The 111,673-nt window shown below is 71.0% G+C and carries 99 protein-coding genes, 10 pseudogenes and 1 riboswitch (1 of these 110 cut by a window edge); of the genes and pseudogenes, 52 read left to right on the forward strand and 57 right to left on the reverse strand.

The window, feature by feature from the left end:
• Window positions 1–508: 508 nt before the first annotated feature.
• The 5 genes and pseudogenes from ACIQMV_RS14780 to ACIQMV_RS14800 all read right to left on the reverse strand — a co-directional run.
• Window positions 509–1,303: pseudogene (locus tag ACIQMV_RS14780) on the reverse strand (lysophospholipid acyltransferase family protein); the annotation flags it as partial.
• Window positions 1,303–2,076: a GNAT family N-acetyltransferase gene (locus ACIQMV_RS14785; protein WP_402592953.1), complete on the reverse strand. Its 774-nt coding sequence runs from the start codon at window positions 2,074–2,076 to the stop codon at window positions 1,303–1,305. The gene ACIQMV_RS14785 and the pseudogene ACIQMV_RS14780, both read right to left, overlap by 1 nt.
• A gap of 316 nt (window positions 2,077–2,392) precedes the next feature.
• Complete coding sequence (locus ACIQMV_RS14790) at window positions 2,393–3,142, reverse strand: succinate dehydrogenase/fumarate reductase iron-sulfur subunit (RefSeq protein ID WP_141355877.1); 750 nt, start codon at window positions 3,140–3,142, stop codon at window positions 2,393–2,395.
• Window positions 3,139–5,088, reverse strand: coding sequence for a fumarate reductase/succinate dehydrogenase flavoprotein subunit (locus tag ACIQMV_RS14795; protein WP_402592955.1), 1,950 nt, complete (start codon window positions 5,086–5,088; stop codon window positions 3,139–3,141). Before ACIQMV_RS14795 ends, ACIQMV_RS14790 begins: the two co-directional genes overlap by 4 nt.
• Window position 5,089: 1 nt before the next feature.
• Window positions 5,090–5,761 carry a succinate dehydrogenase gene (locus ACIQMV_RS14800; RefSeq protein WP_141355881.1) on the reverse strand — a complete coding sequence of 224 codons (672 nt, stop codon included), beginning with the start codon at window positions 5,759–5,761 and terminating at the stop codon, window positions 5,090–5,092.
• Window positions 5,762–5,881: 120 nt separating this feature from the next.
• Here ACIQMV_RS14800 and ACIQMV_RS14805 point away from each other — a divergent pair, with 120 nt between their 5' ends.
• Entirely contained in the window at window positions 5,882–6,769 is an 888-nt protein-coding gene (locus ACIQMV_RS14805) for a LysR family transcriptional regulator (RefSeq protein ID WP_402592958.1), read from the forward strand.
• An 81-nt stretch (window positions 6,770–6,850) separates the two neighbouring features.
• Here the strand turns inward: ACIQMV_RS14805 and ACIQMV_RS14810 are convergent, their stop codons facing one another.
• The gene (locus ACIQMV_RS14810) at window positions 6,851–7,531 is read right to left on the reverse strand and encodes a TetR/AcrR family transcriptional regulator (RefSeq protein WP_402592959.1); all 681 of its coding nucleotides are present in this window, start codon (window positions 7,529–7,531) and stop codon (window positions 6,851–6,853) included.
• Window positions 7,532–7,619: 88 nt separating this feature from the next.
• Between ACIQMV_RS14810 and ACIQMV_RS14815 the strand changes: the two genes are divergently transcribed.
• The gene (locus tag ACIQMV_RS14815; RefSeq protein ID WP_402592960.1) at window positions 7,620–9,248 is read left to right on the forward strand and encodes an amidohydrolase; all 1,629 of its coding nucleotides are present in this window, start codon (window positions 7,620–7,622) and stop codon (window positions 9,246–9,248) included.
• Between the two features lie 94 nt (window positions 9,249–9,342).
• Window positions 9,343–10,734 carry an APC family permease gene (locus ACIQMV_RS14820; RefSeq protein WP_402592961.1) on the forward strand — a complete coding sequence of 464 codons (1,392 nt, stop codon included), beginning with the start codon at window positions 9,343–9,345 and terminating at the stop codon, window positions 10,732–10,734.
• A gap of 305 nt (window positions 10,735–11,039) precedes the next feature.
• Here ACIQMV_RS14820 and ACIQMV_RS14825 read toward each other — a convergent pair whose 3' ends face one another.
• The 3 genes from ACIQMV_RS14825 to ACIQMV_RS14835 all read right to left on the reverse strand — a co-directional run bounded on the left by ACIQMV_RS14825 (window position 11,040) and on the right by ACIQMV_RS14835 (window position 15,200).
• Window positions 11,040–13,181 (reverse strand): putative bifunctional diguanylate cyclase/phosphodiesterase, encoded by a 2,142-nt coding sequence (locus ACIQMV_RS14825; protein WP_402592962.1) that lies wholly within the window; start codon window positions 13,179–13,181, stop codon window positions 11,040–11,042.
• A complete protein-coding gene (locus ACIQMV_RS14830; RefSeq protein WP_401779782.1) occupies window positions 13,178–13,990 on the reverse strand; it encodes an SAM-dependent methyltransferase in 813 nt (270 codons plus the stop codon). Before ACIQMV_RS14830 ends, ACIQMV_RS14825 begins: the two co-directional genes overlap by 4 nt.
• 271 nt (window positions 13,991–14,261) lie before the next feature.
• Window positions 14,262–15,200 (reverse strand): SCO0930 family lipoprotein, encoded by a 939-nt coding sequence (locus ACIQMV_RS14835; protein ID WP_402592964.1) that lies wholly within the window; start codon window positions 15,198–15,200, stop codon window positions 14,262–14,264.
• Between the two features lie 745 nt (window positions 15,201–15,945).
• On the opposite strand from ACIQMV_RS14835, the gene ACIQMV_RS14840 reads away from it, so the two are divergent.
• The 3 genes from ACIQMV_RS14840 to ACIQMV_RS14850 all read left to right on the forward strand — a co-directional run bounded on the left by ACIQMV_RS14840 (window position 15,946) and on the right by ACIQMV_RS14850 (window position 17,476).
• A complete protein-coding gene (locus ACIQMV_RS14840) occupies window positions 15,946–16,074 on the forward strand; it encodes a hypothetical protein (RefSeq protein WP_263637975.1) in 129 nt (42 codons plus the stop codon).
• A gap of 17 nt (window positions 16,075–16,091) precedes the next feature.
• Window positions 16,092–16,856: a hypothetical protein gene (locus tag ACIQMV_RS14845; RefSeq protein WP_402592966.1), complete on the forward strand. Its 765-nt coding sequence runs from the start codon at window positions 16,092–16,094 to the stop codon at window positions 16,854–16,856.
• A 161-nt stretch (window positions 16,857–17,017) separates the two neighbouring features.
• Window positions 17,018–17,476, forward strand: coding sequence for a hypothetical protein (locus ACIQMV_RS14850; RefSeq protein ID WP_402592968.1), 459 nt, complete (start codon window positions 17,018–17,020; stop codon window positions 17,474–17,476).
• Between the two features lie 181 nt (window positions 17,477–17,657).
• Here ACIQMV_RS14850 and ACIQMV_RS14855 read toward each other — a convergent pair whose 3' ends face one another.
• The gene (locus tag ACIQMV_RS14855; protein ID WP_141365945.1) at window positions 17,658–18,179 is read right to left on the reverse strand and encodes a hypothetical protein; all 522 of its coding nucleotides are present in this window, start codon (window positions 18,177–18,179) and stop codon (window positions 17,658–17,660) included.
• A gap of 1,131 nt (window positions 18,180–19,310) precedes the next feature.
• Here ACIQMV_RS14855 and ACIQMV_RS14860 point away from each other — a divergent pair.
• The gene (locus ACIQMV_RS14860; protein ID WP_402592969.1) at window positions 19,311–19,985 is read left to right on the forward strand and encodes a class F sortase; all 675 of its coding nucleotides are present in this window, start codon (window positions 19,311–19,313) and stop codon (window positions 19,983–19,985) included.
• Between the two features lie 45 nt (window positions 19,986–20,030).
• Here ACIQMV_RS14860 and ACIQMV_RS14865 read toward each other — a convergent pair whose 3' ends face one another.
• Both ACIQMV_RS14865 and lysX read right to left on the reverse strand, forming a co-directional pair.
• Complete coding sequence (locus ACIQMV_RS14865; protein WP_402592971.1) at window positions 20,031–20,882, reverse strand: polysaccharide deacetylase family protein; 852 nt, start codon at window positions 20,880–20,882, stop codon at window positions 20,031–20,033.
• Window positions 20,883–20,978: 96 nt separating this feature from the next.
• Window positions 20,979–24,272 carry a bifunctional lysylphosphatidylglycerol synthetase/lysine--tRNA ligase LysX gene (lysX, locus tag ACIQMV_RS14870; RefSeq protein WP_141355913.1) on the reverse strand — a complete coding sequence of 1,098 codons (3,294 nt, stop codon included), beginning with the start codon at window positions 24,270–24,272 and terminating at the stop codon, window positions 20,979–20,981.
• Window positions 24,273–24,387: 115 nt separating this feature from the next.
• On the opposite strand from lysX, the gene ACIQMV_RS14875 reads away from it, so the two are divergent.
• Both ACIQMV_RS14875 and ACIQMV_RS14880 read left to right on the forward strand, forming a co-directional pair.
• Window positions 24,388–24,867 (forward strand): universal stress protein, encoded by a 480-nt coding sequence (locus tag ACIQMV_RS14875; protein ID WP_141355915.1) that lies wholly within the window; start codon window positions 24,388–24,390, stop codon window positions 24,865–24,867.
• Window positions 24,868–25,009: 142 nt separating this feature from the next.
• A complete protein-coding gene (locus ACIQMV_RS14880) occupies window positions 25,010–26,422 on the forward strand; it encodes an amino acid permease (protein WP_141355917.1) in 1,413 nt (470 codons plus the stop codon).
• Between the two features lie 30 nt (window positions 26,423–26,452).
• Here the strand turns inward: ACIQMV_RS14880 and ACIQMV_RS14885 are convergent, their stop codons facing one another.
• Complete coding sequence (locus ACIQMV_RS14885; RefSeq protein WP_402592973.1) at window positions 26,453–27,277, reverse strand: alpha/beta fold hydrolase; 825 nt, start codon at window positions 27,275–27,277, stop codon at window positions 26,453–26,455.
• A gap of 57 nt (window positions 27,278–27,334) precedes the next feature.
• Between ACIQMV_RS14885 and ACIQMV_RS14890 the strand changes: the two genes are divergently transcribed.
• Window positions 27,335–27,832 (forward strand): MarR family winged helix-turn-helix transcriptional regulator, encoded by a 498-nt coding sequence (locus tag ACIQMV_RS14890; RefSeq protein ID WP_402592975.1) that lies wholly within the window; start codon window positions 27,335–27,337, stop codon window positions 27,830–27,832.
• 6 nt (window positions 27,833–27,838) lie between these two features.
• Here ACIQMV_RS14890 and ACIQMV_RS14895 read toward each other — a convergent pair whose 3' ends face one another.
• The gene (locus ACIQMV_RS14895; RefSeq protein ID WP_402592977.1) at window positions 27,839–29,002 is read right to left on the reverse strand and encodes a CapA family protein; all 1,164 of its coding nucleotides are present in this window, start codon (window positions 29,000–29,002) and stop codon (window positions 27,839–27,841) included.
• A gap of 210 nt (window positions 29,003–29,212) precedes the next feature.
• On the opposite strand from ACIQMV_RS14895, the gene ACIQMV_RS14900 reads away from it, so the two are divergent.
• The 3 genes from ACIQMV_RS14900 (at window position 29,213) to ACIQMV_RS14910 (ending at window position 31,227) form a co-directional block, all read left to right on the forward strand.
• Entirely contained in the window at window positions 29,213–29,761 is a 549-nt protein-coding gene (locus ACIQMV_RS14900; RefSeq protein WP_141355925.1) for a sigma-70 family RNA polymerase sigma factor, read from the forward strand.
• A gap of 148 nt (window positions 29,762–29,909) precedes the next feature.
• Window positions 29,910–30,425 (forward strand): hypothetical protein, encoded by a 516-nt coding sequence (locus ACIQMV_RS14905; protein WP_402592980.1) that lies wholly within the window; start codon window positions 29,910–29,912, stop codon window positions 30,423–30,425.
• Window positions 30,426–30,576: 151 nt separating this feature from the next.
• Window positions 30,577–31,227, forward strand: coding sequence for an anti-sigma factor family protein (locus ACIQMV_RS14910; RefSeq protein ID WP_402592981.1), 651 nt, complete (start codon window positions 30,577–30,579; stop codon window positions 31,225–31,227).
• A gap of 4 nt (window positions 31,228–31,231) precedes the next feature.
• On the opposite strand, the gene ACIQMV_RS14915 is transcribed toward ACIQMV_RS14910, so the two are convergent.
• Complete coding sequence (locus ACIQMV_RS14915; protein ID WP_402592982.1) at window positions 31,232–32,095, reverse strand: Fpg/Nei family DNA glycosylase; 864 nt, start codon at window positions 32,093–32,095, stop codon at window positions 31,232–31,234.
• Window positions 32,096–32,182: 87 nt separating this feature from the next.
• The gene (locus tag ACIQMV_RS14920; protein WP_402592984.1) at window positions 32,183–34,270 is read right to left on the reverse strand and encodes a SpoIIE family protein phosphatase; all 2,088 of its coding nucleotides are present in this window, start codon (window positions 34,268–34,270) and stop codon (window positions 32,183–32,185) included.
• Window positions 34,271–34,370: 100 nt separating this feature from the next.
• Between ACIQMV_RS14920 and ACIQMV_RS14925 the strand changes: the two genes are divergently transcribed.
• Together ACIQMV_RS14925 and ACIQMV_RS14930 are read left to right on the forward strand one after the other, a co-directional pair.
• Window positions 34,371–35,789, forward strand: coding sequence for a lipase maturation factor family protein (locus ACIQMV_RS14925; protein ID WP_402592986.1), 1,419 nt, complete (start codon window positions 34,371–34,373; stop codon window positions 35,787–35,789).
• Window positions 35,790–35,830: 41 nt separating this feature from the next.
• Window positions 35,831–36,238 (forward strand): DUF3224 domain-containing protein, encoded by a 408-nt coding sequence (locus tag ACIQMV_RS14930; protein WP_402592987.1) that lies wholly within the window; start codon window positions 35,831–35,833, stop codon window positions 36,236–36,238.
• A gap of 15 nt (window positions 36,239–36,253) precedes the next feature.
• On the opposite strand, the gene ACIQMV_RS14935 is transcribed toward ACIQMV_RS14930, so the two are convergent.
• From ACIQMV_RS14935 to ACIQMV_RS14970, 8 genes and pseudogenes are all read right to left on the reverse strand, one after another.
• Window positions 36,254–36,397, reverse strand: a complete 144-nt coding sequence (locus ACIQMV_RS14935) for a hypothetical protein (protein ID WP_402592989.1) — start codon at window positions 36,395–36,397, stop codon at window positions 36,254–36,256.
• On the reverse strand, window positions 36,394–37,377 hold the full coding sequence (locus tag ACIQMV_RS14940) for an aldo/keto reductase (RefSeq protein ID WP_402592991.1): 984 nt from the start codon (window positions 37,375–37,377) through the stop codon (window positions 36,394–36,396). Before ACIQMV_RS14940 ends, ACIQMV_RS14935 begins: the two co-directional genes overlap by 4 nt.
• Window positions 37,374–37,568: pseudogene (locus ACIQMV_RS14945) on the reverse strand (short-chain dehydrogenase); the annotation flags it as partial. The pseudogene ACIQMV_RS14945 and the gene ACIQMV_RS14940, both read right to left, overlap by 4 nt.
• Window positions 37,569–37,571: 3 nt before the next feature.
• Window positions 37,572–37,733 (reverse strand): annotated as a pseudogene (locus ACIQMV_RS14950) (fuconate dehydratase); the annotation flags it as partial.
• A 61-nt stretch (window positions 37,734–37,794) separates the two neighbouring features.
• On the reverse strand, window positions 37,795–38,262 hold the full coding sequence (locus tag ACIQMV_RS14955; RefSeq protein ID WP_141355943.1) for a DUF4231 domain-containing protein: 468 nt from the start codon (window positions 38,260–38,262) through the stop codon (window positions 37,795–37,797).
• Window positions 38,263–38,343: 81 nt separating this feature from the next.
• The gene (locus ACIQMV_RS14960) at window positions 38,344–41,355 is read right to left on the reverse strand and encodes an alpha-mannosidase (RefSeq protein WP_402592993.1); all 3,012 of its coding nucleotides are present in this window, start codon (window positions 41,353–41,355) and stop codon (window positions 38,344–38,346) included.
• A 51-nt stretch (window positions 41,356–41,406) separates the two neighbouring features.
• On the reverse strand, window positions 41,407–42,636 hold the full coding sequence (locus ACIQMV_RS14965; protein WP_402592995.1) for an SPFH domain-containing protein: 1,230 nt from the start codon (window positions 42,634–42,636) through the stop codon (window positions 41,407–41,409).
• 33 nt (window positions 42,637–42,669) lie between these two features.
• Window positions 42,670–42,921 (reverse strand): hypothetical protein, encoded by a 252-nt coding sequence (locus tag ACIQMV_RS14970; RefSeq protein WP_141355947.1) that lies wholly within the window; start codon window positions 42,919–42,921, stop codon window positions 42,670–42,672.
• 186 nt (window positions 42,922–43,107) lie between these two features.
• On the opposite strand from ACIQMV_RS14970, the gene ACIQMV_RS14975 reads away from it, so the two are divergent.
• Window positions 43,108–44,460, forward strand: coding sequence for an amidase (locus tag ACIQMV_RS14975; RefSeq protein ID WP_402592997.1), 1,353 nt, complete (start codon window positions 43,108–43,110; stop codon window positions 44,458–44,460).
• 27 nt (window positions 44,461–44,487) lie between these two features.
• Here ACIQMV_RS14975 and ACIQMV_RS14980 read toward each other — a convergent pair whose 3' ends face one another.
• Window positions 44,488–44,970: a GNAT family N-acetyltransferase gene (locus tag ACIQMV_RS14980; protein WP_141355951.1), complete on the reverse strand. Its 483-nt coding sequence runs from the start codon at window positions 44,968–44,970 to the stop codon at window positions 44,488–44,490.
• Window positions 44,971–45,023: 53 nt separating this feature from the next.
• The gene (locus tag ACIQMV_RS14985; RefSeq protein WP_141355952.1) at window positions 45,024–45,197 is read right to left on the reverse strand and encodes a hypothetical protein; all 174 of its coding nucleotides are present in this window, start codon (window positions 45,195–45,197) and stop codon (window positions 45,024–45,026) included.
• Between the two features lie 444 nt (window positions 45,198–45,641).
• On the opposite strand from ACIQMV_RS14985, the gene ACIQMV_RS14990 reads away from it, so the two are divergent.
• A complete protein-coding gene (locus ACIQMV_RS14990; RefSeq protein ID WP_402593000.1) occupies window positions 45,642–46,070 on the forward strand; it encodes a hypothetical protein in 429 nt (142 codons plus the stop codon).
• Between the two features lie 55 nt (window positions 46,071–46,125).
• On the opposite strand, the gene ACIQMV_RS14995 is transcribed toward ACIQMV_RS14990, so the two are convergent.
• The 6 genes from ACIQMV_RS14995 to ACIQMV_RS15020 form a co-directional block, all read right to left on the reverse strand.
• Window positions 46,126–47,601: an SDR family NAD(P)-dependent oxidoreductase gene (locus tag ACIQMV_RS14995; protein WP_402593002.1), complete on the reverse strand. Its 1,476-nt coding sequence runs from the start codon at window positions 47,599–47,601 to the stop codon at window positions 46,126–46,128.
• A 103-nt stretch (window positions 47,602–47,704) separates the two neighbouring features.
• Window positions 47,705–49,066 (reverse strand): wax ester/triacylglycerol synthase family O-acyltransferase, encoded by a 1,362-nt coding sequence (locus tag ACIQMV_RS15000; RefSeq protein ID WP_141365947.1) that lies wholly within the window; start codon window positions 49,064–49,066, stop codon window positions 47,705–47,707.
• Window positions 49,067–49,234: 168 nt separating this feature from the next.
• Window positions 49,235–51,565 (reverse strand): GH92 family glycosyl hydrolase, encoded by a 2,331-nt coding sequence (locus tag ACIQMV_RS15005; protein WP_402593003.1) that lies wholly within the window; start codon window positions 51,563–51,565, stop codon window positions 49,235–49,237.
• A 139-nt stretch (window positions 51,566–51,704) separates the two neighbouring features.
• Window positions 51,705–52,925 carry a glucose-1-phosphate adenylyltransferase gene (gene glgC / locus ACIQMV_RS15010; RefSeq protein WP_402593004.1) on the reverse strand — a complete coding sequence of 407 codons (1,221 nt, stop codon included), beginning with the start codon at window positions 52,923–52,925 and terminating at the stop codon, window positions 51,705–51,707.
• A 57-nt stretch (window positions 52,926–52,982) separates the two neighbouring features.
• Window positions 52,983–54,134, reverse strand: coding sequence for a glycogen synthase (gene glgA / locus ACIQMV_RS15015; RefSeq protein ID WP_402593006.1), 1,152 nt, complete (start codon window positions 54,132–54,134; stop codon window positions 52,983–52,985).
• 40 nt (window positions 54,135–54,174) lie between these two features.
• Window positions 54,175–55,068, reverse strand: a complete 894-nt coding sequence (locus ACIQMV_RS15020; RefSeq protein WP_402593007.1) for a (2Fe-2S)-binding protein — start codon at window positions 55,066–55,068, stop codon at window positions 54,175–54,177.
• Between the two features lie 241 nt (window positions 55,069–55,309).
• Between ACIQMV_RS15020 and ACIQMV_RS15025 the strand changes: the two genes are divergently transcribed.
• Window positions 55,310–56,476: a DMT family transporter gene (locus ACIQMV_RS15025; RefSeq protein ID WP_402593008.1), complete on the forward strand. Its 1,167-nt coding sequence runs from the start codon at window positions 55,310–55,312 to the stop codon at window positions 56,474–56,476.
• A 157-nt stretch (window positions 56,477–56,633) separates the two neighbouring features.
• Here ACIQMV_RS15025 and ACIQMV_RS15030 read toward each other — a convergent pair whose 3' ends face one another.
• Complete coding sequence (locus tag ACIQMV_RS15030) at window positions 56,634–57,803, reverse strand: transglycosylase family protein (protein ID WP_402593010.1); 1,170 nt, start codon at window positions 57,801–57,803, stop codon at window positions 56,634–56,636.
• 415 nt (window positions 57,804–58,218) lie between these two features.
• Between ACIQMV_RS15030 and gndA the strand changes: the two genes are divergently transcribed.
• A complete protein-coding gene (gndA, locus tag ACIQMV_RS15035) occupies window positions 58,219–59,658 on the forward strand; it encodes an NADP-dependent phosphogluconate dehydrogenase (RefSeq protein ID WP_402593012.1) in 1,440 nt (479 codons plus the stop codon).
• A gap of 197 nt (window positions 59,659–59,855) precedes the next feature.
• Here gndA and ACIQMV_RS15040 read toward each other — a convergent pair whose 3' ends face one another.
• The 5 genes from ACIQMV_RS15040 to ACIQMV_RS15060 form a co-directional block, all read right to left on the reverse strand.
• Entirely contained in the window at window positions 59,856–60,110 is a 255-nt protein-coding gene (locus ACIQMV_RS15040; RefSeq protein WP_402593014.1) for a hypothetical protein, read from the reverse strand.
• Between the two features lie 833 nt (window positions 60,111–60,943).
• Window positions 60,944–61,606, reverse strand: coding sequence for an aspartate/glutamate racemase family protein (locus ACIQMV_RS15045; protein ID WP_402593016.1), 663 nt, complete (start codon window positions 61,604–61,606; stop codon window positions 60,944–60,946).
• Window positions 61,607–61,613: 7 nt separating this feature from the next.
• Window positions 61,614–61,958 (reverse strand): GNAT family N-acetyltransferase, encoded by a 345-nt coding sequence (locus ACIQMV_RS15050; protein ID WP_402593018.1) that lies wholly within the window; start codon window positions 61,956–61,958, stop codon window positions 61,614–61,616.
• Between the two features lie 18 nt (window positions 61,959–61,976).
• On the reverse strand, window positions 61,977–62,396 hold the full coding sequence (gene panD, locus ACIQMV_RS15055; RefSeq protein ID WP_402593020.1) for an aspartate 1-decarboxylase: 420 nt from the start codon (window positions 62,394–62,396) through the stop codon (window positions 61,977–61,979).
• A gap of 773 nt (window positions 62,397–63,169) precedes the next feature.
• A complete protein-coding gene (locus ACIQMV_RS15060) occupies window positions 63,170–63,658 on the reverse strand; it encodes an HIT family protein (RefSeq protein ID WP_402593021.1) in 489 nt (162 codons plus the stop codon).
• A 244-nt stretch (window positions 63,659–63,902) separates the two neighbouring features.
• On the opposite strand from ACIQMV_RS15060, the gene ACIQMV_RS15065 reads away from it, so the two are divergent.
• The 4 genes from ACIQMV_RS15065 (at window position 63,903) to ACIQMV_RS15080 (ending at window position 66,229) form a co-directional block, all read left to right on the forward strand.
• Entirely contained in the window at window positions 63,903–65,054 is a 1,152-nt protein-coding gene (locus tag ACIQMV_RS15065; RefSeq protein WP_402593022.1) for an ISAs1 family transposase, read from the forward strand.
• A 104-nt stretch (window positions 65,055–65,158) separates the two neighbouring features.
• Window positions 65,159–65,383 (forward strand): hypothetical protein, encoded by a 225-nt coding sequence (locus ACIQMV_RS15070; RefSeq protein ID WP_402593023.1) that lies wholly within the window; start codon window positions 65,159–65,161, stop codon window positions 65,381–65,383.
• Window positions 65,380–65,820, forward strand: a complete 441-nt coding sequence (locus tag ACIQMV_RS15075; RefSeq protein ID WP_402593025.1) for a hypothetical protein — start codon at window positions 65,380–65,382, stop codon at window positions 65,818–65,820. Before ACIQMV_RS15070 ends, ACIQMV_RS15075 begins: the two co-directional genes overlap by 4 nt.
• Before the next feature lie 88 nt (window positions 65,821–65,908).
• Window positions 65,909–66,229 carry a hypothetical protein gene (locus tag ACIQMV_RS15080; protein WP_402593027.1) on the forward strand — a complete coding sequence of 107 codons (321 nt, stop codon included), beginning with the start codon at window positions 65,909–65,911 and terminating at the stop codon, window positions 66,227–66,229.
• Between the two features lie 135 nt (window positions 66,230–66,364).
• On the opposite strand, the pseudogene ACIQMV_RS15085 reads toward ACIQMV_RS15080, so the two are convergent.
• A pseudogene (locus ACIQMV_RS15085) lies at window positions 66,365–66,689 on the reverse strand (transposase family protein); the annotation flags it as partial.
• 368 nt (window positions 66,690–67,057) lie between these two features.
• Between ACIQMV_RS15085 and ACIQMV_RS15090 the strand changes: the two are divergent.
• Complete coding sequence (locus ACIQMV_RS15090) at window positions 67,058–67,489, forward strand: hypothetical protein (RefSeq protein WP_401779709.1); 432 nt, start codon at window positions 67,058–67,060, stop codon at window positions 67,487–67,489.
• Between the two features lie 624 nt (window positions 67,490–68,113).
• Here ACIQMV_RS15090 and ACIQMV_RS15095 read toward each other — a convergent pair.
• The gene (locus ACIQMV_RS15095) at window positions 68,114–68,284 is read right to left on the reverse strand and encodes a hypothetical protein (RefSeq protein ID WP_402593029.1); all 171 of its coding nucleotides are present in this window, start codon (window positions 68,282–68,284) and stop codon (window positions 68,114–68,116) included.
• A 612-nt stretch (window positions 68,285–68,896) separates the two neighbouring features.
• Here ACIQMV_RS15095 and ACIQMV_RS15100 point away from each other — a divergent pair.
• Both ACIQMV_RS15100 and ACIQMV_RS15105 read left to right on the forward strand, forming a co-directional pair.
• Entirely contained in the window at window positions 68,897–70,132 is a 1,236-nt protein-coding gene (locus ACIQMV_RS15100) for a threonine/serine exporter family protein (protein WP_402593031.1), read from the forward strand.
• A gap of 13 nt (window positions 70,133–70,145) precedes the next feature.
• Window positions 70,146–70,322, forward strand: coding sequence for a hypothetical protein (locus tag ACIQMV_RS15105; protein ID WP_402593033.1), 177 nt, complete (start codon window positions 70,146–70,148; stop codon window positions 70,320–70,322).
• 328 nt (window positions 70,323–70,650) lie between these two features.
• Here ACIQMV_RS15105 and ACIQMV_RS15110 read toward each other — a convergent pair whose 3' ends face one another.
• Entirely contained in the window at window positions 70,651–71,319 is a 669-nt protein-coding gene (locus ACIQMV_RS15110) for a trimeric intracellular cation channel family protein (RefSeq protein WP_401779701.1), read from the reverse strand.
• Window positions 71,320–72,101: 782 nt separating this feature from the next.
• The gene (locus ACIQMV_RS15115; RefSeq protein WP_402593035.1) at window positions 72,102–72,677 is read right to left on the reverse strand and encodes an NADPH-dependent FMN reductase; all 576 of its coding nucleotides are present in this window, start codon (window positions 72,675–72,677) and stop codon (window positions 72,102–72,104) included.
• Between the two features lie 533 nt (window positions 72,678–73,210).
• Between ACIQMV_RS15115 and ACIQMV_RS15120 the strand changes: the two genes are divergently transcribed.
• The gene (locus tag ACIQMV_RS15120) at window positions 73,211–73,588 is read left to right on the forward strand and encodes a nuclear transport factor 2 family protein (protein WP_402593036.1); all 378 of its coding nucleotides are present in this window, start codon (window positions 73,211–73,213) and stop codon (window positions 73,586–73,588) included.
• Window positions 73,589–73,610: 22 nt separating this feature from the next.
• On the opposite strand, the pseudogene ACIQMV_RS15125 reads toward ACIQMV_RS15120, so the two are convergent.
• Together ACIQMV_RS15125 and ACIQMV_RS15130 are read right to left on the reverse strand one after the other, a co-directional pair.
• A pseudogene (locus tag ACIQMV_RS15125) lies at window positions 73,611–74,363 on the reverse strand (helix-turn-helix domain-containing protein); the annotation flags it as partial.
• Between the two features lie 75 nt (window positions 74,364–74,438).
• Window positions 74,439–74,825, reverse strand: coding sequence for an aquaporin (locus ACIQMV_RS15130; RefSeq protein ID WP_402593505.1), 387 nt, complete (start codon window positions 74,823–74,825; stop codon window positions 74,439–74,441).
• Here ACIQMV_RS15130 and ACIQMV_RS15135 point away from each other — a divergent pair.
• The gene (locus tag ACIQMV_RS15135; RefSeq protein ID WP_402593038.1) at window positions 74,817–76,403 is read left to right on the forward strand and encodes a Na+/H+ antiporter; all 1,587 of its coding nucleotides are present in this window, start codon (window positions 74,817–74,819) and stop codon (window positions 76,401–76,403) included. The genes ACIQMV_RS15130 and ACIQMV_RS15135 overlap by 9 nt on opposite strands.
• Window positions 76,404–76,848: 445 nt before the next feature.
• On the opposite strand, the gene ACIQMV_RS15140 is transcribed toward ACIQMV_RS15135, so the two are convergent.
• Both ACIQMV_RS15140 and ACIQMV_RS15145 read right to left on the reverse strand, forming a co-directional pair.
• On the reverse strand, window positions 76,849–78,003 hold the full coding sequence (locus tag ACIQMV_RS15140) for an alcohol dehydrogenase catalytic domain-containing protein (protein WP_391454130.1): 1,155 nt from the start codon (window positions 78,001–78,003) through the stop codon (window positions 76,849–76,851).
• A gap of 387 nt (window positions 78,004–78,390) precedes the next feature.
• Complete coding sequence (locus tag ACIQMV_RS15145) at window positions 78,391–80,553, reverse strand: SpoIIE family protein phosphatase (RefSeq protein WP_402593507.1); 2,163 nt, start codon at window positions 80,551–80,553, stop codon at window positions 78,391–78,393.
• A 638-nt stretch (window positions 80,554–81,191) separates the two neighbouring features.
• Here ACIQMV_RS15145 and ACIQMV_RS15150 point away from each other — a divergent pair.
• Window positions 81,192–81,669: pseudogene (locus tag ACIQMV_RS15150) on the forward strand (GNAT family N-acetyltransferase).
• Here the strand turns inward: ACIQMV_RS15150 and ACIQMV_RS15155 are convergent.
• Complete coding sequence (locus tag ACIQMV_RS15155; RefSeq protein WP_402593040.1) at window positions 81,653–81,979, reverse strand: transposase; 327 nt, start codon at window positions 81,977–81,979, stop codon at window positions 81,653–81,655. The pseudogene ACIQMV_RS15150 and the gene ACIQMV_RS15155 overlap by 17 nt on opposite strands.
• A gap of 11 nt (window positions 81,980–81,990) precedes the next feature.
• Here ACIQMV_RS15155 and ACIQMV_RS15160 point away from each other — a divergent pair.
• Window positions 81,991–82,292: pseudogene (locus ACIQMV_RS15160) on the forward strand (transposase); the annotation flags it as partial.
• Between the two features lie 644 nt (window positions 82,293–82,936).
• Entirely contained in the window at window positions 82,937–83,908 is a 972-nt protein-coding gene (locus ACIQMV_RS15165) for an AraC family transcriptional regulator (protein ID WP_402593041.1), read from the forward strand.
• 160 nt (window positions 83,909–84,068) lie between these two features.
• Here ACIQMV_RS15165 and ACIQMV_RS15170 read toward each other — a convergent pair whose 3' ends face one another.
• Window positions 84,069–85,193, reverse strand: a complete 1,125-nt coding sequence (locus tag ACIQMV_RS15170) for an FAD-dependent monooxygenase (RefSeq protein ID WP_402593043.1) — start codon at window positions 85,191–85,193, stop codon at window positions 84,069–84,071.
• Window positions 85,194–85,226: 33 nt separating this feature from the next.
• Window positions 85,227–86,210: a LysR substrate-binding domain-containing protein gene (locus ACIQMV_RS15175; protein ID WP_402593045.1), complete on the reverse strand. Its 984-nt coding sequence runs from the start codon at window positions 86,208–86,210 to the stop codon at window positions 85,227–85,229.
• Between the two features lie 143 nt (window positions 86,211–86,353).
• Here ACIQMV_RS15175 and ACIQMV_RS15180 point away from each other — a divergent pair, with 143 nt between their 5' ends.
• The 15 genes and pseudogenes from ACIQMV_RS15180 to ACIQMV_RS15250 all read left to right on the forward strand — a co-directional run.
• A complete protein-coding gene (locus tag ACIQMV_RS15180; RefSeq protein WP_402593047.1) occupies window positions 86,354–87,292 on the forward strand; it encodes a VOC family protein in 939 nt (312 codons plus the stop codon).
• A gap of 40 nt (window positions 87,293–87,332) precedes the next feature.
• Window positions 87,333–88,736 carry a Rieske 2Fe-2S domain-containing protein gene (locus ACIQMV_RS15185; protein WP_402593049.1) on the forward strand — a complete coding sequence of 468 codons (1,404 nt, stop codon included), beginning with the start codon at window positions 87,333–87,335 and terminating at the stop codon, window positions 88,734–88,736.
• Window positions 88,733–89,266, forward strand: a complete 534-nt coding sequence (locus ACIQMV_RS15190; protein WP_402593051.1) for an aromatic-ring-hydroxylating dioxygenase subunit beta — start codon at window positions 88,733–88,735, stop codon at window positions 89,264–89,266. The genes ACIQMV_RS15185 and ACIQMV_RS15190 overlap by 4 nt, the downstream gene beginning before the upstream one ends.
• Window positions 89,263–89,463, forward strand: coding sequence for a ferredoxin (locus ACIQMV_RS15195; RefSeq protein ID WP_402593053.1), 201 nt, complete (start codon window positions 89,263–89,265; stop codon window positions 89,461–89,463). The genes ACIQMV_RS15190 and ACIQMV_RS15195 overlap by 4 nt, the downstream gene beginning before the upstream one ends.
• Window positions 89,464–89,466: 3 nt before the next feature.
• Window positions 89,467–90,672 carry an NAD(P)/FAD-dependent oxidoreductase gene (locus ACIQMV_RS15200; protein WP_402593055.1) on the forward strand — a complete coding sequence of 402 codons (1,206 nt, stop codon included), beginning with the start codon at window positions 89,467–89,469 and terminating at the stop codon, window positions 90,670–90,672.
• 35 nt (window positions 90,673–90,707) lie between these two features.
• Window positions 90,708–91,535 (forward strand): SDR family oxidoreductase, encoded by an 828-nt coding sequence (locus ACIQMV_RS15205; protein ID WP_402593057.1) that lies wholly within the window; start codon window positions 90,708–90,710, stop codon window positions 91,533–91,535.
• A 2-nt stretch (window positions 91,536–91,537) separates the two neighbouring features.
• On the forward strand, window positions 91,538–92,686 hold the full coding sequence (locus tag ACIQMV_RS15210) for an alpha/beta hydrolase family protein (protein ID WP_402593059.1): 1,149 nt from the start codon (window positions 91,538–91,540) through the stop codon (window positions 92,684–92,686).
• Between the two features lie 9 nt (window positions 92,687–92,695).
• Window positions 92,696–94,792 carry a hydantoinase/oxoprolinase family protein gene (locus tag ACIQMV_RS15215; RefSeq protein ID WP_402593061.1) on the forward strand — a complete coding sequence of 699 codons (2,097 nt, stop codon included), beginning with the start codon at window positions 92,696–92,698 and terminating at the stop codon, window positions 94,790–94,792.
• Window position 94,793: 1 nt separating this feature from the next.
• On the forward strand, window positions 94,794–96,977 hold the full coding sequence (locus ACIQMV_RS15220) for a hydantoinase B/oxoprolinase family protein (RefSeq protein ID WP_402593062.1): 2,184 nt from the start codon (window positions 94,794–94,796) through the stop codon (window positions 96,975–96,977).
• Window positions 96,974–97,876, forward strand: coding sequence for a 3-keto-5-aminohexanoate cleavage protein (locus tag ACIQMV_RS15225; RefSeq protein ID WP_402593064.1), 903 nt, complete (start codon window positions 96,974–96,976; stop codon window positions 97,874–97,876). Before ACIQMV_RS15220 ends, ACIQMV_RS15225 begins: the two co-directional genes overlap by 4 nt.
• Entirely contained in the window at window positions 97,873–98,265 is a 393-nt protein-coding gene (locus ACIQMV_RS15230; RefSeq protein ID WP_402593066.1) for an acyl-CoA thioesterase, read from the forward strand. The genes ACIQMV_RS15225 and ACIQMV_RS15230 overlap by 4 nt, the downstream gene beginning before the upstream one ends.
• Window positions 98,265–99,020, forward strand: coding sequence for a CoA transferase subunit A (locus tag ACIQMV_RS15235; RefSeq protein WP_402593067.1), 756 nt, complete (start codon window positions 98,265–98,267; stop codon window positions 99,018–99,020). Before ACIQMV_RS15230 ends, ACIQMV_RS15235 begins: the two co-directional genes overlap by 1 nt.
• 19 nt (window positions 99,021–99,039) lie before the next feature.
• A complete protein-coding gene (locus ACIQMV_RS15240) occupies window positions 99,040–99,696 on the forward strand; it encodes a CoA transferase subunit B (RefSeq protein WP_402593069.1) in 657 nt (218 codons plus the stop codon).
• Between the two features lie 1,152 nt (window positions 99,697–100,848).
• Entirely contained in the window at window positions 100,849–101,145 is a 297-nt protein-coding gene (locus tag ACIQMV_RS15245; protein ID WP_225074706.1) for a hypothetical protein, read from the forward strand.
• Between the two features lie 15 nt (window positions 101,146–101,160).
• A pseudogene (locus ACIQMV_RS15250) lies at window positions 101,161–101,274 on the forward strand (rhodanese-like domain-containing protein); the annotation flags it as partial.
• Here ACIQMV_RS15250 and ACIQMV_RS15255 read toward each other — a convergent pair.
• From ACIQMV_RS15255 to ACIQMV_RS15265, 3 genes and pseudogenes are all read right to left on the reverse strand, one after another.
• Window positions 101,252–101,857, reverse strand: coding sequence for a GNAT family N-acetyltransferase (locus tag ACIQMV_RS15255; protein ID WP_402593071.1), 606 nt, complete (start codon window positions 101,855–101,857; stop codon window positions 101,252–101,254). The pseudogene ACIQMV_RS15250 and the gene ACIQMV_RS15255 overlap by 23 nt on opposite strands.
• Before the next feature lie 239 nt (window positions 101,858–102,096).
• Window positions 102,097–103,173: an enoyl-CoA hydratase/isomerase family protein gene (locus tag ACIQMV_RS15260; protein ID WP_402593073.1), complete on the reverse strand. Its 1,077-nt coding sequence runs from the start codon at window positions 103,171–103,173 to the stop codon at window positions 102,097–102,099.
• A pseudogene (locus tag ACIQMV_RS15265) lies at window positions 103,173–103,349 on the reverse strand (acyl-CoA dehydrogenase family protein); the annotation flags it as partial. The pseudogene ACIQMV_RS15265 and the gene ACIQMV_RS15260, both read right to left, overlap by 1 nt.
• A gap of 31 nt (window positions 103,350–103,380) precedes the next feature.
• Between ACIQMV_RS15265 and ACIQMV_RS15270 the strand changes: the two are divergent.
• Window positions 103,381–104,301, forward strand: coding sequence for a cobalamin-binding protein (locus ACIQMV_RS15270; protein WP_402593075.1), 921 nt, complete (start codon window positions 103,381–103,383; stop codon window positions 104,299–104,301).
• An 85-nt stretch (window positions 104,302–104,386) separates the two neighbouring features.
• Here ACIQMV_RS15270 and ACIQMV_RS15275 read toward each other — a convergent pair whose 3' ends face one another.
• Complete coding sequence (locus ACIQMV_RS15275; protein ID WP_373996142.1) at window positions 104,387–104,785, reverse strand: (2Fe-2S) ferredoxin domain-containing protein; 399 nt, start codon at window positions 104,783–104,785, stop codon at window positions 104,387–104,389.
• A gap of 60 nt (window positions 104,786–104,845) precedes the next feature.
• A riboswitch (cobalamin riboswitch) is annotated at window positions 104,846–104,969 on the reverse strand.
• Window positions 104,970–105,203: 234 nt separating this feature from the next.
• On the opposite strand from ACIQMV_RS15275, the gene ACIQMV_RS15280 reads away from it, so the two are divergent.
• Window positions 105,204–105,974 (forward strand): maleylpyruvate isomerase N-terminal domain-containing protein, encoded by a 771-nt coding sequence (locus ACIQMV_RS15280; protein WP_402593076.1) that lies wholly within the window; start codon window positions 105,204–105,206, stop codon window positions 105,972–105,974.
• Window positions 105,975–106,035: 61 nt separating this feature from the next.
• Window positions 106,036–106,674, forward strand: a complete 639-nt coding sequence (locus ACIQMV_RS15285; RefSeq protein WP_402593078.1) for a hypothetical protein — start codon at window positions 106,036–106,038, stop codon at window positions 106,672–106,674.
• Window positions 106,675–106,715: 41 nt separating this feature from the next.
• Here ACIQMV_RS15285 and ACIQMV_RS15290 read toward each other — a convergent pair whose 3' ends face one another.
• On the reverse strand, window positions 106,716–106,901 hold the full coding sequence (locus tag ACIQMV_RS15290) for a DUF397 domain-containing protein (protein ID WP_402593079.1): 186 nt from the start codon (window positions 106,899–106,901) through the stop codon (window positions 106,716–106,718).
• Window positions 106,898–107,281 (reverse strand): helix-turn-helix domain-containing protein, encoded by a 384-nt coding sequence (locus tag ACIQMV_RS15295; protein WP_402593081.1) that lies wholly within the window; start codon window positions 107,279–107,281, stop codon window positions 106,898–106,900. The genes ACIQMV_RS15290 and ACIQMV_RS15295 overlap by 4 nt, the downstream gene beginning before the upstream one ends.
• Before the next feature lie 169 nt (window positions 107,282–107,450).
• Between ACIQMV_RS15295 and ACIQMV_RS15300 the strand changes: the two are divergent.
• Window positions 107,451–108,002: pseudogene (locus ACIQMV_RS15300) on the forward strand (NUDIX domain-containing protein); the annotation flags it as partial.
• Window positions 107,995–108,498, forward strand: a complete 504-nt coding sequence (locus tag ACIQMV_RS15305) for a type II toxin-antitoxin system Phd/YefM family antitoxin (RefSeq protein WP_402593083.1) — start codon at window positions 107,995–107,997, stop codon at window positions 108,496–108,498. The pseudogene ACIQMV_RS15300 and the gene ACIQMV_RS15305, both read left to right, overlap by 8 nt.
• Before the next feature lie 299 nt (window positions 108,499–108,797).
• Here ACIQMV_RS15305 and ACIQMV_RS15310 read toward each other — a convergent pair whose 3' ends face one another.
• Both ACIQMV_RS15310 and ACIQMV_RS15315 read right to left on the reverse strand, forming a co-directional pair.
• Window positions 108,798–109,553: a DUF6585 family protein gene (locus tag ACIQMV_RS15310; protein WP_401779661.1), complete on the reverse strand. Its 756-nt coding sequence runs from the start codon at window positions 109,551–109,553 to the stop codon at window positions 108,798–108,800.
• Between the two features lie 167 nt (window positions 109,554–109,720).
• Window positions 109,721–111,043, reverse strand: coding sequence for an MATE family efflux transporter (locus tag ACIQMV_RS15315; RefSeq protein WP_402593085.1), 1,323 nt, complete (start codon window positions 111,041–111,043; stop codon window positions 109,721–109,723).
• Between the two features lie 107 nt (window positions 111,044–111,150).
• Here ACIQMV_RS15315 and ACIQMV_RS15320 point away from each other — a divergent pair, with 107 nt between their 5' ends.
• On the forward strand, window positions 111,151–111,673 hold the 5' portion of the coding sequence (locus tag ACIQMV_RS15320; protein WP_402593086.1) for a PadR family transcriptional regulator. It continues 2 nt past the right edge of the window; 523 of the gene's 525 nt are visible here — the first part of the coding sequence; it begins with the start codon at window positions 111,151–111,153; the stop codon is cut by the window's right edge — 1 of its three bases falls inside, at window position 111,673.

The raw sequence follows: 111,673 nt of genomic DNA on the forward strand, positions 1-111,673 counted from the left end.
CCGCGAGAGCATCCCCGGCGGGGATGTGACCCACGAGAGCGCCCCCAGCGGAGACCCGACCCACCAGAGCATCCCCAGCAGAGGCCCGACCCGCGGCGTCGTGACCCGCGAGAGCATCCCCGGCAGAGGCCCGACCCGCGGCGTCGTGACCCGCGAGAGCATCCCCGGCGGGGATGTGACCCACGAGAGCGCCCCCAGCGGAGACCCGACCCACCAGAGCATCCCCAGCAGAGGCCCGACCCGCGGGGTCGTGACCCGCGACAGCATCGCCAGCAGAGGTCCGACCCGCAGGGACGTGACCCGCAGGGACGTGACCCGCAGGGACGTGACCCGCAGGGACGTGACCCGCAGGGACGTGACCCGCAGGGACGTGACCCGCGACAGCATCCCCGCCAGAGACCCGACCCACGAGAGCATCCCCGCCAGAGACCCGACCCACGAGAGCGTGACCCGCAGGGGCGTGCCCCGCAGAGTCGTGGCCGCAAGTTGCGGTCGAGTGCGGGTCGGTGCCGTGGTCGCGGCCGTCGGGGAGGTCCTGGCGGGCCGCGCGGGCCAGTGTGCGCCGGTCCGGACAGGCACCCGGAGGGAGCACGGGGCGCACATCGACCTCGGCGACCAGGTCGCGTGCGGTCGCCACCCGCCACAGGGACGCGAGCAGGGAGTCGTCGCCGACGAAGGCCGTGGCCGTGCTGGCCCCTCCCCCGGCGTGCCCCAGATAGCGGATGCGGACCGGCTGGACGGGCACCCCGGCGTCGAGGGCGGCCTGGAAGACGGCCCGGTGGAAGGCGCCCTGGGCACGGCCGCACCAGGTGCTGCCCTCGGGGAAGGCGGCGACCGCGGCGCCGGCGCGCAGCTCCCCGGCGATGTGCGCCACCGTCTCGGGCAGGGCGCGCAGCCGGTCCCGTTCGATGAACAGGGCGCCGCCGCGCGCGGCGAGCGCGCCGGCCACCGGCCAGCGGCGGATCTCCGTCTTGGCGAGCATCCGGGCCGGGCGGACGGCGGCCAGCAGCGGGATGTCCAGCCAGGAGATGTGGTTGGCGACCAGCAGGAGGCCGCCGGTGGGCGGGGCGGTGCCGGTGATGCGGACGCGGACCCCCGAGGCCCTGACGACCGCCCGGCACCAGCGCCGGACCCAGCCGGCGGGGATCCGCGCACCGAACGGCGACAGCACGACCCCGGCGAGTACGAGGGCCGTGACCAGCGTGAGCCGCAGCACGGCGCGCGGTACGACGGCCCCCGTGGACCCCGTCGTCTCCACGCACGCCCTCGGAGTGCAGGGCGCGCTGGGCAGCCAGAGGCTCATCAGGCTGGTACGAGGGAGAGGAAGTGCCGCAGGTAGCGCGGGCTGACCCGGCGCATCGACAGCAGGACGTAGAGGTCGGCGACCCCGAAGTCGGGGTCGTGCGCGGGCGCTCCGCAGACCTGGGCGCCGAGCCGGAGGTAGCCGCGCAGGAGGGCGGGCAGTTCGGTGCGGGGCGCGGCCGGGAGGTCGGCCCGCGGGATCCACGGCAGCAGGGGGCGCACCCGGTGCTCCTCCGGTGCCAGGTTCTTCTCGCGCACCCGCTCCCAGGTGGCGGAGGCGAGGGCGCCGCCGTCGGCCAGCGGTATCGAGCAGCAGCCCGCCAGCCACTCGTGGCCGCGGTCCACCATGTAGCGGGCCAGCCCGGCCCAGATCAGCCCGATCACCGCGCCGTCGCGGTGGTCGGGGTGCACGCAGGAGCGGCCCACCTCCACCAGCCCGGGACGGATCGGGGCCAGCGCGGTCATGTCGAACTCGCCCTCCGCGTACAGCCGTCCGGCGATCGCGGCCCGCTCCGGCGGCAGCAGCCGGTAGGTGCCGACGACCTGTCCGGTCGTCGTGTCGCGCACGAGCAGGTGGTCGCAGTAGGCGTCGAAGGGGTCGACGTCGTACCCCGGCTGCGGGGTGGACAGCAGGGCGCCCATCTCCCCGGCGAAGACGTCGTACCGCAACCGCTGTGCGGCCCGCACGTCCGCCTCGTCACGGGCGAGGGCGACGGTGTAGCGGGTGGGCGGCGCGGGCTGCGGGGGGCTTTCGAGCGTGGAGACGCCGGTCATGTTCTCTCCTGGTCGTGGACCCGGTGCGGAAGAGGGACGGCGGACCGGCGGTGCGGTCCGTCGTCCCTGTTCTTCCGATGCCGGTTGGCGTCCGCGTGACCTGTGCCGGGAGAACGGATGTGGGGATGTTGAACGGCGCGGGCTGCGCCCCGTCCGGCCGGCCCGCCTGACGCTCCCCTCGGCGTCGAGGACCCGTTCGGGGACCGGGCCGCCCGCCCGCGGCCGGGTCCTCGTGGAGAAAACCGAGGCGGGGCCGGGGATGAGCACCACTCCCGGCCCCGCCCGTCCGCCCCCTCGGCGAACGTTCCCTGATGGGCTACCGCTTGGACGCCTTGCGGGTCGCGCGCAGCCACTCCTTGTTCATGCTGGTGATCGACACGAGGGGGATGCCCTTGGGGCAGGCGGTGGCGCACTCCCCGGTCAGGGTGCAGCCGCCGAAGCCCTCCTCGTCCATCCGGGCCACCATGTCCAGGACGCGCGTCTCGCGCTCGGGGGCGCCCTGGGGCAGCACGTTGAGGTGGTTGATCTTGGCGGAGGTGAACAGCATCGCCGCGCCGTTGGGGCAGGCGGCGACACAGGCGCCGCAGCCGATGCACTCGGCGTGCTCGAAGGCGAAGTCGGCGTCCGGCTTCGGTACGGGGGTGGCGTGGGCCTCGGGCGCGGAGCCGGTGGGGGCGCTGATGTAGCCGCCGGCCTGGATGATCCGGTCGAAGGCCGAGCGGTCGACCACCAGGTCCTTCACCACCGGGAAGGCGGCGGCGCGCCACGGCTCGATGTCGATCGTGTCGCCGTCCTCGAAGGACCGCATGTGCAGCTGGCAGGTGGTGGTGCGCTCGGGGCCGTGCGCGTCGCCGTTGATGACCAGGCTGCACGCGCCGCAGATGCCCTCGCGGCAGTCGTGGTCGAAGGCGACCGGGTCCTCGCCGGAGAGGATGAGCCGTTCGTTGAGGACGTCCAGCATCTCCAGGAAGGACATGTCGGGCGAGATGTCGTCCACCTCGTAGGTGGACATGGCGCCGTCGGCGTCGGCGTTCTTCTGCCGCCAGACGCGCAGGGTGAGCCTCATGCGTAGCTCCGCTGGGTGGGGTGGACGTACTCGAAGACCAGGTCTTCCTTGTGCAGGGTGGGCGCCTCGCCCGTGCCCGTGAACTCCCAGGCCGCCGCGTAGGCGAACTGCTCGTCCCTGCGGGCCGCCTCACCGTCGGGGGTCTGGGACTCCTCGCGGAAGTGGCCGCCGCAGGACTCGGCGCGGTGCAGCGCGTCGAGGCACATGAGCTCGGCGAGCTCCAGGTAGTCGACGACGCGGTTGGCCTTCTCCAGGGACTGGTTGAACTCCTCGCCGGTGCCGGGAACCTTGATGCGCCGCCAGAACTCCTCGCGGATCTGCGGGATGCGGTCGAGTGCCTTGCGCAGGCCCGCCTCGGTGCGGGCCATGCCGCAGAACTCCCACATCAGTTCGCCGACTTCGCGGTGGAAGGAGTCGGGGGTGCGGTCGCCGTCGACGGTCAGCAGCAGGTTGAGGCGGTCCTCGGTCTCGGCGACGGCCTCCTGGACGGCGGGGTGGTCCTCGGTGACGGCCTCCTGGTGCGGGTTGCGGGCCAGGTAGTCGTTGATCGTGGCCGGGAGGACGAAGTAGCCGTCGGCCAGGCCCTGCATCAGGGCGGAGGCGCCGAGGCGGTTGGCGCCGTGGTCGGAGAAGTTGGCCTCGCCGACCGCGAACAGGCCGGGGACGGTGGTCTGGAGGTCGTAGTCGACCCACAGGCCGCCCATCGTGTAGTGCACGGCGGGGTAGATCCGCATCGGCACCTCGTACGGGTTCTCCGCGGTGATCCGCTCGTACATGTCGAAGAGGTTGCCGTACTTCTCCTCGACCTTGTTCCGGCCCATCCGCCGGATCGCGTCGGCGAAGTCCAGGTAGACGCCCTGGCCGCCGGGGCCGACACCGCGGCCCTCGTCGCAGACGTTCTTCGCGGCGCGGGAGGCGATGTCACGCGGGACGAGGTTGCCGAAGGAGGGGTAGATGCGCTCCAGGTAGTAGTCGCGCTCGCTCTCCGGGATCTCGTTCGGCGGGCGGTTGTCGCCCTTGGCCTTCGGGACCCAGATGCGGCCGTCGTTGCGCAGCGACTCGCTCATCAGGGTGAGCTTGGACTGGTGGTCGCCGGTGCGCGGGATGCAGGTGGGGTGGATCTGGGTGAAGCAGGGGTTGGCGAAGTACGCGCCGCGCCGGTGCGCCCGCCAGATCGCGGTGGCGTTGGAGTTCATGGCGTTCGTCGACAGGTAGAAGACGTTGCCGTAGCCGCCGCTGGCCAGGACGACCGCGTCCGCGAAGTAGGTGTCGACCTTCCCGGTGATCAGGTCGCGGGCGACGATGCCGCGGGCCCGGCCGTCGACGACGATCAGGTCGAGCATCTCGGTGCGCGGGTGCATCTCGACGTTGCCGGCGGCGATCTGCCGGGACAGCGCCTGGTAGGCGCCGAGCAGGAGCTGCTGGCCCGTCTGACCGCGGGCGTAGAAGGTGCGGGAGACCTGGACACCGCCGAAGGAGCGGGTGTCGAGCAGGCCGCCGTACTCGCGGGCGAACGGCACGCCCTGGGCCACGCACTGGTCGATGATCTCCACCGAGATCTGCGCGAGGCGGTGCACGTTGGACTCGCGGGCGCGGAAGTCGCCGCCCTTGACGGTGTCGTAGAACAGCCGGTGGATGGAGTCGCCGTCGTTGCGGTAGTTCTTCGCCGCGTTGATACCGCCCTGCGCGGCGATGGAATGGGCGCGTCGCGGGGAGTCCTGGTAGCAGAACTGGACGACGTGGTAGCCCTGTTCGGCCAGGGTGGCGCCGGCCGAGCCGCCCGCGAGGCCGGTGCCGACCACGATGACCGTGTGCTTGCGCCGGTTGGCGGGGTTGACCAGCTTGGCCTCGAAACGGCGCGTGTCCCAGCGCTCGTTGATCGGGCCGGACGGGGCCTTGGTGTCGGCGACCGGCGCACCGGTCGCGTAGTCGGCGTAGGAGGTCATGTCAGCTCACCACTCCGGTCATGACGCCCACCGGGACGGCGATGAAGCCGGCCGTGAGCAGCAGTGCGAGAACGTTGGCGGCGGTCTTCAGGGCACGGTCGCGGGTGCGGCTGCCGACGCCGAGGGTCTGGGCGGCGCTCCAGAATCCGTGCCGGATGTGCAGGCCGAGCGCCAGCATGGCGACGATGTAGATGACGTTGCCGTACCAGGTGGAGAAGGTGTCCACGACGTTCTGGTACGGGTGGCCCGGCTGGAACCCACCGGAGTGCACGGTGCCGGTGGTCAGGTCGAGGATGTGCCAGACGATGAACAGGCCGAGGATGATCCCGCCCCAGCGCATGGTGCGGGTGGCGTAACTGGCCCGGGGCCTGGCGTGCACGTACTTGCTGGGCCGCGCCTTGATGTCGCGGCGGCTGAGCTGGTAGGCGGACACGGCGTGGGCGACGACGGCGGCCACGAGCACCACGCGGACCAGCCAGAGCGTCCACTCGTAGTGCATGAACGGCTCGCCGAGCGTGCGCAGCCAGTGGGCGTAGTGGTTGAACTCGGCCGCCCCGAAGTAGATCTTCAGGTTTCCGATCATGTGGACGACCAGGTACAGCAGCATGATCAGCCCGCTGACCGCCATCACGGTCTTCTTGCCGACGGTCGAGCCCCACACGGTGCGTGCCATGGACGGCCGTCGGTCCGTCCGCGTTGCCAGTGCCATGTCTCAGCACGCTAGGGCCGAAGGACCCCATCGGTCCAAGACATGGTCCAGCTCGTTTCAATAGGGATTGGCTATGCTGGTCTCGTGCAGTTCCAGCAGCTCCAGTACTTCGTGGCGGTCGCCGAGACCCGGCACTTCACCCGGGCGGCCGATCTGGTGCATGTCGCCCAGCCGTCGTTGTCGCAGCAGATCAAGGCGCTGGAGCGGGAGTTGGGAGCGGATCTGTTCCTGCGGGCCCGGGGCAACATCACGCTCACCGACGCCGGTGAGGCGCTGCTGCCGCTGGCCCGGCGCATCCTCGCCGACGCCGACACGGCGCGGCACGAGGTGCAGGAACTGGTGCAGCTGCGCCGGGGCCGGGTGCGGCTCGGCGCCACCCCGAGCCTGTGCACCGGCCTGCTGCCGGACGTGCTGCGCGCCTTCCACGACCGCTACCCGGGCGTCCGGCTGCTGGTCGAGGAGGGGGGTTCCCACGACCTGGTGCGGGAGCTGGCCCGCGGCGCCCTGGACCTGGCGCTGGTCGTGCTGCCACTGCCGACCCCCTCCCCCGCCCTGACCACGGTGGAGCTGCTGCGTGAGGACCTGGTGGTGGTCTCCTCGCCGGAGGCGCCGGCGCCCGGTGGCCCGGGGCGGCGCTCGGTCGCCATCGCGGATCTGGAGGGCGAGCGTCTGGTGATGTTCCGGCACGGCTACGACCTGCGGGAGCTGACGGTCGCCGCGTGCCGCGCCGAGGGCTTCGAGCCGGACCTCGCCGTCGAGGGCGGCGAGATGGACGCGGTGCTGGGTTTCGTACGGGCGGGGCTCGGGGTGGCCGTCGTCCCGCGCATGGTCGCCACGCGCGCCGGCCGCGGCCTGCGGGTCACCCCGCTGGCCCGCCCCGGACTGCATCGCACGATCGCGCTGGCCCACCGCAGCGACGTGGCTCCGCCGAGGGCGGCGAGGGAACTTCAGCGGATGCTGCTGGAGCGGTGACCGTTGAGCGTAATCCGCTCTTCCGGATGCGTACTTGATCTTCCGTCAGTTTGACGGCACGCCAGTCTGACTCAACGTCAACTAAGGTGCGCCAGAGGCGGTTTCCGCGGCCAGCCGCGCGCGCAGGCCGTCGACCAGTGCCGCGAGGGCGACCTCGAAGGCCAGGTCCGCGGCGGACCGCCCCTGCGCGGCGGAGGCCTCGTCCCGGGCGTGCACCGCGGCGGTGAACCTGGGCACCTGGGGCGAGTCCGGCCCGGGGTCGAACATCGCGGCCGGTGCCACCAGGTCCAGCGCCGAACCGAGGACGAACGACTCCACGCCGACCATGACGGGGATGACCGAAGCGGTCGGCCATCCGCCGCGCTCAAGACCGGAGACCACCGACTCGTACATCCGCAGGGTGCGGTGCGCACCGGACACCGGGATGGTGGCCAGCAGCGAGATGGTCTGCGGATGCGCCGCGAACGCCGCCCGGTAGAGCCGGGCCCAGCCGACCAGGGCCTCGTCCCAGGGCAGGGTGTCGAAGACCTTCGCGTCGATCGGGTCGGCCACCAGCTCGCGCACTCCGGCGAGGATGTCGTCCTTGCCCTTGACGTGGTTGTAGAGCGACGAGGGCCGGACCCGGAGCCGCCGGGCCAGCAGCGCGATGGAGAACCCCTCGGCGCCGACCTCGTCGATCAGTTCCAGCGCGCCGCGCACGATCACCTCGCGATCGAGTACGGGCGTGCTCGGCCGTCCCGCCCTTCGCGTCCCGGCGCTCATCCGGTGTCCCCGCCCCTCTTCCCAAGCGTCGTCGCGTGAGTCTAACCTGCGTCCACTAAAACGAATGGCGTTCGCTTTGGGAGTACGTATGCCCCTCACCGTCTTCCGCAACGGCACCGTGTGGACCGGTCTGCCCGTACCGTCCGGCGCCGGGCAGCCGCCGACCGCGCTGGCCGTTCGGGACGGCCGCGTCGAGGCCGTCGGCGCCGAGGCCGAGGCGCTCGCCGGCGCCGCCGACGAGCTGCTGGACCTCGACGGAGGTCTGCTCATGCCCGCGTTCGGAGACGGTCACTGCCACCCCGACCAGGGCGGATTCGAAGCACTCGGGCCACGGATCAGACCCTGTACCAGCGTGGACGAGCTGGTCGCGGAGGTCGGCCGGTACGCCGCCGAGCACCCGGAGGCGGACTGGATCCTCGGCGGCAGCTACGACTCCACGCTCGCCCCCGACGGCCTCTTCGACGCCCGCTGGCTCGACGCCGTCGTGCCCGACCGCCCGGTCGCCCTGCGGGCCTGGGACTACCACACGCTGTGGTGCAACACCGAGGCCATGCGCCGGGCCGGCCTCGACGGCTCCGCCAAGGACAGCGAGCGCGGCCGGTTCGTACGCCGTGCCGACGGCAGCCTGATGGGCACCATGGTCGAGTGGGACGCGGTCGACGCGGTCCTCGGCGCCGCACCCGAGCGCACCCTGGACGAACGCGTACGGGCCCTGACCCACGCCACCCGCACCTACGCCGCGGCCGGGGTCACCTGGATCCAGGACGCCTGGGTGGACCACGAGGCCGTCGACGCCTATCTGACGGCGGCCCGGCAGGGCGTCCTGGCCACGCGGGTGAACCTCGCCCTGCGCGCCGACCCGTCGCGGTGGCGCGAGCAGCTGGCCGAGTTCGCGGCCGACCACGACCGGATCCACGCGGAGGGGCTCGACCGGCTGACCGTGCGGACCGTCAAGTTCTTCGTCGACGGCATCATCGAGAACCGCACCGCGGCGCTGCTCGAACCGTACGCCGACGACCCCTGCACCCGGGGCATGCCGGTCTGGGCCGCCGCCGAGCTGCGCGAGGCGCTGGTGGAGATCGACCGGCTGGGGCTCCAGCCGCATCTGCACGCGATCGGCGACGCCGGCATCCGCACCGCCCTGGACGCCCTCGCCCACCTCGCCGAGGTGCGCGGCCCCCGGGACCGGCGTCCGGTGATCGCCCATGTGCAGATGGTCGACCCCGAGGACCTGCCCCGCTTCGCCGAACTGGGCGTGATCGCCAACATCGAGCCGCTGTGGCTTCAGCCCGACCCCGCGATGACCGACTTGACCATGCCCCGTCTGGGCGAGGTCCGGTCCCGGCAGCAGTACCCGCTGGGCTCGCTGCTGCGCAGCGGAGCCCGGGTCTCGTTCGGGAGCGACTGGCCGGTCACCGACCACCGGCCGTTGACGGGCCTTCCGGTCCCGGTGACCCGGCAGACGCCGGAGCGCCTCCCCGAGGGCGGGTGGCTGCCGGGGGAACGGATCGACATCGAGACCTCGATGTCCTGCTACACGGCCGGCGTCGCCCATCAGGCGATGGCCGACGACCGGGGTGTCCTGGCCCCGGGACGGGTCGCCGACCTGGTCTGGCTCGACCGGGACCCCCGCGGCCTCGATCCGCACGACGTGCCCGCCATCACCGTGCTCGGCACCTGGCTGGCGGGCGAGCGCACCCACGGCACCCAGGGGTGACCCCACGGCGGGGCGCCGCCGCACGCCCCGCCCCAGCCGCCGCCCTTGCCGGATCACCCGGCGATGCCTCATTCTTCTGCGGAAGGAACGCTTCATGACGGATACAGACATCCCCGCGGAAAAAGGACTCAGGCGAGTCCTGGGGCTGCCGGGGCTCACCCTCTTCGGGCTCACCTATCTCGCCCCGGTGACCGTGTTCACCACCTACGGGGCGGTCACCGGCGTCACCCACGGCCATCTGCCGGCCGCCTATGTGATCGCCCTCGTGGTGATGCTCTTCACTGCCGTCAGCTACGGGCGGATGGTGCGGGCGTTCCCCACGGCGGGGTCGGCGTACACCTACACCCAGCAGTCCTTCGGCGGGCATGTCGGCTTCATGGTCGGCTGGACGCTGCTGCTGGACTACCTCTTCCTGCCGATGATCAACTTCCTGCTGATCGGCATCTATCTGCACAGCCAGTTCCCGTCGGTTCCCGCGCGGGTGTTCGTGCTCGCCGCGCTGCTGCTCGCGCTTTTCGTCAACGTGCTCGGCGTGGACTCCATCAGCCGGCTCAGCATCCTGGTGGTGGGCCTGGCCGGGGTACTCGTGGTGCTCTTCGTCGCCCTGTCCGTCCAGCACACGCTCGGCCACGGCGCCTCCAAGCCGTTCGCCTCGTTCCTGCCGGGCGGCTCCGGGACCTCGGCGGCGTTCTCCGGGGCCGCGATCCTGGCGCTGAGCTTCCTCGGGTTCGACGCGGTCTCCACCATGTCGGAGGAGGCCAAGGACCCGCGGCGCACCATCCCCCGCGCCATCGTGCTGACCACGGCCATCGGCGGCGTCCTGTTCATCGTGGTGTCCTGGATGGGCGCGCTGGTGCACCCGGGCGCCACGTTCAGCGACCCCGACAGCGCGGGCCTGGACATCATGCGGACGCTGGGCGGTTCGGCCTTCACCTCGTTCTTCGTGGCCGTCTATGTCGCGGGCGCCTTCGGCTCCGGGGTCACCACGCAGGCGAGCGTGTCCCGGATCCTGTACTCGATGGGACGCGACGGGGTGCTGCCCAAGCGAGTGTTCGGCTACCTGCACCCCCGCTTCCGCACCCCGGTGATCGCGACCGGCCTGGTGTCCGCGGTCTCGCTGGTCGCCCTGTTCATCAGCCTCGACAACGCCGTGGTGATGATCAACTTCGGTGCCCTGATCGCCTTCTCGATGGTCAACCTGAGCGTGGTCAAGCACTATCTGATCGACCAGGGCCGCCGGAGCGGTCGCGACCTGCTCTCCTACGGGCTGTTGCCGATCGTCGGATTCGCGCTGACCGTCTGGCTGTGGACCAGCCTGGAGGGCATCACCTTCGAGGTGGGGCTCTGCTGGATGCTGGCCGGGTTCCTGTACCTGCTGTTCCTGACCCGCGCGTTCCGGCGGAAGCCTCCGGTGATGAGCTTCAGCGAGGAGCGGTCGGAGGCGGAGGCCGCACCGGGCGACGTGGCGGCGGTGCCGCGGGTTTGAGTGACGCGGCTGAGGGCCTGCCGACGGGGTGTCGGCAGGTCCTCGCCCGTGCCGGGCCCACGTGCCGGGGGCCGGGAACCGTGTTCGGCCGCGGGTCCGTTGTCGCTGGGCGCAGTTCTCCGCGCCCCTGGGCGCCCCTTCGAGGCCCGAAGAACGTGCTCGCCCACGGGTCCGTCGTCGCCGGGCGCGCGGTTCCCCACGCCCCTCGGCGCCCCTTCGAGGCCCGAAGAACGTGCTCGCCCACGGGTCCGTCGTGGCTGGGCGCGCGGTTCCCCACGCCCCTCGGAGCCGCCGGGCGTTGCCGGTTACGTTGTCGCGTCTGCCAGGGCCAGGTCGTGCAGGCGGTCCGGTGGGCCCGGGCGGGCGTAGTACCAGCCCTGGGCGGTGTCGCAGCCCAGGACGCGCAGTTGCTCGGCCTGGGCACCCGTCTCCACGCCCTCCACGGTGACCGCGAGGTCCAGGCTGTGAGCGAGCGCGACGATGCCCTCGACGATCTTCAGGTCGACGGGGTCGGCCGGGAACTGCTGCATGCCCTGGGTGAAGGAACGGTCCAGCTTGAGCACGCTCACCGGCAGCCGGCGCAGGTTGGCCAGGTTGGAGTAGCCGGTACCGAAGTCGTCCAGGGCGATGTCGACGCCCATCTCGGCCAGCCGGCGCAGCGGCTTGAGCAGGTCGTCGTCGGCGCCGATGAGCGCCGACTCGGTGACCTCCAGGCACAGCGCGTCCGGCTGCACGCCCGCGCGCTCCAGGATGTCGACGGTGTCCTGGACGAGCCCGGGGTGGGTGAGCTGGCACGGCGAGAGGTTGACGTTGATGCGCAGCGGTCCCTCGGCGCCGTCCCGGTGCGTCTCCCGCCACCGGCGGGCCTGGCGCACCGACTGCTCCATGACCCAACGGCCCAGCGGGACGATCAGCCCGGTGTGCTCGGCGAGCGGGATGAACCGGTCGGGGCCGAGGACGCCGTGCTGCGGATGCAGCCAGCGCACCAGCGCCTCGGCACCGCGCACACTGCCGTCACCGAGGTGCACCAGGGGCTGGTACTCGATGAAGAACTCGCCCCGGTCCAGCGCGGCCGGCAGCGCCGTGGTCAGTCCATGCCGGGTGATGGCGCGGGCGTCGGCCTCCGGATCGGCGAGCTCGAAGCGGTTGCCGCCGGCCGACTTGGCCCGGTACATGGTGATGTCCGCGCTGCGCAGCACCTCGGCCGCGCTGCGCTCGCCCGCCGGTCCCTCGACGATGCCGATGCTGCCGCGTACGGCCAGTTCCCGGCCGTCGATGCGGACCGGGGCGACCAGCGCGTTCATGATCCGGGCGGCGAGCTCGTCGACCTCGCGTCGGGTGCCGGGGCCGGTGGTCAGCGCGACGAACTCGTCACCGCCGAGCCGGGCGACCATCTCGCCGGGCGCGGTCGCACAGGCCTGGAGCCGGTCGGCGACCTCGACGAGCAGCCGGTCGCCGGCCGCGTGGCCGAGGCTGTCGTTGATGGTCTTGAAGCCGTCCAGGTCGAGGTAGCACAGGCCGAAGCGCTGGTCCTCGCCCGCGTTCAGCGCCTTCTCCAGGCGTTCGAAGAACAGAGTGCGGTTGGGCAGGCCGGTGAGCGCGTCGTGGGTGGCCTCGTACCGCAGTCTCAGATTGAGCAGCCGCCGCTCGGTGGTGTCCTCCATGAGGGCGAGCTGGTACTGCGGGTAGCCGTCCGCGTCGCGGAGCAGGGAGACAGTCAGGTTGGTCCACAGAACCGTTCCGTCCGGCCGGTAGAAGGCCTTCTCCACGTGGTAGTGCTCGCGCTCGCCGCGCACCAGTTCCTCGTACAGCCGCCACATCTGCGGGGCGTCGTCGGCGTGGGTCCACTCTTGTACGTTGCGGCCGCGCACGGTCTGCTCGGAGCCGCCGAACATGCGCAGCAGCGCGCTGTTGACCTGGAGGACGTTGCCCTCCAGGTCGGCGATGGCGATGCCGATCGCCGCGCCTTCGAACACGGCGCGGAAGCGGGCCTCGCTGGCGTGCAGGGCCTGGGCGACCACGCCCTGGGCGCGCAGCGCCGCCTGGGCTATCGCCTCCTGCTCGGCCAGTGTGCGTTCGCGCAGCGCCCGCGCGAACCCTGCCGCCATCGAGTGCTGCAACCGCGCGGAGCGGGCGCGCAGGTCCTCCTGGTCGCCGTCCTCGCCGCAGTACAGCACGAGATAGGAGTCGAGGCAGTCCAGGGAGCGGCTGAGCGCCTCGGGCGCGGTGCAGTGTGCGTCGACCAGGGCCGCGCCGACCGCCTCGCCCTCCTCCGCGGCGAAGGCCCGGTCCCGTAGCGCCGTGCTCAACCGGCGGGCGAGCGGCAGGAGTTGCTCCTCGAACTCCGGGCGGGTCAGCGACGTCGAGGTCACCGGGAAGACGGCCCGGCTCCAGATCGTCGTCAACCGGCGAAGTCTGCCCTCCGGCCCGTCCGGTCCCGCGATCACGCCGTACGCCCCACGCCCGCGAAACCGGAGAAGGCATACGGGTCCTCGTCCTCCGGCGCCGTACGCGGCCGCCAGTTCGGCATCGGCACCAGCCCGGGTTCCACCATGTCGTACCCCTCGAAGAACCGCGCGATCTCCTCGCGCGAACGCATGATCAGCGGGTTGCGAATGTCCTTGTACACGTCCACCAGGGACCGGCTCCGCTTCGCGGAAAGCGGGATTCCCTCGAACGCTGCATGGGTGAGGACAAGCAGGCTGCCCGGCGCGAGCGCGTCGCGCAGCTCGGCCACCGCACCGTAGGGGTCGTCCGCGTCCTCCACGAAGTGCAGTATGGCAACGAGAAGCAGCGCGACTGGCCGATTCAGGTCGATCAGCCGCCCCAACTCGGGGCTCGCGAGGATTTCCCCGGGCTTGCGCAGGTCGGCCGCGATCACGTCCGCGTCCTCGTTGCCCGCCAGAACGGCCTTGCTGTGGCTGACGGCCACCGGGTCGTGGTCGACGTACAGCACCCGCGCGCCGGGCCGGGCGGCCTGGGCGACCTCGTGGACGTTGCCGAAGGTGGGGATGCCGGACCCGATGTCCAGGAACTGGGTGATGCCCTCCGCCAGGGCGAAGTCCACGGCCCGGCGCATGAAGGCCCGGTTGGCCTGCATGATCTTGGGCAGCCCCGGCATCAACTCCATGGCCCTGCGGGCCGCTTCCCGGTCGACCTCGAAGTTGTGCGAACCGCCCAAGTAGAAGTCGTAGATTCGAGCGACGCTCGGCATCGAGATGTCGATGCTTCGCGGAGCCCAGGCGGGACGCTCCATCCATCTCTCCACAGCGTAGGCGATCCGGTGTTCGAGCTGAGGCTACTGATCGCCCGCCGAACGAGCGAGCGGAAACGGAAATTGACCATCCGTTCCCGGTCACCACCCGCGCTTCCGAGCTGCTCGTCGCACCCGCATCGCGGTGAATTGCCACGATCTGCACACACGGCGGACCGCCCCCTCCGTGCGGTACGGAGGGGGCGGTCCGATCTGGAGAGAGTTGGGGAAGTGGGGAAAGCGGAGAAAGCGGGGAAAGCGGAGAAAGCGACCCCTACTGCGGCGCGCCGATCGCCTTCCCGTCGGGGGAGACGGCGAACCATGTGCCGCCGATGCCCTGGCCGTTGACGTCCCCGGGCGCCTCGTCCCCGGAAAACGTGTAGAGGGGCCAGCAGTTGATGGTCATCTGCTTGACGCCGTCGGGCCGGGTGAAGGGCATCATGCCCTTCTTCAACACGCCCTTGGTGTCGCTGACGGCGACGGGCGCCACGGCCGGCCACTTCTCCAGGCAGGAACCGGTGCAGGCGGAGACCGACTTCGGCCACGCCTGGTCCTTCGAGAAGCGGTAGACCGTCATGCCGTTCTTGTCGACGACGACATCGCCCAGTTCGGTCTTCTTCACGGACAGGCCCGGCAGGTTCACCAACGAGGCCTTCTTGCCGTCGGGCGCCAGCGCGAACCACTTGCCGTTCACGCCCTGGCCGCTGGTCTCGCCGGCCTTGGTGTCCTTCGCGTAGCGGTAGGCGGGCCACCCGGCGATGGTCAGCTGCTTGCTGCCGTCGGCGCGGGTGACCTCGCCGAGCAGGGCCTTGTCGATACCGGCGCCGGCCGTGGCGTCGTCGGCGGGAACCGGCGGCCAGGCCGTGGCGCAGTCGGCGTCGCAGGTGGACTTGGGGGGCTGGGCCGTGTCCGCGTCGAAGCGGTACAGGGTCATCCCGGCGCTGTCGGTGACCACCTTGCCCAGCTCCGCGTTGGCGGAGACCGCGAGTTCCCCGGCGGCCTTGGCGGCACCCTGCTGACCGTCGGCGCCGTAACCGTTGCCGGCGCCGGTGTCGGCACCGGTGCCGACGCTGCCGAAGCCGCCGGCCGCGGCGGTCGCACCCACGTTCTGACTGCCCGCCGAAGGGACGCTTTCCTGACCGCACGCCGTCGTCAGCGCCAGCACGGCCGCGGCCGCCGCCACGAGTGAGGCGCTCCGCCAGGAGGTGTTCATCGTCAACTCCCCATAATCAAAAGGGTGTTGCAGCGCCCTACTGCGCCGCCGCACGACACTGGGTACGCATGGCACCGGTGGTTGTGTTCAATCGCGGCAGAGATTTTTTTCCGGAACCCGTGACACGTTCCGCGCCATTCGTACGCGCGTGCCCATCGGCGGCGCCGCGCCGGCCCGCCGATCAAACCCTCCGGCCTGCGGCATCCCACCTTCGGGGCAATCCGCGTCCACCGCGGCGTGCCACGGTCCACGACACCTCATGATCTTGCTCGTGCAACGACCCGAACCGACACGATCCGCCCTGGTGCTGCGGGTGTTGGCGCCGGCACTGCTGGCGTGGACGTGTGTGGGCGGAGCCGCCCCGGCCGCGGCCGACGCCTGCGCGTACGCCTCCACGGGCCCGGACGGCACGGAGGCGCTAGCGGTGGCCGGCAGCGGCCCCTGGCCCTCCTTTCCGCCTCTTCCGCCGCCGTGCCCGCGGCCGACCCCGCCGCCCAGCCCGAGTCCCAGCCCGACACCGCCGCCCACACCCACACCGACGCCCACGCCGCCTCCGCCGCCCACGCCGGCACCGCCGCCGAAGCCGACGCCCACTCCCAAGCCCAAACCCCCGCCGCCCCCGCGCCCGGCCCCGGCCGCCCCGCAGCCCCGGCCCGCTCCCCCACCGCCCGCACCACCCCCGGCACCCGCACCGCCGACCCCGAAGCCGGCCCCCAAGCCCCGTCCCCGCCCGTCCGTGACGCCGGTGACCTACCCGCGCCACCACACCCAGCCGCACCGGCCGACACCACGGCGCAGCCCCTCACCCCTCACCTACGTCCTGCTCATCGCGGTGCCCGCACTGGCCGCCGTGGCCGCGCTCCGCCCGCGCTGACCCCCTGGAGGAACCCGTTGTCGGAATGGCTTGTTCTCGTTCTCGCGATGCTGGCCGCCTGTGCGGTGGTCGTGGTCATCACCCTCCTGCGGCACCGCACGAAGGCCGTGGACGACGATCCCACCGAGACCCCGGACGTCATCGAGTACATGACCATGTGGATCGGCGTGGTCTACGCCATCGTGCTGGGGCTGGCCATCGCCGGTGTCTGGGAGGCGCGCGTCGCCGCCCAGGACCACGTCCAGGCGGAGGCCCAGGCACTGCACGAGGTCTCCGAACGTGTCCGCGTCTATCCGCCCGACGTCCGCGACCGCATCCGCGCCGACGTCGACACCTACGCCGGACACGTCGTGACCACCGAGTGGAAGACCATGGCCGACCATGGCCGCGTCACCCAGCGGGGCGACGAGCTGCTCGACCGCGTCCGCGCCGACGTCACCGACTACCAGCCCAAGTCGGACTTCGAGGCGCAGGCCTACCAGCCGCTGGTGGACCAGGTGGCCGCCGCCGCCCAGGCCCGCACCGCACGCGCCGGCTCCATGGGGGCGACGATGCCGGGTGTGGTGTGGTTCGGTCTGATCTCGGGGGGCGTCATCACCATCGGCATGGTGTTCGCGCTCCAGATCCGGCGCACGAGAAGGGAACTGATCCTCGCCGGGCTGTTCTCCGCGCTGATCACCTTCCTCCTCTTCCTGATCTGGGACTTCGACGCCCCCTACAGCCGCGGGGTCTCGGCCACCGCCGGGCCGTTCCTGGACCTGTTTCCCCATCTGACACACTGACGGCCCCGTATGAATCCCCTGTGCGGCCCAACCGTTGCCCCGTTCGCCCGAGTGCAATCGCGCCGGAACGCACACCTCCCTAGCGTTTTGGTCAGCGAGGCGCATACCCGGCACAAGCGGAAAAGGTCCGCTGCTGCTCCTCGGGGACCGGAGGACCCACCATGCGCGTAATAGGTGTTGTATCGGCCGCACTGCTGGGCGTCGGCGCCCTCACCTTCTGCGCGCCGGCCGCCGTCGCCAGCGGCGGTGACGGCCGCACCTACGGCAACGGGGGCGGCGACAGCCGTTCCTACGGAAGCGGAGGCGGAGGCGGAGGCGGAGGCGGAGGCGGTAACGAGGAGCGCTACGGCGGCGGGGGCGGCAGCTCCTACGGCGGCAACGGCCGCTCCGGTTACGGCGGTGACGACGAGGGGAGCTTCGGCGGTCGCGGCGGCGGTGGCGGTGGCGGTGGCGGTGGCGGTTCGGAGCACTTCAAGCACGGCGTCCGCGCGGGCGTGGGCGGGAACGTCGCCGGCTTCGACCTCAAGCAGATCGGCCTGGGCACCGCGCTCATCGGCGGCTCGATCGGCACGGCGTACCGCCTCTCCCGCCGGCGCACCGGCGAGGAGGGCACCGCCTGACCGTGCCCTCTCCCTCGGGACAGGCCTTCGCCCCGGATCTCTCCAGGTCCGGGGCGAAGGCCTTCCGGCGTACGCGGCCCAGGGGCGAAGGCCCCGCCGGAAGGAAGGCCGACGGCCCCGCCGGCAGAAGGAGATCCGGCCCCGCACACGAGAGCGGGGCCGGATCCGGAGTACGGAGCCGTCAGGAGCGCTTGTCGGACCGGCGCCGCATCCAGAGCACGCCGCCGCCGACGGCACCCGCCGCCATCAGCCCGCCGCCGATGGCCATGTCGGTCGGGGTGGCACCAGTGATGGTGCCGCCGCCCACTCCGCCGCGGACACCGCCGACGACGGTGAAGGCCTCCGGCCGGGTCAGCCGCCGGCCGTTGCAGTCGACCGTGATGTCGTACGTCCCGGGACGTGCGTCGTCGCGGATCGTCACGACACCCCTCGCGCGCTCGCCGGCGCCGTCGAACGGCCGCAGTGTCGACCGGGAGAACACGGTCGACGACATGGTCCCGCCGTTGCGGCAGCCGTCGATCGTGACCACCAGCTGACCGCCGCGGGCGATCACGCCGGGCGAGGGCACGATGCTCTGGACGCCACCCGGGCCATGGCCGGACGCGCCGCCGAGACCGGTACCCGGACCGACCCCGGAACCGCCACCCGTTCCGACGCCGGGCGCCGCCGCCCCCTCACCTCCCTTGTCGACGAGGCCCCCCAGACCGCCGACCCCCGCGCCCTCGCCTCCCTTGTCAACGAGGCCCCCCAGTCCATTGGGGCCGACGGGGCCAACGAAGTTCTCGCCGAAGTTCCCACCAAAGTTCCCACCAAAGTTCCCGCCGAAGTTCCCGCCGAAGTTCCCGCCGTAGCCGCCAACGCCAACGCCGACACCGGGGAACTCGCCGAACCGGTCCCCCCGACCGCCACCACGGAACTCACCGAACCCGCGGAACTCACCGAACCGGTCCCCCCGACCCCCCCGGAACTCACCGAACCCGCGGAACTCACCGAACCGGTCCCCCCGACCCCCCCGGAACTCACCGAAGCCACGGAACTCACCGAACCGGTCCCCCCGACCGCCACCTACAGGACCGAATCCGAATCCAGGTCCTACTCCCGTCCCGAACCCCGGACCCACTCCCGTCCCGAATCCAGGTCCTACTCCCGGTCCGAATCCAGGTCCTACTCCCGGTCCGAACCCCGGACCCACTCCCGTCCCGAACCCCGGGACCACACCCGTCCCGACCCCCGGGACCACACCCGTCCCGACCCCCGGTCCCACTACCGTGCCTCCTCCCGGTCCCACTACCGTGCCTCCTCCCGGCCCCACTCCGGGACCTCCGCCTGCACCGCCTCCCTGGCCCCCGCCCACGCCGCCGTCCCGTGTGATGCCGAGGACTTCGCTGCCCTTCGCCCCGGCCGCCGGGGCGGCGAGCCCGACCGCGGCGACCGCCGCGGCCAGCACCACCAAGGAGGCGGAGGGGGCCGAGCGGGCTTTAGGGGTACGAGTAGTACGCATGTGATCCTCCGCGGAAGGTGCCCCGGGGACCCGTACCCGGTCGATCGGTGAGAAAGCACCTCCCGCAACCGACCCTCGGACGCGCTCCACGCGGGCGCATTTCGGGGCTGGTCCGTCTCGGTGAGCGAATCCACCAGGACTTTCACCCCATTGAATATCGGCGCAGGTCACGGACCGTCAGAAATGCCCCTTCCGGACCGCCTCGGATGGCGCACGGCAAAATATCGCCGCCACCCGTTCGCGTGCGTCCCGTCGCCGGTAGCCCGCGCTGGACTTAGCGTTTCTCGCATGCGCTATTGACGCGGCGACGGCCGTGTCGAGAGGGGATGCCGAATGCCTGCGAGAGAGCTGACCGGATTCGTCGAGGAGGAGCGGGAGCGACCGAGGAAGCGCGCACCGTGGGGCGTGATAGCGCTTGCCCTGCTGACCGGACTCGCCCTGATCCGCAACGGCTCCGGGGAGTTCGACGTCGGCCCGCCCCAGCCCGCGACGGCGGCGGCGCCGGACATCAGGCACACGCCGCTCCCCTCGGGCGGGATCCTGCAGCCCCTGTTGCGCTCGGTGCCTGACCGGGTCAGGATCCCCGTCCTCCAGATCGACGCGCCCATCACCCCGGTCGGTGTGGACTCCGACGGCTGGGTCGCCGCGCCGCCGCCCGCGGACCCGAATCTGGCCGGCTGGTTCAACGGCGCGGTCACGCCCGGGGAAAAGGGCACTTCGGTCGTCGTCGGCCATGTCGACAACGATGCGGGACCCGCCGTGTTCTACGGACTCGGCGCCCTGCAGAAGGGAAACCGCGTCGAAATCAACCGCCAGGACGGGAAAACCGCCGTATTCGAGGTGTACGGCGTCGAGGTGTTCGCGAAGAACGATTTCCCCGGAGACCGTGTGTACGGCTCGAAGGGCACGCCGGAACTGCGGGTCATCACCTGCGGCGGCGGTTACACGAAGCAGAACGGATATCAGGGGAACGTCGTCGTGTTCGCCCGCCTGGTCGAGGTCCGCTGAGCGGACCCCGGCCCGGCGGGCGCCGGGCCGTGCGCGCGGCCCGGCTCAGGTGTACTCCCGGCGCGGCACGGTGAAGTGGTGCCCTTCCTCGAGGAGCTTGGGAAGGTAGTCGCGCAGCGCGCGGACGGTCTGCGAGCGGTCGCCCCCGGCGTCGTGGGAGAGCACCACGACCCCGGGGGCGGCGCCGTGCTCGATCCGGCGCACGATGACGCCGGTGCCGGGGGCGGTCCAGTCGAGGCTGTCGACGCTCCAGGCCAGCGGTTCCATGCCCAGGTCGGCGTTGATCCGGAACACGTCGCGGTTCCAGGCACCGTAGGGGGCACGGAACCACAACGGCCGCTCGCCGTAGGCCTTTTCGATGAGGTCGCTGGTGCGCTCGATCTCGGCGCGGATGCCGCGGCGGCCGAGGCGGGTGAGCAGCGGGTGGCTCCAGGTGTGGTTGCCGACGACGTGTCCCTCGTCGGCCATCCGGGCCAGCAGGTCCCGGTTCCAGTCGGCCATCTCCCCGCAGACCATGAACGTCGCCCGGACGTCGTACTTGGCCAGGGTGTCCAGGACGTGCGGGGTGAAATCGGGGTGGGGTCCGTCGTCGAACGACAGCATCATCGTGTCGCCGCGGCCGGAGAAACGCAGGATCGGCGTGGTCCGCACCTTGGCGGGCAGCGGCGCGGCCCGCGGCGGGACGTCACCGGCCAGGGGCCGCAGACGGTAGGCGGAGGAGTTGAGGGCGACGCGTGCCTCGGGGCCCGCGGCGGGGGCGGGCGGTACCGGAGTGTCGGAGGAACCGGAGAGCAGCAGACCGGCCGTGCCGGCCGCTCCCGCCGCTCCCGCCGCTCCGAGGGCGACGGCCCCGGCGAACAACGCCCGGCGTCGCGTGAGCAACTGATCCTTCTGCATGAGTCATCAGTGTCCGGGCCTTCCGCCTCTCCACCGGCACGGTGCCACGAAAGCACCCGCCCGGCCCAGCGCCCGGCGCCAGTTGTGCGCGGTGCCTCAGCGGCGGCGTACGAGGGGGAACGGCAGCGTCTCACGGATCGTCAGGCCGGTGAGGAACATGATCAGCCGGTCGACGCCGAGGCCGAGGCCGCCGGTGGGCGGCATGGCGTACTCGAGGGCGTCGAGGAAGTCCTCGTCCAGTTCCATCGCCTCGGGGTCTCCCCCGGCGGCGAGCAGGGACTGGGCGGTCAGCCGGCGGCGCTGTTCGACGGGGTCGGTGAGCTCGGAGTAGGCGGTGCCCAGTTCGGTGCCGAAGGCCACGAGGTCCCAGCGTTCGGCGAGCCGCGGGTCGGTGCGGTGCTGCCGGGTGAGCGGGGAGACCTCGGTCGGGAAGTCCTTGTAGAAGACGGGTGGCCCGGTCCGCTCCTCCACCAGCCGCTCGTACATCTCCAGGACGATCTCGCCGGGCGTGTCGTCCGCGGTGTACGGCACGCCGGCGCGGTCGCAGTGCCGGCGCAGTGCCTCCGGGCCGGTGCCGGGGCCGATCTCCTCCCCGAGCGCCTCGGAGATCGCGCCATGCACGGTCTTGACCGGCCAGGGCCCGGAGATGTCGTACCCGATGCCGTTCCGGTGGGCGACCGGTCGGCCGAAGGCGGCGGTGGCGGCGCCCTGGATCAGCTCGCGGGCGAGGTCGAGCATGACGTCGTAGTCGGCGTAGGCCTGGTAGGCCTCCAGCATCGTGAACTCGGGGTTGTGCTTGTGGGAGACGCCCTCGTTGCGGAAGGTACGGCCCATCTCGAAGACCTTCTCCAGACCGCCGACGCACAGGCGCTTCAGGTACAGCTCGGGTGCGATGCGCAGGTACATGTCGAGGTCGTAGGCGTTGATGTGGGTGGTGAACGGGCGGGCGTTGGCGCCGCCGTGGATCTGCTGGAGCATCGGCGTCTCGACTTCGAGGAAGCCGCGGTCCAGCAGCCCCTGGCGCAGGCCCTGTACGGCGGTGGAGCGGAGGCGGACGACCTCGCGGGCCTCGGGGCTGGTGACCAGGTCGAGGTAGCGCAGGCGCACCTTGGTCTCGGGGTCGGTCAGTCCCCGGCGTTTGTCGGGCAGCGGGCGCAGGCACTTGCCGAGCAGGCGCCAGGAGGTGACGAAGACGGTCGGCTCGCCCCTGTCGCTCCGTCCCGCCCGGCCGGTGGCGGTGATGTGGTCGCCGATGTCGGTGTCGGCGGTGAAGCGCTTCAGGGCGGCCGGCCCGGTCCGGTCGCGGGTGAGGGCGAGTTGGTGGTCGCCGGACCAGTCCCGCAGCACGACGAAGACGATGCCGCCGAAGTCCCGGACGAGCAGGATCCGGCCGGCCACGGTGAGCTGCTCCCCTTCGCGGACCTCGGCGAGGGTGCGGGTGCGGGCCTTCGTCCCGACCGGGTAGGGGTCGGTGCCGGCCGCGCGCAGCCGGTCGAGCCTGGCGTGCCGGACGCGGACCTGCTCGGGCAGGCCGGCGAGCGGACCGCCGGCTTCGGCCCGGGCCTCCTCGTCGAGTCCGAGCGCCGTCAGCGGGGGCAGGCCCTCGGTGGTGGCCGGGCGCGGTCCGGTGGCGGGATGGGCCGGGTGGCCCTTGCCCCAGAGCTTGCGCAGCGAGGGTACGGCGACGAAGCCCTCGGCGATGCCGGAGGCCAGGCCGATACGGGCCAGGGAGGCGGTCTCGCCGTAGCAGATGAAACGCGGGTACCACTCGGGGTGGTACTTGGCGTTGGACCGGTACAGGGCCTCCAGCTGCCACCAGCGGGAGAAGAACAGCAGCAGGCCGCGCCACAGCCGCAGCACGGGTCCGGCTCCGATGCGGGCACCCTCCTCGAACACCGAGCGGAACACCGCGAAGTTCAGCGAGATGCGGCGTACGCCGAGCTTCGGGGCGGCGGCGCAGAGTTCGGCGACCATGTACTCCATGACGCCGTTGGGTGCGGCACGGTCCCGGCGCATCAGGTCCAGGGAGGCGCCGTCGCGGCCCCAGGGCACGAAGGACAGCAGTGCGAGCAGCCGGCCCTCCGCGTCGAGGGCCTCGACCAGGAGGCAGTCGCCGTCGGCCGGGTCGCCCAGGCGGTCCAGCGCCATCGAGAAGCCGCGCTCGGTCTCGGTGTCGCGCCAGGCGTCGGCCTTGTCGACGATCTCCTCCATCTCGGCGTCGGTGAGGGTGGCGTGCCGGCGGATGCGGCAGGTGGCGCCGGTGCGGCGGACGCGGCGCACCGCCTGCCGGGTCACGCGCATGTCCCGGCCGTCGAGGTCGAAGCCGGCGACGTGCACGATCGCCTCGTCGCCGAGTTGGAGGGCGCCGAGTCCGGCGCGGGCGTAGGCCCGGGCGCCCTCCTCGGACGCGCCCATGACGGCGGGTGCCCAGGCGTAGCGGCGGGCCGCGTCCAGCCAGGCGGCGATGGCGTGCGGCCAGGCCTCGCGGTCTCCGACGGGGTCGCCGCTGGCCAGGCACACACCGGTCTCGACGCGGTAGGTGACGGCGGCCTTGCCGCTGGGCGAGAAGACGACGGCCTTGTCGCGGCGGGTGGCGAAGTAGCCGAGGGAGTCGTCCTCGCCGTAGGCCTTGAGCAGGGCGCGGATGCGGGGTTCCTCGTCGCCGTGCAGGGCCGCCTCCAGGCGCTGCGAACGGAACAGTGTGGCGGCGGCGTTGAGCAGGGCGAGCGCTCCGAACAGGCCGAGCAGGAAGGTCACCGGGCGCGGCGGGTGGCCGTCGAAGTCGCGGGTGGAGATCAGTCCGCCCATGACCCGGTTGGCGGACCACGCCAGGTGCAGGCCGGAGGGCAGGGTGCCGGGGAAGAGCGCGACCAGGCCCCAGCCGGCCAGGACGGCCACGGCGAGTCCGGCGACCAGCACGGCCAGCGCCCGCCACCAGGAGCCGCGGCGGGAGGCGGCGTAGAACTCGCCTCTGGCCGTGATCAGCAGCACCAGCGCCAGGCCGCACAGCACGAGGGACGGTGCCGACTCGGCGTACTCGCCGGCCGCGAGGCCGAGTACGTCACCGAGGATCACCAGGCCCAGATAGCCGACGACCAGCCACCAGGCGACCTTCTTGCGCGCGGCGGTCGCGCCGGCCAGCAGGACGAGGAAGACGGCGTAGGCGAGGTTGACGCTGACCGGGACGAGGAGCAGGTCCAGGACGCGGACGACGGGGTGGAGCAGGACCCGCAGCGGGGCGATGAGGTCCAGCAGCGCGCACAGCAGGGCCAGAGCGCCGAAGAAGGTGGCGAAGCCTTGCGGCACCCTGCTGAGGAGGCCCTTCCTCCGCGGCGTCCGGGCGGGGTCGGCGGCGCCCCGGGAGGGGGCTGCACCGGTGGCGGCGGTCATGGCTCTGACGTGGTGGCGCTCATGGTTCCGACTGTAGGAACCGGGCGCGCGGGGCGCCCGTCGAGAGGTGACCCGCGCGGCGTTGGGAACCGGGGATTCCGATAGCCTCGCACATGTGACGGAACAGCACGAGCAGCACGAGCGGCACGCGCACCGGTTCGAGCGGGGCACGGACGGGCCGAAGGTCATCGTCGCCGGCGTGGACGGCTCCGACTCCTCGATGCGGGCCGCCGCGTACGCCGCCGGTCTCGCCCGCCGGCAGGGCGCGCTGCTGGCCCTCGTGTACGTGCAGCCGGTGATGACGGCGGGGGCGGCGCTCGGGGCGCCGGTGGCGGAGACGACGGACGAGATCGCCGAGGACCTCGTGCAGTACATCCGGGAGTCCACGGAGCGGCTGAAGGGGATATTCGAGGTCCGCTGGGAGTTCCACACCTTCCCCGGCGACCCGTACAACGGTCTGGTGAAGGCCGCCGACGAGCTGCGGGCGGACGCGGTGGTGGTGGGCGCCTCCGAGCAGGCCGGCCACCGGATCATCGGCTCGGTCGCGATCCGCCTGGTGAAGGCGGGACGCTGGCCGGTGACGGTGGTTCCGTAGGGCCCGTTCCCGGCGTTCGGACCCCGCGGCCGGCGGCCGGGGGCCGCCACCCGGACCGTGCCGTGGCGTCTTCCGTACCCGGCGGTGCTGGGCCATCATGATCCGCCGTCAGCCGTTTGCCGTCTGTGAAGAGGTGAGACGCATGGCCGGGCTCCGGATGGGTGAGGGCATTCTCCGTCGTAAGCCCATCGAACACATCGAGGAGACGGAAGCCGCCGAGGGACCACGGCTGGAGCGATCACTCGGCTTGTGGCAGCTGACCGCGATCGGCGTCGGCGGCATCATCGGGGCGGGCATCTTCACTCTCGCCGGCACGGTGGCCAACGGCACGGCGGGTCCCGCGGTGCTGGTGTCCTTTCTCGTCGCCGGTGTCGCCAGCGCGGCGGCGGCCCTGTCGTACGCCGAGTTCGCGGGCCTGATCCCGAAGGCGGGCTCGGCCTACACCTACGGCTACGCGGTGCTCGGCGAGTTCGCCGGCTGGTTCATCGGCTGGGACCTGCTCCTGGAGTACACGGCGATCGTGGCGGTGGTCGCGATCGGCATCTCCGGCTACTTCAGCTTCCTGGTCGGGGACATGGGCGCGCATCTGCCCGCCTGGATGCTGGGCGCGCCCGGCACCGGCGCCGGGCACAAGGTCGACCTGTTCGCGGCGGTCCTGTGCCTGCTGATCGCCTGGCTGCTGAACCTCGGCATCCGCAGCGCGGCCCGCTTCGAGACGATCGTGGTGGGGCTGAAGGTGCTGGTCGTGCTGGTGGTGATCGTGGTCGGCGTCTTCCACATCAACACGGCCCACTACCACCCGTTCTTCCCCTACGGGGTCGGCGGGGCGTTCACGGGTGCGGCGACGGTGTTCTTCGCGGTCTTCGGCTACGACGCGATGTCGACGGCGGCCGAGGAGTCCAAGGACGCGCAGCGGCACATGCCGAAGGCGATCATCTACTCGCTGGCGATCGCGATGGTGCTGTACGTGGCGGCGTGTCTGGTGCTGACCGGCATGCAGAACTACAAGGACATCAACAAGGAGAGCGGCTTCTCCACCGCGTTCAAGTCGGTGGGGCTGAGCCGGCTGGCGGACGTGATCGCGGTGGGCGCGATCATCGGCATTCTTACTGTCATGTTCACGTTCATGCTGGGGGTCACCCGGGTCTGGTTCGCCATGTCCCGGGACGGGCTGCTGCCCAAGTGGTTCGCGAAGACGCACCCCACGCGGCACGTGCCGACGCGGGTGACATGGATCGTCGGCGTGGCGTCGGCCGTCATCGCGGGGTTCCTGCCGATCGCGGAGGCGGCCGAACTGACCAACATCGGCATCCTGCTGGCGTTCGTGGTGGTGTGCACGGCGGTGATCGTGCTGCGCTACCGGCAGCCGGACCTGCCGCGCGGCTTCCGTACGCCGTGGATGCCGTTCGTGCCGGCGCTGGGTGTGGTCTTCTCGCTCTGGCTGATCACGTTCCTGAAGTGGGAGACCTGGGTGCGGTTCGCCGTGTGGTTCCTGATCGGGTGCGTGGTCTACTTCGGGTACTCGTACAAGCGCTCGGAACTGGCCCGGCGTTAGGGCCCGCCGGGCCGGGGGCCGCGGCGGCGTTCAGCGGGCCGGGAGGGCGCGGACGAAGCCGGCGACGATCTCGTTGAACTCCTCCGGCTTCTCCAGGTTCGGGTAGTGGGCGGTGCCCTCGATCGTCACGGAGCGGCCGTCGGGGACGGTGCGGGCGAGGCGTTCGGCCTCGGCGAGGAGGTCGGGTACTTCGAGGGCGCCGTTGACGATGAGCACGGGGACGCCGATCTTCGGCACGCGGTCCCAGGTGCCGGTCAGGGGCACATGCCAGTTCTTCTCGTCGGCGGTGTGCTTGGACAGGGTGTGCAGGGCCATGTCGCGCAGCCGGCGCAGGATGTCCTGGTCCATGTCGTCCGGGGTGCGGTGCGGGCCGGGCGCGAAGCGCAGGAAGGACGCGAGCCAGCCCTCGATGTCGCCGGCGCCCAGGGCGCGGGCCGACTCGGCCTGAGTCTGCCGCGCCCACGGGTCGGTGTACTGGAACTCGCTGGTGGTGGCGCCGCAGGCGACCACCCCACGCACCAGTTCGGGGTACTCCAGCACGGTGTCGGTGGCGATGGCGCCGCCCATCGAGACACCGACGAGGACCGCCGGGCCGGCGTCGAGGTGGCGCAGCAGCGCGGCGAGGTCGTCGGCCCACCGGAACGGCCCGGTCGCGTTGGCGGAGGAGCCGTGGCCGCGTACGTCCGGGGCGATGACCCGGAACTCGGCGGCGAGGGCCGTGATCTGGGCGTCGAGGACGCGGTGGTCGACCCAGCCGGAGTGGAGCAGGACCACGGGGTCCCCGCTGCCGGTGTCGAGGTAGGCGAGGTCGCCGTCGGAGGAAGGGAGGAAACGCAGATCCGCAGCAGCAGTCATGACAACCAGGGTGTCATTCCACGGGAGGTTTGGCAACCAGGGTGTCATGATGGTGCGATGAGCGACATCGCCAGCGACATCGACGACGGTCCCGGGACCCCACTCCCGCCGGACGAACTCGGCCACCGCCTCACCGAGGTGTTCGACCTGATGGGCCCGCTGTACCGGCGGGTGCAGCGCAAGGTCGAGCAGGGCGAGGCCGTCGAGGGGCTGTCCGTCGGCGTACGGGCCGTGCTCGACCTGCTGCACAAGCACGGCCCGATGACCGTTCCGCAGATGGGGCGCGCACAGGCGATCAGCCGCCAGTTCGTGCAGCGCATGGTGAACGACGCGGCGGCCCGCGGCCTGGTGCGCAGCGTCCCGAACCCGGCGCACCAGCGCTCGTCGCTGATCCGGCTCACGGACGCGGGCCGGGCGGCGATCACCGCGGTGCTGGCCCGCGAGCACCTGCTGCTGCGCCGGGTCGGGGGCGATCTGACGGAGTCCGAGGTACGGGCCTGCCTGCGCGTGCTCGAAAAGATGCTCGATCTCTTCGAGCACGTGGACGTCGACTGACCGGCCTCACTCCCCCATGACGAGCCCGTCCTTCGCCGCGCCCCGGCTGAGCACCGCGGTGCGGATCCGGTCGCGCACGCCCTGGAGGTCGGCGCCCTGAGCGATGGCCCTGCCGAGGTTCAGCACCCGGCCGGCGTCGAGGTCGAACACCTCGGGGACGAACTCGGCCCGGGCCACCTCCCAGCGCCCGCCCGGCCGGGCGGGCGGGGAGAAGGTGAAGCGGGCGAGGGTGCTCTGGTTGGCGCGCGGGTTCCGTCGGCCGCTGTCGTCGGTCGTGGCGCCGGCGATCTGGTCACCGAGGCCGTAGACCACCCAGGTGCCGTTGACCTTCTCGTAGGCCTGTGGGACATGGGCGTGGCTGCCGAGGATCAGGTCGACGTCGGGCCGGCCGCCGGATTGCGAGGCGGTCAGCTTCCGGGCGAGCTCCAGTTGCTGTGCGTCGGGCGCCTCCTGCCATGCCCGGCCCCAGTTCAGGGACACGACCACGACCTCGGCACCCGCCTGGCGGGCGGCCCTGGCGTCCTCGATGATCCGCTTCTCGTCGATCACGCGGACGGCCCACGGCTGATCGGGTGGAAGGTCCTCGTTCGTCCCGTAGGTGTAGGCGAGGTGGGCGACCACGGCCCGCCCGGCCTGGAGGAGCGTGCCGCGTGACTCGCTGTCGGCGCGCGCCGTACCGGCGTGCCGCAGCCCGGCTTCGTCGAGGGCGTCCAGGGTGCGCCGGACGCCGTCGGCGCCGTCGTCCAGGGCGTGTTCGGAGGCGGTGGCGCAGCTGTCGTAGCCCACCGCGGCGAGGGACGGCGCCAGTTCGGGCGGGGTCTTGTAGCTCGGGGCGCCGGTGTACGGCGCGTTCGCGCCGAAGACGGTACCCAGCTGGCACAGCGCCAGATCGGCCCGGGAGACGATGTCCTTGACGCCTTCGAGCATCGGACGGAAGTCGTGGCCCGAGCCGCCCGCGTCGAAGGCGGCCCGCTCCAGCACCGGGGTCTCGGGCAGGATGCCGCCGGAGGCGACGAGCGTGAACGCGCCGGGCGCGGTCGCGGAGTCCGGGGCCGGGGCGGCTCGTCCGGGCGGAGGGTGCTGCTCTTCCCTTTGGTGGGCCTGGCAGGCGGCGGCCGCGGTGAGGAGGGCCGTCACGACCAGGGACACCTGCTGTCTGCGTGCGATCATCAGTTCACCCCAAGGCGGTCGTATGGACAGACAAATGGGTACGAATCTGACGGCTTTCGCAAACGGTATCGGGGCTTCGTTAGCCCGTTCGTGTGCAACAAGGGGCCTGACGGACCGTTCGTCGTACCGTTCGTCGACGCGATCGACCGTCCGTCGCACAGCAGTGCGCGCGCCCTGTCCCCGTGCGACCCCCTGCGATGCCATACGGCCATGACGGCCGGAACCACCCTCCCGCACGGGACGACGACCGCCGAGCACGAGCTCGCCGCACTGCAACGCGAGCACGGCCGACCGCTCTTCGCACTGCTGCTGCGCCTGTGCGACGGCGACCGCCAGCGCGCCGAGGACCTGCTCCAGGAGACGCTCGTCCGCGCCTGGCAGCACCCCGAGGCGCTGCGCGCCGACGCCTTCGACTCGGTGCGGCCGTGGCTGCTGACCGTGGCACGCCGGCTCGCGATCGACGCGCGCCGCGCCCGGCAGGCCCGGCCGCCCGAGGTCGGGGACGCGGACCTGGAGAACGCGCGGGTCATCGCCGACCACGCCGAGCGGTCCGCCGCGACGCTCGACGTCCGGGAGGCTGTGAAGACACTCACTCCCGAGCACCGTGAAGTCCTGGTGCTGGTGTACTTCCGGGGGGCCAGTGTGGCGGAGGCCGCCCGGACCCTGGGCATCCCACCCGGTACCGTGAAGTCCCGCGCGTACTACGCGCTGCGCGCCCTGCGCCGAATGCTTCCGGGATACGCGGCCGACCTGCGGTGAAACCGACTGCCGAGTCAAACCTCCGTAAAGCGCCTTGCCGTGGACCGCTGTTGAGTAATCGGCTGTCCTCATCCGTGTTCCGACAGGGGGCATGATCCCGGGACCCGGGGTCGGGCGAGGAGCGCGCACCGGAGGAAGGCAGGAAGGGATGCTGCACAGAGGTCACGAGAGCACGGACGGCCAGGGCGGCGGCGAACTGGCCGTCCCCATGGCCTGGTTGTACGCCGAGTACATCGCCGACGAACTGCTGCGCACCGGCGATCTGATGCCGCCGACGTCGTTCGAGTTCCGCGCCGGGCGGGACGCGCTGGCGCTCACCATCTTCCTCTCCGACACCGGCGGCGAGCTCTCCCGTGTCCGGGTGGTCTCCCAGCTGGAGACCTGGCTGTCGCTGACCGCGTACGACCAGCCGTGGCAGGACTGGGTGTGCGAGCGGATGGCCTGCCTCGCGGCCGAGGCACACGCCCGCGGGGTGCCCTCGCCGGACCTGGCGCTGGCCGGGGCGGCCTGGCGCTGGCTGGAGGAGACCGAGCTGCTCGCGCCCGATCTGGACGCGGTGCCGGGCGGTGCGGGCGTGGTCGGCGAGGACGAGGGACCGAAGGTGTGGACGCCCGCGTGGCGGCTCGGACTGCCCCTCGGGCATCTGGCCATCCACCTCTTCTAGATCTTTCCCGGAGTCCGACCAATCCGCGGGACCGGCGGCTCCGAACGTCTTGATTACGATTCGGAACGTGGCTGAGTGAATCCGGTGCCGGGTGCGTACGGGTGGGAGCAAGGAGTAACCCCACCCGCACTCACAGGCACGAGGATTCGGCATGAGGTCCCTGGAACGGCATCGCGACGTCGGCGCGTACGCGCTCGGCATGCTGGACGAGGCGGACGCCTTCCGCTTCGAGGACCACCTCATGGAGTGCCCTCGCTGCGCGGCGCAGGTCACCGAGTTCGGACCCACGGCGCGGCAGTTGATGCTGTACCGGCGGGCCACGCCGCGCTTCGTGCACCCCATGACCCGGCCCGGCCCCGCGCTGCTGGACCGGCTGCTCGGCGACGTGGCGCGGCGGCGCCGGGCCGGACGCCGGCGCGTCCTCTACGGGCTGGCCGCCTCGGTGGTGCTCGCCGTGGGCGGACCCGCGGTCGCCGCCGTCGCCGGGCACCACGACGGGCCCGCCCGGTACTCGGCGACCGACGCGACCACGGGCGTGTGGGCCGAGGTCAGGGCCGCCGACCGGGACTGGGGCAGCGATGTGGAGGTGCGGGTCAAGGACGGCGCGGGCCCCCATACCTGCCGGCTCGTCGTGGTCGGCCGGGACGGCTCGGAGCAGATCGTGACCACCTGGAACGTCCCCCCGCACGACGTGCGACCCAGCACGGTGGCGGGCGGCACGACGATGCATCCGGGCCAGATCGACCGCTTCGAGGTGCGCACCGCGGACGGACAGCCCCTGGTGACCCTCGACGCGCGCTGATCCGTCACTTGAGCAGCCGGGACAGGCGTCGGTCGGCCAGCGGTTTCCCGCCCGTCTGGCAGGTCGGGCAGTACTGGAGCGAGGAGTCGCTGAAGGACACCTCGCGGATGGTGTCCCCGCACACCGGGCAGGGCTCGCCGGTCCGGCCGTGCACGCGCAGGCCGCCCTTCTTCTCCGCCTTCAGCCGTCCGGCCGCCAGGCCCCTGGAGCGCGCGACCGCCTCCGTCAGGGTGGTGCGCAGCGCCTCGTACAGGGTTCGCGTCTCCCGCGGCGTCAGGGAGGCGGCCAGCTTGAACGGGGACATCTTCGCCGCGTGCAGGATCTCGTCGCTGTAGGCGTTGCCGACACCCGCGATCAGGCCCTGGTCGCGCAGGGCGCCCTTGATCTGCCGCCGCTCCCCCGCGAGCAGCCGGGCGAACCGGTCCTCGTCGAAGTCGTCGGCCAGCGGGTCGGGACCGAGGCGGGCCACACCGGGCACCTCCCGCGGATCCCGTACGACGTACACCGCGAGCCGCTTCTGAGTGCCTGCCTCGGTGAGGTCGAACCCCGCGCCGTTCTCCAGGGCGACGCGCAGGGCGAGCGGGCCCTTGCCGGGGCGGGGCGCGCCGTCGGGCAGACGGTCCTTCCACTGGAGCCAGCCCGCGCGGGCCAGGTGGGTGACGAGGTGGGGGCCGCCGTCGGTGCCCAGGTCCAGGAACTTGCCGTGCCGGTGCACCGCGGTGACCTCGCGGCTCTCGAGGGCGGTGACCGGGGGGTCGTACGTCTTCAGCACGCTGATCGCGACGGGCAGCACGCGCACGATCTCGTGGCCGACCAGGTGGTCGGCCAGGAAGTCCTTGAGCGCTTCGACCTCGGGCAGTTCCGGCATAGGTCCAGAGTGCCACCGCGGGCCCGGGGCGCCATGCGGTGCGCCGGACGCCTCGGCTCCCGGCTCCCGGCTCCCAGCCCTCGTCTCTCACCTCTGATCAGGGACCGCGAACTCGCACCACACGCACTTGCCGCCGCCGCGCGCCTCCACGCCCCACACGTCGGTGAGCCGGTCCACGAGCAGCAGTCCCCGGCCGGAGACGCCGTCCTCTCCCGGATCGCGGCGGCGCGGCAGGGCGCTGGAGGTGTCCTCGACCTCGATCCGCAGCCGCCGGTCGGGGCCGCCGAGGTCCCGCAGGGTGACGATCGCGGCGCCCTCGGTGTGCATCAGGGCGTTGGTGATCAGTTCGTCGGCCACGAGTTCGATCTCGTAGGCGTTTTCCTCGGCGCCCCGGTCCCGCACCGCCGTGCGGATCATGTGCCGGGCCCGGGTCAGGGCCTCGGGATCGCCGGGGGGCACGTACTGCTGGAGCCGGCCGACGGGCTGCCGCTCGGCCGGCACCCGGCGGCGCAGCACCAGCAGGGCCACGTCGTCGTCGCCGCCCCGCGCCTCGGCCATCGCGATCAGCCGGTCCGCGAGGTCCCGTACGTCGCCGGGTCCGGCGGCGACGGACCGTGCCAGGGCCCGCATGCCGTCGTCGAGGTCGGCGCCGGGCTGTTCGACCAGGCCGTCGGTGCACAGCACCAGGGACTGCCCGGGATCGAGCTCCATGGTGCCGACCGGGTACTCCAGGCTGCCGAACTCGGCGGACAGGCCGAGCGGCAGCCCCCCGTCGACGGCGACCCGGTGGCAGCTTCCGTCGTTGTGCCGGACCAGCGGGTCGATGTGCCCGGCCCGCACCAGCTGGACCACGCCGGTGGACAGGTCGGCCTCCGCGTACAGGCAGGTGGCGAAGCGCTCCGTGTCGAGTTCGTGCAGGAAGACCGACGCGCGGGCCATCACGGTGGCCGGCGCGTGGCCCTCGGCCGCGTAGGCGCGCAGCACGATACGGAGCTGGCCCATGACGGCGGCGGCGTGCGTGTCGTGGCCCTGGACGTCGCCGATGACGGCGCCGACCCGGCCGCCGGGCAGCGGGATCAGGTCGTACCAGTCGCCGCCGATGTCCCGGCCCAGGGAGCCGCCCGCGTAGCCGGAGCGGTAGCGGACGGCGACGTCGGCGCCGGGCACGCTGGGGATGGTGCGCGGCAGCATGGCCTGTTGCAGGCCCTGGGCGAGGTCCTTCTCCTGCTCGTAGAGCATGGCCCGCTGGAGGCTCTGCGCGATGCTGCTGCCGAGGGCGATCAGTACGTTGCGCTCCTCCGAGGTGAAGCCCCGCCGGTCGCTGTAGAGCAGGCCCATGCCGCCGATCGGGCGGGCCTGGGCGATCAGCGGCAGATAGGCCGCCGAGGTGATGTCGAGTCCGGTGATGTGCGGCCACAGGACGGGGTAGCGCTCGGCGAAGTCCTCGGGGGACTCGATGAAGCGGGGGCTGAGGGTGCGCACGGCCTCGCTCATCGGGTAGGGCTCGTCGATCCGGGTGACGCGGGTGCCGGGCACGGAGGAGCCCTCGGGACCCTCGGCGACGAGCCGGATGCGGCCGGCCTCGACCAGGCCGAGGACCAGGCTCTTGGAGCCGAGGAGGGCCAGCCCGTGGGAGTCCTTGACGACGTCGATGACGTCCTGCACGGTGCGCGCGTGGGCGAGGGCGGCGGTGGCGGTCTCCACGACGTTGGTCTGCTTGCGCCGGGCCGCGGCGTGGGCGGCCCGCTCCCCGCGGGCCGCGATGTCGCCGAGTTCCTCGGAGGCGTCGCGGAGGATCCCGGTGATCCTGCGCGGCCGGCCCGTCCCGTCGCGCTGGATGTAGCCCTGCACGTGGGCCCAGCGCAGGCCGCCGTCGCGCAGGCGCAGGCGGACGTAGGTGCCGTAGTTCTGGCGGCCCTCCTTCATCGCCCGGGCCACCAGGGCGTCCAGGCGCTCACGCTCGGACCGCAGCAGCCGCCGGCCCACGGTGCCCGGACGGCGGTCGTCCTCCCCGGGGGTGAGGTCGAAGATCCGGTGGGCCTGGGCGTCCAGGTGTACGAGCCCGGCGTCCAAATCCCAGTCGAAGGTGCCCATCCCGTTGAGCGCCAGAATGGGATCCGGGGTGGCGGGCCAGTCCTCCGGGAGCGACAGGGCGGGGGCTCCCTGTTCAGCCATGGGGACACCTTGCCAGGGATCGGCTGATTCTTCGAGCCGGGGGTGGGGTAGCCGGGGCCCGTGACTTTCCCGGAGGACGAGAGGAGAGGAGCGCTCGACCGTGGGTTGGTTCACCGCACCCGAGTACTGGCTGAGCCGGCTGGTCTTCCAGCGGGCGCTGGCCGTGGTGTATCTCGTCGCCTTCCTGACGGCGGCCCTCCAGTTCCGGGCGCTGCTCGGCGAACGGGGCATGCTGCCGATCCCCCGTTTCCTCCAGCGGGTGCCGTTCACCCGGGCGCCGAGCCTGTTCCACCTGCGCTACTCCGACCGGCTCTTCGCGGTCGTCGCCTGGGCCGGGTGCGCGGTGTCGGCGGCGCTGGTCGCGGGCGCGGACTCGCTGGTGCCGCTGTGGGCGGGCATGCTGCTGTGGCTCGTCCCCTGGGCGCTGTACCTGTCGATCGTCAACGTCGGGCAGACCTGGTACGGCTTCGGGTGGGAGTCGCTGCTGCTGGAGACGGGGTTCCTCGCGGTCTTCCTCGGCAACGACGAGGTGGCCCCGCCCGTCGTCGTGCTGTTCCTGCTGCGCTGGATCCTCTTCCGTGTCGAGTTCGGCGCCGGGCTGATCAAGCTGCGCGGCGACGCCTGCTGGCGGAAGCTGACCTGTCTGCACTACCACCACGAGACGCAGCCCATGCCGGGCCCGCTGAGCTGGTTCTTCCACCATCTGCCGGGCCCGCTGCACAAGGCGGAGGTGGCCGCCAACCATGTCACGCAGCTGATCGTGCCGTTCCTGCTGTTCACTCCGCAGCCCATCGCCACGGCCGGCGCCGCGCTGATGATCGTCACCCAGCTGTGGCTGGTGCTGTCCGGGAACTTCGCCTGGCTGAACTGGATCACGATCGTGCTGGCGCTGTCCGCGGTCCGCTTCCCGGGGAACGCGCCGTCCTTGCCGGCCGCGCCGCTGTGGTACGAGGTCGTGGTGCTGGCCGTCGCCGTGCTGGTGGTGTTCCTCAGCTACCGCCCGGTGGTGAACATGGTCTCCCGCCGGCAGGTCATGAACCGCTCCTTCGACCCGCTGCACCTGGTCAACACCTACGGCGCGTTCGGCAGCGTCAGCCGTGTCCGCTACGAGGTGGTGGTGGAGGGCACGCTGGACGAGGACCACGAGGACGCGGAGTGGCGGGAGTACGAGTTCCGGGGCAAGCCCGGTGATCCCCGGCACTGGCCGCGCCAGTTCGCGCCCTACCATCTGCGCCTGGACTGGATGATGTGGTTCGCCGCGCTGTCCCCGGCGTACGCGGGCGTCTGGTTCGGCGCGCTGGTGGAACGGCTCCTGGAGAACGACCGCGACACCCTCCGGCTGCTGCGCCGCTCCCCCTTCCCACCCGACGAGCCCCCGCGCTACGTCCGCGCCCGGCTCTTCCGCTACCACTACACGACCTGGCGGCAGCTGCGGGCCACCGGTGCCTGCTGGGACCGGACCTATGTGCGGGACTTCCTGCCGCCGACCCGGCTGGCGGCAGGCGCCCGGGAGCCGTGACCGGCCCCCCGTTGTCGGACCCGGACGGTACGGTCACGGGCATGAGAGCTACGGGTACCTTCACCGTGAAGTCGTTCAACCCCACCGGTCTCAAGCCGGACCCGGACGTCTCCACCGCCCTCCCGGTCGGCGTCGCCACGCTGGAGAAGCACTTCGAGGGCGAGATCACCGGCCGTGCGGCGACCCTGTTCACCGCCGCGTACGACCAGGAGTCCGGAGTCGGCACGTATGTGGCGATGGAGTCGTTCGAGGGCACCCTGCACGAGCGGCAGGGCGCCTTCAACTTCGTCCACTCGGCCACGACGACGGGCACCGACCGCACGGCCGAGTTCTTCACCGTCGTCCCCGCGAGCGGCACCGGCGAGCTGGCCGGGATCACCGGCACCGGCGGCCTGCGGGTCGACGCGGACGGCACGCACCGGATCTGGTTCGACTACGAACTCGGCTGAGGCGCGCCCGCCCGGTCACAGTCCGTACAGCGCCCTCCCCTCGAAAACCGCCCCGCGTTCGGCGGCGGTCTTCGAGGTCAGCTCCCGGACCGCGGCGAGGACCTCGGCGTGGTCACGCGCCGTCAGGTCCCGGACGTGGTGGTGGGCGTCCACCGTCACGGCGTCGCCCCTCGTGGCGGCTCCTCCGGGGGCAGCAGTCCGGTGTCTCTCAGCTCCTGCCAGAAGGCGGCAGGCGCAGGTGTGGCGAACCGCTCGGCGCAATCGCGGACTTCATCGGCGGAGCGGGTACCGACCAGGACGGAGACCACGGCCGGGTGGTCGGCGCAGAACCTCAGGGCCGCGCCCCGCAGGGTGAGGCCGTGGCGGTCGGCAACCGCCTTCATCCGCCAGGCTCGATCCACCAACTCCGGTGGCGCACTGGCGTAGTTGTACGTGGCTCCGGGCCTGGGATCCGCCAGCAGGCCGGAGTTGAAGGCGCCGCCGATGACGACGGACACGCCCCGCTCGGCGGCCGCGGGCAGCAGCTCCGTCCGGGCGCGCTGGTCGAGCAGGGTGTACCGGCCGGCGCACAGCACCACGTCCACGTCCGTGTCGCGGACGAAGCGGGTCAGCATCTCCGACTGGTTCATGCCCGCCCCGATGGCTCCGACCACGCCCTGGGCACGCAGTTCCTCCAGCGCCGGGTAGCCCTCGCGGAAGGCCTGCTCGGCGTGGTCGTCGGGGTCGTGGAGGTAGACGACGTCGACGCGCTCCAGGCCGAGCCGTTCGAGGCTGGCCTCCAGACCGCGCCGTACCCCGTCGGCGCTGAAGTCCCACACCCGGCGGTGGGTGGCGGGCACGGCGAAGCCGTGGGCGAGGTCGCTCCCGCCCGGGTCCGCGGGCTCGAGCAGGCGGCCGACCTTCGTGGAGATCGTGTACGCCGACCGGGGAAGGCCGCGCAGGGCCGCGCCGAGCCGGCGTTCGGACAGGCCGAGGCCGTAGTGCGGGGCGGTGTCGAAGTAGCGGATGCCCTGTTCCCAGGCGGCGGCCACGGCCGCCCGTGCCTGCTCCTCGTCCACCTCGGTGTAGAGGTTGCCGATGGCGGCGGCACCGAAGCCGAGGGCGCTGACCTCGACCCCGCTCCCGCCCAGCGTCCTCACCGGGCCTCCCGGCGCGGCCGCAGGCCCCGCGTGCCGCCGTCGACGGCGAGGGCGAGGGCGGTGCCGGTGGTGGCACCGGACGGCGGGCTCGCCGAGTACGCGACGGCCGTGGTGACTCCGGCGGGGACCAGGCGACCGGTGGGCCGGCGGGCTTCCGGCGCGGCCCGTTCGGCGGTCGGATCGGGGGCGGCGGCATGGCCCTCGGGTCCGTCGTCGGCGTCCGTGCGCGGTACGACGTGGGCCGCCGAGCAGTCGGGGTCCGGGTTCATCGCGTCGGAGCCGTCGAGTGCGCACGAGGCGGGGAAGCGGATGTCGTAGGTGTCGGCCGCGGTGATGCGGGCGGGCGTCGCGGACACGGATGGCCTTTCGGTCGGTGGCGGGGGAACTCGCGAGGTCGGGCCTGGACTCCGGTCGTACTCAGGGGCCGGGGGCCGGCAGTGGCGGTTCCGGACTGCGGGTCCGGGACTCGGACCATTCGCGCAGTTCATCGGCGCCGACCTCCTCGATCACTGTCCGCAGGGTCTGCCGGGCCGCGGCGTCGCGTTCCGGTTCGGGCAGGAGCAGATACCGGTCGACGGCCCTGCGCAGGGTCTCGCGTGCCCGCGCGGTGAGCACCCAGCGGGAGCCGGGGTCGAACAGCTGCCGCATGCCGGTGAAGAACACGGCACCGCCCGCGATCACCGCGGTCAGCCAGGCCGGTGCGTGCAGACCGGCGGCGACGACCGTCACCGAGGTGGTGGCGAGGGCGCCCAGTTCCGTGCCCCGGTGCAGCCGCCTGGCCCGGTCACAGGACCGGGTGTAGAACGTCAACTCCCGTTCGGCCAATGCCAGCAGGGGATCCGGCTGGGCGGCCCAGGAGTGATCGGGCACCACTCTTCGTGTCATCGCCACATCATCGTGTCCGCGCACCTCACCGGGAAAGAGCGGCACGGCACGATCCCGCCGCGCCGCCCCCGGGTCAGGGCCTCACGCGCGCCGCAGCCGCAGCGTCATCAGCTCGAACGGGCGCAGCCGCACGGCGATCCGGCCGCCGTCCCGCTCCGGTTCGGCCGTCTCGGGCAGGGGCCGCTCCAGCAGGTCCGTCACCGTCACGTCAGCGACCTCGAACCCGGCCGTCAGGGTCGCCCCCGCCCGGCCGCCGTGGGCCTCGTGGAAGCGGACCACCACGTCACCGCTGCCGTCGTCGGCCAGTTTCACCGCCGTCACGACCACCGCGTCCTCGTCCACCGTCACCAGCGGAGCCACCTCCCCGCCGCCGGTCAGCCGCCGCTCGGGCATGTTGATCCGCCAGCCCTCGCGGACCGCGTCCCCGATGTCCGCGCCGGGCACCAGGGCGTGCCGGAAGCGGTGCGTGCCCTGGTCGGTCTCGGGGTCGGGGAAGCGCGGGGCGCGCAGCAGGGACATCCGGACCGTGGTGGTGGTGCCCCGGTCGCCGTCGGTGCGGACCGTGCGGGTCACATCGTGGCCGTACGTCGAGTCGTTGACGACGGCGACGCCCCAGCCGGGCTCGGCCACATGCACGAAGCGGTGGTTGCAGGCCTCGAACTTGGCCGCGTCCCAGGAGGTGTTGGTGTGGGTGGGCCGGTAGAAGTGCCCGAACTGCGTCTCCGACGCGTACCGTTCGGCGTGCACGTCGAGCGGGAAGGCCAGCTTGAGGAACTTCTCCGTCTCGTACCAGTCCACCTCGGTGTCCAGCACCAGCCGCCGCTCCCCCGCCGGAAGCGACAGCACCTGGGTGACCCGGGAGTCCCCGAAGGACCGTACGACCCGTACCGAGGCACCGTCCTCTCCGGCCGTGACGGACTCGGCGTCGGTGAGGTCGGTGACCGTGTTGCGGTAGAACTCGTCCACGTCCCAGGCGTCCCACATGTTCGGAAGGTCCGGGTGCAGTTGGAGGAGGTTCGCGGCCCGGCCCGGTGCGATCGTCTCCCGGCCGGCCTCGATGTCGTACGCCGAGACGACCAGGCCGCGGTCGTCGATCCCGATCCGCAGCAGACCGTTGTCCAGCACGTGTCCGCCGCCCGCGCGGGGCCTCAGCTCCGTGCTTCCCCCGGCGGCCGGTGTGGCGGCGCCGCCGGCCGGGACGCCCGCCCGTGCGTGCGGGGCCGCGTTGAAGACCAGCGGTGTGGCGCCCTCACCCGCCAGGGCGCGCTGGGCGGACTCGACGATCCGGTTCAGCTCCCCGCCGATCCGCTCGTACGTGTCCCGCGCCTCGCGGTGCACCCAGGCGATGGAGGAGCCGGGCAGGATGTCGTGGAACTGGTGCAGCAGCACCGTTTTCCAGACCCGGTCCAACTCCTCGTAGGGGTAGGCGAATCCGGTGCGAACGGCCGCCGTCGCCGCCCACAGCTCGGCCTCCCGCAGCAGGTGTTCGCTGCGCCGGTTGCCCTGCTTGGTCCCCGCCTGGCTGGTGAGGGTGGCGCGGTGCAGCTCCAGGTACAACTCACCGACCCAGACGGGGGCTTGCGGGTACTCGGCCTCGGCCCGGTCGAAGAAGGCCCGCGGTGTCTCCCACACCACTCGCGCGGAGCCCTCCAGGTCGCGCAGCCGGGCCGCCTTGGCGACCATCTCCCGGGTGGTGCCGCCGCCTCCGTCGCCCCAGCCGGTGGGGGCGAGGGAGTGCCGGGCGGCGCCCTTGTCCTTGAAGGTGCGTGCGGCGTGGGCGATCTCGGCGCCCGCCATGGAGCAGTTGTAGGTGTCGACGGGCGGGAAGTGGGTGAAGATCCGCGTGCCGTCGATGCCCTCCCACCAGAACGTGTGGTGCGGAAAGGCGTTCGTGCGTGACCAGGAGATCTTCTGTGTGAGCAGTCGGGTGGAGCCCGCCGCCCTGATGATCTGCGGCAGTCCCGCGGCGAAGCCGAACGTGTCGGGCAGCCATGCCTCGTCGTTCTCGATGCCGAACTCGTCGAGGAAGAACCGCTTGCCGTGCACGAACTGCCGGGCCATCGCCTCCGAGCCGGGCATGTTGGTGTCGGCCTCCACCCACATGCCCCCGGCCGGCACGAACCGCCCGTCGGCCACGGCCTTCTTCACCCGCGCCCACACCTCGGGTCGCCGTTCCTTGAGCCACGCCCACTGCTGGGCCTGGGACATGGCGAAGACGAACTCCGGCTCGTCCTCGAGCAGCGCGGTCATGTTGGAGGCGGTGCGGGCCACCTTGCGCACGGTCTCGCGCAGCGGCCACAGCCACGCCGAGTCGATGTGGGCGTGCCCGACCGCGCTGATCCGGTGCGCGGAGGCGGCGGCGGGCGCGGCCAGCACCTCGGTGAGCCGGGCGCGGGCCCGCTCCGCCGTGCCGTTCACGTCCTGGAGATCGACCGCGTCGAGCGCCCGGTCCACCGCGCGCAGGATCTCCCAGCGGCGCTGCGAGTCCGCCGGCAGCTCGGTCATCAGCTCGCCCAGCACCTCCAGGTCGATGACGAGCTGCCACACGTTCTCGTCGAACACGGCGAGGTCCATGCGGGTGAGCGTGTACTGCGGCTCGTCGCCCGCCGTCTCCCGGTCCCCCAGCGGGGTGGGCAGGAAACCGGGGATGACGGGGTTGGAGGCGGCCTCGATGTGCAGGCGCACCTCCTCGCCGCCCAGGGCGGGGGCACCGACGCGGACCCACTGGTTGCGCGGGTTGAGCCCTTTCACCGGGGTGCCGTCCGGCCGGAGGACCAGGCCCTCGCACTGGAAGCCGGGCATGTTCTCGTCGAAGCCGAGGTCGAGCAGGGCTTCGACGGTTCTCCCGGCCCATGCCTCGGGCACGGTGCCGGTCACCCGGAACCAGCTGGTGCCCCACGGCGCACCCCACCGGCTGCCCACCTCGATCGGCTCGGGCTCGGCGGCCAGGCCCTCGGCGACCGGTACGGGCTCGCCGGGCGCGTGCCACACCGCCACCTCCAGCGGGACGGACTCGGGATACACGGCGGGACGGATGCGCTCGTCGAGCACCCGCCGGAGGCGGGCCTCGACCAGGCCGCGGTCGTCATGCATGCGGGACGCTCCGTGGGGTGGGCGGGCGGCGGTCCGGGCCCGGCGCGGGCATCAGCGGGTTCGGGGGTCCGGCCGTTCCCCGTCGGCCGTGTCCTCGCGCGGCTCGGCTTCCCCGGTGTCCGGCCGCGGCGCGCTCGGGCCCCTCAGCGCGAGCCGGCCGTCGCCCTCCTCCGGCCGGGCGCCGCCGGAGTTCCGGTCGCCGTGGCCGTTCAGGTTCTGCCGGACCGAGTCCAGGATCGTCAGACCCTGGGCGACCAGACCGGCCGCGATCTCGCCAAGTCCGTCGGCGCCGTTCAGGACGTTGACGTTGGCCCCGGAGAGGCCGCCCGCCGCCTCCTTCACGATCAGCGGCAGCTGGTCGATGAGCATCCGGTCCAGGGCGACACGGTCGAACGACGCCGCGGCCTCGGCCTGGATCTTCATCCGCTGCGCCTCGGCGGCGGCGAGGACCCTGACGCGTTCGGCCTCGGCCTCGGCGGGCTTCACGATCTCGGCCACCAGCTCCTGCTGGCGCAGCCTGGCCTGCCGCTGAGCGAGTTCGGTCTGGGCGTCGAGCACCTCCTGCCGGGCGTGTGCCTGCGCCAGCGGGCCGGCCTGGGCCGACCGTGCCTGGGCGCGGTCCACCTCGGCCGAGTACTCCGCCTTCACCACCGCGGTCTGCCGGGCGTACTCGGCCTGCTGGCGCGCCGCCTCCTGCTCCGCCTGGGCGGCCGCCTGGTTGGCCTGGGCCTGGGCGATCTGGGCCTGCCGCCGGATGGCCGCCTTGTGCGGCGCGGACATCGCGTCGATGTAGCCGGTGTCCCCGTCGTCGATCGACTGGATCTGCAGCGAGTCCACGATCAGGCCGATCTTCGCCATCTCGGTCTTCGAGGTGTCCAGCACCTCGGCGGCGAGCTTCTGCCGTTCGGTGACGATCTCCTCGACCGTCATCGAGCCGATGATGGCCCGCAGGTGGCCGGCGAAGATCCGGCCGGTCAGGACCGACATCTGGTCCTGGTCGGAGAGGAACCGCTGGCCCGCGTTGATGATGCTCTCGGTGTCGTTGCCGACCTTGAAGGCGATGACGGCGCGCACGTGCAGCGCGATGCCCTGCCTGGTGACACAGGTCTCGACGACCTCGGACTCGCACATGGACAGGGTGAGGAAGCGGACCTTGCGGAAGACAGGGAGCACGAACTTGCCGTGGCCCGTCACCACCCGGAACGGCGCGCCGCCCAGTCCCCGCCTGCCTCCGGAGATCAGCATCGCCTCGTCGGGGGCGGGAACGCGGTAACCGAACATGGTCTTGTTCTCCTTAGTCCGGATCAGCCCGGATCAGCCCCGCTCTACAGGATCGTCCCGCAATCTCTCCAAGGGGTCGCCCCACGCGATGACGTCGACCTCACGGCATCCGCGTGATTCGACCACGAGCACCGTCGCACCGATCGGCAGCGGTTCCTGCGACCAGGCGAGGAAGGTCTCGGAACCGCCTCTGACCCGTACCAGGATCTCGCCCGGACCGGCGGAACCGCGCGTTCCGATGAGAAGCTCCCCCGTGCAGCCGATCACGGCCTCGTCCTGTGCCATCGCCGACCGGTTCCCCTCGTACGCGTCCTCTGCCTTCGACCTTAGACCCACTCGGACGGGCCGCATACGCCGCTGCACCGGCCTTTCCGCGACGGGCGCCTCTCGACGCGGCACCCGCCGCCGGGCACAGTTCTCCCTGCGTACTCGCGAGTACGAAACCGCCCGCCCCCCATCCGAGGAGCGCCCGTGACCAGCTGGGCCGGCCGCAGTGCCGCCGAGATCGCCGCCGCCGTACGCGAGAGGCGGGCCACGCCCCGCGAGGTGGTGGCCGAGCACCTCGCCCGTATCGAGCGGCTCGACGGCCGCGTCGGCGCCTTCCGCGCGGTCCGTGCCGGGGCCGCGCTCGAGGAGGCCGACGAGGTGGCGGCCCGCGGCGATCTGGCCGGGCTGCCACTCGCGGGAGTCCCGGTGGCCGTCAAGGACAACCTGGCGGTGCGGGGCGAGTCCAGCCGGGTGGGTTCGGCCGCGACCTCGGACACTCCGGCCGTCGACGACCATGTCACGGTGGCCCGGCTGCGGGCGGCGGGCGCGGTGGTCGTCGGGGTGACGAACGTGCCCGAGCTGTGCGTCTTCGGCACCACGGAGGGCGTTCACGGCACCACCCGCAACCCGTGGGACACCACCCGGAACGCGGGCGGCTCCTCGGGCGGCAGCGCGGCGGCGGTCGCCGCCGGCATGGTCCCGATCGCCCTCGGCAACGACGGCATGGGCTCGCTGCGCATCCCGGCCGCCAACTGCGGCCTGGTCACCATCAAGCCGGGTCACGGGGTGGTGCCCGCCGGTATCGGCGAAGGCGACTGGTTCGGCATGGCCGAGAACGGGCCGCTCGCCACGACCGTCGAGGACGCGCGGCTGATGCTCTCCGTACTGACCGGCACCGAGGTCGCACGCGGTCGGGAGGCGGCCCCGCGCACGATCGCCGTGTCCGTGCGCAGCCCGCTCGCCGGGGTGGGCGTGAGCAGGCCCTACGCCGTCGCCACCCGGGACGCGGCACGGTTGCTGGCCGGGGCCGGTCACCGGGTGCGCCGGGCCGAGCCGCCGTATCCGATGTCGCTGGGCGTGACGGCTCTGCGGCACTGGGCGGCGGGCACGGCCGTGGACGCGGCGGGCCTGGACCCGCGGCGGCTGGCCCGGCGCACCCGGGTGCACGCGGCCGTGGGGCGGCGGTTCCTGAACGGGGTGCGCGCGGATACGCGGCGGGAGGCGCTGCGGCGGCGGATGGAGCCGTTCTTCGCCGAGTACGACGTGCTGCTCACCCCCGCGCTGGCCCGCCGCTCCCCGCAGGCCGGGCCCTGGCACGAGCGGGGCTGGCTGCGCAACGTGCTGGCCGACACCTCCTACTCGCCGATGACCCCGCCGTGGAACCTGACCGGATGGCCCGCGATGGCGGTGCCGTTCGGCACGCTGCCCTCGGGCGCCCCGTGCGCCGTTCAACTGGTGGGCCGTCCTGGCTCGGAGGCGGACCTGCTGGACCTGGCGGAGCAGATCGAGCGGCTGCGCCCGTGGCCCCGGACGGCGGACCTGCCGTCGGACGTGTAGGGCCGCCCCGGACGCGCAGGGCCCGCTCTAGAGGGCCCGGTACATGATGTGCAGGCCCACCAGGCCGTGCCGGGGGTGCTCGAACGCCTCCGGCACCGTGCCGAGGATCCGGAAGCCGAGCGAGGTCCACAGCCCGACGGCGGGGTTGGTCTCCACGACGGCGTTGAAGACCATCGCCCGGTAGCCGGCGGCCGTCGCGGCCTCGAGGACGTGTTCGGCCAGGGCACGGCCGATGCCACGTCCGGCCTGGTCGGGGTCGACCATGAAGCCCGCGTTGGCGACGCGGGCCGCGGGACCGCCGTAGTTGGGGGTGACATAGGCGGAGCCGACGACCGCCCCGGTGTCGTCCTCGGCGACGTACACGCTTTTGGCGGGACTCATCCACAGGGCCCGGGCATCCTCCTCGGAGGTGTCCGGGTCCCAGGCGTAGGTCTCGGCGGCGGCGACGATCCGGTGCCAGAAGGGCCAGATCCGCGGCCAGTCCTCGGCCGCGGCTTCTCTGATCAGCATGGGCGTGAGTCTGGCACGCCCATGCGGTCGGCGATCGCGACGGTTTCTGGCGGTCAGTCCACGCTGGGCAGGATGTGCGGCTCGGCCAGGTCGTCCTCGTAACCCGCCAGGCGGATCGGGGCGGAGCGGGCCCACACGTCGAGGCTGCCCAGGTCTGCGGGCCGTCGGCCCGCGCGCTCCGTGCGTTCGTTGGGGCGCTGCTCGCGATTCGTCTTCTCCGGTGTCACCGCGCACTCCTTATGTGTCGGTCACCCTCGGGGCATGCGGCCGGTACGCACCGCGCCGCCCGAAGCCCGCTCGGGTCTGGTTCTCTGGCATCTCGGACGCGGTGGCGTCGGCAACTGAGGTGCGAGCAGGCCGTGGTGCACCGGCTTGCCCCGGGACGGACCATGGGTGTGGATGGAACCCCTAGTCGCTGTCCGTCCACCCCAGATTAACCAAATGAGCGGACCCCTGCTCGATGGGGCTGCAAAGAGCAGGTAACTATCTGACGTCGCGCGTGTTGATTGGACCACTTACGGGGCGATTTGTCGCATCATGTGCCGGGCGGGATTCATCCCTGAGGGCTACCCGGCACACCCGTGGGACAGTTCAGGTTCCGTTGGCCGCGCCGCAAGCTCGCCATGATCTGCTGACCCACCACGACGGCTTTCTCGCGGGAGGACCGACGCATGGAGCTGCGCAGCGCCGAGGAGCTCATGGACCTGCTGTACGCCTGCCCGCCCGACGCCCGCGCCCACGCCCTGCGCACCGCCGCCCTGCTGCGCCGGCACCATCCGGCCGACAAGGAGCTCCAGGTGGCGGGCCTGATCCACGGCATCGGCCGGCTGTTGCGGCCGGGCGGCGGAACCGGTGCGTCCGACCCGGCGGCGGACGCGGTGCACGCGTTGCTCGGCGGGCGCGTCTCCCGCCTCGTACGGCGGCACGCGGCGCCCGCCGGCGGCCGTCTGCCCGACGAGTCCGACGAGGACGCGCTGTCGTTGCGCCAGGCGGCCGAGGAGGCCCGCACCACCGGCTTCGACGCCGGCGTCCTGGAGGACTGGCGCACGGTCCTGGAGCTCCTCGCGGCGGGCAACTACCGGCTGCGGACCGTGGACTGACACGACGTCGGAAGGGACCCGGCCGGGCAGCCTGAGGGCCGTCCCGGCCGGCGGTTCACCACTTGCCCGGCGCGTAGTCCTTGAGGAAGACGCCGTACAGGTCCTCGCCCGCCTCGCCGCGGACGATCGGGTCGTAGACGCGGGCGGCGCCGTCCACCAGGTCGAGCGGGGCGTGGAAGCCGGCCTCGGCCATGCGCACCTTGTCGGGGTGCGGGCGCTCGTCGGTGATCCAGCCGGTGTCGACGGCCGTCATCAGGATGCGGTCCTTCTCGAACATCTCCTCGGCGCTGGTGCGCGTGAGCATGTTCAGGGCGGCCTTGGCCATGTTGGTGTGCGGGTGGCCGGCACCCTTGTAGCCGCGGTTGAACACGCCCTCCATGGCGGAGACGTTCACGATGTAGGTGCGGCGGGCCGCGGCGGCCGCCATCGCCGGACGCAGCCGGCTGATCAGGATGAAGGGCGCCGTCGAGTTGCACAGCTGGACCTCCAGCAGCTCCACCGGCGTGACGTCCTCCACCGCCTGGATCCAGCTGTTGGTGTGGTGCAGGTCGGGCACCAGCCCGCCGGCGTCGATGGCCGTGCCGGCGGCGATCCGCTCCAGGGACGCCGAGCCGGAGACCAGCGCGAGGTCGGTGACGTCCTGGGCGGTGAGCGCGCCACCGCCCGCCACCGGCAGCTCCGCGACCGCCCCGGAGCCGAACGTGCCGATCACCTCGGCCGCGGGCAGTTCACCGGCCGGCATCGGGGCCGACTCGGCGGCGACCAGCTCGCTGTAGGCCTGCGGGGAGCGCCGTACGGTCTGGGCGGCGTTGTTGATCAGGATGTCCAGGGGCCCCTCGGCGGCGACCGAGTCGGCCAGGGCCACCACCTGGGCCGGGTCGCGCAGGTCGATGCCGACGATCTTCAGCCGGTGGATCCACTCGTCGCTGTCGGGCTGGGCCTTGAAGCGGCGGACGGCGTCATTGGGGAATCGGGTCGTGATCGTGGTGTGCGCGCCGTCGCGCAGCAGCCGCAGCGCGATGTACATGCCGATCTTGGCTCGGCCGCCGGTGAGCAGGGCGCGCTTGCCCGTGAGGTCGGCGCGGGCGTCCCGGCGGGCGCGGTTCTCGGCGGCGCACCGCGGACAGAGCTGGTGGTAGAAGTAGTCGACCTCGACGTAGCGGGTCTTGCAGACGTAGCAGGAGCGCGGGCGCTGGAGTATGCCCGCGATCTGCCCCGCGCGCGTCACGGACGAGGGCAGGATGCCCTCGGTCTCGTCGTCGATGCGCTGCGCGGAGCCGGTGGCCGTGGCCTCCGTGACCGTCTTGTCGTTCGCGGTCTTGGCGGCCCGGCGCTCCTGGCGGCGGCGCTGCTTGACCGTGCGGTAGATGTGCGAGGTGGCCCGGCGCACGGCGACCGCGTCCGGGTGGTCCACGTCGATCCCGTCGAGCTCCTGGAGCACGGCGAGGCACACGGCCAGGCGTTCGGGGTCGATACCGGGCCCGTACACCACTTCGTCCGTGGCCGTCGAGCCCTCGTCTGTCACCGTCATCGCGCTGCCGTTCCCTGATCACCCGTGCGGCGCTCCGACTCGCGTCCGCTTTCGAACCGGGGATTTTACGGCAGCGCCGGGCCCGTAGGCCAAACCGCGGTGATCAGGATCCGCAGACCGTGATCAGGGTCTCCACCTCCTCGGCCACGGCGCGGGCGAGCCGGTTCAGGTCGGGCACGGCCTGCGCGTCGGCGACGAGCCCGTAGTGGACCTGGCCGCGGTAGGTGGAGATCGCGACGGCCAGGGACTGGCCGCGGGCCAGCGGCGCGAAGGGGTAGACCTCGGTCAGCGGGTGACCGCCGAGTTTCAGGCCGATGCCGGGCAGCGGCACGCTGGTGACCAGGATGTCGAACCACAGCCGGGCGGCCTGGGCGACCAGGGGTCCGCCGAGCCGGTGGCCGAGGGCGGGCACGTGGTCGGCGAGCAGCGCGACCGCGCCCGCGCCCCGGTTGGGCCCGGCGTCCTTGTTGCGGTCCATGGCGGTGCGCACGGCGCCGAGCCGGCGCAGCGGGTCCGGGTCGCCGACGGGGAGTTCCATCAGGTAGCCGGAGAGCCGGTTGCCCTGCGGGTGGGCGGTGCGCGGGCGGCGCCTGGAGACCGGGATCAGGGCGCGGGGCGCGATCCCCTCGGTGCCCTCGCCGCGCTCGTCGAGCCAGCGCCGCAGGGCGCCGGCGACGACCGCGATCAGCACGTCGTTGACGGTGCCGCCGACGGCCTTGCGGACCAGGTGCACGTCGTCGATGTCGACGACCGCGCCGGCGGTGCGGCGGGTTCCGGTGGGCTCGGCGGTGAGCGCCGGGGTGGACCGGGTGGCGAGGGACGAGAGGGCGACCGAGGCGCCGATGTCCAGGGCGCGGCCCACGTCGGACAGGGCGCCGCGCAGCGCCTCGGGCAGCTTGCGGACGTCGGGCAGCGGACCGCGTGCGGGCGCGGCCGGACGGGGCCGCGGGGTGGGCATGTCCATGGGGTCCAGAACGGCCGCGGCGAGGGTCAGGGCGCGCAGGCCGTCGGCGAGGGCGTGGTGGAACTTGAACAGCACGGCGAAGGAGACGCCGTCCTCGCCCGGCAGCACGTGCGCCTCCCAGGGCGGGCGGTTGCGCTCCAGCGGGCGCTGCATGAGCCGGCCCGCCTCGGCGTGGAAGTCCGTGGCCGGGGCGTGCAGCCGGACATGGTGGAGCGGGTCGAAGCCGGGGTCGGGCTCGCGGGCGGCGCCGCCGAAGCCGAGCGGCGGGCGCAGCGCCTGGGCGAGGGGCCGGCGCAGGTCGAGCGGCCGCCACACGTCCCGGATCCGCATGCGCAGGCCGGGCACGGCGGCCGCGCGGGCGGCCAGCAGGTCGGCCGCGTGGGCGCCGGCGGTCGGCGAGTGGGCGGAGAAGACCCCGAGGGCGCCGAGGTGCATGGGGTGGTCGGCGGACTCGATGTTCCAGAACGCCAGGTCGAGGGGAGCGAGCAGGTCGGGAGTCAATGGCTTGCCTCGCATCGGCGGTGGGTGTGTGGGCAGTCAACCGCCCTCGACTGATTACAGTCAAGTACGATCAAGCTACTCTCAGTTAACAACAGATTAAGTCGGACCCCAAGAGAAAGGGGTGGGGCACATGGGGCCTTTGAGGTCACTTCGGGCCTGCCTCGGGTGTCATCGCAGGGCGGGTGGCGCGGCCTGCGCGGACGTGCCCCACGCCGAGGGGCGGGGTCCCACGGTGTAGCTCAGGGTGCCGAGCGACCGCAGGGCGCGGGTGGTCAGATACGTCCGGTCGTGCGGCACCCCACCGGCCCGGACCGACTGGATGTACCGGTCCTCCCGCGAGGTGCCCGGCGCCGTGATGGTGAGGCCGCCGCGCGGGTAGTAGCCGCGGTCCAGGCGCAGGTCGACGCGTTCGAAGACGGGCGTGGACAGGCCCCAGGCGGGATAGCCGGGCTGGACGGGGAACAGGCCGACGGAGGCCAGCACCTTCCAGGCGGACATGGTGCCCAGGTCGTCGTTCCCGCTCAGCCCGGCCGGCTCGTCGGTGAACAGGGTCAGCGCGGCGTGCACCACGTCGGTGGTCTTCCACGGCTGCCCCGTCGACAGGTAGGTGTACGGCGCGGCGAGGTCCGGCTCGTTCATCGGGTTGTACCTGTCCGCGTCGTAGTAGGCGTACGGCCCGCTGACCCAGGTCTCGCGGACGGTGCGCTCCGGGTCTCTCAGCAGGTCGGCGTAGGCGAAGAACGCGTCGAGCCGTTCGTTGGCGGCGCGCCGGCCGCCGATCAGGCGCACCAGGCCGGGCAGGTCCTGCGGCACCAGCCACTGGTACTGCCAGGACGTGCCCTCGTGGAAGCCGACGCCGCGGGCCGGGTCCGCCGGTCCCGTGAAGGCGCCGGAGGCGTCGCGGGCACGGAAGAAGCCGGTGGCGGGGTCGAACAGCCCGCGGTAGGCACGGGATCGGGCGGCGTACCGCGCGGCGTCCGCGTGGTGGCCGAGGGCGCGGGCCATCTGCGCGAGCATCGCGTCCGACAGGGCGTACTCCAGGGTCGCCGACGCGCCGAACGCGTAGTCGGAGTGACCGGGCTTCGCGGGCTCGTGGCCCTTGCGGTACGGGACGTAACCGCGGGCGAGGTAGTCCGGGTTGGCGTCGCGGCCCACGGCCGGGGAGTCGGCGGGCGGCACCCCGTCGGCGTTCCGCCTCAGCGCCCGGTAGGCCCGCTCCTCGTACCCCTTCAGCAGACCCTGCTGGTAGGCGTTGGTCAGGAACGGGGTGACCGGGTCGCCGGTCATGACGTTCGTCTCGACGGTGCCGTAGCCCCACTTGGGCAGCCAGCCGCTCTCCTCGGCGACCCTGATCACCGAGATCGCCATGTCCCGGGACTCGCGCGGCGCGAGCAGGGCCAGCAACGGGGCCTGGGTGCGGTAGGTGTCCCACAGCGACCAGTTCTGGTAGTAGGTGAAACCCCGCGCCCGGTGGATCCGCCCGTCCCAGCCGGTGTAGCGGCCGTCGGCGTCGCTGCCGGTGTTCGGCGCCAGGAACGAGTGGTAGAGCGCCGAGTAGAACGTGCGGCGCAGGACCGCGTCGCCGCCCCGGACGCGTACGTCGCCCAGCCGCCTCTCCCAGGACCGCCGGGCCGCGTCGCGCACCGCGTCGAAGGAACGCCCGCCCTCCGCCGCCAGGTTGCCCGCCGCGCCGGCCGCGTCCACGTAGGACAGCGCGGTCGTCGCCTCCACCGTGCGGTCCTCGGTGGTGTCGAAGCGGACGTAGGCGCCGCCGTGTCCGGTTCTGGACCCCGCCGTGACCCTGGTGCCGTCCCAGGTGCCGTACGCCGTGAAAGGCCGGTCGAAGCGGGTGACGGTGTAGACCGTGTAGGGCCGGGTGTCCCGGCAGAAGCCGCGGCCTGTGATCGCGGTCCGCACGGTGCGGTCGTCCAGGATCTCCACCTTCGCGGCGACCGGCTTGTGCAGCGCCTGGGCCGCGTTGAGCAGGATGTTGGCCTTGCGGGTGGCCGGGAAGGTGTAGCGCTGCACCCCGGTACGCGCGCTCGCCGTCAGTTCGGCGCCGATACCGCCGGTGCCCGGGGACAGGCCGACGCGGTAGTAGCCGGGGCTCGCCCGCTCGGTGTCGTGGCTGAAGACGGCCGCGTACTTCGCGTAGTCCGTCCGAGTGACGTCACCGGTGGTCGGCAGCACCGGCAGGTCGCCGCCGATGCGGCAGCCGACGCCGGAGAGGTGGACCAGGGAGAAGCCGCGGACACGGTCCTGGTCGTGGTCGTAACCGGTGCTGTGGCCGGTGTCCGGCGAGAGCTGCACCATGCCGAAGGGCACGGCCGCGCCGGGGAAGGTGTTGCCCTCGTTCGCGGTGCCGATGAACGGGTCGACCAGATCGGTGAGCCGGTCGTCGCGCGCTTCGGCGGCCGGTGCGGCGACGGGAGCGGCGGTCAGCGCGGACGCTGCCACCGCCCCCGCCGCGCACAGGCGCAGGAGCCGGGTCCATCTCATGCAGGAAGACCTCCGAAGGAGACGTCACTGCCTGCATGATCGGGTCTGAGGGCCGGTCAGCCCGGCAACCGGCGGGTGTCGCGCGCGACGCGTCGCGGATCGGCGCCCCCTGCGCGACCCTCGGACGCGCCGCGTCCGGCTACGGGACCAGCTGTCCCTTGCCGAGGGCGATCACCCCGCCCCGGGAGACGGTGTACAGCTCGGCGTCCCGCTCGGGGTTGACGCCGATCGTCGCGCCGGGCGGCACCTCGACGTTCTTGTCCAGGACCGCGCCGCGCACGATGGCGCCCCGGCCCACCCGGACGTTGTCGTGCAGCACCGAGCCCTGGACGACCGCGCCCGGGTCGACCCGGACACCCGGCGACAGCACGGAGCGGGTGACCTGCCCCCGGATCAGGCAGCCGGCGCTGATGATCGACTCGCCCGCGATCCCGCCCGCGTTGAACCGGGCCGGCGAGAGCTGACCCGAGTGCGTGTAGATCGGCCAGTCGCGGTTGTAGAGGTTGAACGCGGGGCGCTCGGCGATCAGGTCCATGTGGGCGTCGTAGTACGCGTCGAGCGTGCCGACGTCCCGCCAGTAGCCCTGATCACGGCTGGTCTCCCCGGGCACGTGGTTGGAGCCGAAGTCGTACAGCTGCGCCTCGCCGCGGTCGGTGAGCTGGGGCAGGATCGAGCCGCCCATGTCGTGCACCGACCGGTCGTCCTCCGCGTCCCGCTGAAGTGCCTCGATCAGCACCTTGGTGGAGAAGACGTAGTTGCCCATCGAGGCGAAGACGCACTGCGGGTCGTCGGGCAGCCCCGGCGGGTCGGCGGGCTTCTCCAGGAAACGCTGCACGGTCTGCCCGTCCGAACCTGGGGTGATCACCCCGAACGACGACGACTCCGCGCGCGGCACCCGGATGCCCGCGACCGTCACACCCGCGCCGCCCTCGATGTGCTCCCTGAGCAACTGCCGCGGGTCCATGCGGTAGACGTGGTCGGCACCGAACACCGCTACGTAGTCGGGCTGTTCGTCGTGGATCAGGTTGAGCGACTGAAGGATCGCGTCGGCGCTGCCCAGGTACCAGCGCGGCCCGAGCCGCTGTTGGGCGGGGACCGGGGTGATGTAGTTGCCGAGCAGGCTGGACATCCGCCACGTGGTGGTGATGTGCCGGTCCAGCGAATGCGACTTGTACTGGGTCAGCACGCAGATGCGCAGGATGTCGCCGTTGACGAGGTTGGACAGAACGAAGTCGACGAGCCGGTAGGTGCCGCCGAACGTGACCGCGGGTTTGGCGCGGTCCGCGGTCAGCGGCATCAGCCGTTTGCCCTCTCCGCCCGCGAGGACGATCCCGAGGACCGAAGGTCCACCACGACGCATGGCCGCTCCCCTCACCCGGTTGCGTCCCTCCTGCACCTGAGCAGGAGGGATAGAGCCCTAAGCCTGTCCGAGGATCTCCTCGTAGAGCCGCACGGTGCGCCGGGCGACCGCGTCCCAGCCGAACTCCTCCACCGCGCGCCGTCTTCCGGCCTCACCCATGCGGCGGGCGCCGTCCCGGTCCGCGAGCACCGTGTCGAGGGCGCGGGCGAGCCCGGGCTCGAAATCGCCGTCCACCGGCACGAGTACCCCCGTCCGGCCGTCGTCGACCACCTCGGGGATCCCGCCGACCCGGGAGGCCACGACGGGTGTGCCGCACGCCATCGCCTCCAGGTTGACGATGCCCAGCGGCTCGTAGACCGAGGGGCAGACGAAGACGGCGGCGTGGGTGAGGAGCTGGATCACGTCCGGGCGCGGCAGCATCCGCGGAATCCAGTGCACGCCGTCGCGGGTCCGGCTCAGCTCCTGGTAAAGGTCCCGGAACTCCCGGTCGATCTCCGGTGTGTCCGGCGCCCCCGCGCACAGCACCACCTGCGCGGCCGGGTCGATGTCCCGTACCGCCCGCAGCAGATGGGGCACGCCCTTCTGCCGGGTGATGCGGCCGACGAACAGCACGTACGGGCGGTCCGGGTCGAGGCCGACGCGGTCGAGGGCGTCCGTGCCGTGGTCCGGCCGGTAGAGGGTGGTGTCGATGCCGTTGTGGATGACGTGCACCCGGGCCGGGTCGAGCGCCGGGTAGCAGCCGAGGATGTCCTCGCGCATGGCGCCGGAGACGGCGACGACCGCGTCGGCGGACTCGATCGCGGTGCGCTCGGCCCAGCCGGACAGGGCGTAGCCGCCGCCGAGCTGTTCGGCCTTCCAGGGGCGCAGAGGCTCCAGGGAGTGCGCGGTCATCACGTGCGGCACGCCGTACAGCAGTTTGCCGAGGTGACCGGCGAGGTTGGCGTACCAGGTGTGGGAGTGGACGAGTTCGCGGCCCTGGAGCGCGGCGGCCATCGCGAGGTCGACGGAGAAGGTGCGCAGCGCGTCGTTGGCGCCGTCCAGCGCGGGCCAGGGACGGTGGCGTACGACGCCGTCGGCGCGGCCCTCGCCCCAGCAGTGCACCTCCAGGTCCACCAGCGGCCCGAGCTCCCGCGCGAGGAACTCGACGTGGACGCCCGCACCGCCGTAGACGTCCGGCGGGTACTCCCGGGTCAGCAGTCCCACGCGCACCCGCAACCCCCTGGTCCGAAGCGGCCGGTCGCCTTCATGGTCACTCAGATGCGGCCCGTGGGGAAGAGCCCGGCACCCGGGTGAAGCAGCAATCCCCGCAGAGGCCGCCGCCGGGGACGCGGTAGTAGAGGCAGCAACTGCGCCGCCGGAAGCCGCCGCCGGTACCCGTGCCGGCCCCGTGGAGGAGGGGATGGGCGAGGAGGCGTGCGGCCAGTTCCCGGGCGTGGTGGCCTGCCGCGGTACGGCCGCTGTCACGCGCCCGGCTCTCCAGCAGGCGTGCCGCGGCCGCCAGCGCGGAGGCCGCGTTGCCCCGCAGCAGCCCGGGTGCGAGGCGGTACCGGGCGCGCAGGGCGGCCGCCAGGGGTTCGAGGTGCCCGTGCAGGACGGCGTCCGCGACCGCGTCCGGGTCCGCCGGGCGGGCGCGCACCTCGGTGAGCCACAGGTCGTCCGGGGCGCTGCCGGCGGGGTCCCAGAGGATCAGACGGGCGTCCAGGTCGGGGAGCCGCCCGTACAGCACGGCGCAGCCGAGCGCGGCCGACCACAGCCGGGCGGCGAGCGCCTGGTGCGCGACCGAGGCGGCGACCCGGGCTTCGGGGGCGCCGATGCCGTCGGCGACCCGGCGGACCCGTACGGCCAGGGGATGCCCGTCGGGGTCGGTCGCCGGGTCGGTGGTGGAGGCGGTCGCCGGGTCGGTGGTGGAGGCGGTCGCGGGATCGGGGACGGGAGCGGTCGCGGGAGCGGAGACGGGAGCGGTCGCGGGAGCGGTGACGGGAGCGGTCGTGGGATCGGTGACGGGAGCGGTCGTGGGATCGGTGACGGGAGTGGCGTAGGCCTGGGCCAGGGAGGGCAGTGGCCGGTGCGGCGGGGCGCCGGTCCGCAGGACGAAGAAGCCGCCGAGGTCGTTCAGCGCGGCGAGGTCGGGGGCGAGGTTCACGGGAAGCAGTAGTACCAAGGCCCGTCGAGCGGTGCGCAAGGGGTTCCGGCAGGCGCTCCGCGTCCCGTGTCGCCCACCCAGGGGAGGACGGCGGGCGGGGCGTACTCCATCGGCAGTAGGACCTATTGACTGCTCAGGGACGACGACGCGAGGCGATCGGCACGGCAGGGTGGTCAACCATGGAAGCCGACCGTTCGTCGCGCCGGGGTCGCCGCCCCAGCCCCACGCGGAGGTGCAGCTCATGAGCGCCCTCGCGCTGTCCGTGCTGCTGTCCTTCGTGTCCGCCGTGGCCTACGCCGGCGGTGCGATCGTCCAGGAGCGGGTCGCGGTGTCCTCCCCCGGCGAGCGGTACGCGCCGCTGCGCCGGCCCGCCTGGTGGGCGGCGCTGATGCTGAACGGTCTCGGCGGACTGCTGCACGTGGTGGCCCTGGCCTGCGGCCCGCTCAGCCTGGTGCAGCCGCTGGGCGCCCTGACCATCGTGTTCGCGCTGCCGATGGCGGCCCTGTTCGTCGGCCGTCGGGCCGGCGCCGCCGCCTGGCGTGGCGCGATCATGGCGACGGTGGGGCTCGCGGGTCTGCTGTCCCTGGTGGGCGCCTCCCAGGCCCAGTCGCTGAGCACCGCGCAGCGCGGGGGCCTGGCCGTGGTGACCGCCGGTGTGGTCGCGGCGCTCACGGTCGCGGGCCGGGCGGCGCACCGGCATCCGGCGGTGCGCAGCGTGCTGCTCGCCACCGGCTCCGGCATCGCCTTCGGCATGTCCTCGGTGTTCACCAAGACCGTCACGGTCGACTTCACCGACGGAATCGCGACGTCGGAACTGCCGTCCCTGGCCGCGATAGGCGTCCTGGCCACGGCCGGGATCCTGTTGTCGCAGGCGTCGTACCGGGGCGGTGGCCTGGCGGCGCCGCTGGCCACTCTGACGGTGGTGAACCCGGTGATGGCGGCCGCGGTAGGGCTCACGCTGTTCGGCGAGACCTTCCGCTACGGCACGACGGGCACCGTGCTCGCCCTCGGCTGCGGTGTGGTGGCCGCGGGCGGGCTGATCCTGCTGACGACCGAGCGCATCGAGCGTACGGCTCCGGTCGTGGTGAGCGGGCCGGGCCCGGACGGGGAAGCGTCGCCCGCCGGGGTGGCGCCGTCCGTCGAGGTGCCGTCACCCGCAGAAGCGGTGTTGTCCGCCGAGGCGGCGCTCTCCGCCGAGGCGTCCGGGGCCTCCGGGCGGGGCGTGAGGGTGGACACGGTCGTCGTCCCGGTCGCGCCGGCGGCGCGGGAGGAGGACCCCGCGCAGGGGGAACCACCGCTCGTCCTCGGCCTGTTCTACGGTGCCCCGTGCTACGGCGGGCAGTTCCACGCGAACCCCTGCGTACCGGCGCCCGTGCCCGGCCGACACGAGTCCCGCGTCGGATCCTGAACTCCGGCGCCCGGGCCCGGATCCGGGACGGGTCCGGGACGGGTCCGGGACGGGTCCGGGACGGATCCGGGTCCGGGACGGACCCAGGTGCGGGTCCGCGTACTGGTACGGGTCCCAGTCCGACTCCGGGCCCGGGTTCCGATCCCGTTGCGGCGGGTCAGATCCTGACGCCGCGGGCCCTCAGATAGGCGAGCGGGTCGACGTCGGTGCCGAAGCCGGGCCCCGTGCGCACCTCGAAGTGCAGATGCGGCCCGGTGACGTTGCCCGTGGCCCCCGAGCGGCCGATGCCGCGCCCGGCGGCGACCGTCTGCCCGGCCCGCACGGATATCGCCGACAGGTGACCGTACTGCGTGTAGTGGCCGTCGGCGTGCCGGATGACCACCTGGTAGCCGTAGGCGCCGCCCCAGCCCGCGCTGACCACCCGGCCGGCCGCGGCCGCCTTCACCGAGGTGCCGGTGGGCACCTCGAAGTCGACGCCGGTGTGGTAGCCCTTCGACCAGTGGGCACCGTTCGCGTGGTAGGGCGTGCCGACGCTGCCGCCGACGGGGGCGACGAGGATCTGCGGGGTGGCGTGGGGCCGGGACTTGGCCGTGCCGGCGGCGGGCTTGGCCTCCCTGGCGGGGCGCGTGGCGGTGGACGTCTTGCGGTGCGGCTCGGCCGTCGTACGCGACTTGGGCACGCTGAGCCGCTGGCCCGGCACGATGAGGTTCGGGTCGGTGCCCACGGTCGTACGGTTGGCGACGTACAACTGCCGCCAGCCGCCGGAGACATGACGCTCCTCGGCGATGCCGGAGAGGGTGTCGCCGCGGACCACCTTGTACATCTCGGCGCTGCCGGCCCGCGCCTGCGGCGCGGTCTGCGGCCGTACGTCGACCTCGCGGGCGGAGCTCTTGGCACCGCGCACGGTCCGCTGTCCGGCCGTGTCCGGGTGGACGTCGGGGGCGCCGCCGCCCCGGGCGAGACCGGCCCGCGTCGAGCACACCGGCCAGGCACCGGGTCCCTGCCCGTCGAGGACCTTCTCCGCGACGGCGATCTGCTGGTCCCGGGTGGCCAGGTCCGCGCGGGGCGCGTACCGCGTCCCGCCGTACGCCTCCCAGGTGGATCGGGTGAACTGGAGCCCGCCGTAGTAGCCGTTGCCCGTGTTGATGTCCCAGTTGCCGCTCGACTCGCAGGCGGCCACCTTGTTCCAGGTGGAGGCGTCGGCGGCGTGCGCGGCTCCGGCGCCGATGAGCGGAATGGCCATCCCGGCGCCGCCCGCCGTGACGGTGAGCGAGGCGCGGTTGATCCTGTTCGGCTGATACCGGCGGTGCCGGCCGCGTACGGCCATCTCAAGCCCCCTCGACATGCGTCAGGAGGGGCGAAAGTAACCGCCGCGAACAGGCCGTGACAAGACGGCTATCGGCCGGTTCGTCACCCCAACTGGCCGGTTACAGGCCTTGATTGGCCGGATCCTCCGGTCGTGCGCTGAGCCACTGGGCCCCCACCGCGCGTATGGAAGGGTGCCGGGTCCAAATGTGCGCCCGCCGTACCGGCACGTCAGGATGGTCGAAAGGGTATGAACGGCGATACTGGCGGGCACGGCGGCGCGACGGACGGCGGGCCGGCGGGCCGGCGACGAGACCGACGGCAAAACCGGCGGCGGACCGGACGTCAGCGGCACCGGCGGCGGACCGGCCGGCGGCACCGCGGCGGGCCCCAGCGTTCCACTTGATGATTCACCGGATTTTCGAGGAGCAGGCGGTATGAGCACTACAGCCCAGATCGGCGTCACGGGACTCGCGGTCATGGGCCGCAACCTCGCCCGCAATTTCGCGCGCAACGGCTACGCGGTCGCACTGCACAACCGGACGGTGGCCCGGACGCACGCCCTGGTCGAGGAGTTCGGGCACGAGGGGGACTTCGTCGCGGCCGAGACCGCGAAGGAGTTCGTGGCGGCCCTGGAGCGGCCGCGCCGCCTGGTCATCATGGTGAAGGCCGGCGAACCGACCGACGCGGTGATCCAGGAGTTCGCCCCGCTGCTGGAGCCCGGCGACATGATCATCGACGGTGGGAACGCGCACTTCGCGGACACCCGGCGCCGGGAGCGCGAGCTGCGCGAGCAGGGCATCCACTTCGTGGGCACCGGGATCTCCGGCGGTGAGGAGGGCGCGCTGCACGGGCCGAGCATCATGCCGGGCGGCTCGAAGGAGTCGTACGACTCGCTCGGTCCGATGCTGGAGAAGATCTCCGCGAAGGCGAAGGACGGCGCTCCGTGCGTCACGCACGTCGGCCCCGACGGCGCCGGGCACTTCGTGAAGATGGTGCACAACGGCATCGAGTACGCCGACATGCAGCTGATCGGCGAGGCGTACCAGTTGCTGCGGGACGTGGCCGGGTACTCCCCCGCGCAGATCGCGGAGATCTTCCGCACCTGGAACACGGGCCGGCTCGACTCGTACCTGATCGAGATCACGGCGGAGGTCCTGTCCCACGTGGACGCGGCGACCGGCAAGCCGTTCGTGGACGTGGTGGTGGACCAGGCCGAGCAGAAGGGCACCGGCCGCTGGACGGTCCAGATCGCCCTCGACCTGGGCGTGCCGGTCTCGGGCATCGCGGAGGCGGTCTTCGCCCGTTCCCTGTCGGGCCACGCGGACCTGCGGGAGGCCTCACGCGGACTGGCGGGCCCGAAGGCGTCCCCGCTGAGCGAGTCGGAGGCGGCCGCCTTCGCCGACCGGGTGGAACAGGCGCTGTACGCCTCGAAGATCGTGTCCTACACCCAGGGCTTCCACGAGATCGCCGCCGGCAGCGAGGAGTACGACTGGGACATCGACCTCGGCGCGGTCTCCGCCATCTGGCGCGGCGGCTGCATCATCCGCGCGGCCTTCCTGGACCGGATCCGCGCGGCTTACGACGCCCGCCCGGACCTGCCGAGCCTGCTCTCCGACGACACCTTCGCCCAGGAGATCGCGGCGGCCCAGGACGACTGGCGCGAGGTCCTGGTCGCCGCGACCCGGAAGGGCGTTCCGGCCCCCGGCTTCTCGGCCGCCCTCGCGTACTACGACGCCCTGCGCGCCGAGCGGCTGCCCGCCGCGCTCACCCAGGGGCAGCGGGACTTCTTCGGGGCGCACACGTACCGGCGGGTGGACCGGGACGGCTCCTTCCACACGCTGTGGGGCGGGGACCGGTCGGAGGTCACGGCGTAGGGGTTCCGCTTCCCCGGCCGCCTCGGCCGGGGGTCGCTGCGTAGCAGACGGAAGACGGTGGGCGGCTGGGGAGCCGCCCACCGTCTTCCGTCGTTCGCGGGCGGAGGCGAGGGGTGCCTGCGGTACGTCTGCGCGGTACCGGGGTCGGGTCGGTCCCGGGGGGCAGGCCGGGTCCCGGAGTCGGTCAGGGACCACAGTCAGGTCGGGGCCGGGGTCAGGCCAGGTCCCGGGGTCAGGCCAGGTCCCGGGGTCAGATCGAGGCCCGGGGTCAGGCCGGGGCCCGCGGTCAGATCGGGACCCGGGGTCAGGCCGGGGCCCGCGGTCAGATCGGGACCCGGGGTCAGGCCGGGACCCGCGGTCAGATCGGGACCCGCGGTCAGATCGGGACCCGCGGTCAGGCCGGGGCCCGCGGTCAGATCGGGACCCGCGGTCAGATCGGGGCCCGGGGTCAAGTCCCGCAATCAGGCCGGGTTCCGAGGTCAGGTCGGGTGTCGGGTCAGGGGGCCCGTACCGCAGCCGGGTCAGGACTCGGGGTCAGGTCGTGTGTCGGGTCAGGGGTGGTCCCGGCTCCGGGTTCGGGAACGGCTCCGGGCCCGGCGGGATCGGGGACGGCGAGGGTTCCGGAGGCGGAGGACCGGGCGGAGGGCTGGGGATCGGGCCCGGGGGCGTGGGCGGGATCGGGCCGGGTCCTGGCGGCGGGGGCGGAGGCGCGGGAGGCGGGGTCGGGCCCGGACCGGGTGGCGGACCTGGCGGTGGGCTCGGCGGCGGCCCTGGTGCCGGAGGGGGTTCCGGGGCCGGGGGCGGCTCCGGTGTGGGCACGGGGTGCGGTTGCGGCTGCGGATGCTGGGGGTCCGGACCCGGCATGGGTGAGGGCGAGGTGGGGTCCGGGTACGGGTCGGTCATGGCGTCCTCCGGCCAGTCGGTCGACATCGGCTCTGGACTACTCCCCCACCTACCCGACCCCCGCGCCACCAGTCACCCGACGGCGCCGGGGGGAGGACCCGGGTGGCCCCCGCCTCACGGGGATCGGGAAGGGCGCGTCCGCCCCGACGAGAGCCGGCGCCATCGCTCCATGGGCGCTGCGGGACGTCCGTCCGGCCCAGCCTGCACGTACGGCCTGCTGGGCAACCCCCGACGACCGCGGCGCGTGCCGCGGGCCATGGCCGTGAGCCGTGGCCGTGAGCCGTGGCCGTGAGCCGTGCGCCGTGGCCGTGAGCCGTGCGCCGTGGCCGTGAGCCGTGGCCGTGAGCCGTGCGCCGTGGCCGTGGGCCATGGGCCGTGGAGGTCAAGCGGACCTGTTTCGTGCCGCACCTGCCGCCGCTACCGCTGCCGCCGCCGCGAGACCCTGGGCGGGGCTGGAGAGGACGGGAATCGAGGTCGTCGTGAGGTCCTGGGCGGGAGCCATGGAGGCCTGGGCGAGGACGATCGCGTCGGCGTGGGTGACCCGGTCGGCCACGGCGGCCACTTCGCGCACGTATCCCTCGTTGTCGCCGGCCTCGAAGCGGGACCAGGCGGCGTCGGCGAGCACGGGGCGGACGGTGACGGTGCGCCCGGCGCGGCGGGCCTCCTCCTCGATGAGCGCGGTGGTCGGCGCGAGGGTGCTCGCCAGCGCCGCGAGGAGGACCACCCGTGACCCGGCGGCGACCGCGGCGGCCGCCATGGGGCGGTCCACCCGCAGCACCGGAACGGCGAGCCCCGACGCCCCCGCCTCCTCCGCGACGCCCCCGAGGGTCGAGCAGGTGCACAGGACCGCCCGGGCACCCTCGGCGACCGCCCGGCCCAGCACCGCCGCCACCGCGTCCGTCACCGCCGCAGGACCTTCCCGGCGGGCCCGGCGCAGCAGCCGCTCGTCGACGAAGTGCCGTAGCCGGAGGCCGGGGTGGGTCTCGTCGCGCAGCGCGTCGAAGACCGGGACGTGCACCGGCGAGGTGTGCAGCAGGGCGAGCATCGACCGCTCAGAACCGTTCCGGATGCGCCGCGAGCCACTCCCGCGCGGCACCCAGCAGCTCGGGGTCGGCCGCCGGTGCCTCGTCACGGTGACGTTCGGCCCACTTGACGACGTACGGACAGAGCGGGGCCACGGCGGCACCCTCGCGCCCGGCGATGGCGTACAGCTCGCGCGCCAGCGAGCCGGCGATGCCCCTGCCCTCGTGAGCCGGCTCCACGATCGTGTGCACGGGTACCAGCGCGCACCCGGGCCGTTCGAGGAGGAAGTACTCGATGCGGCCGACGACCGCACCGCCCTCCACCGCCTCGAGGCGTCCCGCCGTCCGGTCGTCGCGGATCTCGATGTCGCTCACGGTCACGCTCCTGGTCGGTCAGCTCGATACGGCCTGCGGGCTGCGCTCCTGGTCGGAACCCGGCACCGGCTGGGAGGCATCGGCGCCGAGCGCCACCATACGGTTGTCCGCGTCGACGTGGACGACCCGCGGCTGAAAGTCCCGCGCCTCGGCGTCGGTGACCTGGGCGTAACTGATGATGATCACCAAGTCACCGGGGTGCACGAGATGAGCGGCGGCACCGTTGATCCCGACGACCCCGGACCCGCGCTCCCCCTCGATGACGTACGTCTCCAGCCGGGCGCCATTGGTGACGTCGACGATGTGGACGAGCTCACCGGGCAGCAGATCGGCGGCGTCGAGCAGGTCCGCGTCGATGGTCACGGATCCCACGTAGTGCAGGTCGGCCTGGGTGACGGTGGCGCGGTGGATCTTGGACTTGATCAAAGTGCGCAGCACTTTAGACTCCTAGAAGATGGCTCCCTGCCAGCGTTCTGCAGGTCAGGGGCGTCGTTCACTGTACACCGGCATGCCTTCGACTCGAAGACTTTCCACAACATCGTGCGCCGTGGCGAGCAGGCTTCTCACCTGCGCGATCTGCGCGAATCAAGCTGCCGCGGAGCCGTCGGCCAGGAACAGGTACGGAAGACTGTCCCGGTCTAATGCTGATTGGATGCCGACTTACCTGATGACTCATCAGGTAAGTCGCGGGAACCAGAGCAAGGTGCTACTGAAATTGCACTCGTGGTGTCGTAGGGACTGACGGCGGGTCGTCTGCTGCGGTATCACCGGGGCATGCAGTCTCCACAGGGGGGCGGGCTGACCGCCGAACGCCAGCAGTTCCGCGAAGGGTTACGGATCCAGGCGGCGGAGCGGTTCGCCCTGGGTGAGGCGAGTGCGGTGATCGCCAAGGACCTAAGTCCTCGACGTTCGCGATAAGTAGTTCTCGCGTGGTGTCAGAGGTGACGTTTTCCGCGACGCATGCCCAGAGGCGATTCCGGTACTCAGCGATTGCGTCCACTTGCTCCTATGTCAATCAGGCTGCTTGTTGGAGAGATGAGCGGTCGGTGAGGATGCGGGCGTCGTTGAGAAGGGCTCGGTAGACGACGTCTGAGAGCCGCCGCCGCAGGGCTCGTATCGCTTCACGTTGAGGGTGCGCGGTGTAGAAGACTGCAGCGCTTCCTCGCGCATGCTCGCCCGACTGCGCCGTGGTGTCGGCCCGGCACCGGTTATCAGCTGCGGTCTTCGATGCTGCTGTCGGTGATCGCTCGGAACAGCTCGCGAGCCCGCTCGCAGAACTGCTCGACATCCGTGATGTCCGGCTCCTCACCGTCCGCCAGCATCCGGGCCTGGAGCTGCTCAGAGCGCAGCCCGCCGTAGCGGGCTCGCACCTCGGCGGTCACCGGCTGGACCGCGATGTGCAAGTGCTTGCGTGCGTCGCGGCCGTGCGACCACATGCAGACGTAGGTCTGCTCCGGCCGGCACAACGTCTCCACGACACGAGCGGTAACGCGCAGCAAGGGGCCGAGTTCCGCCGCTGCCGTGTCGTCGAGCTCCGCGATGGCCACGACATGCTCCCGTGGACCGACGATCAAGGTGCCGAGGTTCATCGGACCGACGACATGGTTCACCAACCAGGCAGCGGTTTCGTGCAGGACGCCCCCGGGCAACTCCCGGCGCCCCGTCAGAAGGTCACACCCAAGACACCCCGTCACGTCCACGCGCACCAGCCTATACAGAGCCCGGCGACGATGATGTCGACGGCCAACTTGGCTAATAAGTCTGCCGATTGACCTGTGCACGTGCCGAAGCTGCTGGTAGACCAGGGCTGATTCATTCTCCGGGTGATCACGAGTCGTTGCAGGTCATGGAGGTGTGACAGTCCGCCGGGAGACCGCCACGAACACAACGAAGCTCCGGTTGACGGGGTGACCTCGCAAGTCGCCCTGAACACCCGGAGCTTCGATGTGCCGCCAGTCTGCCACCGTCTGTTTGATCAAGTCGCCCACCGACGTGCAGCGCGCCGTCGGCGGCATCGCCGAGCGGCTGGCCTCCCTGCCCGACCCGCGTGCCCGCCGCGGACGCCGCCACCCCCTGACGACGGTGTTGCTGACCTGCTGCTGCGCGGTGCTGGCCGGAGCGCGCTCCATCCGGGCGATCGGCCAGTGGGCCCGCAACGCCCCGCAGGAGACCCTCGCCCGCCTCGGCGCCACCGCCCGCGGTCCTCTCGGGGTGCGCAGGGCGCCCTCGACCACCACCGTGCAGCGCCTGTTGACGACCGTGTGCCCCGGCGGCCTGGCCGACCTGCTCGGATGCGATCCCGCGGGGGCCGACCACCTGGCCGTGGACGGCAAGACCGCCAAGGGCTCGCGCATCGGCACCGCCTCGGCCGCCCACCTGATCTCCGCCCTCACCGGGGCCGGACACGTCGTCAGCCAGGCCCGGGTACCCGACAAGACCACTGAGGTCACTGCCCTGCCGCACCTGCTCGCCCCCTTCGACCTGGCCGGCGTCACCGTCACTGCCGACGCGCTGCACACCAACGCCGGCGAGGCCCGCTTCCTCGTGGAGGACAAACGCGCCCACTACGTCCTGGTCGTCAAGCGGAACCAGAAGACGCTGTTCAACGCGCTGCGCGCGCTGCCGTGGACCACCGTGCGCGCCGAGCACGTCAGCCGGGACCGGGCCCACGGCCGCAGCGAGACGCGAACCGTGCGGGCGCTGACCGTCACCGACCTCGACCCGGGCTTCCCGTACCTGGTGCAGGCCGCACGCATCCACCGCTGGCGGCGGGTGGAGGCGAACGGCAAGGTCTCCCGCGAGACCGTCTACGTCATCACGGACCTCACATCGCGGCAGGCGTCACCGGCGAGGATCGGACAACTCGCGCGCGACCACTGGACGATTGAGAACCGTGAGCACTATGTGCGCGATGTGACATTCGGGGAGGACACGTCGCGAGTGCGGACCGGGTGCGGCCCGGAGAACATGGCCACCTTCCGGAACCTGGCCATCGGCACGCTCCGCGAGGCCGGCTACCGCTACATCCCCGACGGGCTCCGCGACGTCTCCTACCGTCCCTTCACCCACCCGCTGGAACTGCTGGGCATCAGCTGACCTGCAACGCCGCACAAGCACCCCGGCTTTGAATCAGCCCTGAGCACCTCCTCGGTTCGCCGGATGCCACGTGGAAACAGGATGTTCTCAATGCGATTGGCCAGGTGAAGGCAGGCGAAGCACGACTTTCCTTCCTGCTCGACGGTCTCCCAGGCGCGAGTCAGGGGCCCGCGAAGGCTCTGAAGATCGCACTGGAGAAGCCCGAAAAGCAGCGCATGTGGACCCAGTGGGAATTGATCCAGGTCAATGAAGCCGGTCTCATGGGACAGGTAGACTTCTATCGGTTCAGTCGACGTACCGAAACATGGGCAAGGGCCAAGTTCAAGTGACGTACCAATTGGTGGAGGGGAATCTCCCGCTGACTCTGCAGGGCACGTTCAAGCCGTGGGCTATTGGAGTAGGCCACAGCAAGATCCTGCTTCGCGGATTTTCGGGGGGCGAGGAGGGGGATGCCCCTCGGGTCTTCGACGTCTTGTTCCAGGACGTCTCCCGAATCTCGCTGGCTGATCGGTACGCAGGCCTCAGCCTGTCGGACGCGGGCCCGGAAGCCTTGCGCGCCGAAGAGCGGAGGGCCGGGCGTAGCTGGGAAGAGAGCGCACTCTTCCGAGTCTCCGAAGACCATCCGTACGATTACGTCGTTGCGGGGCATGTCTTCTGGGCTGAAGTTTTCGTTCCCGCCACGGATCCGAGCCCGCTGATGCAGGAATTCCCCATTCCTGGCTTGATCAAGGATGACCAGGTCTTCCGACTGAGAGCGGATCGGTAGCCCCCATCACGTTGAAGCCCTGTCAGGCCCTGCCTGGCAGGGCTTCGACGCGTCCCGGGGCCGCACGTTCGGGGAGGACACGTCGCAGGTGCGGACCGGGCGCGGCCCGGAGAACATGGCCACCTTCCGGAACCTGGCCATCGGCACGCTCCGCGAGGCCGGCTACCGCTACATCCCCGACGGGCTCCGCGACGTCTCCCACCGTCCCTGCTGGGCATCGGCTGACCTGCAACGCCGCACAAGCACCCCGACTTTGAATCAGCCCTGGCTGGTAGACGGCCCGGAAGTATTCACAGACGATGGCCAGGTCACCAATAGCGATACGGAACAGTTTCTGACACGCTTCATGGAGGAATTTCGCGATCACATCGTGCGCGTGCTCTCCGTGCTGACTCCCAGAAACACGTGAGGCCCTCCATGTCTTCCATGGAACTGAGGCTGATCCTTTGGAGTGGACACCCTGACAATGGACCTTGAGCCTTTGCCAACCTCAGCTTGAGCGGGTCAGGTGGAGGGTGAGGACGGCTTGGACGAGGCTGGTGATTCATGTGGTGCTGCAGCGGGGTTTCCGCAGCAGGCGCCAGGTCTTCAGGGTGGCCATGGCCTGCTCGCCGAGGGCCCGGATGCGGGCGTGCACAGCTTTGACCGCGCGTTGACCTGCCGAAAGGCGATCCCACCGGCCGCGAAAGGGCACCCGAATGACGCTGCCCGCACCTTGGTAACCCTTGTCCACCCAGCAGGCCAGGACCGCCTCAGTGAGGACGTCGATGATGCCGTGGGTGCGAGCGGCTTTGACGTCGGGGCAGGGCTGGCGAGGCCCACAGCAGCCTCCCGTGCGGATCGGCGATGACCTGCACGTTCATCCCGTGCGCAAAGACCCCGGGTCCTCGGCGCCCACCGTGCCAGCGCTTTACATCTGCGTCGAGGAATGCTGCGGGCCGCCGTGGACTCAGGCGGTCACCTGGACGGATCTGCCAGCACGCGCTCCGCGCCCGGCCATGGTTTCGTTCCTTGCGGAACTCCCTGCACGCCCGGGCACGGGATACGAAAAAGCGGGAGAACGTATTACGCTCGATGGTGAAGTCATCGACGAGCAATACGGAACATTTCCTCCGGAGCTTCATGGAGGGATTTCGGGATCACACTGTCCGGGTTCTCACTGTACTCCCGCGTAAATCCTGAAGAATTCGAGTTTGGTTCGTCACGCTCGATAAGAGGCGAAAGGAAGGTGGTTCATGTGGGTCAGCCGCGGATGAACGAAGAGCGCTTCTACCTCTATCCCATGAAGCGTGTGGCCGCCGTTCTGGATGACGAGGACCGGTATATGGCTACCTGTCATGACTTGGAACAAGCCGGGATCAATCTGGCGGAAGTGAACGTGCTCAAGGGTCCGGAGGGGCAGCGGATTCTGGACAACAGGGGAACGTCTCATGGGCTGCTCGGCCGTCTCATGCGTCGGCTGCAGCACGGGGGCTACGAAAGCGAAACGCTGACGGTCCACTGTGAGGCCTTGAGCCAGGGCAAATGGCTGATCTTCATTCCGGTCCGGGGTAAGAACGAAGTCCGGCGGACGGTCGACATCCTCCGATCGCATGCGGGCAGCGAAATTTTCCACTTCCGCCGGTGGGCAGTGCAGTTCTTTCCCCCGAATTATCGCTTGAATCCGTAGGGAATGCGGCGCCTTTCGTGCCCTACGGACATCTCAGCACCGCACCTCCGAAGACGGGCAGCGTCAGCTTCAGTCATTCGGCCTCCAGTTCCTCAAGCGGTGCGGGCCTGCCCGACGGTGTTGCACGAGGGTGTCCTCGGGATGCCGTTCTGTCGCCCGTCGTGCGCCCTGGTGTTCCCGGAGCCGGCAGAGGAGGCGGACATGGGGCATGCGGCCGCCGGCCTGGACGATCTGACCGCCTTCCTGTCCCGCCTGACCGCCTTGCTGCTGCGTTCTTCCGGCGAGGGCGACCACTCCATCGAGCGGGCTGCGGGCACCAGCGCTCGGGCCTTCGGTGGCCGGGCGTCCGTGGTAGGCCCGCCACGAGGCGCGGCTCACCAATGCGAAGCTCGCGGCCCGGACGCCGTTCAACGCGAGCACCCTACAAACGCGGTGGTCCGGCAGTGGGTGGCTGGCTCCGCCTGCAGTACCGCGAGAAGGGAGTGCGACTACCGCGTCCACCACGGCCGGGTCGGCGGCCGCTGGGTCACCCGCCAGATGAGCCGGATGCGGCCTCCGAGCACGGCCAGTACAAGGCGGACTGGCACGAGCCAACGGGCACCTGTGCGACCCTCTTCTTCGATCTCAACCGGCGGTGCTGATGGCTGTGTCATCGGTCGGTGAGATATCGGCGCCGGGGACTTGGTCTCGGAACTGGGTGGTTAGCTGGCCTGCTTTGTCGTCGGTGGAGACCAGTGCGGCCGTCTGCAGGTCACCGATGAGTCCGTGTTCCGATACCGGCGGGTATTCGTCCATCGAGCTTCACGCCCTTCACGCAGCCCCTGTCCATGGGCAGCCATTCGCCGTCGGCCGCCTCCCCGCCCGACCAGCCGCTCACCGCTGCGTGACACCCCTCCTTTCCACATTGCATCCTGCGGACAGATCCCGCACAAATTCGCCACTTCGGCACGGAGGGAAGACCGAGGATGAGCGTTTCCTTGACCGGTGCGTTGCCGATGATCGCGACGGCGGTGGCGGGCAGCACGAGCCCGACCGCGACCTACCGCGAGATCGCCGGACGCCGGATGACGCGGCCCCGAACTCACCTCCAGTATTCGACCGAGCCATCGCTGTCATTGAGGATGCGACGCCGTGGCGCTGCGGTGGTTCTGACTCGTCGACTGACTGACGTCTCGCTTGACCTCGTGCGTCCCAACGAGCCTCCCCGGCCAAGACCACCCTGCCGGCGGTCGCGTTGATCCTTCGGCGGCCTTTGTCGGCGGCCTGTGGGAGCATCCCGGCGCACGGGCGGGCTTTCGAGCCCTCACCCATGACGGGGATCGTGCCGCCCGAGGTGCCCTGAGGCGGCCGCTCGTGTAAGCAGGAACTCCTGGCCCTGGAGCGAGGATGCAGGCGGTGGAGGCGGGCGTGGAGCAGCGATCGGTCGCGGGTCTCGACGATCTCACGGCGTTCCTGGCGCGGCTGGCCGGCCTGTTGCTGCGCTCGTCCGGCGAGGGCGCCCATCTCATCGAGCGAGCCGTGACCGACAGCGCCCGTGCCTTCGGCGGCGCCGCGTCCCTGCTGCTGGTGCCGGAGGCGGCGGTGCTCACGGTCACCGCGGCGGACGGCGGTACCCGCACCGTCATCGTGCACGGCTTCCCGGAGGTCTTCCGCCTCGACCAGGTCGCCGCGCTCAAGCCCTTCCTCGCCGAAGTGCGGACAGGCCGGACCGGAATCGCGGAGGCCGACCGCAGGCTGACGGAGATCGAGGCGGCTCCGCCGCCGTACCCATGGTGGCTGAAGTTCCTCGGCATCGTGCTGTTCGCGCTGGGTTTCGCACCGTTGATGCAGCCCACCTGGTACGAGGTCGCCACCACGGCCGTGCTGGGCGCGCTCGCCGCGGCTCTCGCGGTCACCGCCGACCGTGTGCCCCGGCTGCACCGGTTCCTTCCGCTGACGGTGTCGACGGCGGTCTCCGTCGTCGCGATCGAGCTGTTCGCCGGCAATCCTGCGCACGGCGGTCCCGTCCTGCTGATGCTCCCGGCGCTGTTCTATTTCATTCCCGGCGACTATCTGAGCGCGGCGACCGCCGAGCTGGCCGCCGGTCTGATCACCACCGGTGCGATACGGCTCGTCTACTCCGTCTTCCTGCTGGTCCAGCTGTACGTCGGCGTCCTGCTCGGCGTCCTCTTCGCCGGCGCCTCCCCCCACGCCCTCTTCGACGTCGCCGCCCACTCCGACCTGCCCCGGTGGGTGCTGTTCTTGGCCTGGATCGTCTTCACAGCGGGCACCCTGCTCGCCTTTGCGATCCCCTTGCGCTTCTTCTGGTCGCTGCTCCTGCTCGTCTACGTCACCGTCGGCGTGCAGTCGGCGCTGACGAAGCTCGCCGGGGAGACGGGCAGCACCTTCGTCGCCGCGGTCGTCCTCGCCTCCGCGGCCACGCTGATCGCGCGCGGGCCGCGCCGCCCGCCCCGGCTGATCCTGATCCTGCCCGGCTTCTTCACGCTCACCGTCGGCTCGCTCGGCATGCGCGGCCTGACCACTTTGGTCGGCGGCTACGTCGAGGGCTTCCGGGACCTGCTGAAGCTGGTCACGATCGTCACCGCCCTCGCCATCGGCCTCGTGGTCGGCGAAGCACTCACGCAGGGGCACGACGACACGTAGACGAGACGGCACCATGACCCGCGCACCTGCAGCCCTCACCGAGCAGGACTACGCGGCCCACATGAGCCCGGCCGCCCGCAGCGCGGCCGACGCCGGTCTCACCTTCCTCAACATCAGCCGCAACGCACGCAACGAGTGCCCCTGGCGCTCCGGCTGGACGCTCCGCGGCCACACGACGCCAGACTGCTGACCACAAACGGATCGAGCATGGGCGGGAGCCCGGCCACCCTGTGCGGTAAGCCACCGGGCAGCTACACTGCGGGGCTTGCAGCCGCGCGGCTGGATCACCTCGCTCCGCGGCCTCCACCCCGCCATAGGATCACGGCTTCTCACTGCGCGGCCTGGTACGAGCCGGTAACCCGGACGGCAAACGCGTGGACACCGGCGCGGACAACGACAAGTCCGCCGGCTCGCACCGAATGTCACCGAGCCTTGCCAGGGCGGCGTCCACGAAATCCTTGGGGGCATGGCTGCCTCCTTACGTGCTTCAGCGTGAGCCTTCGGATCCGGCATCGGGGTCAGGACCCGCGGCCACGCAACGGCCCCGGACGCCAGTCGCGGCTGCCCGGCAGCCTCCAGCCCCAGGTGAGCGCGGCCAGCCGCAAGGAGACTCCAACGACAATCCCGGCCAGAATGCCGAGGGTGGGCGCGCCGAACCGGCTGCACCCCACCATCACCCCGCTCACCAGCACCGCGACGGTCGCATGTAAAGGGGTGCCGCCGAAGATGGCGGGGGTACGAACCAGCAACAGGTCCCTGATGGCACCACCGCCGACCGCCGTGATCGTGCCCAGCAGTACGGCCGGCAGCCAGCCCAGGCCGACGGCGAGAGTCTTCTGCGCCCCGGCGACCGCCCAGACGCTCAGTGCCAGGGCATCCAACAGGTTGAAGGTCCAGCCAGAGGTGTGACGGCTCAAGTCGGCCACGAAGGCCAGCATGGTCCCCGCGGCGGCGACGGCGAGGTAGGCGTAGTCGGTCAGGGCCACGGGGGTCCCGTGCTGCAGCAGGGTGTCGCGGATGATGCCGCCGCCAAGGCCGGAGACGATGCCGATGGCCAGGAAGCCGAACAAGTCCAGACGGCGAGCCCGCGCCAGCACCCCGCCGAGTGAGCCGTTGGCGAACACCCCGCCCAGGTCCAGCACCCGGGTCACCTGGGTCACGTTCTCGGGGGACAACCAGCCGGCCACGTCAGCACCTCCCTTCCTCACCACCGAACTAGCCCTGGCGGTCACCTGCCTGTCGATCACATTCACAGACCGTCGATGAGCAATAACCGCACAATCCAGGCACCACTTCCGGTTCGGAGTCCGGCGGCTCCTACCGCGATGGCGCTTGACCTGCTTATGCCAAGTCCTGTGACGCCCCGGCGCTATTCCCCGCCACGCCCCCGTGCCGGGCGCGCCCAGCACGGCCGTAACTTGGCCCTGGCGCTGCAAGAGTTGCCGGAGCGCACCGCCGCCGGGCACGAGTCGGCGCCGCCCCGAACCTGCGCAAGGGCGGAACCGTGTGTCAGGTCCTTTATGGCTGGCCGGACGACGAGACTGTGGGAGATTGCGGACGGCGTCGAGGATCTCCTCGACGCCGGTGGGGGCGTCTGTACCAGCGAAGTGACGGCCCCGGCGGCCGACTGACCCGAGGGCAGCGAGCCGGGCCGGGCCCGGCCAAGCCACCAAGTCGCCAACGGCGCCCGTCCCACCGGTCATCGCGGCCCCGCGCCTTCATGTCACCGGCTACGACTCCGTTGGAAATCCCCTGGAAATCCCCGCGTTGGTGAGCTCCCTTCTCGAAACGACGTCGCCGGTTTCGCGCCGCTGGCGACGCGTTCGTCGCATCTAGGCCACCCTCCTCAGCAGGGTCAGTTATCTTGCCGCCGCTGTGGACAGCGCGCCCAGAACGCAGATGCTGTTGCCCCCAGTGCAGTCTGAGGCGACCTCCGAGTCAGGTGGTTCCAGGGAAGACATGGAGGGCCTCACATGTTTCTGGGAGGCAGAACGGAGAGCACGCGCACGATGTGATCGCGAAATTCCTCCATGAAGCGTGTCAGAAACTGTTCCGTATCGCTATTGGTGACCTGGCCATCGTCCGTGAATACTTCCGGGTTGAATCTGATGTAGGCCTCGGGTGCGTTCATTTGTGGAGAGTTGCAGTAGCTGAGGACGCTGCGCAGGCTCTGCTGGGCGATGGCTGTCCCGATGGCACCGGGGGAGGCTCCGATTACCGCGGACGGTTTGTGGGTGAATGAATTGTCCCCCCAGGGGCGGCTGGCCCAGTCGATGGCGTTCTTCAGAGCGCCGGGGATTGACCGATTATATTCCGGGGTGACGAATAGAATGGCGTCGGCAGAAGAGATCGCAGCTTTGAGCCTCCTACCTTCACTGGGGAAGTCACTGTCGTAGTCGTAGCTGTAGAGCGGGAGGTCGCTGATCGGGATCTCATTGAACTCCAGGTCCGGTGGAGCCAGTCGGATCAGGGCCTTGGAGAGCGTCCGGTTGATGGATTTAGTCGCCAAGCTTCCCACGATGTAGCCGACCTTGTACGTGGTCATTTATCCTCGATTCGATGCGCGCGCCTTGCATTCGCCCGGCCTCTCGCCGGGCGTACTTCCTCCAAGTGCACGAGATCACGGTCGCTGGTAATCCGCCTTCCAGGCTGATCCAACCGGAGGAGTACGCGTCACGGTGCCGTTAGGGCAGCTCGATCCGGCGGGGCTTTTCGCTGTCCAGACGATCTCTGGTGTGTTCCAGGGCTTGCCGCTTCGGCCGGACCGGCGCCCCAGCCTGGACGAAGCAGCAGGCCGATGGGTTGCCATCAGCTTGGGAGGCTCGAGTGATCGGACTTGCGGTGTGAGGTAGCCGAGGACGGAGTGCCGCCAGCGCCGCGAAGGTCCGGCTTCCCCTGATCACCGGGATGCCATGGGTAAGCATGACCAGGCTGGACCACCGTGCCGCCGGAGACGTTGGCAGTCAGTGCAGACGAGCCGAAGATCACGTTGACCAGTGCTGTGACCGGGATGGTTCACCGTGATCGGAAGGCGGCTCGCGGGACGAGCGCACGCGAAACGGCTGGTATTACTGGGGCATGCAGGAAGAGATTGCACGCTCCGCGATCGACACGTTCATCTCCGCGTTCAACGCCTCGGACGACAGCTATGTGACTGCTCTGCTCTCCCAGGCTCTGACCTCAGACGTGGTCTTCTGGGGGCCGTTGGGTCGCAGCGAAGGAATCGCGGCGGTCGAGCAGTTCGTGCTGGACATCCGGCGCCACCCGGCGGGGACCGGCACGATGGTGCGCTGCTCAGCGGTGGACATGCCTGACGAATGGGCCCGGTACCAGTGGGTCTTCACCACGCCGGATGGAGGTCCCCGCCTGGCGGGAACGGACGTCGTCCATCTGCGGCGGAGCCTCATCGACCAGGTCATCGTCTTTGCGGGGGAGATCGAACCGTCCGCCTCCTGAGTCATCCTTCTGTCGCTGTCCTTTTGAGCGCGGCCAGGGTGTTGGCGGTGCCCTTGCGACGTCGGTTGACGCCCCACAGGCGGTCGTCGCCCACGGAGTAGCAGCCGTGGAAGTAGGTGACGCCGTGAGTACGGCGGTAGGTCGCCGGCAGCCGGTCGGGCTTGCCCTGTTTCGCCCAGCAGGAGCCCGCGGTGGGCCGGATCCCCAGCGGCCCGAACTCGTCGAAGGCGAAGACCCGGTCCGGAAAGCGCCCCAGCACCTGCTCAATCCGGTCGAGCTTGGCGTCGCGATCAGGGTCGGGCGACTCCTTCCAGGTCTTGGTGCGCTGGAAGGTGATGCCGCGGCGCCGGAGCAGGCACCGTAAGGCTTCACGGCCGATGCGGATGACGCGGCCGTGCACTTTCCGCAGGTAGGCGGCGAGTTTGCGGATCGACCAGGGGGTGAAGGGTTGGCCGAGCCTGGTGGGGCGAGTGGTGGCCGTCCGGATGACGAAGTCCTCGTCCTCACGACTGAGTAGGCGGGGACGGCCTCCCGCCCACTGAGGGAACAGGCAGGCCAGGCCGATCTCGTTGAAGCGGTGGATCACATCGCGCACGGTGTCCTCGTCGGCCTGGACCAGCTGGGCGATCACCGGCACCCGGTTCCCGCCCGCCGAGGCGAGCAGCATCATCGCGCGCCGGTAGCGCACCGAACTCGTGCTGCCCCTGCGCATGATCTGCTGCAGCTTCTGCCCCTCCTGGTCGGTCAGTCTGCGTACACGGACAGGCTCGGCCACCGGGCCTCCAGCGATCGGATCGGACGTCGCCGCACATCCAACCGCCACGACCGCCAACCCGGTGAACCTATGCGGTCACAGCACTAGCAAGCCGCCACCGAGCGCCCCGCCCAGCTGGGCGACGACGTAAGGGACGACCTCCCTCCAGGGGAAGCGCCGTATCGCGGCCAGCGCGATGGTCACCGCAGGGTTGATGTGTGCCCCGGAGATGGGGTCGAACACGTAGACGGCAGCGGCGATAACGAAAGCGAACGAGAAACCGATGATCCCTATCGCGGCGTAGCCGCGGGTACCTCTCCCGCAGCATCGACTCCAGGCTGACGTTCGCGGGCATCCCGCACCGGGCGATGCGGCGCGCCCTGTAGTCCACGGGTCCGAAGCGGCCGGTGAGCGGGGCGGCGTGGCAGGCTGGAAGCCTGTCGTGTGAACGTCCGACGTCCCGGAGCGCTGAGCGTGGATCAGTTGGCCCTGCTGTTCGTCGTGTTGCTGGGGGCCGTGATCAGCGTCCCGGTCGGCGACCGGTTCGGGCTGCCCGCGCCGATCCTCATGACGCTTTTCGGGATCGTCCTGGCGCTGCTCGACTTCGTGCCGAACGTCGACATCCCGCCCGCTCTGATCCTGCCGACCCTGCTGCCGCCGCTGCTCTACGCCGCCGTACGGCGCACCTCCTGGCGGCAGTTCACGGCGCACAAACGGCCGATCTTCCTGCTGGCCGTGGCGCTGGTGTTCGTCACCACCTTCTGCGTCGCCTTCGTCTCGCACGCCATCGTGCCGGGGCTGTCCGTCGCCGCCGCCGTGGCCCTGGGCGCGCTGGTCGCGCCGCCCGACCCGGTCGCGGCGACCGCGGTGGCCGGGCAGCTCGGGCTGCCGCGCCGCCTGGTGTCGATCCTGGAGGGCGAGGGACTGTTCAACGACGTCACCGCCATCGTCCTCTACAACGTGGCGATCGCCGCCGCCGTCAGCGGGGAGTTCTCGGCCTGGCGGGCCGGGCTGGACCTGGTGCTGTCCGCGGTGGTGGCGGTGGTCGTGGGCCTGGCCGTCGGCTGGGCCGCGAACAAGCTGCTGGGCCTGCTGGGGGACGCGACGCTGCAGATCGGGCTGACACTGCTCGTGCCGTTCGCCTCCTACGTGCTGGCCGAGGAGCTGCACGGCTCCGGGGTCCTCGCGGTACTCACCACCGCGTTGTTCCTGGCCGAGTACGCCGCCGACGCCGACGACGTGCTGACCCGGCTGGCCGGGCACACCGTCTGGGACGTCGTGGACACGCTCGTCACCGGGATCGCGTTCGGACTGGTCGGCCTGGAGCTGCACAACGCCCTGCGCACGGCGTCGGGCCGGTGGGGCGAGCTGCTCGGCTGGGCGGGCGTGGTGGTGGGCGTGGTGGTACTCGTACGGCTGCTGTGGCTGCTGCCTGCGACTTGGTTCACCAAACGGCTGCACGCGCGGCGGGATCAGAACGAGGACATCCCCACGACCTGGCGGGAGACCGTCGTCATGTGGTGGTCCGGAATGCGCGGCGTGGCCTCGGTGGCGCTCGCCCTGGCCATTCCGCTGAAGACGGACAGCGGCGCGCCCTTCCCCGACCGGAACGAGATCGTGTTCATCGCCTTCGCGGTGATCATGGCGACGCTCGTAGTCCAAGGGCTCACGCTGCCGTGGCTGGTGAAGCGGCTCGGGGTGCGGGCGGACACCGAACGGGAGAAGGCGTTCGAGGAGGAGCTGGCGGCGCGGGCGGCGAAGGCGGCCAGGCGGCGGCTCCGGGAGATCGAGGAGGTCGAGGACCTGCCGGAGGAGGTGGCCGAACAGCTGCTGCGGAGGGTCGCCGACATCGGGCTGCGAATCAGCCCGCAGCTGGGGGACGAGGAGCGCAGGGAGGGCCACGACAAGCGCGTACGGCGGCTGAAGCGGCTGCGGCGGATCCAGAGCGAGATGCTGAGCGCCGCGCGGCACGAGGTACTGGCGGCGCGCCGGGAGCCGGGGGCCGACCCGGAGATCGTGGACCGGGTACTGCGCCACCTGGACGTACGCAGTCTGCGGTGAGCCCCGCTCGGCGTACGGGACCGGCCGGTGCCGTCCGCCCCACGCTCTTCGAGCAGCCGCGGCAGCCCCGCCCGCTCGATCGCGCTCATGCGGTCGTGGATGCCTGCGCAGATCGACGCGTTCACCTCCTTGCGGACCGTCGGGAGGTACTTCACCCGCAGGGTCTGACAACGAGCCGTCTGTCGCGCAGCGGCGTGCCAAGACTGGCGAACCGCTGGCGTCACAGTGTTACAACTGGGGGACCTTGCCGAAGTCGGCGGTCCTGTCAGTCGGTTCGGGGCCTTCCGTCTGCTGGTAGTGGGTGACCTTCCAGCCGTTGTCCGTCCAGCGCAGCGACATGGACATGGTGAGCCATCCCCGTCTCGACAGGGATCTCCGTGGGGACGGCGGGCCCTTGGAATGCCCGAGCCACGATGCCCGCTGTCAGGTTGCCGGTGACGATTGTTCAACGGGCGCCGCCGTCGGGGTGCAGGACGACCTTGGTCCATCCGTTGTCACGGGCGTCGAAATGCTGGTAGGCCTCGGCGGCCCGGTCCAGCGGGAGCTCGTGGGAGACGATCCAGGACGGTGTGGCCTTGCCCTGCTGGATGAGGTTGCACAGCTGGCGGTTGTAGGCCTTGATGTTGGCCTGCCCGTTGCCGACCGACTGGCCCTTGAACCAGAACAGGCCGTAGTCGAAGGCGAATTCACCGTGCTGATACAGCTTGTCGGGGCTGCCGGGGTCTTGGGGGATGAAGATGCCGACCACGCCGATGGTGCCGGTGAACTTCACCGACTCCACCAGGTTGTTCAGCGTCATGTTGGGGTGCTCATGGCCCTGGGGGTCGTGGGCCTGGTAGCCCACGCACTCACAGCCCCGGTCCGCCCCGAGTCCGTTTGTGTGCTCGTTGACCTGGTCGACAGGTGAGGCCTTGGAGTCGTCGATGGGTATTGCCCCGATCTGCTCGGCCAGCGCGAGGCGGTCCGGGTGGCGGTCCACGACCATGACCTTGGATGCGCTCTTGAGGTTCGCCGACAGTGCGGCCATCAGGCCGACCGGGCCGGCACCGTAGATCACCACGGTGTCGCCGGGCCGTACCTTGGCCAGTTCCGTGCAGTGCCAACCGGTGGGGAAGACGTCGGAGAGCATCACGTAGTCGGTCTGCCGCTCCCGGGCCTCTTCCGGCAGGACCAGACAGTTGTGGTCACCGTAGGGCACGCGCAGCAGTTCGGCCTGCCCGCCGCTGTACGGGCCCATGTCGGCGAAGCCGTAGGCGGCACCAGCCGTCTTCGGATTGTCGGCAGTGGTCAGGCAGAACGCGGTCAGCCCCTGCTCACAGTTCCGGCAGAAACCGCAGCTGATGTTGAACGGCAGGCAGACCAGATCCCCGACCCTGACCCTGTCGACCCCGGCGCCGACCTCGGTCACCTCCCCCAGGTTCTCGTGGCCGAAGATCCGTCCCTGCTCGAAGTCGGTGCGACCCTCATACATATGCAGGTCCGAACCGCAGATGTTGGTGCTGGTGATCCTCACCAGCACATCGGTGGGCCGTTCGATGCGCGCGTCGGGGACATCCTTCACACTGACGGTACGCGGCCCGTCATAGACAACAGCCTTCATGGCTTCCCCTTCGATTGCTTCACCACACGATGGCCGGCATCTGGAGCCGCGCGGGGGAACAGGTCACCCTGGACCTGGACGACTCAGGCGACGGGAAGCGGCACGCGGGCTCGTCCTGGGCAAGCGCCGGAACAATCCCGCGCTCCGCAACGCCCTCGACTTGATGACCACTACCGCACCACCGCTCTTCCACCCTCCCACCCTCATCAGGCGTGTCAAGCCGTGGCCGGGAAGTCCCTGTGGAGCCTGTCCGTGGAAGGTCCGCGGGTCCCAGGAGAACGGGCCTAGTGCCGCATCTGTGTTTCCGGTCCCGGATCCGACCGAGCCGTACGCTTCCGCCGATACCGCGGTCACCGGACCCGGGGCTGGGAGTCGTCGTCAGTCACATCACGAACTCACACGCTCTCTCAGGCACTCTTCTCCTCCCTCTCTCTGTCGTTGAGGCTGGATGAGGAGCAGGGCGATGTCGTCTTTGTGGGGGTTGGATCGCTGAGCGTGGTGGACGAGGGTGTCGGCGAGGGCGTCAAGGTTCTGGCCCTGGGCTTGAGTGAGCTGGGCGGCGAGGTCGACAGTGGCGTCATCGATGTCTACGCCGGGAGTTTCGACGAGGCCGTCGGTGTACAGCGCGAGCACGGCCCCGGGCGGCAGGGGGATGTCGGTCTCCCGGTAGTCGGCGGCGGGGTCGATGCCGAGCAGGAGCCCGGGCGTCAGCGGGAGGACCTCGGTGTGTAGATCGGGGTGGCGCAGGAGTGGGGGCGGGTGGCCGGCAGTGGCCAGACAGGCGCGGTGGCGTGCCAGGTCGAGCTGGCCGTAAAGGCAGCTGGTGAACAGGTCCGCGTCGAGATCAGTGAGCAGGCGGTTGATGCGGGCGAGGACTTGGCCAGGTGGGGCGCCGGCGGTGGCGTGGACGGCGGTGCGGACTTGCCCCATGAGGGCGGCGGCGTTCACGTTGTGGCCTTGGACATCGCCGATCGCCACGGCGACAAGGTCGGTGTCGAGATGGATGAGGTCGTAGAAGTCGCCGCCGACATCGATGCCCTCAGTGGTGGGGAGGTAGCGGGTGGCCACGTCCAGGCCGGGGACGCGGGGCAGTGTGTGGGGCAGCAGGCTGGCTTGCAAGCTGTGGGCGAGAGCGTGTTTGGCGTCGTAGAGGCGGGCGCGATCCAGAGCCTGGGCAATCAGCCCGGCGGTCGAGGTGAGGACAGCTCGTTCCTCGGGAGTGAAGGGATGCGGCCGGTCGTGCGCGAGGACCAGCGAGCCGACGAGGCGGCCGGAGGTGATCAGGGGCAGGAAGGCCCAGGCAGCCTTGCCGTCCTGCAGGACGGCGGGGGGATAGGCACGCTTGAGGTCTGCGAAGGTGGCGTAGAAGCGGGCGGCGCCGCTGGTCAGGACACGCACGGCAGGGGTGTCCGAGGCCAGGGGGGCGCCGTCGAAACGGGCCATGAGTTCGGCGGTGTAGCCGCGGTAACCGATGATCCGCAGCCGGCCCTCCTCGGCGATCATCAGGGCGAGAGCTTGGGCCTCGAAAGCGGGCAGGATCAGGTCGGCGATCCGATCGATCACGTCCGTGACCCCGATAGCCTCGGTCAGCGTGGCGGCGAGGTGCAACAGGTGGTAGTGGGCGGTCGACCGGCCCGGTGCTGCCGGCGGCGCGGGATATGGAACCTCTGGCGTCTCCGAGGCAGGGGCCGGGGCGACGCAGACGCTGATGCCGGAGACGTTCGGATAGAGGTGGAAGGACAGCCACCGGTCCGGTGGGCGCAGGGCGGTGAAGGAGGTGGCCTGCTGGCTCAGCACCGCAGCCCGGTAGCGGTCTTCGACGACTGGGTCGTCCAGCCATGGCAGGACCTGCCGGGGCAGCGCGCCCAGCAGGTCGACGGTGCTCGCACCGAGGAGGTCAGCGGCGGCGGTGGTGATGAAGGTGATCCGGCCATCGAGGTCCAAGGTGCAGCATCCTCCAGGCAGGCGCTCGGCGAAGTCCGCCGCTGCCGCCTCCTGGGTTGGCCCGCGAGCGCCGGCACGCAGCGAGGCCAGAACCTGCGGCTCTGGCCCAGGCAGCAGCGGGTGGCCGCTGTCCGCGGCCTGCCGCAGGACAAGGCCCAGGCGGCGGCAGGAGGCACGGACCGCGTCGCGTTCGTGTCGCCTCAGCCGCGATGGATGCGAGCAGGGCCACCGCGCCACCAGGGCGCCCCAAGGGGTGGTGCCGGTGGTGATGGGGGCGGCGGCCGCCGAGAAGGGATAGGGCAGCGCGAGCGCCAACTGCGGGTAGTGCCGCGCCATCTCTTCCTGGTCGCCTATCCACACCAGACGCCGCTCGCGCACGGCGTCGGACGCCGGAGTGCGGGCCGCCAGCGGCACCTGCGTCCACTGCGCGGCGATCTGTCGGGGAAACCCCCTCAGCACCGACAGGCGCAGCACCCGCTCGCCCGGCAGCAGCAGGTATACCAGACCTCCACAGGCGCCTGTCTCCCGCATCAACTGGGCCAAAGCGGCGTCGAGCAGATGCGTGCCGGGACCTGTGCCAGTACCGAAGCCGGCAAGATCCGGCATGCCTCCACCCTCCCGAGCGGTACCAGTCAGGGATCCCCCTTGGCGCCCGAGGCGACTTCGGGCCGCATCCGCGCTGATGCCCAAGCAGGCGCCGATCTGCGCCCAGCTGGCCCCGGCCCGTCGGTCCGCCAGCACAGCCCAGCGCACCAGCTGCCCAGCAAGCTCGGGCACCTCCGCCACGGCAGCAATATGGCAGCACTCTGTTCCTCGCCCAGGGCGCGACTCTTTCGCTTGTTGGGTTGCGGCCTGCACCTGCGCCAGGAGATCGACTTCCGCGAACACCAGCGCCTCCCGCGCTGGCGCTGCACTTCGCCAGCGACGCCTGGCTCGCCAGGCCGCCTGTCGGTGAGCCGAATGGCAATACTGCCGTCCCCGACCCGCCGACTCCGGCAGTGAAGCTTCGCACCAGCCACACCGATCGTCACCCACCCATCCATCGTCGCCCATATCGGAAGAAATAGCTCGAGCCCGGTGACGACGGACGCCCACCTCAATCCGGCCGGTGGCAGGCGCGACCTGGTCGGCCCAAGCCACCGGCCCAGGTGGAGTGCTCAGGGCTGGTCCAGAATTCTCGGATGGTCATGCTTGAGACTCCCCGTCTGCTCCTTCGCCGCTGGCGAGAGGAGGACGTTGTGCCCCTGACTGCCGTCAACGCCGACCCGGAGGTCATGCGCTGGATCGGTGGGCAGCGTCCGTAACGAACAGCAGACTCGCGGCGGGATTGAAGCGATGGAACGCGAGTGGGAGGCACAGGGCTTCGGTCTGTTCGCCGTGGAGGTCCGTGCCACCGGCGAGCTGGCCGGCTTCACTGGCCTTTCGATTCCCGACTTCATGCCGGAGGTGCTGCCAGCGGTGGAGGTCGGCTGGCGGCTGGGACGCGCCCATGGGGGACAGGGCCTGGCCACCGAGGCCGCAACCGCTTCAGTCCGGTTCGGAATCGAGGAGCGGGGGCTTGAGCGGATCGTCAGCATTGCTCAGGTGGGCAACGACGCTTCCGAACGGATCATGGCCAAGCTGGGGATGCATCCGTTCTGCGAGGCCGTCGATCCCAGCTGCGGTCGGCAAGTGCGGGTCTTCGAGCTGTCGTCGGACCGGTACGTCACAGCCACTCGTTGATGGCGGTGACGAGGACGGTGGCTTCGAAACGGACCGCCAGCTTTTCGTAACGGGTGGCCACGGCCCGGTGCCGCTTGAGGCGGTTGATGCCGCACTCGACCGCGTGGCGCTCGCGACAGGCGACCGGGTCGAACGCCGGTGGCCGGCCGCCTCGGGGGCCTTGCTTCTCGCGGTTGCGAGCCTGGTCGGCCTTGTCCGGGATGGTGCAGCGGATGCCTCGCCTGCGCAGGTAGGCACGGTTGCGACGAGACGCATACGCCTTATCCCCGGCGACCGCGTCCGGCCTGCTGCGAGGCCTACCACGCCGCACGGAGGCACCACGTGGCCGCGATCTGGGCCGGCATCGACGCAGGAAAAGCCCACCACCACTGCGTCGCGATCGCCGAGAGCGGCCGTCGGCTGCTGTCCCGACGCGTCGCCAACGACGAACCCGAACCGCTCCAACTCCTCACCGACGTCCTGGCCCTGGGCGACGAGGTGACCTGGGGCTTCGACCGACGGCGGAGCCGCCCTCACCATCGCCATCCTGCCCAACCAACGACCAGCCGGTGCACTACATCTCCGGCCGGGCCATCCACCGGGCCTCCGAGAGCTACCGCGGTGAAGGCAAGACCGACGCCAAACGCCCTCCACTGCCAGCGAGCCCAGCTCTCCGGCAAGCCGTTCACCGGCCGCGCAAGCGGTGTCATACAGACCGAATGCCGCCCGGTCGGCACGGAGCGTCTCATGCAGCGCGCGCAAGTGGTCCACGGCGATCTCCTCCAGCCGCCGGTCCGCATTGCGCGATTCGTCACTCCATCGAGCGAGCCAGGCGTCGCGCAGGGAAACTCCACCGATCGCCGTTCGGCCCCTTCCACCGCGTAGATGTCCCCACGACGCCCCCATTCGCCGGTGCCGCCCCACGCCGCCCCTCCAGCCACGGCAACAGATCAACCGACCCACAGGTAGGGCGGGACGCAACCCAAGGTGGCCCATATGGGCAGCCCAGCAGTGCCCATCCAATCGCTGCGCCACACGCCTCACCCAGGGCCCGGTAGAAAGGGATCGGGGCCCGCCTCGCTGAGGGCGACGACCAAGTCTGTGCCCTCCCGGTCGATCGCGGCGAGCAATTCGAGTGCGGCCGACCGGCATGGGTGAGGTCTTCTGCGGGAGTTGCATGGAGGCAATGGGCGGGAGACCTACGCGTCCTACCCGTCTGCGACACTCGACGGCGGTCGTGAACGCCGATGATCCGAGCACGGGACATGGCCACAGGAAGGGAGCCGCGTTGCGATCCGACATGCTCACCCGCTACACGGTGGCTTCGTCAGCGAATGCCACGGACTTCCTCCACGCGCTGCACCATATGTACACAACCGAGATCCGTCCCATCGGCCGTCTTCCCGCCGACCGGGAGTACGTCCTCCGCGGAATCAACGCAGCGGACTACTCCATCGGGTACATCCGGTCGGGGCTCGGTGTGGAGATAGCAGGGCCGGAAGCCGAGCGCTCGTATTTCGTGGACTTCGTGGTGTCAGGTCTGCTGAACGCCGAACGGCGTGGAGAACACACCGTCAACACAAGCGCGCGAGCCGCGGTGTTCAATCCTGGCGACCGCCAGCGCCTGCTCCCCGCGAGACCGGACACCGAGACGCTCGGGATCCGGCTCGATCGTGCACTCTTCGAGACGGAACTCACCGCCCTGCTGGGCCGGGAGCCGGACGGCCCGACCGTCTTCGACCTCGCGCTCGATCTCATGGGCGCCGACCACGCCGGTCTTCGTATCGTGGTCGAGTCACTCATCGACCAACTCGACACCGGCGCGAAGATCTTCGACCACCCGGCAGTCCGCCAAGCACACGTGCGGTCGTTCGTCATCAGCCTCTTGCTGACGCACCGCCACAACTTCAGCGATCTGCTCCTTGAAGGACACTCGCCACTTCGGCCGCGGCCGCTGCGCCGGGCCCTCGACTTCATCGATCAGAGTCTCGGTGACCCGATCACCCTGAGCGACCTCGCCCAGGCAGGCAATTGCAGTGCCCGCACACTGAGCGACGCCTTCCGCGAGCACTTCGGCTGCTCGCCGATGGCGTTCCTCAGAGACCGCCGGCTCGAACGCGTCCGCGCCGATCTTCTGGCGGGATCAGGCAGTGTCAGCACCGTCGCCCACCGCTGGGGGTTCACGCATCTCGGTCGCTTCGCCGCTGCTTACCGGCACCGGTACGGCGAGTTGCCCTCGGCCACCGCTGCGCGTGCGTGAGCGCCGGCGCTGCGGCCCCCACCTGGCGGGGCATCCGCCAGGTGGGGATCCGGAGAAAACTTCGTGGCCCGGTCAGTCGCCGATCCGCTGAGCGAGGTCCCCAGGGACACGGATCGTTACCGACACTCGCACGGCTGCGGTCTCCCATCCACGGCACCGCTCAGGTCGGAGCCGCCAGGGCACCGTGGCAGCGTCCCTGGAGCTCGTAGACCTCGCCGTGCCGGTCGGCCTGCTCGAGGCGCGCGATCTCCCGCGAGGCCTCGACGACCAGCCGGGCCCGCTCGATGCGACGTGAGCTGAAAGCCTCCAGTGCCCCGGCCGTCTCCGCGTGCCGTTCCAGCTCCTGGGCGAGCACGACGGCGTCCTCGATGGCCAGGGCGGCACCGCTGACGAGCTGGGGGGACGGCGTGTGCGCCGCGTCTCCGAGAAGGACCGTCCGGCCGCGGTGCCACGGCGCCTCGACCAGCACGGTCCGGACCGGACGGCGCACTACGGCGCCGGCGTCGACGATCGACTCGCGTACCTCGGCCACACGTCCCCCGAAGGGGGCGAGCAGTTCCCGCATCCTCGTCGCCAGCTCGCCGTCCGGCAGCGGCTCCTGCACGGGCGTGTTCTCGGTCAGGAAGCAGTAGGCACTCTCTGACGAGACGGGTATCAGGCCGGCGTTGTGCGTGGTTCCGGCGAAGGTGAACAGGCGATCTGCCCAGGCGGGACGCGGGACGACCGCCCGCCAGACCATCTGGCCGTTGTACTCGGGTTTCTCCGTGAAGCCCAACAGCGCCCTGGTCCTCGATCCGACGCCGTCCGCCACGACCACCAGGTCGACGTCGCGCGTCGTACCGTCGGACAGTTCCGCCCGGACCCCGTCGGACTCGTCACCGAGCCGGGTGACGGTGAGCGAGGTCCGAAGCGTCGCACCGTGCTTCTCGGCTGCCTCACGCAGCACCCGTGCGAGATCCGGCCGGGCGATGCCCGACTGCGAGGGGCGCCCCTCCCCCAGCAGGCCCGGCAGGTCGATGACCGTACGGACATGCCCCGCACCGTCACAGTGGGCGATCTTGGTGATGCCGTAGCCGAGGGCCAGGCAGGGCTCGGCGAGGTCGAGGGCGTCGAGGGCGCGCAGTGCGGGGCCGGTCAGGCTGAGCCCCCACCCGCTGACCGTCCAGTCGCCGCGGAGCTCGACGAGCTCGACCCTGTGACCCAGCCTGCGCAGCGCCGTTGCGGCCGTCAGGCCGCCGATTCCTCCGCCGACGACGAGTACGCTCCGGCGTCCGTCCCGCTCCACGACTGCTCCTTCACCTCGGTGACCGGCCGCACGCTAGGCGCGGTCGGCAGCAGGCGCGATCCGCGGATGGCGGGCGTTGTCCGGATCCGGCAGGAGGCCGGGCCGACTCACCGGCTCCTCCGCGGCCAGGTCGATCAGGCACTGACGGAACCAGCGGTGCCCGGGATCGCGGTCGGTCCGTTTGGTCCAGGCCATGATCTCGGTGATGGGCTGAAGCTGGGGGATCGGCGGCTCGAGCAGGCGGATCCCCGCGGCTTCTCCGATCTTGTGCGCGAGCCGTTCATGGACCAGCGTGATCAGACGCGTACCGCTCAGCAGGAAGGGCGCCATGCCGAACCCGGCGGTGATCTCGACGTTGCGCGGCACGCCCAGGAAGTCGAGCTGCATCTCCGACAAACCCCTCAGATGTCCCGAGGACGCGGCCAGGTACGGGAGGGTCGTGAACTGCTCCAGGGTGATCTCGTCGCCCACCTCGGGGTGGTCCTCGTCGACGGCGACCAGATAGCGGTCCTGGAAGAGCACGCGGTGCGGGAACTGCTCGTGTTCCTCGAAGGCTTCCCTCGGCATCACCAGCAAGTCCGCGCGGTGTCCACGGAGTTGGTCGGCGAAGTCGTCTCCGGTCGGGAAGATGTTCAGCCGGATGCCGGGCGCCTCGACGGACAGCCGGGCGATGAGTGGCTGAAGGAACGTCATCGTCAGGTAGTCGTTGGCTATCACCGAGAAGGTCCGCCGGGCCGTGGACGGGTCGAACGCCTCCCGCTGGGCGAGCACGATCTCGATGCCGGTGAGGAGTTCGTGCACCGGCCCGGCGAGCGACTCGGCCAGCGGCGTGGCGACGAGACCTCGCCCCTCCCTGGTCAGAAGCGGGTCGTTGAAGAGTTTGCGCAGGCGGGACAGCGTCGAGGACATCGCCGACTGCCCGATCGAGAGCCGTTGTGCCGCGCGGGTCACGCTTCGCTCGATCATGAGCATGTCGAAGGCGACAAGCAGGTTGAGGTCCACACGCCGAAGGTCCATGACGCCAGAGTAATTGATTTCATCAATGCCAGGCATTGCCAGGAATTGTTTGTGCGCGGTGATTGGCGTCACTACGTTCACCTGAACAGCGCGTGAACGCGCACCTCGTCACCGCTGTCGTCGCCACTCAACGAGGAGAAAACGTGACGAAGCCACTGATCACCCACCTGCGCCATGTGGCGATCGCGGCCCCCGACCTCGACCGCCAGCTGGCGTTCTACCGCGACCTCTGGGGCCTGACCCCCGTCGCGTCCGACACCGGCGTGCACTTCCTGGCCGCGGAGGGATCCCCCGAGCAGTACATCGTGCGCCTGAGGAAGGACGACCAGAAGCGGCTCGACCTGGTCTCGTTCGGGGCCGCCTCCGCAACGGACGTCGATGCCCTCGCCGCGCGGCTGGCCCAGCAGGGCGTCCGCATCGTCCACGAGCCGCGGAAGCTCGACATGCCCGGCGCCGGCTACGGCTTCCGGTTCTTCGACGGCGACGGACGCGTGGTCGAGGTCTCCTCGGACATCGCCACCCGGGGCTTCCGGACGATCGAGGCCCGCGAGTCGATTCCCGTCCGCCTCTCGCACTTCGTGGTCAACTCCGACCACCCCGAGGCGACCGTCGACTGGTACGTCAAGCACCTCGGCTTCAAGCTCTCCGACGCCCTGTGCCTCGGCGCCCGCGGGGACTTCATGTGGTTCCTGCGCTGCAACGACTGGCACCACTCCTTCGCCGTCGCCCGTGGTCCGCACGTCGCGATCCACCACCTCTCCTTCGAGATGCGCGGGATCGACGAGTTCATGCGCGGCACCGGCCGGATGCTGCGTGAGGGTGTCCAGCAGATCTGGGGCCCCGGCCGTCACAAGGCCGGCGACAACACCTACTCCTACTTCCTGGACCGGGTCGGGAACTGCGTCGAGTACACCACCGAGCTCGAGACCGTCGACTGGGACCGGCACCACCCTTCCGTCTACGACGTCACCAAGCCCGACTTCATCGACCAGTGGGGCACCGCGAACCAGATGAACGAGTTCGTGGCCAAGCAGCAGTTCAACGACCCCGACCGCGGCGTGTTCGTCGCGCCCCCGCTCTGATCCCTCCCGTGAAGACCATCCCGTGAACAGGAAGTCAACGATGACTCTCACGAACGAATCCCGGTCGTCGGCGCCGTTCTCGACCCCGCTGGACGTGTTGCTCGACCGTGTCGAGAAGGACATGCAGGAGGATCTCGTCCCGGCCGAGGTCTTCAACAACGACGACGTCTTCCGGGCCGAGATGGAGCGGATCTTCACCCGCACCTGGGTCTTCGTCGCTCACGAGAGCGAGATTCCCAAGGCCGGTGACTTCGTCCAGCGCAGAATCGGGCTCGACCCGGTCATCGTGACCCGCGACGGCAAGGGCGGCATCAATGTGCTGTCCAACTACTGCCGTCACCGTGGCACCCAGGTGTGCCAGACCGACGCGGGCAACTCGCGCTTCTTCACCTGTCCTTACCACGGCTGGACCTACGCCAACGACGGACGGCTGGTCGGTACGCCGTTGATGCACCGCGCGTACGGCGAGCCGCTCGACCCGGAGCTGTGGAGCCTCAAGCGCGCCCCAAGGGTCGAGAACCGCAAGGGCTTCATCTTCGCCTCGCTGTCTGAGGAAGTACCCCCGCTGGAGGAGTGGCTCGGCGGCGGTGCCTGGATGCTCGACCTGATCACCCAGCTTCACCCCGACGGCATGCGCGTGGCGGGTCCGCCCGAGCGGTACATGGTCAACGGCGACTGGAAGACGGCCGGTGAGAACTTCGCCGGCGACGTCTACCACCTGCCGACCCTGCACTTCAGTGTCCAGGAGGTCGACCTGCTCCAGGGCGTCCAGGGCACCTGCGAGATCGGCCGGACTTACGAGTTCGAGAACGGGCACACCTTCATAGGCCACGCCTGGACCCAGGCCATCCACCCCGGCTTCACGCTGTGGGGCTACCCGGACGAATACAAGGAGCGGTTCGACCTCAGCGGCCTGGACGAAACCCAGCGCTTCGTGGTCGACCACGAGCCTCCCACGGTGGGGACCCTCTTCCCCAACCTCAGCTTCATCCGGATCTTCTCCCCTCTCCCGGACGGCCCGCCGGCCGTCATGACCAGCTTCCGCCAATGGCAGCCCGTCGCCCCGGGCAAGCTCGAACTGTGGAACTGGCAGTTCGTGTGGAACTTCCAGGACGAGGAGTCCGCACAGCGCGACTACGTCGGCGGCCAGTACTGCTTCGGGTCGGCCGGGCTCTACGAACAGGACGACACCGTCGCCTGGGAGGGCGTGGCCCGTGCGGCCTCCAGCCCGTGGATGCGCAAGGAAGGGCTGAAGTTCAACTACCAGCAGGGCCGCAACTCGCCCGTCGACGACGCTCCGGACCCGGACTGGAGAGGACCGGGCGTCCACCGCAACACCGGTTACGGCGAGCACGTGCAGTTCAACTTCCTCCGCCAGTGGCTGCGCTCGATGAAGGGCGAGACCGCCACCGGCAACGAGACCACCGAAGGGACGCAGTCATGACCGCCGCCGCCGAAACCCCGAACGCCCTCGCGGTGGACGCCACGACCTACACCAGAGTGGCGCAGTTCCTCGCACACGAGGCACGTCTGCTGGACGAGGGACGCGAGGAGGAGTGGTTCGAACTGCTCGACGACGACCTGCTCTACACCGTGCCGTCGCGCCAGTCGACCGAACCGCGCAACATCGAGGTCAACCGCGCCGCGTGGCGCATCCGCGACACCAAGGCGCATGTGCGGACGCGGATCGACCGGCAGAACACCGGCCGCGCCTATTCCGAGGTGCCCCCGTCGCGCACCATGCGGCTCGTCGGCAGCGTCGAAGTACGGGCGACCTCGGAGGCCGACGTCGTCGAGGCATCCAGCTCGCTGCTGCTCTACCGGCAGCGCGGGATCGATGTCCACTTCGACCTGATCCCGTGCCGCCGCAACGACCGGGTCCGGCTCACGGCCGCCGGTCCGCGGCTCCTCGCCCGCGAAGTGATCCTGACCGAGACCAGCCTCAAGACCGCCAACCTGGGGGTGTTCCTGTGACCAGCGTGACCGTCGACCCCGAGCGTTGCACCGCCTATGGAATCTGCGTCGGCATCCACCCCGAGGTCTTCGCCGTTCCGCCCGGCAGCCCGGTCGCGGTCGTCACCCGCGACGTACTGTCCGAGGACGACCTGGAAGACGTCCAGGAGGCCGTCCGGGCCTGTCCCGCGCAGGCTCTGCGCCTGATCGAGGACTGATCGGTGACTCGTGTCAACGACGGCATCGTGATCGTCGGCGCGTCCGCGGCGGGACTCTCCGCCGCCGACGGCCTGCGCGAGGGCGGGTACACCGGCCCCCTCACCGTGCTCGACGGGGAGCTCGAGCCGGGGTACGACCGGCCGATGCTCTCCAAGAGCCTGCTGGCCGCCGAGGAGCACGCCATGCCGGCTCCGTTGCGGACCAGCGAGCAACTGGCCGCCAAGGGGATCGATCTCCTCGCCGGCCACGGGGCCATGGGGCTGGACATCGACCGCCGCCTCGTGGTGACCAACTGGGGCGAGGCGATCGGGTGGCGGCACGTCGTCGTCGCGACCGGGGTCGCGGCCCGTCCGGTCGTGACGTCCGGGGGCACCGCCCTGCCGACCCTGCGCACCCGTGCCGATCTGACCGCCGCCAGGCGGCTCGTGACGAGCGGGCGTCCGGTGACGCTGATCGGAGGAGGGTTCATCGGCCTGGAGGCGGCCGCCGCTCTCCGCTCGCGCGGCGTCGAGGTGACCCTCCTGTGCGCGACCGAACTGCCCCTCGCCGGAATCCTCGGGAAGGAGGTCGCCCGCTGGCTGCACGACCTGCACCTCGCGAACGGGGTCTCCTTCGACCTCGGGACCGCCACGGCCTCCGTCGAGGAGACGGCGCAGGGCTACGACATCCACCTCGCCGACGGGCGGGTACGACGGGCCGCGAGCGTGCTCACGGGAGTCGGTACGGAGCCGGCCACCGACTGGCTGATCGGTTCGGGCGTCGAGCTCAACCACGGCGTCGTCACCGACGCGGCCGGGCGGACGAACGTCGAGGGGGTGTGGGCCGCCGGTGACGTCGCCGCCCGCCGGAACCCGCTCCACGGCCGTCCCCGCCGCTTCGAGCACTGGACCCACGCCATCGAGCACGGCCGACGGGTCGGCCTCAACATCGCCCGGGGCGAAGCCGCCCCCCACGATGCCGTGCCCTACGCCTGGACCGAGCAATACGGCCTCACCCTCCACATGCTCGGCGAGCGCCGCCCCGGCGACACCGACATCGTCGTCGAAGGCTCCATCGCCACCGGCGACTTCGTCGTCGCCCACGGCGCCGGCGACGAGTTGCACGGCGCCACCGTCTGCGGCCGCGTCCGCGCCCTGCGGACGTATCGGAAGCTGCTCCGTGCCCGCGCGTCACTGAACGACGCCCTGGGCGCGGCGGCGTCCGCCTGACCCTCTCTCGTCGACTCCCCCAGCAAGGAACCACCATGCAGATGCTCGACAACCATGTCGTCCTCATCACCGGCGGCGGCTCCGGCCTCGGCCTCGGGATCGCCCGCCACTTCATCGGCGAGGGCGCGCAGGTCGCCATCATGGAGATCTCCGCGGACAAACTGACCGACGTCAAGGCCGAGTTCGGCGACGACGTGCTTCTCGTCCAGGGTGATGTCACCCGCACCGAGGACCTCCTCGCCTGCCGGCAGGCGGTCCTGGACCGCTTCGGCCGCATCGACGCCCTCGTCGGCGCCCACGGCATCTTCGACGGCAACATCCCGCTGCGCGACGTCCCCCTCGACAGGGTCAAGTCGCTGTTTGACGAGGTGTTCCACGTCGACACCCTCGGCTACATCCTGGCCGCCAAGGTCTTCGTCGACGACCTGGAGAAGACGGGCGGCTCCATCGTGCTGACCTCCTCCACCGCGGCCTACGCCGCCGACGGCGGCGGGCTCTTCTACACCGCCGCCAAAGGCGCGGTGCGCAGCGTGGTCAACCAGCTCGCGTTCGAGTTCGCACCGAGGGTGCGGGTCAACGGCGTCGCCCCGTCGGGCATCGCCAACAGCCAGCTCCGCGGCCCCCGTGCGCTCGGCCTTGAGAACAACAAGCAGTCCGACATCCCCAAGGAGGACTTCGAGGCGCAGTTCCTCTCCCTCGCCCTCCTGCCCACCCTGCCGACCCCAGAGGACTACGCGCCGCTCTACGCCTACCTCGCCTCCCGCAACAACACCACCATGACCGGCCAGACCGTCATCGCCGACCAGGGCGTGTTCAACCGCGCCGTGATCAGCAACGGTGCCGCCGACCGCGTGGGGAAGTGACCATGTTCCGCTACTTCCCGACCAACTACGTCTGGAGCCTGTCGGTCAGCATCGCGATGAACTGCGGTGGCCAGATCGGCGAGATCGACCAGATCTGCGCCCCGCTCGTCAACGCGGCCGAGGACGGCGACGACGCCGGCACCGAGAAGTTCTTCCAGTCGTGGTGTGCCTTCGCCGACGGACTCGTCCGGCGTGCCGAGCAGGATCTCTCCGAGGGGCATCCGCTGTCGGCCGGTGCGCGCTACGCCCGCGCCTCGGTCTACTACCTGGTCGCCGAGCGCATGCAGAGCCGTCACTACGCACCCCGCGAGGTCGCCTACCGCAAGTCCGTCGAGGCGTGCCGACTCGCGATCCAACACGGCGGAGAGCGGGCCGAGTTCGTCGAGGTCCCCTGCGAGGGCGTCTCGTATCCCGCGCTGTTCGTCCCCGCCGACGGCGAACCCCCGATGGGCGGCTACCCGGTGATGGTCTTCTGCAACGGCCTGGACTCGATGAAGGAGATGCTGTTCCGGCTGGGCCTGCCGCGAGAGCTGGCACGTCGCGGCATCGCGACGCTCTGCGTCGACCAGCCGGGCACCGGCGCCTCGCTCCGTGAGCGCGGGCTCCCGGCGGTCCACGACAGCGAACGCTGGGCGAGTGCCGCGGTCGACTACCTGGAGGGGCGGCCGGACGTCGACGGCACGCGCATCGGGATGAGCGGAGTCTCGCTCGGCGGCTACTACGCCCCGCGCGCGGCCGCGTTCGAGAAACGCTTCAAGCTCTGCGCGGTCTGGGGGGCCAACTACAACTGGGGCGAGCTCCAGAAGCGCCGCCTCCAGCGCGAGGGCGAGAACCCCGTGCCGCACTACTGGGACCACGTGCAGTGGGTGTTCGGCAAGGACAGCCACGAGGACTTCATGGCCTTCGCCCCGAACATGAGGCTTCAGGGCGTGGTCGAGCAGATCACCGTTCCCTTCCTCGTCACCCATGGCGAGGACGACCGGCAGATCCCGATGGAGTTCGCCGTGCCCGAGTACGAGAACGCCGTCAACAGTCCCGACCGCCACTTCAAGGTGTTCAGCCGCGCTGAGGGCGGTGCGTCGCACGCCGGCGCGGACAACGAGGCCGTTCCCGCTCACTACATCGCCGACTGGGTCGCCGACCGACTCTGAAAGGGAGCCATGAACACCACAACCCCCGCCTCCGGCTGGGCGATCGGCACCGACGTCGGTGGCACGTTCACCGACCTGTGGCTGCGGTCCCCGGGCGGCGAGTCCTGGGTGTGCAAGTCCCCGACCACGCCCGACGTGGTGACGGGTGTGATCAACGCCGTTCACCTGGCCGCCGAGACCCTCGGCCTGGACACCGGCGAACTGTGCTCCCGGGTGACCCGGTTCGGGCACGGCACCACCGTCGGCCTGAACGCGCTGCTGACCGGACGCTCGGCGAGGACCGGGCTCATCACGACCGCCGGCTTCGGCGACGTCCTGGAGATCGGCAGGCTGCGCCGAGGCACGGCCGGTCTGCAGGGCCTGGACCTGGGCGACTACCATCTGCGTGGCCAGGTGCCGCCATTGGTGCCCCGCACCCAGGTCGTCGAGATCGCGGAGCGCATCGACTCGGACGGCGTCGTCCGCATGCCGCTGGACGAGGGCAGCGCGCTCCACGCGATCGGCAGGCTGCGGGACATCGGGGTGGAGGCCGTCGCCGTCTGCCTGCTGTGGGCGACCGAGAACCCGGCCCACGAACTCGCCGTCGGCCGGCTGGTCGAGCGGGAGCTGCCCGACGTCTTCCTCTCCCTCTCCCACGAGATCGCGCCCTCGGTGGGTGAGTACGCCCGTGCCTCGACCACGGTGGCGAACGCGGCACTCGGGCCGGTCCAGGGGCACTACCTCACCCTTCTCGAGCAGCGGTTGGCCGCCCTCGGCATGACCGCCCCCATCATGATGACGACGAGCGCCGGTGGCGTGGTCCCGGCGCGGACGGTCACCGAGCGGCCCGTGACGAACCTGCTCTCCGGCCCGGCGTCCTGTGTCGTGGCCGGCCAGAAGCTCGGGGCGGAACTCGGTACGCCGCACGTCCTGACCATGGACGTCGGCGGCACCAGCTTCGATGTCGGCGTCATCGCGGGCGGCGTCGCGCTGATGAGCGACGAGGTCACCTTCGGCGGCGCCGACATGCGCGTGCCGAGCATCGACATCGCCTCGATCGGCGCCGGCGGCGGCTCGATCGCGGCGGTCGAGGGCGGCGTGCTCAGCGTCGGGCCGCGCAGCGCCGGCGCCGAACCCGGCCCGGTCTCCTACGGCAAGGGCGGCACCGAGCCGACGACCACCGACGCCGATCTCGTCCTCGGAGTGCTCGACCCGGAGCAGTTCGGCAGCGGAGGCATCGTCCTCGACCGCGAAGCCGCGAAGCAGGCCATCGCGGACAAGGTCGGAACGCCCCTCGGGCTGACCGCCGTCGACGCGGCCCGGGCGATCCGGGTCGTCTTCGACAACGCGATGGCCGACCTGCTGCGCGCCGTCACCATCGAGCGCGGTCACGACCCGCGGGAGTTCACCCTGGTCGCCGGTGGCGGCTCGGGACCGTCGCACGCGTGGGCCCTGTGCCGCGAGGCGGGCCTGGCCGGCTTCATCGTGCCGCCGACCGCGACGGCGCAGTCGGCCTTCGGCGCCGGCACCTCCGATCTCAAGACCACGGCATCCCGCACGTGCTACCGGCGCGTGCTCGCCGAGGCCGGCCCGAGCGCCCAGGACGCGCGGGTCATCGCCGACGCACTCGACGACACCCGTGCGCGCGCCCTCGCGGCCCTTCCCGACCCCGAGCTCGGCACGGTCACCCACACGGCGTCCATCCGCTACTTCGGCCAGGCCCACCACGTCGACGTCACCGTGGCCGCCTTGCCCGACCAGGATGCCGTCGCGGAGCTCCTCCTCGGCTTCGAGAAGGAGTACGAACAGCTGTGGGGCAAGGGATCCGGCTTCCGGGAAGCCGGGTTCGAGATCCTCTCGGTCCGCTCGGTGGCGGCACTGCCCGCGGCCGGGGCGGACGGCCAAGGCACGGGCGAGCCCTTCACTCGGCTCGGGACGCGTCCGGTCGTGTTCGACGACGCCGAGCGGCCCGACGAGACCGCCGTGTACGCCGTCCGCCGGCCGGCGGCTGGTCAGGAGATCGCCGGTCCCGCGCTCGTCCAGCTCCCCGGGTGCGTCGTGGTGGTCCCCCCGGGCGGGGTCGCCACAACCGACGCACTCGGCCTCATCCACGTGAAGGTGAACTGACATGACCGCCGCAATCGACATCGCCCCCGTCTCGTTGGACGGCGCGAGCACGGACCCGGTGATCCGCCAGGTCGTCCGCAGCCGCCTCGTCGCCATCACCGACCAGATGCGGCTCGCGCTGCAGTCGGTCAGCGGCAGCCCGACGGTGACCGAGGCGAGCGACTTCTTCACCGGCATCTACCTGCCGGACGGCGCGTTCGTCACGATGGGGCACCAGGTGACCTTCGAGGCGCCCCCCGTGGGATCCCTCATCCGGCACCTGCTGAGCAACGGCACCAAGCTCAAGGACGGCGACCGCATCATCGGCAACGACCCGTTCATCGGCGCACTGCACCAGAACGACGTACAGATGTGCGCACCACTGATCGTGGACGGCGAACTGCTCGGGTGGGCCGGCGTGATGGCGCACGAGACCGACATCGGCGGCATGGACTTCGCCTCGTGGTCGCCCAAGGCCACAGAGGTGTGGCAGGAGGGTCTGCGCATCCCGGCCGTCAAGCTGGTCGACGGCGGTGAACTGCGTGAGGACGTACTCGAGATGATCCTCACCGCATCGCGCCTTCCGGACCAGGTGGGCCTCGACATCCGGGCCTTCATCGCCACCCTGAACGTCGCGGCCGAGCGACTCACCGAACTCGCCCGCCGCTACGGCAAGTCCACCGTGCTCTCGGTGATGCACACGATGGTCGACGACGCCGAGGCACTGGTGCGCGCGCGCCTGCGAGAACTACCGGACGGAGTCGTCCACACCCGCGACTTCCTCGAGCACGACGGCAAGCAGAACATCCTCTTCGTCATCGACTGCGTGCTGACCAAACGCGGTGACAGTCTGCACTTCGACTTCTCCGGCTCCTCGCCCCAGGCCAACGGCTTCGTGAACTCCTCACGCGCCGGCCTCGATGGCGGCGTCGCGGGTGCGGTGATCCCCACCCTGGGCTTCGGCATCCCGTGGAACGAGGGCCTGCTGCGCCCGGTGGAGATCTCGGCGCCGGACGGACTCGTCTGCACCGCGGTACCGCCGGCACCGGTCGGGTCCGCCACCGTCGAGGCGGTCTGGACGGTCAGCAACGTCGTCTCCGCGGCGCTGAACCGGCTGCTGCTCGCCTCGCCGAAGTACGCGCACCGCGCCCAGGCCGTCAGCAGCGGCACGATGGCGACCTTCAACCTCTCCGGCCGCGACCGGCACGGAAAGGTGTTCGGCCTCCACCTGATGGACCCGCTGGCCGGGGGCTTCGGCGCCTTCGCCGACCACGACGGGCAGAACGCCGCAGGACCGATCAACGCCCCGTGCCCCTCGATCGCCGACGTGGAGGTCAACGAACAGAAGACCCCGCTCTTCTACCACTACCGGCGTCTCGCCCCCGGTACCGGTGGTGCCGGTCGCCGCCGTGGCGGCCTCGGGGCCGAGGTCGGCGTCACCGTCTCCGTGCCTCGGGCCGAGGCGCTCGTGATGACGCACGGCGCCGAGGTGCCGAACTCCGTCGGGCTCGGCGGCGGCCTGCCCGGCGCCATGGTCAGCCAGCGCTTCCGGGCCGGCGGGGAACAGCCCCGGAACCTCGGCCCGAAGCCGGGCTCCTTCCCGATCACCCCGGCGGACCTGTTCGAGGTGACCTGGCAGGGCGGCGGCGGCATCGGCGACCCGCTCGACCGCGCCCCCGCCGACGCCCTGGACGACATCCACTACGGCCTGGTCACACCGGAGGAGGCCCGGGAGACCTACGGCGTGGTCCTCTCCGAGGACGGCGAGTCGGTCGACGCGACCGCCACCTCCGCCGCCCGCCGCGCACAGCGCGCCGCCCGGCTGGGCGTCGAGCCTGCCGCCGTCGTGGACCCGGTGGCGGTCATCGAGGCGGCTCCCGACGACGCGGTCCGGCTGGGCGACCGGCTCCTCCTCGTCCGGGACACGGACACCGGCCAGTTCCAGGTGCGCACCCCCGAGGGCGTCGTGCTCTCCTCCGGCTCCACCAGGTGGCGCGAGGGAGCCCATCGGTTCGCCCTGTCTCTGCCACCGTCCGTCGGCGCGACCCTCCACCACGACCTGACGGTCACCGGCTGGGCCTGCCCACGGACCGGTGCCCTGCTCGCGGTCGACGTGCACCTGAGCGACCAGGAGCCGTTCCACGACCTCGAACTCGACCTCGCCTCGCTCGAACGCGCCGACACGACCGCGGGAGACAACCGATGAGCCGCAAAATCATCCTGACCATCGCCCCGACCGGTGGCATGGCCACCAAGGAGCAGAGTCCCCACCTGCCCGTCACCCCCCGGGAGATCGCCGACGACGTGGCCCGCTGCTGGGAGGCCGGAGCCAGTGTCGTGGCCGTCCACGCCCGCCGCGAGGACGGCCTGGCCACCTGCGATCCCGAGGTCTACTCCGAGATCAACTCGCTGATCCGGGCCCGGACCGACATCGTCATCAACAACTCCACCGGCGGCGGCATCCACGGCGACATGCCGGTCCAGCTCAACGACGAGCTGTGGGAACTCGACTGGCACCAACGGATCAAGGGCATCGAGGGCGTGGGCTGCGAGATGGCCACCCTCGACTCGCACACGATCACGGCCAGCACCGCCGAACGGGAGTACCTCGTCACCACGACGCCGAAGCGCTCCCGCTGGCTGCTGGAGGAGATGACCAGGCGTGGCATCAAGCCGGAGTGGGAGGTCTTCAACCTCGGGCACATCCTGTCCGACTTCACCACCCTGACCGCCGAGGGCCTGGACTCCCGGCCGTACTACTGCAACATCGTGCTCGGCGGTCAGCGCGGCTTCCAGGGCGGCCTGCCGTACACCCCCAAGATCCTCCAGCTGCTCGTGGAGCACCTTCCCGAGGGAACGGTGTGGGGGGTCTCGGGCATCGGGCCGACCCAGCTTCCGGCAACGACCCACGGCCTGCTCCTCGGCGGCCACATGCGGGTCGGTCTCGAGGACAACCTCTACTACTCGCGAGGCCGGCTCGCGACCAACCTGGAGCTCACCGAGCGTGCCGTGCGGATCATCCACGAACTCGGCTACGAGATCGCCACCCCGAGCGAGGCGCGCGACATGCTGGGGCTCAAGCAGCTCGACGAGGTGCCGGCATGAGCGTCCACAGCACGTCCGGCATCGTCGCCTGGTCCGACACCGACGCCTCCGGCCGGTTCCACCACACCGCCGCGTACCGGTGGGCGGAAAGCACCGAGCACGCGCTCTACCGCTCGGTGCTTCCGGACATCGACATCGGGAGGTTCCCCCGTCGCGCGACGGCGGCCTCGTACCACCGGCCGCTCACGGCCGGTGACGAGTACACCGTCGGCCTCGAGGTCGAACACGTCGGCAACAGCTCGATCACCTACACCTGGACCGTCACCGGACCGGCCGGCGTCTGCGTGCGCGGCGAACACACCGCCGTGCACGTCGACGCCGACGGCCGCCCGGCACCGGTTCCCCAGGTGCTGCGGGAACGTCTGGTTCCGACCACGGGGGTGGCGTGATGGACAAGGTCGTGGCCTCGGCCGCCGAGGCGGTCGCCGACATCCCCTCGGGCAGCACCCTCGCGGTGGGCGGCTTCGGGCTGTGCGGCATCCCGGCGGTGCTGATCCAGGCGTTGCTGGAGGCCGGTGTCGACGACCTCGAGACGGTGTCCAACAACGCCGGCGTCGACGACTGGGGGCTGGGCGTCCTGCTCGGCGCGGGCCGTCTGCGCCGGGTGGTGGCCTCGTACGTCGGGGAGAACAAGGAGTTCGCCCGGCAGTACCTCGCCGGGGAGCTGGAGGTGGAGCTGACCCCGCAGGGCACGCTCGCGGAGCGGATGCGCGCCGGCGGTTCCGGCATCGCGGCGTTCTACACCCGCACCGGTGTGGGCACCCAGGTCGCCGAGGGCGGCATCCCCTGGAAGTACGCCGCCGACGGCACCGTCGAGGTGACCTCCCCGGCCAAGACGGTGGAGACCTTCGACGGTCTCGACCACGTGCTCGAGCGTGCCATCGTGGCCGACTTCGGGCTGGTGCGGGCCTGGAAGGGCGACCGGCACGGCAACCTCGTCTTCAAGGACGCGGCCCGCAATTTCAACCCGCTCGCGGCGATGTGCGGCCGGATCACGATCGCCGAGGCCGAGCACCTGGTCGAACCGGGCGACATCGACCCCAACGAGGTCCACGTCCCCGGCGTCTACGTCCACCGGGTCGTCGCTCTCACCCCGAAGCAGGCCGCCGAGAAGCGGATCGAGAAGAGGACGGTACGGGCATGAGCGAGGAAGGTGCACGCATATGAGCTGGACGCGTGAGCAGATGGCCGCACGCGCGGCCCGGGAGCTCAAGGACGGCGACTACGTCAACCTCGGCATCGGGCTCCCGACCCTCATCCCGAACCACGTGCCCGAGGACGTGGAGCTGGTGCTGCAGTCGGAGAACGGCATCCTTGGCACCGGCCGCTACCCGACCGAGGACGAGGTCGACCCCGACCTTGTCAACGCTGGCAAGGAGACCGTGACCGTGCGCCGCGGCGCGAGCTTCTGCGACTCCGCGACGTCCTTCGGGATGATCCGCGGCGGCAAGATCGACGCGGCCGTCCTCGGCGCAATGCAGGTCTCCGCCACCGGCGACATCGCCAACTGGATGATCCCCGGGAAGATGGTCAAGGGCATGGGCGGGGCGATGGACCTGGTGCACGGCGCCAAGAAGGTCGTCGTCCTGATGGAGCACGTGGCCCGGGACGGCAGCTTCAAGATCGTCGAGGAGTGCTCCCTGCCCCTCACCGGCAAGGGAGTCGTCCAGCGGATCATCACCGACCTGTGCGTCCTGGACGTCACCGCCGACGGCCTACGCCTGGTCGAGCTCGCCCCGGACGTCACCGTCGAGGAGGTCCGAGCCAAGACCGAACCCGCGGTGCTCGATGCCGGCGTCGGCGAGTTGAGCATCGCCTGAGCCGTCCCACCGGCAGTTGAGACAGCCGCGCGGGTGAACGCCATGGGAGGACCCTGGCGAAGAGGAACGCCACCGGGTGACGGCGATCGCGGAGAGCGTCGACGTGACTCATGCCGACTCGGCCGTACTCGCCCCGCTCCTGCTTCGGAGAGTCGGCAGGCGAAGGCAAGGACGTGCCGGCAGCCCCTCTCCCGCGCCTTCTGCCACACCGACCGCGGCGGTCTTCGATCTCCAGGACTGGAACACCGTACGTCGAAGGCCATCCCGGCTACGTGGACCGTGGACCGTGGACCGACCAGCCGGGGCTGCGAAAGCCACGACAACAGGCCCGGCCCCGGTCCACCGGGGCCGGGCACGACACGGTCGGCAACCGGCCGGCCGGCTCACCTCGTCCACAGCGTCAATAATCCTCAGCGGCACGCCGCGCCGCGAAGAAAGCTCGAGTGCGCAGCGGAGGCCGCACCGGACGCGGCCCGTCGTCGTAGCCCCTTGCGTGACGAAGCCCCGCCCACAGCTCCGGCGGAGCTTCGTCGTCTCCTCCGGGACCAGCCCTGACCTGCAACTTCACTCATTGCCTGGACCGGCTGGACACCGCTGGACGGCCGTTGCAACCTGTGCCATGTGGTACCGGCACGCGCCGGAGGCGCCTCTTATTGAGTCATCCTTCCTGCCGCACCACAGGGCCTCAGACACACGAAGGTGTCTCGCCATCCCCCTTCGGCTGCGGCTGGGCCCGGAGTTCTCGCCCTCACTGGCGGATGAGAGAAACCAAGATCCGGACCATTGACGGGCCAACGAAGCCGCATCAGGAGCTGTCCACGTGCCAGCCCGTGGAGTACTCCGTCATCCTGCGCTGCCGGGGTCGCCATAACGTGAGGACGGCGGAGTCTCGATGGGCGCGGCAAGCGCCGGCAACTGCGGTCAGTAGCCGGTCTACTGATCAACCCTTCCGCTGACCAGCGGGCCTGAAGAAACCCACGGCTCTGAGCAGCTCAGATGCCGTGGGTTTCTGTCGTTGTCGGTCGGCGTCGGCTGACCTCGGACGGCCCAGGGACGGCCCAGTGGCCCTCACAGGCAACTGCCCGCACTCGGCTGCGATTTCGTGCGATGATCAGGCGCGCGTGATGGGACACGCGAATGGGGGTGTGGGACGTGGACTGGTTCCTTGTTGGTGCGGCTGCGGTGGGCTTTGGCCTGTTGGCTGTCGCCGGCGTCCTAGCGTTGGCCACCGGTTGGCTGGCGCCGTGGCTGCGAGGCCGCGTCGTTCGGCCGGACCTGTGGGGGTATGGGACGGTGTCGCTGGCCGCAGGCCTGGCGACGATCATGTCCTTCAAGGCGGCAGTGGATTCGGAGATCGTGCTGGATACGCTCTTCGTCCTCGCCATGGCGTTGGTCATCCTGGGCGGCCTGCTTCAGAGGCGCTCGCTGCGTCGCCCCGCAGACCAGTAACCCCTGACCAGGGAGGGCGGATTCGAGTACTGGGTGCGCGAGGGCTTCGCCTACGAGACCTGGCAGGGCCAGGAGCGCCGCGACGCCGACCCCCTGACCGCCCCGGTCACGGGCGCCTGCGACTGCTGAGCCCCCCTTGCCGGCGACGCGAAGGGCCGTTCGGCTCCACCCCGTCCCGGAAGAGACGGTGAGGGGGCCGGCCAAGAGCGCGGCGGTAGCGCAACTTGTTCAGAGAGGCCCCACCCGTGGTGTCTTCCACGGCTGCGCCGTCCGCGTGCCAGCCGGCAGCTTCATAGAAGCGCCGGGCGCGTTCGTTGTCCTCCAGGACCCACAAGGTCGCTTGCGTGTAGTCGGCCTTTTCGAAGGTCATCAACGTGGCCGACATCAACTGCTTCCCGATCCCCGTTCCCCAGACTTCGGGCAGCGCGTAGAGCATGCCGATTTCCGCGACGACGGGGTTCTCCTCGGACGGGCCGAAACCTGCGAATCCGACGATTCCCGCCTCGGTCTCGGCTACGAGCACTCCTGACGACGGCCACCGCGCCGCCGCGATGCGCGCCTTCCACTTGGACTCTTCGCGGTTTGGCTCCATGGCGTCGAGACAGACCTGGGGTACCAGCCCGGCGAACGCCACCTGCCAGGAACGCACGTAGACACCAGCGACCCCCGCTGCGTCGTCAGGGCATGCCCGTCGAGTCTGCATGGCCGTCATTCTTCAAGTCCCCACAAGCCGAGCCAAGCTCTTTTCCCGGCGGCGACGACGAGCGCTCGCCGGTCATCTCCTATAGGCCATCGAGGGGGCGGGCGCGTCCGGGGACCATCCCCGGTGCCGAGAGCCGGGCCTCGGCAGCGCCCCACCCGCTGGTGCACGGCCTGGCCCGGACCGGGCACGACAGCACGCCAGGGGTGAGGCGCCCATGTGCCCGAGTCCGGTGGACGCGACGGTCCTGCTCACCCGGCCGACTGCGTGGTGGTGCCGGGGCCGGCGAGGCCCAGTTCGCGGTCGCCGAGCGGGGCGAAGAAGCGATTCACGTCGGCGTCGGTCACCTCGGCGAGGGTCCCGGGGGACCAGCGCGGGTCGCGGTCCTTGTCGATGACCTGGGCACGAATGCCCTCCACCAGGTCGGGGCTGCTCAGGGCGGCGCAGGAGACGCGGTACTCCTGGTCGAGGACCGGTTCCAGCGATCCGAGACGGCGGGCGCGGCGCACGGCGGCCAGGGTGACCTTCACGGCGGTCGGTGACCTGGTGAGCAGGGTTTCGGCCGCCTCCTTGGCGGCGGGCCCGCCGTGGTCGAACAACCGGCTCAGGATGTCCTCGACCGTCCCGGCGGCGTAGCAGGGGTCGGTCCATTCCCTGTGGGCCTCCAACTCCCCTTGCGGCAGCGGTCGGGCATGGCGCGCCAGCACCTCCCGTACGGGCGTGCCGGCGAGGTCGTCGACGAGGGCCGGCAGGGCCGCCGACGGCACGTAATGGTCGGCGAGCCCGCAGAGCACGGCGTCGCCGGCGCCTATCTGCGCACCGGTCAGCGCGAGATGGGTGCCCAGCTCCCCCGGGGCGAGGGCCAGCAGATGGGTACCGCCGACGTCGGGGACGAAGCCGATGCCGGTCTCCGGCATCGCGATCCGCGAGCGCTCGGTGACGATCCGGACGCTGCCGTGCGCCGAGACGCCGACGCCGCCTCCCATCACGATGCCGTCCATGACGGCGACGTACGGCTTCGGATAGCGGGCGATACGGGCGTTGAGGCGGTACTCGTCGCGCCAGAAGGCGGCCGAGGCGGTGCCGTCCCCCTCGCGGACGTCGTCGTGGATGGCGCGGATGTCACCGCCCGCGCACAGACCGCGCTCCCCCGCGCCGGTGACGACGACGGTCTCCACGGCCGGGTCGTGCTCCCAGGCCGTCAGCGCCTCGTCGATACGGCGCACCATCTCGTGGGTGAGGGCGTTGAGGGCCTTCGGCCGGTTGAGGGTGATGTGGGCGGCCCGTCCGTCGGTGTGGAACAGAACGGGTTCCTCGGCGGCGGTCATCAGAACGCCTCCGTCAGGCCGCGGGCCACGCTGACACGCATGATCTCGTTGGTTCCTTCCAGGTTCTGCTGAACGCGCAGGTCACGGACGATCCTCTCAAGGCCGTACTCGCCGAGGTAGCCGTGGCCCCCGTGCAGTTGGAGCGCCCGCTCGGCGACGGAGTACCCGGTGCCGGTCCGCGGTCCTGGAGCCTCCTACAGTCGAGGTATGCGCATCGTCTCCCTGCTGCCCGCCGCGACCGACATCGTCGCCGAACTCGGGCTGTCGGAGCAGTTGGCCGGCCGCACCCACGAGTGCGACTGGCCGCCGTGCGAGGTCGCCTCGGTGCCCGTGGTGACCAGGACCGACCTGGACCAGGACGCGCTCACCAGCCGGGAGATCTCCGACGCCGTCGGCGGCTCGGCGCACTCCGGCTCGTCGCTGTACACCCTGGACACCGAGGCTCTGGCCGCCCTGCACCCCGACGTGGTGCTCACCCAGGACCTGTGCGACGTGTGCGCGGTGTCGTACGAGAAGGTCAGCCGGACCGTGCGGCTGCTCGACGCCGGCACCCGGGTCCTCAGCCTGGAGCCGCGCACGCTCGACGACGTACTGGACTGCCTGGTCACCGTCGGCGACCTGCTCGGCGTCCGTGAGCGCGCACTGCGGCGCCGGGCCGAGCTGCGGGACCGCCTCGACCGGGTCCGCGGCGCGGTCGCCGGCCTCGGCCGGCCCCGGGTCGTGGCGATCGAGTGGCTCGACCCTCTGTGGCCCGCCGGACACTGGGTGCCCGAGCAGATCACCACCGCCGGGGGCGAGCCCCTCCTCGGCGCGCCCGGCGAGCACACCAAGCCGGTGACCTGGGAGGCGGTACGCGTCGCACAGCCGGACGTGGTCCTCGTCCTGCCGTGCGGCTTCCCGCCTGAACGCACCCTGCGGGAAGCCGAGTTGCTCACCAGGCTGCCCGGCTGGACGGATCTGCCCGCCGTTCGGTCCGGCCGCGTCTGGGTACTGGACGGACCGTCCTACTTCAACCGGCCGGGGCCACGGGTGGTACGCGGGGCGGAGGTGCTCGCCCAGATCCTGCACGGCGTATCGGCCGGCGAGTCGGTCACACCGGCCGAGGCCCGTCCGTTCCCCGGCCGGTGACGATGGGTCGGCCTCCTCGCCCGTGCGGGCCTCCCTGCGTGTGCGGCCCTCCCCGCCCGTGCGGCCCTCCCCGCCCGTGCGGGCCTCAGGAGTCCGTGGGACGCCGTGGCGGCGTGATGGCGTAAAGGTCGAGGATGTCCGGCAGGGGAGCCACTCCCGGGCCGCCGGCGCGTACCCAGGCGACGATGTCCTCGGTCGCGTCCTCGTCGTTGACGAGCCCGAGCCAGACCGGTCGCGCACCGGCGGTCCGGCCCGCGGCGGACGGCTGGACCACGATGACGTTCGCCTGCTCGCACACGTCGAGGCAGTCGGAGATGCGCACCGGCACCTCCGCACGCAGCCGCGCGGTCTGCGCCGCGTGATCGACCCCGGTCACCTTGGGGCTGCCGCAGCAGCAGTCCCGGCACACGACGACCCGGCACGGCACCGAACCGCTCCCCGCCACGGCACCGTCCGGCGCCTCGTCCGTCGGCTTTTCGGGCACGTCGCACCACTCCCCTCCCGGGGAGATCCGCCCCGGTGTCGATCGAGGAGGCGACCGCGTGAGTCTCCTGGCTCCCGGGTCGTCACTCGTCCCGCCTTCCCACCCCGGGCGGGGGCAGTGGCCTTCCGGAACTCGCTCACCGGTCACAGTGGCGGGACCGCGCCGGATTCACACCGGCTTCCTCGGACCGCCGTCGCCTTATGTCGCCGACCATCATCCCATTGCCGTTCGCTCACTGGACAACGGTCACTTCGCTCATTGCTGGCACTGCGGGCACCAGACCGTGCGGCGTCCGCCGACGCGGTTCGAGCACAGGGGCCATCCGCAGCGAGGGCATGTCGGCTCGCGGCGGGGCGTCATGCCTCCGATCGGACGCTCGCCGGTTTGACGGACGGCTCGACCGGGATACCCATGGCCCGTGATCCCGTCCAAGGTCGACGACACGCTGCCCGAGCTGGCTCCCTTCGTCCACGCCGTACAGGGCCGAAGGCCCGACGACGGCACGTGGTGCGAGGCGTGGACGGTGCGTGACGTCCTGGCCCACCAGACGGGGAACGCCGAGGAACTGGCCCGGGTACTGCGAGCGTTCCTCGCGGGCACACCGGTGGCGACCAGGAGCTTCGAGCGCGAGGCTCCCTACCGGCGGATGTCGGACGCCGAGCTCTGGGCGGCGTTCATGACCAACTGTGAACAGCTCACCGAGATCGCCGCGGCCGCCGCGCAGGACCTCTCCCCGGACACCGAGGTGATGTGGACCGGCCGTTCCGTGAAGGTCCCCTTCTTCGCGGAACACATGCGTGAGGAACTGATCCTCCACCGCTGGGACCTGACCGGCGACGACCGGACGGCCGTGCAGTCCCTCAACGAGCCGTGGATGACCGAGCACAGCGTGGTGTCGGTCGGCCGCCCCCTGCTGGTCCGGGGCCGCGCGGGCCTGGACCTGGGGCCCGAGGGACGGGTCGAGGGCCGACTGCGCACCCCGGGTACGGACGACATCGTGGTGACCGCCGACGCCGAGGGCGGCACGATCCGGTTCGCCGCCCCCGAGGGCCCGGCCACGATCGAGAGCGACGCGGCCACCCGCGTCCTCCTCCTGTGGGGCCGCCGCCCCGCCGACCCCACCCGCTGGCACAGCGCCGCGGGCCCGGAGGCGCTGCGGAGCCTACGGACGCTGCTGGGCGGCTACTGAGACGTGGCTGTGGGACCGACCTGGCCCACCAGGCGGACGGCCCCTCGTAAGGTGGACCGTCATGGCCGAGTCTCACCCGCTGCTGGGCATGTTCCTCAATGCCGCCGACGGACGCTTTCCGCCCGCGGACGGTCGCGTAACAGTTCTCCCCCCTCTGCCGGGTGGGCTGGAGTGCTCGGTCGCCTTCACCGGGCACGCCGTGATCGCCACCGCCCTGTCCGCTTCCGACGTCCAGGCTCAGGGGCCCGACGGTTACGGGGCTTCAATGGCTCCGAATTTCCTGCGTTACCTCGCCGGTCCCGAGGGGTGGATCGACAGTGTCGACGTCACACTCGTCGCGCGTGGCACGCAGGCCCCCCGACGCCTGCCCGAACGTCTTGATGCCGATGACCACCCACGTGTTCGCCGTGCTCGGGCTTTGCGTACCGACGTCCGTGTCTACGGAGATGAACGCGGCCTTGTCGCACTGGCCGACGGCCTGGCTGGACGGCGAGAGATAAGCATCGAACTCAACCACCCGGGCAGCGGTGCGGCTGGGCTCGGTCGCTCCCTGCTGCGTGACGCGCTCACCCTGCTCCCCGCCGGTGAGCCGGTTTTCGCCGCTGTCGCCCCGGGTAACGCTCGATCCCTTCGGGCCTTCCTCGCGGCCGGCTACACACCACTGGCCAGCGAGGTCGTGGTCCGTCCCTCCAGACCGTGAAGTGGTCCAGCAGCGAGAGGCCGCGGCCCACGACACATCGCTTACTCCACCACGAAACCGAGGAAATCCGACCACGCCGAGGAGGCAACCCCGAATCGCGGCCCGTCACTCTGCTTGGAGTCGCGTACGTGCACGGCTCCGGGGGCGAGTGCGACTTCCACGCAGTCGTCTCCCTCGGATCCGCTGTAACTGCTCTTGAACCAGTCCAGTTCACCGGCGGTGTTCATAGAGCCCCTCTCATCCTCTGCAACAACTCGGTCTGGAGCAGCCCCGGCACGACCCGGCACTCGTACGTGCACAGGCTGACCGCCGTCTCCTCCAACTGCGCCCACTCCCGGAACCAGACCGCCAGCCCCCGCTGCCGTCCTACGTGCCGGGCCACCGCGCGCAGCACGCCGAACGACTCCAGCGCCTCCTCCGCCCGCTCGATGAAGTGAGCGGTGGGCATCCGCCGGCCCTGCTCGACCGAAGCGACCGCAGCATGCGAGTAGTTGAGCCGTTCGGCCAGTTGCTCCTGCGTCAGCAGGGCCCGTTCACGAAAGACCTTCAGAGCCGCCCCGAACGCCTTCATACTGCCGGACGAATCCAGCGCACTGCCACTTCCCATGAATGACGACCCCCTTGTCACACCCGCGTCACCTCTTGCAGCGAGTACAACGGCTCGACCCTGAGCAGTGGTTACGTGCCTGGCACGGCTGGAACCAGTACAGGACGGCCTGTACGGGCAGCACCACACCGCCGAAAGGACCTGATCTGTGACGGCACGCCCCGCACACCGCACGACCAGCCCACCTCGTGTGAGCACCCGTTCACGGACCGCGCGCCCGCCCGCACCGCACGCCGCGATCGGTGTCGGGGCCATCGTGTTCGGTGAGCGGGGCCTGCTGCTGGGACGGCACCGGCACGGCACCTGGGAGCTGCCCGGGGGCACTGTCGAGCCCGGAGAGTCCCTCCACGACACGGTCGTGCGCGAACTCGCCGAGGAGACCGGGCTCGTCGCCCGCCCTGAGGACGTGACTCTGCTGGGCACACTCCTCGACCACGTCGACGACGTCGTACGCGTCACCGTCGGCGCGGTCGTCACGGCCTGGCAGGGCGAACCCGCCGACCAGCCGCACGAAAGCGTGGGCGACTGGCGCTGGTGGGACCTGGAGGAGCTGCCCCAGGGCCTGTTCGTGTGCAGCGCCCAGATCCTCACGTCCTGGCGCTCCGACCTGCCGCCCATCGACCATGCGCCGGCGCACTTCACTGCGTACGCAGACCGAACACCGCCGCCTGCGAAGGCGAACAGCACGACCCCTCCCAGTAGCGTCCAGCTCCATGGATGATGTCGTGAAGATCGTTGTCGAGCGTCAGTACGCCCCGAACCCGATCGACTATGAGCGCCTCGTCTCGTTGGTCGAGTCCACCGGCGAACGCGTCGTGCTCACCGAGGGCGGCGTGCCGGTGAGTGTCCTGTTCCCGGCGGGGGTGGTGGCCCGGCTGGAACACTGGGCCCGCGCCGACTTCGCCACGCCCGCACCGATACCGCAGGGCGAAGAAGGGGAGGACGCGAACGAACCGGGGTGGGACGTCGGTCGGCTGCGGATCGAGCCGCTGGCCAATCCGCGGGAGTACGGGCCCTACACCCGGTACGTGCGGGCCGACGGCAGGCGCGTGAGCTTCGTCCGGAGCGGGACGGTGGTGGCCGTGCAACTGACTGCCGACGAGGCGGCGTGGCTTGAGGACAGAGCCATGCATAAGCGCCAGGGATACATGGACCCCAAGCAGGCAGCGGCATTCGAAGAATTCCTGGCCCGACAGCCACCGGTCGGCGAGGGGTGACTGCGAGCCGGAGCCGCTTTGAAGTCCGATCAACCGGGCCTCAAGGGTCTCGAACGCTCGGAGTGTGCGGCCGCCACGGCTCGCCCGGGGTTCCGTCGTCTGCGCTGGGGCGGGGTGCCGGTGTCGCCGGCCACTCAGACAGGCTGCGTACGTACATCGGGCTTCCCTTGGCAGGCTACGGATGCCGGCCGTCGAGGATCTGACCGCGCGGACGGGGCGCGACCTTGGAACTGCCCGCTGCAGCAGAGCGCCCGGGGGCCACTCTGAGCGGCCCCCGGGCGCTGCCCGTGCTCCGGTGGTCAGGCGTTCTGGCGCGGGCCGCCGTATCGGAGCTGGTCGATGAGGGCGAGGAGGAGGAAGAGGTTCGGGACCTTCTTGACCTGCACCTGGGCCCAGGGCAGCTTCTTGCCGGGCTTGCGCAGCACCAGCATTCCCTGGGAGATTTCGACCTTCTCGATCTCCGCCCAGGTCAGGCTGCCCTTTGCCGTGGCCACACCGCCCAGGTTCACCGAGAGGCTCCCGTAGGTCAGGGTCCGGCCCTGTTCCAGCCCGGTGACCAGTCCGGGCAGCTGCGCCCGGGTGATCTCCTGCTGGAACGCCGGACCCCAACGCTCCGGCTGGGCGTAGAAGTCGGTCACCTTGAGCCTCGTACCGTCCTCGCGGTGGAGCGTGTAGACGTAGGTGGTCCCGACGTAGATGCCGTTTGCGTACCGCTCGGTGATCTCCTGGAGCACCGTCATCGAGTCCCAGCGGAAGACGGAGACCTCGCCGTTCCTTCCCACCTCGGCCAGGCCGTGCTCGAAGAGGTGCAGTCGACGGGCGGCCTGCTTGCGCGAGAGGTTGGGCGCTGTGGAGGCGAGCCAGAAGAAGTAGGCGGCGAGGGGCGGAAGGATCAGGGAGACGATTCCCATGAACAGGACGGCGGCTATCCGCACTGTGCTGATGCGCTTCGGCAGGAATGTCTCGCGCAGCTGCCCAAGCCCTTCGGTCCCCGGGGGCGCGGCGTCATGGGCTGTTGTCTGTCCGGGGTCCTGCTGAGCGGTGGGTCCTGCCATGAGCCGTGCTCCTCGCCGTCATTATCAGAGATTCGGCGATCATTCTGCGGTCGGGCCCGACGCTGATACACGTCGGGGGGCCTTTTGCCGGTCGCCGGAACCGGCAGGTCGGGCAACCCGGTGACGAAGGCGGCGCATGCGTCGAGGCCGCCGCCGACGCAACCGCCCTACACGCCTGCGGTCCCGGGCTGTTTCGTGTGCCTGTACGTCCTGGCGACGGCTCCGCACTGCAACGCCATCGACAGTGCCATGGCCGCGCAGATGCCCGGCAGGCCCCACCCCGACAGGGGGTACGCGAGGGCCAGTTGCAGCGCCACTCCGCACGAGGTGATCCGGGCAAGGGCCGGGCTGCCGCCGCTGCCCTCGAACACACCGCCCAGTGCGATGAAGCACGCGAGCAATACCAAGTAGGGCCCCACGCAGCGCAGATAGAGCGTTCCCGCCTCGGCCACCTCGCCCCCGGCGCCGAAGATCCGCATGATCCACGGTCCCGTGGCAAGCAGGGCCAGGGCGGCTGCGAGCCCCAGCGTCCCGGCCAGGAGCAGTGCCTGGCGTCCGATGGTCCGGCGCTCGTCGTGACCGGCGCCGAGTTGGTGGGCGGTGTGGATGGCGGCGGCCTGGCGCACCGCGTAGAAGGCCATCGTGGCGACGTACATCGCCTTGGCCGCGATCCCGTACGCGGCGACGTCGCTCACGCCGACCCGGGCGACCACGGCGACGAGCGCGAGCGCCCCGGCCATTCTGACGACGAAGTCGGCCGACATCGGCAGACCGGTCGATGCCGTCCTGCGCGCGTCGGTGCCCAGTTCTTTGATGCGGAACGAGGTTCCTCCGCCGGTCTGCGGGAGTGCGCCGCTTCGGAGCAGCGTGAGGAAACCGCACCCGAGCGCGGCCGTCCGTCCCAGCACGGTGGAGATCGCCGCCCCGCGCACTCCGAGTCCGAGACCGAGGATGAGCAGGGGATCCAGCACGAGGATCAGCCCGTTCGCGAGCAGTGAGAGTTTCATCGGGGTGCGGGTGTCGCCCGCGCCCTTGAGGACGCCGTCGACGACGTTGGTGGCGAAGAACACCGCGATCCCAGGCAGCGCGATCGAGAAGTACCCGGTGGCGAGGGCCAGTGAACGGCCTTCGTCGCCGCCGAGCACGAGCTGGGCCAGTGGCTCCCGGCAGAGGTATCCGCCGATGGCGACGACGGGTGTGACGAGTGCCCACAGCGCCCAGCCGCCGCGTACGGCGGAACGGAGCGCCACCGGATCCCCCGCCCCCCTGGCCCGTGCGGCCAGCACGGTCGTACCGGAGCCGGCGACGAGGATGACGCCGAGCAGCAGGTTCTCGACATTCGTGGCGACTGCCACCGCGGCGACGGCCTGCCCGCCGAGCCGGGCCACCCACACCATGTTGATGATTCCGGCCATGACCCCGGCGAGCAGCTCGAAGTAGACCGGAAGCGCGAGCGACACCAGCCTGTGACGGTGCTCCGCTGCACTCATCACTCCCCCCTCTTTTCGCTGTACCTCGATTCGAGGTACAGCGAAAAGAGGTAGCATGGCGGCGCCGAGTGGACAAGCGCGCGGATGGCACCGAAGGGGACCTGTTCATGCTGGAGCTGTCGATCCTGGGCTTCCTCTACGAAGCGCCCCTGCACGGCTACGAGCTGAAGGCGCGCATCCAAGGCCTCAGCGGTCACATCCGCCCCGTGAGCGACGGCGCGCTCTATCCGGCCATCACCCGACTCGTGAAGGCGGGCCTGATCGAGCAGCGCACCGAGCCCGGAAGTGGTGCCGCGCACCGCCGGACGCTGTCCCTCACGGAGGCGGGCCGCACGGAGCTTCTGGAGCGCTTGAGGAGCCCCAAGGAAGTCGAAGTCACCGATGGGCAGCGGTTCTTCACGCTGCTCGCGTTCTTGCGGCACCTTCCGGACCGTGCCGAGCAGGCGGCCGTCCTCCGTCGCCGGCAAACGTTCCTCGACACCCCGGCGAGCTTCTTCTACCGCGACGGTGAGCCAGTACGGGCCGAGGACGCACCGGACCTGTTCCGGCAGGGCATGCTGCGCATCGCCCGTGCCACCGGAACCGAGGAGAGGAAGTGGCTGGACGAGGCGATCGGCAGACTGGAGAGCT

Origin of the sequence: Streptomyces sp. NPDC091412 (genome assembly GCF_044756885.1) — a bacterium.
GTDB lineage: Bacteria > Actinomycetota > Actinomycetes > Streptomycetales > Streptomycetaceae > Streptomyces.

What these genes read in the sequence shown, in the direction of transcription:
- ACIQMV_RS15140 (WP_391454130.1), bottom strand. Translation starts at nt 78,003, where the DNA reads ATGAAGGCTGTTGTCTATGACGGGCCGCGTACCGTCAGTGTGAAGGAT.
- ACIQMV_RS15205 (WP_402593057.1), top strand. Translation starts at nt 90,708, where the DNA reads ATGCAGATGCTCGACAACCATGTCGTCCTCATCACCGGCGGCGGCTCC.
- ACIQMV_RS15145 (WP_402593507.1), bottom strand. Translation starts at nt 80,553, where the DNA reads ATGCCGGATCTTGCCGGCTTCGGTACTGGCACAGGTCCCGGCACGCAT.
- ACIQMV_RS14930 (WP_402592987.1), top strand. Translation starts at nt 35,831, where the DNA reads ATGAGAGCTACGGGTACCTTCACCGTGAAGTCGTTCAACCCCACCGGT.
- ACIQMV_RS15190 (WP_402593051.1), top strand. Translation starts at nt 88,733, where the DNA reads ATGACCGCCGCCGCCGAAACCCCGAACGCCCTCGCGGTGGACGCCACG.
- ACIQMV_RS15025 (WP_402593008.1), top strand. Translation starts at nt 55,310, where the DNA reads ATGAGCGCCCTCGCGCTGTCCGTGCTGCTGTCCTTCGTGTCCGCCGTG.
- ACIQMV_RS14865 (WP_402592971.1), bottom strand. Translation starts at nt 20,882, where the DNA reads ATGCAGAAGGATCAGTTGCTCACGCGACGCCGGGCGTTGTTCGCCGGG.
- ACIQMV_RS14850 (WP_402592968.1), top strand. Translation starts at nt 17,018, where the DNA reads ATGCGCGTAATAGGTGTTGTATCGGCCGCACTGCTGGGCGTCGGCGCC.
- ACIQMV_RS14895 (WP_402592977.1), bottom strand. Translation starts at nt 29,002, where the DNA reads ATGATCGCACGCAGACAGCAGGTGTCCCTGGTCGTGACGGCCCTCCTC.
- ACIQMV_RS15295 (WP_402593081.1), bottom strand. Translation starts at nt 107,281, where the DNA reads ATGGGAAGTGGCAGTGCGCTGGATTCGTCCGGCAGTATGAAGGCGTTC.
- ACIQMV_RS14795 (WP_402592955.1), bottom strand. Translation starts at nt 5,088, where the DNA reads ATGACCTCCTACGCCGACTACGCGACCGGTGCGCCGGTCGCCGACACC.
- ACIQMV_RS15235 (WP_402593067.1), top strand. Translation starts at nt 98,265, where the DNA reads ATGGACAAGGTCGTGGCCTCGGCCGCCGAGGCGGTCGCCGACATCCCC.
- lysX (WP_141355913.1), bottom strand. Translation starts at nt 24,272, where the DNA reads ATGACCGCCGCCACCGGTGCAGCCCCCTCCCGGGGCGCCGCCGACCCC.
- ACIQMV_RS15120 (WP_402593036.1), top strand. Translation starts at nt 73,211, where the DNA reads ATGCAGGAAGAGATTGCACGCTCCGCGATCGACACGTTCATCTCCGCG.
- ACIQMV_RS14835 (WP_402592964.1), bottom strand. Translation starts at nt 15,200, where the DNA reads ATGAACACCTCCTGGCGGAGCGCCTCACTCGTGGCGGCGGCCGCGGCC.
- ACIQMV_RS14900 (WP_141355925.1), top strand. Translation starts at nt 29,213, where the DNA reads ATGACGGCCGGAACCACCCTCCCGCACGGGACGACGACCGCCGAGCAC.
- ACIQMV_RS14800 (WP_141355881.1), bottom strand. Translation starts at nt 5,761, where the DNA reads ATGGCACGCACCGTGTGGGGCTCGACCGTCGGCAAGAAGACCGTGATG.
- ACIQMV_RS14990 (WP_402593000.1), top strand. Translation starts at nt 45,642, where the DNA reads ATGGAGCTGCGCAGCGCCGAGGAGCTCATGGACCTGCTGTACGCCTGC.
- ACIQMV_RS14885 (WP_402592973.1), bottom strand. Translation starts at nt 27,277, where the DNA reads ATGACTGCTGCTGCGGATCTGCGTTTCCTCCCTTCCTCCGACGGCGAC.
- ACIQMV_RS14785 (WP_402592953.1), bottom strand. Translation starts at nt 2,076, where the DNA reads ATGACCGGCGTCTCCACGCTCGAAAGCCCCCCGCAGCCCGCGCCGCCC.
- ACIQMV_RS14815 (WP_402592960.1), top strand. Translation starts at nt 7,620, where the DNA reads ATGCCCCTCACCGTCTTCCGCAACGGCACCGTGTGGACCGGTCTGCCC.
- ACIQMV_RS14965 (WP_402592995.1), bottom strand. Translation starts at nt 42,636, where the DNA reads ATGTTCGGTTACCGCGTTCCCGCCCCCGACGAGGCGATGCTGATCTCC.
- ACIQMV_RS14955 (WP_141355943.1), bottom strand. Translation starts at nt 38,262, where the DNA reads ATGACACGAAGAGTGGTGCCCGATCACTCCTGGGCCGCCCAGCCGGAT.
- ACIQMV_RS15290 (WP_402593079.1), bottom strand. Translation starts at nt 106,901, where the DNA reads ATGAACACCGCCGGTGAACTGGACTGGTTCAAGAGCAGTTACAGCGGA.
- ACIQMV_RS14905 (WP_402592980.1), top strand. Translation starts at nt 29,910, where the DNA reads ATGCTGCACAGAGGTCACGAGAGCACGGACGGCCAGGGCGGCGGCGAA.
- ACIQMV_RS15175 (WP_402593045.1), bottom strand. Translation starts at nt 86,210, where the DNA reads ATGGACCTTCGGCGTGTGGACCTCAACCTGCTTGTCGCCTTCGACATG.
- ACIQMV_RS15285 (WP_402593078.1), top strand. Translation starts at nt 106,036, where the DNA reads ATGGCCGAGTCTCACCCGCTGCTGGGCATGTTCCTCAATGCCGCCGAC.
- ACIQMV_RS15315 (WP_402593085.1), bottom strand. Translation starts at nt 111,043, where the DNA reads ATGAGTGCAGCGGAGCACCGTCACAGGCTGGTGTCGCTCGCGCTTCCG.
- ACIQMV_RS15105 (WP_402593033.1), top strand. Translation starts at nt 70,146, where the DNA reads ATGACCCGCGCACCTGCAGCCCTCACCGAGCAGGACTACGCGGCCCAC.
- ACIQMV_RS15030 (WP_402593010.1), bottom strand. Translation starts at nt 57,803, where the DNA reads ATGGCCGTACGCGGCCGGCACCGCCGGTATCAGCCGAACAGGATCAAC.
- ACIQMV_RS14995 (WP_402593002.1), bottom strand. Translation starts at nt 47,601, where the DNA reads ATGACGGTGACAGACGAGGGCTCGACGGCCACGGACGAAGTGGTGTAC.
- ACIQMV_RS15240 (WP_402593069.1), top strand. Translation starts at nt 99,040, where the DNA reads ATGAGCTGGACGCGTGAGCAGATGGCCGCACGCGCGGCCCGGGAGCTC.
- ACIQMV_RS15215 (WP_402593061.1), top strand. Translation starts at nt 92,696, where the DNA reads ATGAACACCACAACCCCCGCCTCCGGCTGGGCGATCGGCACCGACGTC.
- ACIQMV_RS15310 (WP_401779661.1), bottom strand. Translation starts at nt 109,553, where the DNA reads ATGGCAGGACCCACCGCTCAGCAGGACCCCGGACAGACAACAGCCCAT.
- ACIQMV_RS15305 (WP_402593083.1), top strand. Translation starts at nt 107,995, where the DNA reads ATGGATGATGTCGTGAAGATCGTTGTCGAGCGTCAGTACGCCCCGAAC.
- ACIQMV_RS15045 (WP_402593016.1), bottom strand. Translation starts at nt 61,606, where the DNA reads ATGCTCGCCCTGCTGCACACCTCGCCGGTGCACGTCCCGGTCTTCGAC.
- ACIQMV_RS14920 (WP_402592984.1), bottom strand. Translation starts at nt 34,270, where the DNA reads ATGGCTGAACAGGGAGCCCCCGCCCTGTCGCTCCCGGAGGACTGGCCC.
- glgC (WP_402593004.1), bottom strand. Translation starts at nt 52,925, where the DNA reads ATGCGTCGTGGTGGACCTTCGGTCCTCGGGATCGTCCTCGCGGGCGGA.
- ACIQMV_RS15260 (WP_402593073.1), bottom strand. Translation starts at nt 103,173, where the DNA reads ATGACCGCCGCCGAGGAACCCGTTCTGTTCCACACCGACGGACGGGCC.
- ACIQMV_RS14960 (WP_402592993.1), bottom strand. Translation starts at nt 41,355, where the DNA reads ATGCATGACGACCGCGGCCTGGTCGAGGCCCGCCTCCGGCGGGTGCTC.
- ACIQMV_RS15255 (WP_402593071.1), bottom strand. Translation starts at nt 101,857, where the DNA reads ATGACGGCCATGCAGACTCGACGGGCATGCCCTGACGACGCAGCGGGG.
- ACIQMV_RS14880 (WP_141355917.1), top strand. Translation starts at nt 25,010, where the DNA reads ATGGCCGGGCTCCGGATGGGTGAGGGCATTCTCCGTCGTAAGCCCATC.
- gndA (WP_402593012.1), top strand. Translation starts at nt 58,219, where the DNA reads ATGAGCACTACAGCCCAGATCGGCGTCACGGGACTCGCGGTCATGGGC.
- ACIQMV_RS14860 (WP_402592969.1), top strand. Translation starts at nt 19,311, where the DNA reads ATGCCTGCGAGAGAGCTGACCGGATTCGTCGAGGAGGAGCGGGAGCGA.
- ACIQMV_RS14830 (WP_401779782.1), bottom strand. Translation starts at nt 13,990, where the DNA reads ATGGAGCGTCCCGCCTGGGCTCCGCGAAGCATCGACATCTCGATGCCG.
- ACIQMV_RS15270 (WP_402593075.1), top strand. Translation starts at nt 103,381, where the DNA reads ATGCGCATCGTCTCCCTGCTGCCCGCCGCGACCGACATCGTCGCCGAA.
- ACIQMV_RS14910 (WP_402592981.1), top strand. Translation starts at nt 30,577, where the DNA reads ATGAGGTCCCTGGAACGGCATCGCGACGTCGGCGCGTACGCGCTCGGC.
- ACIQMV_RS15065 (WP_402593022.1), top strand. Translation starts at nt 63,903, where the DNA reads ATGTGCCGCCAGTCTGCCACCGTCTGTTTGATCAAGTCGCCCACCGAC.
- ACIQMV_RS14790 (WP_141355877.1), bottom strand. Translation starts at nt 3,142, where the DNA reads ATGAGGCTCACCCTGCGCGTCTGGCGGCAGAAGAACGCCGACGCCGAC.
- ACIQMV_RS15210 (WP_402593059.1), top strand. Translation starts at nt 91,538, where the DNA reads ATGTTCCGCTACTTCCCGACCAACTACGTCTGGAGCCTGTCGGTCAGC.
- ACIQMV_RS15115 (WP_402593035.1), bottom strand. Translation starts at nt 72,677, where the DNA reads ATGACCACGTACAAGGTCGGCTACATCGTGGGAAGCTTGGCGACTAAA.
- ACIQMV_RS14980 (WP_141355951.1), bottom strand. Translation starts at nt 44,970, where the DNA reads ATGCTGATCAGAGAAGCCGCGGCCGAGGACTGGCCGCGGATCTGGCCC.
- ACIQMV_RS14970 (WP_141355947.1), bottom strand. Translation starts at nt 42,921, where the DNA reads ATGGCACAGGACGAGGCCGTGATCGGCTGCACGGGGGAGCTTCTCATC.
- ACIQMV_RS15225 (WP_402593064.1), top strand. Translation starts at nt 96,974, where the DNA reads ATGAGCCGCAAAATCATCCTGACCATCGCCCCGACCGGTGGCATGGCC.
- ACIQMV_RS14820 (WP_402592961.1), top strand. Translation starts at nt 9,343, where the DNA reads ATGACGGATACAGACATCCCCGCGGAAAAAGGACTCAGGCGAGTCCTG.
- ACIQMV_RS14890 (WP_402592975.1), top strand. Translation starts at nt 27,335, where the DNA reads ATGAGCGACATCGCCAGCGACATCGACGACGGTCCCGGGACCCCACTC.
- ACIQMV_RS15185 (WP_402593049.1), top strand. Translation starts at nt 87,333, where the DNA reads ATGACTCTCACGAACGAATCCCGGTCGTCGGCGCCGTTCTCGACCCCG.
- ACIQMV_RS15220 (WP_402593062.1), top strand. Translation starts at nt 94,794, where the DNA reads ATGACCGCCGCAATCGACATCGCCCCCGTCTCGTTGGACGGCGCGAGC.
- ACIQMV_RS15230 (WP_402593066.1), top strand. Translation starts at nt 97,873, where the DNA reads ATGAGCGTCCACAGCACGTCCGGCATCGTCGCCTGGTCCGACACCGAC.
- ACIQMV_RS14810 (WP_402592959.1), bottom strand. Translation starts at nt 7,531, where the DNA reads ATGAGCGCCGGGACGCGAAGGGCGGGACGGCCGAGCACGCCCGTACTC.
- ACIQMV_RS15095 (WP_402593029.1), bottom strand. Translation starts at nt 68,284, where the DNA reads ATGGACGAATACCCGCCGGTATCGGAACACGGACTCATCGGTGACCTG.
- ACIQMV_RS14915 (WP_402592982.1), bottom strand. Translation starts at nt 32,095, where the DNA reads ATGCCGGAACTGCCCGAGGTCGAAGCGCTCAAGGACTTCCTGGCCGAC.
- ACIQMV_RS15005 (WP_402593003.1), bottom strand. Translation starts at nt 51,565, where the DNA reads ATGAGATGGACCCGGCTCCTGCGCCTGTGCGCGGCGGGGGCGGTGGCA.